Source organism: Staphylococcus caledonicus, assembly GCF_016238465.1.
In the GTDB taxonomy this organism is placed as follows: domain Bacteria; phylum Bacillota; class Bacilli; order Staphylococcales; family Staphylococcaceae; genus Staphylococcus; species Staphylococcus caledonicus.
This window is the reverse complement of sequence record NZ_JABTXV010000001.1, coordinates 1095032-1210374: the sequence shown is the minus strand read 5'-3', so window position 1 is coordinate 1210374 and position 115343 is coordinate 1095032. Positions and strand designations below refer to the sequence as shown.

Annotated in this window: 105 protein-coding genes, 1 pseudogene, 1 riboswitch and 4 other annotated features (1 of these 111 cut by a window edge); of the genes and pseudogenes, 87 read left to right on the top strand and 19 right to left on the bottom strand. The window is 32.7% G+C overall.

The window, feature by feature from the left end; translation table 11 throughout:
- Positions 1–25: 25 nt before the first annotated feature.
- The 5 genes from HS848_RS06020 (at position 26) to HS848_RS06000 (ending at position 6027) form a co-directional block, all read left to right on the top strand.
- Positions 26–745 carry an LPXTG cell wall anchor domain-containing protein gene (locus HS848_RS06020; protein WP_198611599.1) on the top strand — a complete coding sequence of 240 codons (720 nt, stop codon included), beginning with the start codon at positions 26–28 and terminating at the stop codon, positions 743–745.
- Between the two features lie 198 nt (positions 746–943).
- Entirely contained in the window at positions 944–1567 is a 624-nt protein-coding gene (locus tag HS848_RS06015) for an LPXTG cell wall anchor domain-containing protein (RefSeq protein ID WP_198611598.1), read from the top strand.
- Positions 1568–1745: 178 nt separating this feature from the next.
- On the top strand, positions 1746–2696 hold the full coding sequence (locus tag HS848_RS06010) for a hypothetical protein (RefSeq protein ID WP_198611597.1): 951 nt from the start codon (positions 1746–1748) through the stop codon (positions 2694–2696).
- Between the two features lie 19 nt (positions 2697–2715).
- A complete protein-coding gene (locus HS848_RS06005; RefSeq protein WP_198611596.1) occupies positions 2716–3363 on the top strand; it encodes a zinc ribbon domain-containing protein in 648 nt (215 codons plus the stop codon).
- Between the two features lie 12 nt (positions 3364–3375).
- Entirely contained in the window at positions 3376–6027 is a 2652-nt protein-coding gene (locus tag HS848_RS06000; RefSeq protein ID WP_198611595.1) for an AAA family ATPase, read from the top strand.
- Positions 6028–6145: 118 nt separating this feature from the next.
- Here HS848_RS06000 and HS848_RS05995 read toward each other — a convergent pair whose 3' ends face one another.
- Together HS848_RS05995 and cstR are read right to left on the bottom strand one after the other, a co-directional pair.
- Positions 6146–6901: a sulfite exporter TauE/SafE family protein gene (locus HS848_RS05995; protein WP_198611594.1), complete on the bottom strand. Its 756-nt coding sequence runs from the start codon at positions 6899–6901 to the stop codon at positions 6146–6148.
- Complete coding sequence (gene cstR, locus HS848_RS05990; RefSeq protein ID WP_198611593.1) at positions 6901–7161, bottom strand: persulfide-sensing transcriptional repressor CstR; 261 nt, start codon at positions 7159–7161, stop codon at positions 6901–6903. The genes HS848_RS05995 and cstR overlap by 1 nt, the downstream gene beginning before the upstream one ends.
- A gap of 138 nt (positions 7162–7299) precedes the next feature.
- Between cstR and HS848_RS05985 the strand changes: the two genes are divergently transcribed.
- Both HS848_RS05985 and cstB read left to right on the top strand, forming a co-directional pair.
- Positions 7300–8367 (top strand): DsrE/DsrF/DrsH-like family protein, encoded by a 1068-nt coding sequence (locus HS848_RS05985; protein ID WP_198611592.1) that lies wholly within the window; start codon positions 7300–7302, stop codon positions 8365–8367.
- Between the two features lie 26 nt (positions 8368–8393).
- Positions 8394–9728 (top strand): persulfide dioxygenase-sulfurtransferase CstB, encoded by a 1335-nt coding sequence (gene cstB, locus HS848_RS05980; protein WP_198611591.1) that lies wholly within the window; start codon positions 8394–8396, stop codon positions 9726–9728.
- Between the two features lie 194 nt (positions 9729–9922).
- Here the strand turns inward: cstB and HS848_RS05975 are convergent, their stop codons facing one another.
- From HS848_RS05975 to HS848_RS05965, 3 genes are all read right to left on the bottom strand, one after another.
- Positions 9923–10756, bottom strand: coding sequence for an alpha/beta hydrolase (locus HS848_RS05975; RefSeq protein ID WP_198611590.1), 834 nt, complete (start codon positions 10754–10756; stop codon positions 9923–9925).
- Positions 10757–10801: 45 nt separating this feature from the next.
- Complete coding sequence (locus tag HS848_RS05970; RefSeq protein ID WP_198611589.1) at positions 10802–11218, bottom strand: aromatic-ring hydroxylase C-terminal domain-containing protein; 417 nt, start codon at positions 11216–11218, stop codon at positions 10802–10804.
- A 92-nt stretch (positions 11219–11310) separates the two neighbouring features.
- A complete protein-coding gene (locus tag HS848_RS05965; protein ID WP_198611588.1) occupies positions 11311–12294 on the bottom strand; it encodes an FAD-dependent monooxygenase in 984 nt (327 codons plus the stop codon).
- A gap of 242 nt (positions 12295–12536) precedes the next feature.
- Here HS848_RS05965 and HS848_RS05960 point away from each other — a divergent pair, with 242 nt between their 5' ends.
- The 5 genes from HS848_RS05960 (at position 12537) to HS848_RS05940 (ending at position 16430) form a co-directional block, all read left to right on the top strand.
- Complete coding sequence (locus tag HS848_RS05960; RefSeq protein ID WP_198611587.1) at positions 12537–13115, top strand: LPXTG cell wall anchor domain-containing protein; 579 nt, start codon at positions 12537–12539, stop codon at positions 13113–13115.
- A gap of 75 nt (positions 13116–13190) precedes the next feature.
- The gene (locus HS848_RS05955) at positions 13191–13532 is read left to right on the top strand and encodes a hypothetical protein (RefSeq protein WP_198611586.1); all 342 of its coding nucleotides are present in this window, start codon (positions 13191–13193) and stop codon (positions 13530–13532) included.
- 274 nt (positions 13533–13806) lie between these two features.
- Positions 13807–14718, top strand: a complete 912-nt coding sequence (locus HS848_RS05950; RefSeq protein WP_198611585.1) for a phosphate/phosphite/phosphonate ABC transporter substrate-binding protein — start codon at positions 13807–13809, stop codon at positions 14716–14718.
- A gap of 81 nt (positions 14719–14799) precedes the next feature.
- Positions 14800–15378 (top strand): LPXTG cell wall anchor domain-containing protein, encoded by a 579-nt coding sequence (locus HS848_RS05945; RefSeq protein WP_198611584.1) that lies wholly within the window; start codon positions 14800–14802, stop codon positions 15376–15378.
- Positions 15379–15536: 158 nt separating this feature from the next.
- Positions 15537–16430 (top strand): helix-turn-helix transcriptional regulator, encoded by an 894-nt coding sequence (locus tag HS848_RS05940; RefSeq protein ID WP_198611583.1) that lies wholly within the window; start codon positions 15537–15539, stop codon positions 16428–16430.
- Between the two features lie 405 nt (positions 16431–16835).
- Here HS848_RS05940 and HS848_RS12700 read toward each other — a convergent pair whose 3' ends face one another.
- From HS848_RS12700 to HS848_RS05930, 3 genes are all read right to left on the bottom strand, one after another.
- The gene (locus HS848_RS12700) at positions 16836–17030 is read right to left on the bottom strand and encodes a hypothetical protein (protein ID WP_232806072.1); all 195 of its coding nucleotides are present in this window, start codon (positions 17028–17030) and stop codon (positions 16836–16838) included.
- 37 nt (positions 17031–17067) lie between these two features.
- The gene (locus tag HS848_RS12695) at positions 17068–17205 is read right to left on the bottom strand and encodes a hypothetical protein (RefSeq protein ID WP_232806071.1); all 138 of its coding nucleotides are present in this window, start codon (positions 17203–17205) and stop codon (positions 17068–17070) included.
- A gap of 221 nt (positions 17206–17426) precedes the next feature.
- Positions 17427–18077: a thiaminase II/PqqC family protein gene (locus tag HS848_RS05930; protein ID WP_198611582.1), complete on the bottom strand. Its 651-nt coding sequence runs from the start codon at positions 18075–18077 to the stop codon at positions 17427–17429.
- 498 nt (positions 18078–18575) lie between these two features.
- Here HS848_RS05930 and nagE point away from each other — a divergent pair, with 498 nt between their 5' ends.
- Positions 18576–20048 carry an N-acetylglucosamine-specific PTS transporter subunit IIBC gene (nagE, locus tag HS848_RS05925; protein ID WP_198611581.1) on the top strand — a complete coding sequence of 491 codons (1473 nt, stop codon included), beginning with the start codon at positions 18576–18578 and terminating at the stop codon, positions 20046–20048.
- A gap of 535 nt (positions 20049–20583) precedes the next feature.
- Entirely contained in the window at positions 20584–21708 is a 1125-nt protein-coding gene (locus HS848_RS05920; RefSeq protein ID WP_198611580.1) for an HAD family hydrolase, read from the top strand.
- Positions 21709–21767: 59 nt separating this feature from the next.
- Here HS848_RS05920 and serA read toward each other — a convergent pair whose 3' ends face one another.
- The 3 genes from serA to HS848_RS05905 all read right to left on the bottom strand — a co-directional run bounded on the left by serA (position 21768) and on the right by HS848_RS05905 (position 25175).
- The gene (gene serA, locus HS848_RS05915) at positions 21768–23372 is read right to left on the bottom strand and encodes a phosphoglycerate dehydrogenase (RefSeq protein ID WP_198611579.1); all 1605 of its coding nucleotides are present in this window, start codon (positions 23370–23372) and stop codon (positions 21768–21770) included.
- A complete protein-coding gene (locus HS848_RS05910) occupies positions 23347–24522 on the bottom strand; it encodes a pyridoxal-phosphate-dependent aminotransferase family protein (protein ID WP_198611578.1) in 1176 nt (391 codons plus the stop codon). Before HS848_RS05910 ends, serA begins: the two co-directional genes overlap by 26 nt.
- A 212-nt stretch (positions 24523–24734) precedes the next feature.
- Positions 24735–25175: an OsmC family protein gene (locus HS848_RS05905; protein WP_198611577.1), complete on the bottom strand. Its 441-nt coding sequence runs from the start codon at positions 25173–25175 to the stop codon at positions 24735–24737.
- Positions 25176–25253: 78 nt separating this feature from the next.
- Here HS848_RS05905 and HS848_RS05900 point away from each other — a divergent pair, with 78 nt between their 5' ends.
- Positions 25254–26000, top strand: a complete 747-nt coding sequence (locus tag HS848_RS05900; RefSeq protein WP_198611576.1) for a glycerophosphodiester phosphodiesterase — start codon at positions 25254–25256, stop codon at positions 25998–26000.
- A gap of 92 nt (positions 26001–26092) precedes the next feature.
- On the opposite strand, the gene rpsD is transcribed toward HS848_RS05900, so the two are convergent.
- Both rpsD and HS848_RS05890 read right to left on the bottom strand, forming a co-directional pair.
- Positions 26093–26695 (bottom strand): 30S ribosomal protein S4, encoded by a 603-nt coding sequence (gene rpsD / locus HS848_RS05895; RefSeq protein WP_107508350.1) that lies wholly within the window; start codon positions 26693–26695, stop codon positions 26093–26095.
- A 221-nt stretch (positions 26696–26916) separates the two neighbouring features.
- Positions 26917–27387, bottom strand: a complete 471-nt coding sequence (locus HS848_RS05890; protein WP_198611575.1) for a GAF domain-containing protein — start codon at positions 27385–27387, stop codon at positions 26917–26919.
- 130 nt (positions 27388–27517) lie between these two features.
- On the opposite strand from HS848_RS05890, the gene ezrA reads away from it, so the two are divergent.
- From ezrA to HS848_RS05855, 7 genes are all read left to right on the top strand, one after another.
- Positions 27518–29209, top strand: coding sequence for a septation ring formation regulator EzrA (gene ezrA, locus HS848_RS05885; RefSeq protein ID WP_198611574.1), 1692 nt, complete (start codon positions 27518–27520; stop codon positions 29207–29209).
- A 355-nt stretch (positions 29210–29564) separates the two neighbouring features.
- Entirely contained in the window at positions 29565–30701 is a 1137-nt protein-coding gene (locus HS848_RS05880) for a cysteine desulfurase family protein (protein WP_198611573.1), read from the top strand.
- On the top strand, positions 30702–31925 hold the full coding sequence (gene thiI / locus HS848_RS05875) for a tRNA uracil 4-sulfurtransferase ThiI (RefSeq protein ID WP_198611572.1): 1224 nt from the start codon (positions 30702–30704) through the stop codon (positions 31923–31925).
- Positions 31926–31965: 40 nt separating this feature from the next.
- Complete coding sequence (locus HS848_RS05870) at positions 31966–32742, top strand: sulfite exporter TauE/SafE family protein (RefSeq protein WP_198611571.1); 777 nt, start codon at positions 31966–31968, stop codon at positions 32740–32742.
- A gap of 100 nt (positions 32743–32842) precedes the next feature.
- The gene (gene tpx / locus HS848_RS05865) at positions 32843–33337 is read left to right on the top strand and encodes a thiol peroxidase (protein WP_198611570.1); all 495 of its coding nucleotides are present in this window, start codon (positions 32843–32845) and stop codon (positions 33335–33337) included.
- A gap of 130 nt (positions 33338–33467) precedes the next feature.
- Positions 33468–34415: a class I SAM-dependent methyltransferase gene (locus tag HS848_RS05860; RefSeq protein ID WP_198611569.1), complete on the top strand. Its 948-nt coding sequence runs from the start codon at positions 33468–33470 to the stop codon at positions 34413–34415.
- A gap of 81 nt (positions 34416–34496) precedes the next feature.
- On the top strand, positions 34497–35693 hold the full coding sequence (locus HS848_RS05855; protein ID WP_107508341.1) for an acetate kinase: 1197 nt from the start codon (positions 34497–34499) through the stop codon (positions 35691–35693).
- 161 nt (positions 35694–35854) lie between these two features.
- Here the strand turns inward: HS848_RS05855 and HS848_RS05850 are convergent, their stop codons facing one another.
- Entirely contained in the window at positions 35855–36352 is a 498-nt protein-coding gene (locus HS848_RS05850) for a universal stress protein (RefSeq protein ID WP_107508340.1), read from the bottom strand.
- A gap of 143 nt (positions 36353–36495) precedes the next feature.
- On the opposite strand from HS848_RS05850, the gene ald reads away from it, so the two are divergent.
- Positions 36496–37617 (top strand): alanine dehydrogenase, encoded by a 1122-nt coding sequence (gene ald, locus HS848_RS05845; protein WP_198611568.1) that lies wholly within the window; start codon positions 36496–36498, stop codon positions 37615–37617.
- A 125-nt stretch (positions 37618–37742) separates the two neighbouring features.
- Here the strand turns inward: ald and HS848_RS05840 are convergent, their stop codons facing one another.
- On the bottom strand, positions 37743–38798 hold the full coding sequence (locus tag HS848_RS05840; protein WP_107508338.1) for a M24 family metallopeptidase: 1056 nt from the start codon (positions 38796–38798) through the stop codon (positions 37743–37745).
- Positions 38799–38957: 159 nt separating this feature from the next.
- Between HS848_RS05840 and HS848_RS05835 the strand changes: the two genes are divergently transcribed.
- Positions 38958–39647 carry a metal-dependent hydrolase gene (locus tag HS848_RS05835; protein WP_198611567.1) on the top strand — a complete coding sequence of 230 codons (690 nt, stop codon included), beginning with the start codon at positions 38958–38960 and terminating at the stop codon, positions 39645–39647.
- 134 nt (positions 39648–39781) lie between these two features.
- On the opposite strand, the gene HS848_RS05830 is transcribed toward HS848_RS05835, so the two are convergent.
- The gene (locus HS848_RS05830) at positions 39782–40195 is read right to left on the bottom strand and encodes a universal stress protein (RefSeq protein ID WP_198611566.1); all 414 of its coding nucleotides are present in this window, start codon (positions 40193–40195) and stop codon (positions 39782–39784) included.
- 229 nt (positions 40196–40424) lie between these two features.
- Between HS848_RS05830 and HS848_RS05825 the strand changes: the two genes are divergently transcribed.
- The 8 genes from HS848_RS05825 (at position 40425) to pyk (ending at position 52321) form a co-directional block, all read left to right on the top strand.
- Positions 40425–41723: a DRTGG domain-containing protein gene (locus tag HS848_RS05825; protein ID WP_198611565.1), complete on the top strand. Its 1299-nt coding sequence runs from the start codon at positions 40425–40427 to the stop codon at positions 41721–41723.
- 59 nt (positions 41724–41782) lie between these two features.
- Positions 41783–42721 carry a DHH family phosphoesterase gene (locus tag HS848_RS05820; RefSeq protein ID WP_198611564.1) on the top strand — a complete coding sequence of 313 codons (939 nt, stop codon included), beginning with the start codon at positions 41783–41785 and terminating at the stop codon, positions 42719–42721.
- Positions 42722–42740: 19 nt separating this feature from the next.
- A complete protein-coding gene (locus tag HS848_RS05815) occupies positions 42741–45941 on the top strand; it encodes a DNA polymerase III subunit alpha (protein WP_198611563.1) in 3201 nt (1066 codons plus the stop codon).
- A 156-nt stretch (positions 45942–46097) separates the two neighbouring features.
- Positions 46098–47327, top strand: coding sequence for an NAD(P)-dependent malic enzyme (locus tag HS848_RS05810; RefSeq protein WP_198611562.1), 1230 nt, complete (start codon positions 46098–46100; stop codon positions 47325–47327).
- A 268-nt stretch (positions 47328–47595) separates the two neighbouring features.
- A complete protein-coding gene (accD, locus tag HS848_RS05805; protein ID WP_198611561.1) occupies positions 47596–48462 on the top strand; it encodes an acetyl-CoA carboxylase, carboxyltransferase subunit beta in 867 nt (288 codons plus the stop codon).
- The gene (locus HS848_RS05800; RefSeq protein WP_107508330.1) at positions 48455–49402 is read left to right on the top strand and encodes an acetyl-CoA carboxylase carboxyltransferase subunit alpha; all 948 of its coding nucleotides are present in this window, start codon (positions 48455–48457) and stop codon (positions 49400–49402) included. The genes accD and HS848_RS05800 overlap by 8 nt, the downstream gene beginning before the upstream one ends.
- 171 nt (positions 49403–49573) lie before the next feature.
- The gene (gene pfkA, locus HS848_RS05795; protein WP_107508329.1) at positions 49574–50542 is read left to right on the top strand and encodes a 6-phosphofructokinase; all 969 of its coding nucleotides are present in this window, start codon (positions 49574–49576) and stop codon (positions 50540–50542) included.
- Between the two features lie 18 nt (positions 50543–50560).
- Positions 50561–52321, top strand: a complete 1761-nt coding sequence (pyk, locus tag HS848_RS05790) for a pyruvate kinase (RefSeq protein WP_107508328.1) — start codon at positions 50561–50563, stop codon at positions 52319–52321.
- Between the two features lie 286 nt (positions 52322–52607).
- Here the strand turns inward: pyk and HS848_RS05785 are convergent, their stop codons facing one another.
- Positions 52608–53969 (bottom strand): amino acid permease, encoded by a 1362-nt coding sequence (locus HS848_RS05785; RefSeq protein WP_198611560.1) that lies wholly within the window; start codon positions 53967–53969, stop codon positions 52608–52610.
- A gap of 350 nt (positions 53970–54319) precedes the next feature.
- Between HS848_RS05785 and HS848_RS05780 the strand changes: the two genes are divergently transcribed.
- The 28 genes from HS848_RS05780 (at position 54320) to HS848_RS05645 (ending at position 87090) form a co-directional block, all read left to right on the top strand.
- Positions 54320–55438 (top strand): citrate synthase, encoded by a 1119-nt coding sequence (locus tag HS848_RS05780; protein WP_107508326.1) that lies wholly within the window; start codon positions 54320–54322, stop codon positions 55436–55438.
- 53 nt (positions 55439–55491) lie between these two features.
- Positions 55492–56760 (top strand): NADP-dependent isocitrate dehydrogenase, encoded by a 1269-nt coding sequence (gene icd, locus HS848_RS05775; protein WP_198611559.1) that lies wholly within the window; start codon positions 55492–55494, stop codon positions 56758–56760.
- 452 nt (positions 56761–57212) lie between these two features.
- Positions 57213–57923 (top strand): response regulator transcription factor, encoded by a 711-nt coding sequence (locus tag HS848_RS05770; RefSeq protein WP_198611558.1) that lies wholly within the window; start codon positions 57213–57215, stop codon positions 57921–57923.
- Positions 57923–59620 (top strand): two-component system histidine kinase PnpS, encoded by a 1698-nt coding sequence (gene pnpS / locus HS848_RS05765; RefSeq protein WP_198611557.1) that lies wholly within the window; start codon positions 57923–57925, stop codon positions 59618–59620. The genes HS848_RS05770 and pnpS overlap by 1 nt, the downstream gene beginning before the upstream one ends.
- A gap of 308 nt (positions 59621–59928) precedes the next feature.
- Positions 59929–62562 (top strand): DNA polymerase I, encoded by a 2634-nt coding sequence (polA, locus tag HS848_RS05760; RefSeq protein WP_198611556.1) that lies wholly within the window; start codon positions 59929–59931, stop codon positions 62560–62562.
- Positions 62563–62577: 15 nt separating this feature from the next.
- Positions 62578–63450, top strand: a complete 873-nt coding sequence (gene mutM / locus HS848_RS05755; protein ID WP_198611555.1) for a bifunctional DNA-formamidopyrimidine glycosylase/DNA-(apurinic or apyrimidinic site) lyase — start codon at positions 62578–62580, stop codon at positions 63448–63450.
- An 18-nt stretch (positions 63451–63468) separates the two neighbouring features.
- Positions 63469–64074, top strand: coding sequence for a dephospho-CoA kinase (gene coaE / locus HS848_RS05750; protein WP_107508089.1), 606 nt, complete (start codon positions 63469–63471; stop codon positions 64072–64074).
- Positions 64075–64294: 220 nt separating this feature from the next.
- Positions 64295–65320, top strand: coding sequence for a type I glyceraldehyde-3-phosphate dehydrogenase (gap, locus tag HS848_RS05745; protein ID WP_198611554.1), 1026 nt, complete (start codon positions 64295–64297; stop codon positions 65318–65320).
- Between the two features lie 311 nt (positions 65321–65631).
- Entirely contained in the window at positions 65632–66102 is a 471-nt protein-coding gene (gene nrdR, locus HS848_RS05740) for a transcriptional regulator NrdR (RefSeq protein WP_107508087.1), read from the top strand.
- Positions 66103–67491, top strand: a complete 1389-nt coding sequence (locus HS848_RS05735) for a replication initiation and membrane attachment family protein (protein WP_198611553.1) — start codon at positions 66103–66105, stop codon at positions 67489–67491.
- Positions 67492–68412, top strand: coding sequence for a primosomal protein DnaI (gene dnaI, locus HS848_RS05730; RefSeq protein WP_198611552.1), 921 nt, complete (start codon positions 67492–67494; stop codon positions 68410–68412).
- Positions 68413–68450: 38 nt separating this feature from the next.
- Positions 68451–68659: a binding site (T-box leader), on the top strand.
- Positions 68660–68717: 58 nt separating this feature from the next.
- Complete coding sequence (gene thrS / locus HS848_RS05725; protein WP_198611551.1) at positions 68718–70655, top strand: threonine--tRNA ligase; 1938 nt, start codon at positions 68718–68720, stop codon at positions 70653–70655.
- A 54-nt stretch (positions 70656–70709) separates the two neighbouring features.
- A riboswitch (Lysine riboswitch) is annotated at positions 70710–70884 on the top strand.
- 152 nt (positions 70885–71036) lie between these two features.
- Positions 71037–72530 carry an amino acid permease gene (locus HS848_RS05720; protein WP_198611550.1) on the top strand — a complete coding sequence of 498 codons (1494 nt, stop codon included), beginning with the start codon at positions 71037–71039 and terminating at the stop codon, positions 72528–72530.
- Positions 72531–72593: 63 nt separating this feature from the next.
- Positions 72594–72720 (top strand) — a sequence feature (ribosomal protein L20 leader region).
- Positions 72721–72743: 23 nt separating this feature from the next.
- Complete coding sequence (gene infC, locus HS848_RS05715) at positions 72744–73271, top strand: translation initiation factor IF-3 (protein WP_107508095.1); 528 nt, start codon at positions 72744–72746, stop codon at positions 73269–73271.
- Between the two features lie 27 nt (positions 73272–73298).
- Positions 73299–73499 carry a 50S ribosomal protein L35 gene (gene rpmI / locus HS848_RS05710; RefSeq protein ID WP_002448990.1) on the top strand — a complete coding sequence of 67 codons (201 nt, stop codon included), beginning with the start codon at positions 73299–73301 and terminating at the stop codon, positions 73497–73499.
- A 55-nt stretch (positions 73500–73554) separates the two neighbouring features.
- The gene (gene rplT, locus HS848_RS05705) at positions 73555–73911 is read left to right on the top strand and encodes a 50S ribosomal protein L20 (protein ID WP_103165997.1); all 357 of its coding nucleotides are present in this window, start codon (positions 73555–73557) and stop codon (positions 73909–73911) included.
- 156 nt (positions 73912–74067) lie between these two features.
- Positions 74068–74676, top strand: a complete 609-nt coding sequence (locus HS848_RS05700) for an NUDIX domain-containing protein (protein WP_107508081.1) — start codon at positions 74068–74070, stop codon at positions 74674–74676.
- A gap of 15 nt (positions 74677–74691) precedes the next feature.
- Positions 74692–75615 carry a hypothetical protein gene (locus HS848_RS05695; RefSeq protein ID WP_198611549.1) on the top strand — a complete coding sequence of 308 codons (924 nt, stop codon included), beginning with the start codon at positions 74692–74694 and terminating at the stop codon, positions 75613–75615.
- A 163-nt stretch (positions 75616–75778) separates the two neighbouring features.
- The gene (tig, locus tag HS848_RS05690) at positions 75779–77083 is read left to right on the top strand and encodes a trigger factor (protein WP_198611548.1); all 1305 of its coding nucleotides are present in this window, start codon (positions 75779–75781) and stop codon (positions 77081–77083) included.
- A 154-nt stretch (positions 77084–77237) separates the two neighbouring features.
- On the top strand, positions 77238–78500 hold the full coding sequence (gene clpX, locus HS848_RS05685) for an ATP-dependent Clp protease ATP-binding subunit ClpX (RefSeq protein WP_107508078.1): 1263 nt from the start codon (positions 77238–77240) through the stop codon (positions 78498–78500).
- Between the two features lie 166 nt (positions 78501–78666).
- The gene (gene yihA, locus HS848_RS05680; RefSeq protein WP_198611547.1) at positions 78667–79254 is read left to right on the top strand and encodes a ribosome biogenesis GTP-binding protein YihA/YsxC; all 588 of its coding nucleotides are present in this window, start codon (positions 78667–78669) and stop codon (positions 79252–79254) included.
- Between the two features lie 170 nt (positions 79255–79424).
- Entirely contained in the window at positions 79425–80771 is a 1347-nt protein-coding gene (gene hemA, locus HS848_RS05675; protein WP_198611546.1) for a glutamyl-tRNA reductase, read from the top strand.
- Between the two features lie 21 nt (positions 80772–80792).
- On the top strand, positions 80793–81605 hold the full coding sequence (locus tag HS848_RS05670; protein WP_198611545.1) for a cytochrome C assembly family protein: 813 nt from the start codon (positions 80793–80795) through the stop codon (positions 81603–81605).
- Between the two features lie 30 nt (positions 81606–81635).
- Entirely contained in the window at positions 81636–82568 is a 933-nt protein-coding gene (gene hemC / locus HS848_RS05665) for a hydroxymethylbilane synthase (RefSeq protein ID WP_198611544.1), read from the top strand.
- Positions 82569–82596: 28 nt separating this feature from the next.
- Positions 82597–83268 carry a uroporphyrinogen-III synthase gene (locus HS848_RS05660; protein ID WP_198611543.1) on the top strand — a complete coding sequence of 224 codons (672 nt, stop codon included), beginning with the start codon at positions 82597–82599 and terminating at the stop codon, positions 83266–83268.
- Positions 83268–84242 carry a porphobilinogen synthase gene (gene hemB / locus HS848_RS05655; protein WP_107508072.1) on the top strand — a complete coding sequence of 325 codons (975 nt, stop codon included), beginning with the start codon at positions 83268–83270 and terminating at the stop codon, positions 84240–84242. Before HS848_RS05660 ends, hemB begins: the two co-directional genes overlap by 1 nt.
- A 27-nt stretch (positions 84243–84269) precedes the next feature.
- Entirely contained in the window at positions 84270–85553 is a 1284-nt protein-coding gene (hemL, locus tag HS848_RS05650; protein WP_198611542.1) for a glutamate-1-semialdehyde 2,1-aminomutase, read from the top strand.
- A gap of 463 nt (positions 85554–86016) precedes the next feature.
- Entirely contained in the window at positions 86017–87090 is a 1074-nt protein-coding gene (locus HS848_RS05645) for an AbrB family transcriptional regulator (protein ID WP_198611541.1), read from the top strand.
- A gap of 12 nt (positions 87091–87102) precedes the next feature.
- Here HS848_RS05645 and HS848_RS05640 read toward each other — a convergent pair whose 3' ends face one another.
- Positions 87103–87660, bottom strand: coding sequence for a DNA-3-methyladenine glycosylase I (locus tag HS848_RS05640; protein WP_198611540.1), 558 nt, complete (start codon positions 87658–87660; stop codon positions 87103–87105).
- 56 nt (positions 87661–87716) lie between these two features.
- Positions 87717–88135 (top strand) — a binding site (T-box leader).
- A gap of 41 nt (positions 88136–88176) precedes the next feature.
- Between HS848_RS05640 and HS848_RS05635 the strand changes: the two genes are divergently transcribed.
- From HS848_RS05635 to HS848_RS05610, 6 genes and pseudogenes are all read left to right on the top strand, one after another.
- Positions 88177–90807: a valine--tRNA ligase gene (locus tag HS848_RS05635; protein WP_198611539.1), complete on the top strand. Its 2631-nt coding sequence runs from the start codon at positions 88177–88179 to the stop codon at positions 90805–90807.
- A gap of 11 nt (positions 90808–90818) precedes the next feature.
- Positions 90819–92081, top strand: a complete 1263-nt coding sequence (locus HS848_RS05630) for a bifunctional folylpolyglutamate synthase/dihydrofolate synthase (protein WP_107508067.1) — start codon at positions 90819–90821, stop codon at positions 92079–92081.
- A gap of 289 nt (positions 92082–92370) precedes the next feature.
- Positions 92371–92730: pseudogene (locus tag HS848_RS05625) on the top strand (transposase); the annotation flags it as partial.
- Positions 92731–92887: 157 nt separating this feature from the next.
- Positions 92888–93577, top strand: coding sequence for a prepilin peptidase (locus tag HS848_RS13025; protein WP_198611538.1), 690 nt, complete (start codon positions 92888–92890; stop codon positions 93575–93577).
- Between the two features lie 14 nt (positions 93578–93591).
- Positions 93592–94269, top strand: a complete 678-nt coding sequence (gene radC, locus HS848_RS05615) for a RadC family protein (RefSeq protein ID WP_198611537.1) — start codon at positions 93592–93594, stop codon at positions 94267–94269.
- 79 nt (positions 94270–94348) lie between these two features.
- Positions 94349–94630 (top strand): hypothetical protein, encoded by a 282-nt coding sequence (locus tag HS848_RS05610; RefSeq protein WP_107508064.1) that lies wholly within the window; start codon positions 94349–94351, stop codon positions 94628–94630.
- A gap of 61 nt (positions 94631–94691) precedes the next feature.
- On the opposite strand, the gene HS848_RS05605 is transcribed toward HS848_RS05610, so the two are convergent.
- Positions 94692–94871, bottom strand: a complete 180-nt coding sequence (locus HS848_RS05605; RefSeq protein ID WP_107508063.1) for a hypothetical protein — start codon at positions 94869–94871, stop codon at positions 94692–94694.
- A 168-nt stretch (positions 94872–95039) separates the two neighbouring features.
- On the opposite strand from HS848_RS05605, the gene HS848_RS05600 reads away from it, so the two are divergent.
- The 21 genes from HS848_RS05600 to hisS form a co-directional block, all read left to right on the top strand.
- Positions 95040–95513, top strand: coding sequence for a DUF4930 family protein (locus HS848_RS05600; RefSeq protein ID WP_198611536.1), 474 nt, complete (start codon positions 95040–95042; stop codon positions 95511–95513).
- Positions 95514–95604: 91 nt separating this feature from the next.
- Positions 95605–95748, top strand: a complete 144-nt coding sequence (locus HS848_RS05595; RefSeq protein WP_107508061.1) for a hypothetical protein — start codon at positions 95605–95607, stop codon at positions 95746–95748.
- A gap of 279 nt (positions 95749–96027) precedes the next feature.
- Positions 96028–96864, top strand: a complete 837-nt coding sequence (mreC, locus tag HS848_RS05590) for a rod shape-determining protein MreC (protein WP_198611535.1) — start codon at positions 96028–96030, stop codon at positions 96862–96864.
- The gene (gene mreD, locus HS848_RS05585) at positions 96864–97385 is read left to right on the top strand and encodes a rod shape-determining protein MreD (RefSeq protein WP_107508059.1); all 522 of its coding nucleotides are present in this window, start codon (positions 96864–96866) and stop codon (positions 97383–97385) included. The genes mreC and mreD overlap by 1 nt, the downstream gene beginning before the upstream one ends.
- Positions 97386–97418: 33 nt before the next feature.
- Positions 97419–97523: a sequence feature (ribosomal protein L21 leader region), on the top strand.
- A 13-nt stretch (positions 97524–97536) separates the two neighbouring features.
- The gene (gene rplU, locus HS848_RS05580) at positions 97537–97845 is read left to right on the top strand and encodes a 50S ribosomal protein L21 (protein ID WP_103166566.1); all 309 of its coding nucleotides are present in this window, start codon (positions 97537–97539) and stop codon (positions 97843–97845) included.
- 5 nt (positions 97846–97850) lie between these two features.
- The gene (locus HS848_RS05575) at positions 97851–98171 is read left to right on the top strand and encodes a ribosomal-processing cysteine protease Prp (protein ID WP_107508058.1); all 321 of its coding nucleotides are present in this window, start codon (positions 97851–97853) and stop codon (positions 98169–98171) included.
- 11 nt (positions 98172–98182) lie between these two features.
- The gene (gene rpmA / locus HS848_RS05570; RefSeq protein ID WP_103166568.1) at positions 98183–98467 is read left to right on the top strand and encodes a 50S ribosomal protein L27; all 285 of its coding nucleotides are present in this window, start codon (positions 98183–98185) and stop codon (positions 98465–98467) included.
- A 147-nt stretch (positions 98468–98614) separates the two neighbouring features.
- Entirely contained in the window at positions 98615–99907 is a 1293-nt protein-coding gene (obgE, locus tag HS848_RS05565) for a GTPase ObgE (protein ID WP_198611534.1), read from the top strand.
- A gap of 11 nt (positions 99908–99918) precedes the next feature.
- The gene (locus HS848_RS05560; protein WP_107508056.1) at positions 99919–100374 is read left to right on the top strand and encodes an ACT domain-containing protein; all 456 of its coding nucleotides are present in this window, start codon (positions 99919–99921) and stop codon (positions 100372–100374) included.
- 12 nt (positions 100375–100386) lie between these two features.
- Positions 100387–100992 (top strand): Holliday junction branch migration protein RuvA, encoded by a 606-nt coding sequence (gene ruvA, locus HS848_RS05555; RefSeq protein ID WP_198611533.1) that lies wholly within the window; start codon positions 100387–100389, stop codon positions 100990–100992.
- Positions 100993–101070: 78 nt separating this feature from the next.
- The gene (ruvB, locus tag HS848_RS05550) at positions 101071–102066 is read left to right on the top strand and encodes a Holliday junction branch migration DNA helicase RuvB (RefSeq protein WP_198611532.1); all 996 of its coding nucleotides are present in this window, start codon (positions 101071–101073) and stop codon (positions 102064–102066) included.
- A 10-nt stretch (positions 102067–102076) separates the two neighbouring features.
- Positions 102077–103102 (top strand): tRNA preQ1(34) S-adenosylmethionine ribosyltransferase-isomerase QueA, encoded by a 1026-nt coding sequence (queA, locus tag HS848_RS05545; RefSeq protein ID WP_198611531.1) that lies wholly within the window; start codon positions 102077–102079, stop codon positions 103100–103102.
- 19 nt (positions 103103–103121) lie between these two features.
- Complete coding sequence (gene tgt / locus HS848_RS05540; RefSeq protein WP_107508053.1) at positions 103122–104261, top strand: tRNA guanosine(34) transglycosylase Tgt; 1140 nt, start codon at positions 103122–103124, stop codon at positions 104259–104261.
- A 15-nt stretch (positions 104262–104276) separates the two neighbouring features.
- Complete coding sequence (gene yajC / locus HS848_RS05535; RefSeq protein ID WP_103166575.1) at positions 104277–104537, top strand: preprotein translocase subunit YajC; 261 nt, start codon at positions 104277–104279, stop codon at positions 104535–104537.
- Between the two features lie 373 nt (positions 104538–104910).
- On the top strand, positions 104911–107196 hold the full coding sequence (gene secDF / locus HS848_RS05530) for a protein translocase subunit SecDF (protein WP_198611530.1): 2286 nt from the start codon (positions 104911–104913) through the stop codon (positions 107194–107196).
- A 150-nt stretch (positions 107197–107346) separates the two neighbouring features.
- Positions 107347–109620, top strand: coding sequence for a single-stranded-DNA-specific exonuclease RecJ (recJ, locus tag HS848_RS05525; protein ID WP_198611529.1), 2274 nt, complete (start codon positions 107347–107349; stop codon positions 109618–109620).
- Positions 109621–109642: 22 nt separating this feature from the next.
- A complete protein-coding gene (locus tag HS848_RS05520; RefSeq protein WP_198611528.1) occupies positions 109643–110161 on the top strand; it encodes an adenine phosphoribosyltransferase in 519 nt (172 codons plus the stop codon).
- Between the two features lie 389 nt (positions 110162–110550).
- Positions 110551–112740, top strand: coding sequence for a RelA/SpoT family protein (locus HS848_RS05515; RefSeq protein ID WP_198611527.1), 2190 nt, complete (start codon positions 110551–110553; stop codon positions 112738–112740).
- A 16-nt stretch (positions 112741–112756) separates the two neighbouring features.
- Positions 112757–113209, top strand: a complete 453-nt coding sequence (dtd, locus tag HS848_RS05510) for a D-aminoacyl-tRNA deacylase (protein WP_198611526.1) — start codon at positions 112757–112759, stop codon at positions 113207–113209.
- Entirely contained in the window at positions 113206–114081 is an 876-nt protein-coding gene (locus HS848_RS05505; protein ID WP_107508292.1) for an N-acetylmuramoyl-L-alanine amidase, read from the top strand. The genes dtd and HS848_RS05505 overlap by 4 nt, the downstream gene beginning before the upstream one ends.
- Before the next feature lie 366 nt (positions 114082–114447).
- A protein-coding gene (gene hisS / locus HS848_RS05500; RefSeq protein ID WP_198611525.1) for a histidine--tRNA ligase crosses the window boundary here: on the top strand, positions 114448–115343 show its 5' portion. The gene runs 367 nt beyond the window's last position; the window shows 896 of its 1263 coding nt (coding positions 1–896); its start codon is at positions 114448–114450; its stop codon lies beyond the right edge, outside the window.

The following is a 115343-nucleotide window of genomic DNA, read 5'->3' as shown; positions in this document are numbered from 1 at the left end:
TACTAATTAAATTGGAGGCGTTTTTATGAAAACAACGAAAATCTTAGGAGCTACAACTTTAGCTAGCGCATTATTATTTACAGGCTTTGGTGCGACTCATTTTAATGAAGCACATGCAGATTCACAAGATAAAGAAACACTTACTTTAGCTACTCCTGAAAAATGGCAAAAGAAACATGATGAAATGCTAAAAGGTCGACTTGCAAATCCAAATCATGGAGGAGAAGGTGGCGGACCTACTTCAATCAATAGTTATGATAAGAGTTACGCAGAATATGTAAAACATAATTTAGATTATGCTAAAAATAGTAACTGGGTAGATATAAAAGTTCCTCAAGAAGGTAAAGATTATTTGAATGGTAATCAAACTCAAGCAAATAATAACGCTACTCAATCATCACAAGCTACAAACCAAACAGTAAACAATAATTCTAATAATCAAGGTATGGCTCAAAATAATGAACAACCTGCACAAGCTACAGATAATACAGTAAACAATAATGCTAGTAACCAAGCTATGACACAAGATAGCCAACAACAAACACAAGCTATGAATAATACTGCAGTAGCTAATCATAATGCTAATGAACAACAAACAAAGCAAATGACACAAGCAGATGCCAAAGTATTACCTGAAACTGGTGAAACAGCATCAAACGGCACTTTAGTAACACTAATTGCCTCAGTATTACTAGCAGTTGGATCTTTATTAACATTTAAACGCTTTTCAAAAAATAACCAATAATTAAAAATAATTAAGAAGGTTACGACGTATCGTCTACGTTGTAGTCTTCTTTTTCTTTCATTTACATTATTTATGCAAAATATTTATATAATTTACGTCTAAATAGACATGATGTGTCTTCGGCGTTTGATATTATTTTAGGTGTATTACATGTTTGATTTGAAGAGATATAAATATACTTTAAGTGGAGGCGTTATGATGAAAGCAACGAAAATTGTAGGAGCAACAACTTTAGCAGGTGCATTATTAATTACTGGGGTAAATGCACATGCGGCGGAAAGCGAAGTCAATGCAAATAATGCTATGAATATTGCATCTGATGTGATGAAGAAAGATGGTGACGCTCCAGAAAATATTGATTTTCATAGTGCGAAAGATAAAGGAAATTACTACTTCTTCGATTTTAATAATAAGTCTGGCGTTGGTGATGGAGGAGTAAGAGTGTATAAAGATGGTACTGTCGAAGTTCAATCAGGATATAAAGGTACTGTTGATGAAGGTGATTTCCATGTAAGCGGACAATATCAATTTGCTGAAAATCAAAATAATACTAACGAATCATCACAAGCTACAGATAACACAGTGAATAATAACCAAGCTATGACACAAGATAACCAACAACCTTCACAAACTTCAGATAACGCTACAATGACTAATAAATCTAGTGAAGAGAATATCAACCAAATGACACAATCAAATGCTAAAGAATTACCAGCAACAGGTGAAACTTCAAACAGTACTTTAATCACGCTAGTTGCTTCAGTATTATTAGCAGCCGGATCATTATTAACATTTAATCGTTTTTCAAAAAATAATAAATAATTATAAATAAGCTAATAATATATTAAAGAAGACGATTATAACGTGTTAGTAATACGTTATAGTCGTCTTCACTTTTTTACATATGATTAATTTTAAAATCATTCAAAATTTCACATATCGAAAATATTATTAAAGTCTCTACATAAATCATTCAAAATAAATATTTTAGGAGGAAAATATGAAAAAATTAGCTATAGGAATTCTAAGTTCTGCTCTAATTTTAAGTGCATGTTCTTCACATAAAGACGAAAATGAGAATAATAAAACCAATAACACGAATAAATCAGAAAGCACTAGCAAACAAGAAAATAATAAAAGTGTATCTCATAAACAAGAAATGAAAGAAACAACTTTTAGTGATGTATTTAATGATGGGAAAGAACATCTAGTTTATAAATTAAATTATAAAGGTATATACGCTGAAACAAATGATGAAAAACAATTCAAATATTTTCAAAACAACCCTGAAAAAATTCTAAATGATTTTGATATAGATGGAGTTTTTAATATAAAAGACAATAAAGGATTTAAGTATACATTTAGCCCGGATTCAGTAGATGATAAATTACCTGAAGGAACCACTTTTAGTAAATTGTCTGAAAATAGTATAAGTGAAAATCATAGAAAATTTGAAAAATTATTAAAAATAAATATTAAAGAGAAAAACGATAATTTAATTGAAAAAGAAGACTTAGGTATACCTCATAGTCCTAAGGGAATAAAGAAAGTTTATTACACTAAAAATGATAAATTAATTTCTGAAGATTATGAAATAGTTGGGTATTACCGTGCTCCAGAAGATGATTTGGATATTGATTCTAAAGATATTTGGAAACCACGTTATGACACTATGCTCGCTAGTACTGATTTTCCTAAGAAGAATATTGTAATTATAGAGCCGTTTAATTTTAAAGGTAAAACATATGCTGGAATCGCAAAAGGCGTATATGATTTCAATGGAAATAGAAGTTTAATCGGCTACTCAAACATGTTGATTACTGAGGTCCCTAAAAACACTAAAATCGTTCTTGATAAAGACACATCCGATGGCAAGATTAAGAAATACGAAGACACAGATGAGTATAAAACAAAGAAAGAAAAAGAAAAGAAAGAATTTGACAATCTTTAATTAAGGAATGGATGCTAAGATGGATACAAAAAAATTCGGAGCTTACACAAAAACAGATAATAATCAAAATAATCAATTCCATGATGATTCAAAAGAAACTAATGATAATTTAGAACAAAATCAGAGCTATGGTCATCATACTCAAAATAGTAATGAAGATTTAGCTAACAAGTTTGGAGCTAATTCTAATGCGTCCTATACTGACTATCAATCTAGTTCATCATTTGGTGCTCACACAAATGATAATAATACAGAGTTTGGTACGGAAAACTTTGGTGCCTCTTCAGAAAAGAGTTCAAATTCATTTGTGAAAAATTTTCTCAATATATTTAAACTTGATTCGACGGGCAAATGGATTCAAAGAGGCATAATTTCATTAATATTCTTTGCCTTTTTCTCTCTTATGGGTGGACTCAGTGCATATGGGGTCGTGGTTATACTAAATCTTATATTATTCCCATTTTTAATGTGTGTCGTGGATCATTTACTAAATAAACTTATTAGTAGTTCAAGCTTTGTAAAAGATTTAAGTGAAATGGGAATAAAATCTCTAGTTATTAAAGTAATAATTAAATATATGTTCTATTACTTTGTATGGGGATTCTCATGTTTTTTAGGTATTATAGCAATTATCTATTTATATTCACTGGCAAAAAAATTAGGTTAGGAGTCGTATAAGATGAAGAAACCAATCCTCGTGGGAAAAGGGTTTAGAAGAATTAGTTTTACTCATTTAATAGATGAAGCGAATGTTCCAAATGATAGTGTAGTAGTATTTGAAAACATGGGTAAAGAGCCTCATATTTATAAAAATATCGTGGATATTGATAATTTTGGAATCACATTTAGAGGAGAAAATAATCCGGAAGATGTAATTCTGAAAACTAGCATGGGAGGTAAAGATAGTAATATTATTATCGAAAATTTAACTATCGATGCTAGTGACAATTTAAAATATGCATTAGAATTTGAAAACTGCAATGTTACTTTAAGAAATATTATTATCAAAACCAATCCTCAAGCAAGTTCTATTATAGCTACTGAATTTAGTAATATAAAAATTGAAAATGTTACTATTATTAAAAACTATTTTTCTACAGAAACAAATTCAGATATATTTATAAACTCTAATTCAAAAGCTTTAATAATAAATTCTTTATTAGATACGATTATGGTATATCAAAATTCTTACATAGAAATGAAAGAGAATATGTTAAAAGGATTTTTATGTGTTCAAAAAAGTAGTAAGGCACAAATTGCAGGACTATATTTTGATAATCCTAGGAAAGAAAATGACATTAATATATTAAACGATAGCCAAGCGTTCATTAAAGGGTTAACTGTTATATCAGGTCATTCTAAAGCGTTAGTAAGGGAATCGTATTTATCTTTAAATGATATACACACTGATAATGTTAATGGCTACAGGGTTAATGTTGATGACTTTTCAGATGCAGTTGGAGAAGGCTTTAATGTGATAAATTTACCTTCAAAACAAATGAGCCATTCAACTACAGGAGAAACACTCGCGGATGAAGTCAACTATACTGAAACAACTGAATCTTATAATCATACTTCTGACCCTTATAATCAAACTTCCGAATCCTATATTGAAAATGATTACTCCACTGAGGACAACGAATATTATATAAATAATGAATCAATAACTAACTCAAATACTCAAACAGAAAATACTCAAAATTTCACAAGAGCAATTGATGAAATAAATGAACTCATTGGTCTAGATACGGTTAAAGATGGTATTAAGAAATTTATAAATATTGCTAAAATAAATAAAGTTAAAGAAGAAAAAGGGTTACAACGAAATTCTCCAGCGATGCACTCATTATTTGTCGGTAATCCAGGAACCGGAAAAACTACAGTAGCTCGTTTAGTTGCAAGAGCTTTATATGAAGAGGGAGTAACCCAAAGCGATTCTTTTATCGAGGTAAGTAGACAAGATTTAGTGTCTGAATTTATTGGTAAAACAGCTATTCAAACGGAAGAAATTTTAAAAGATGCGCTAGGTGGTGTCTTGTTCATTGATGAAGCATATACGTTAGTTGGCAACGAAGGTGATAGAGGTGTTGGCCAAGAAGCTATCAATGTAATCCTAAAATTTATGGAAGATCATAGAAATGAAATTATGATTATATTTGCAGGTTATACTAATGAAATGATTGAGTTTAAAAATTCAAATCCAGGATTAGCTTCTAGAATACCTCATACATTTGATTTCGAAGATTATAATTTACCACAATTACAAGAAATTGGAGTTAAATTTTTATATAAGAATGAATACAACTTCGATTTGAACGAGTACTATAGAGCGATGTCTAGCGAATATAATCGTAACTTTGATAATAGTAATGGCCGTTGGGTAAGGAATTTTAATGAAAAATTAACCTCTCAACAAATGCAAAGAATTGCCGAAAGTGGAGACTATGAAGATGAAAATGCATTAATGGAAATTACTCACGAAGATTTAGCAATATTCCTAAATCAAGATAACGACTCAAACCAATCCTTACAAAAACTAATAGATGAATTAAATAACTTAGTAGGTTTAAATTCCGTAAAAGAAACTGTAAGCGCAATAATTAATGAAGTTAAATTTAATAAAATGCTTGAAGATAAAGGGCAAATTGTTCCTAATAGTAATTACCATATGATTTTTACTGGATCACCTGGTACAGGTAAGACTACAGTCGCAAGGTTAGTATCTCAAATATTCGGTCAATTAGGCATTCTGTCTAAAGGACACTTAGTGGAAACGGATAGAAGCAGATTAATTGGTAAATATATCGGTCATACAGAGAAAAACACTAAAACAGCAGTGGATCATGCTATGGGAGGCGTGCTCTTTATAGATGAAGCTTATCAATTAGTTTCCTCGAATGAAAATGATTTTGGTGAGCAAGCGATTGAAACGCTTATAACCGAATTAGAAAATAATCGAGGTAAATTTATCGCAATTTTTGCTGGTTATGAAGATGATATGAAACGCTTTATTGAAGCGAATGAAGGTCTTCAATCCCGAGTTCCTTACGAAATACATTTTGAAGATTATACGCCACAACAAGTTGCAGATATTGTAATTTTAACCCTCGAAAAAGAAGAATGGACATTTAACGAACAATTATTAAGAGAAAAAGTTATTAGCATCTATTCTAATGTAGAAGATTCTAAAAAATCTAACGGGCGATGGGCTAGAAACTTTGTACAAGATCTTTTAATTAAACACAAAAATAAAATTATCAATACAGCAAACCCTAATAGCGACATAACTCATATAGATGATGAGACGATTCATGACTTGATTAGTAATTAAATATATTGGAAAAGACGACTATGACGCGATATTTTAACATCATAGTCGTCTTCTTTGTGTCTAACAAATAAATTAGCTTTTTAGCAATTTCATTATTCGTTGATATATCTCTTCATATTTATAAAGCAATTTGAATAATTGCAAAAATAATTAAAATACTAATAATCATTTTTTGAATAAAGTTAGAAACATTTTTACTTAGTTTTAAACCTAACGGAGCAAAGATAACACTTCCTATTATTAGAAATAAAGCGTCTTCAATAGGTATATAACCTTGTATAAGTTTAATGAGGAATGTGCCAATTGAGGATATGAAAGCAATCACTATACTATTAGCAACTACTGTATTCATTGGCAATTTAAATATAACTAATAATATCGGGACAATAATAAATGCTCCACCTGCTCCAACAATGCCTGAAACGATGCCTACAAAAAAACCTACAATTATCAATAAAGGTTTATTAAGCGAGGTTTGACCTGAACTAGGTTTAACATTAACAAACATTAATATCAATGCAAATAAAGCAATAATGATATATATTGTATTTACGAATTTAGCATCAAATAAATTTGCTAAAAGAGCACCTAACATACTCCCGATGATCATACCTCCGCCCATGCGAAATACTAATAGTGATGAGAACTCTTGTTTTTTACGAGCTTTTATTGAGCCACTTAAAGTACTGAAAAACACTTGACTGGAAGTAAGTCCTGAGGCAATGTATGCGCTATAAGAGGGGACCCCAAATAATGGTGGTAATAATAAAATAGCTGGATAAATAATGATAGCACCACCTACACCTACTAGACCGGATATAAAACCGCCGAATACTCCAATAAGTAACATGATAAGCATGGTAACAATATCCATTATTTACTTTTTACCAATAAGTTAACTGCTTCGTTAATTAATTCTTGAGAGTTTTCTCCGTTTTCTTCGGCTGCTTTTACACACTCTATTAAATTTTCACTAATAATTATGCCCATCAAACGTTGAATAGAACTCTTTGATGCACTGATTTGAGTAATTACATCTTTACAATCTTTTTCTTCTTCCATCATTTTAATAACTCCGTTTAGTTGCCCTTGTATTCGATTAATACGATTAATTAATTTTTTATCATAATTCATAGTTATATCCTCCATCTTTAATTGAATAATTTCATAATAATAGATAAAAACAACTATGTCAAATACCCAACGGGGTATTTGACATAGTTTGTATATCAGTTTATTATACCCCTGTAGGTATTTATTAGGAGGTTATTTATGAAACAATTTGATGAAAAATATATTAACAATTTAAGTCAACAAGAATTAGAGAACTTGGGCTCAACAGGCCAATTGATTGACGTAAGAACGCAAGAAGAATATGAATTAGGGCACATAAAAGGTTCAATATTACATCCTGTAGATGAAATTGAAACATTTAATAGAGATAAAAATAAAACCTATTATATTTACTGTAAAAGTGGTAATAGAAGTGCTAAAGCAAGTAATTATCTAGCTAAGCAGGATTATGATGTTATTAATTTAGATGGTGGTTATAAAAGCTATGAAGCAAGACATATCAGCGACGATACAGAAGATGAAAGTAAAAACGTAGAAATTAAAACAGAGCGTAAACAATTTAACTATTGTGATCTTCAATGTCCAGGACCAATTGTAAACATTAGTAAAGAAGTAAAAAATATTGAAATTGGCGATCAAATTGAGGTTACGGTTAGCGATCCTGGATTCGTTAATGACATTAAAAGTTGGGCAAAGCAAACTGGACATATATTAGTTAAACTTAATGAAAATAAGCATGAAATTAATGCAATTATCCAAAAAGGAACACCAAAAGATAATAAAGAGAACTATGCGCCTAAAAATACCACAATAGTACTATTTAGTGGAGAGTTAGATAAAGCAGTGGCTGCATTAATTATCGCGAATGGTGCTAAAGCTTCTGGGAGAAATGTAACCATCTTCTTTACTTTCTGGGGGCTTAACGCATTAAAAAAAGCTCAAACGCTTAATGTTAAAAAGAAAGGTTTCGCAAAAATGTTTGATTTTATGTTACCAAGAACACCTTTAAAAATGCCTCTTTCCAAAATGAATATGTTTGGTTTAGGAAATATAATGATGCGCTACGTTATGAAAAAGAAAAATGTTGATTCATTACCATCACTTATTGATCAAGCGATCGACCAAGATATCAAATTAATCGCATGTACGATGAGTATGGAGGTTATGGGCATTAAAAAACAAGAACTCAGAGACGAAATTGAATACGGTGGAGTAGGGACATATATAGGTGATACTGAAAACGCAAGTCATAATTTATTTATTTAAAACTATTAAAAATAAGGAGTTTTTTTATGTTTTTTAAACAATTTTACGATAATAATTTATCTCAAGCATCTTATTTAGTTGGTTGTCAACGCACAGGAGAGGCAATTATTATTGACCCTGTACGTGACTTATCAAAGTATATTGAAGTTGCAGATACTGAGAATTTAACAATTACACAAGCTACAGAAACGCATATTCATGCAGATTTTGCTTCTGGAATTCGAGACGCAGCTGAACAATTAAACGCAAATATATATGTATCTGGCGAAAGCGATGATCAACTAAGTTATAAAAATATGCCAAAACAAACACAATTTGTTAAACATCAAGATATTATTTATGTAGGTAATATTAAATTAGAAGTATTGCATACACCTGGTCATACCCCGGAAAGCATCAGTTTCTTACTTACTGATGAAGGGGGAGGATCGAATATTCCAATGGGCCTGTTTAGCGGTGATTTTATCTTCGTCGGGGATATAGGTAGACCTGATCTATTAGAAAAATCAGTTCAAATGGAAGGCTCAACAGAAATTAGTGCGAAGCAGATGTATCAATCTATTGAAAGTGTTAAACATTTATCAGATTATATACAAATTTGGCCAGGGCATGGGGCTGGAAGTCCTTGTGATAAAGCATTAGGCGCAGTACCAATGACTACGCTAGGCTATGAAAAAATAAATAATTGGGCTTTTAATGTAAATGATGAAACTAAGTTTGTTGAAACTTTAATATCAAATCAACCAGCACCTCCGCATCACTTTGCACAAATGAAAAAAATTAACCAATTTGGTATGAGTTTGTATCAGCCGTATAATATTTATCCTAGTCTAGAAAATAAGAGAATAGCATTTGATCTTCGTAGCAAAGAGGCTTTTCATGGTGGTCATATAAAAGGGACAATCAATATTCCTTACGATAAAAATTTTATTAATCAAATTGGTTGGTATTTGGATTTTGAAAAAAGTATAGATTTAATCGGCGATAAATTTACAGTTGAGCAAGCAGCATATACTTTGCAATTAATCGGTTTTAATAATGTAGCAGGTTATCGTTTACCTAAACCAGAAATTAAAACACAATCAATCCATAGTGCTGATATAACTGGAGAAGAAGTTCATGTTTTGGATGTACGGAATGAAGAAGAGTGGAATAATGGCCATTTAGAGCAAGCAGTGAATATTCCACACGGCAAACTATTAAATGAAAAGATTCCTTTTAATAAAGAAGATAAAATATACGTACATTGTCAGTCAGGCGTTAGAAGTTCGATCGCAGTGGGAATATTAGAAAGCAAGGGCTTTGAAAATGTTGTAAATATTAGTGAAGGATATCAAAGTTTTCCTGAGCTATTAAAATAAATGATGAGGACTTATTTTCAAATCTGTATTTATATAGATAAAGATAAATTTGATATAAATAGCCTTGATAAACAATTATAGGAATTGTAAAAATAGCTAAATATAGTTTAGTTACTGATATTCGTTAGTAAAAAAGCAACGTACAACCGAATAGTGTACGTTGCCTTTATTATTTAGTATGCAAATTCACTCATTTATTTAGTAAAAGAATATAAAGTCTCACTAAATTCTTTCGGAGAATGCATATAACCGAAGTGGCCACCAGGTGTACGCATCACGTTGATGTTAAGCTGTTCAGAGATATAATTGTTCACTTCATCTACAAACGTATCTTTAGATTCTGCTCCGCTTAATAAAGTAATAAGTGATTTGTTTTTAGCTAAATCTTCAAGCGTAATATCGGAATGGGTATATTGTCTAATCTCATATTTTGCCCAAAATAAAGTTTGTTCGTATTTTTGTTTTTGAGCTTCGCTATCTTTAACGTTAAATTGAGATGCAGTTTCCATATATTCCGAAGAAGCATTATTCTTTTTGGAAAAGGTCTTCATGCCTTCTTCAAGACCCTTATTAAAGATGTCATCTACAATATCTTCATTTTTCTCTTTCCAATACGTCGCCTCAGGTAAAAAGGTGTTAATCGGTGGTTCATGAAAGGCAATTTTATTAATTATTTCAGGATAGTCTTTGAGTAAGTGCATCGCTACGATAGCACCAGAACTAGTACCTAAAACATATATTGATTCATCAGCTAGATATTTAGATAATTCGACTATATCTTTTACGTCTCGTTTAATTCTATAGTCATCGTAAGCATTCTTCGTACGTTCTGGTAAAGGCTCTGTGAAATTACTTTTACCATAGCCACGACGATCATATGTTACTACGCTAAATTGATGCTTTAATTGCTCAACGAATGGTTCGAAGATATCTCCCGTACCATTTGCCCCTGGGATTAAGATTAGTAGGGGACCTTTGCCTTCAATATTATAATTAATATTCGCTCCATTTAATTCTAAGGTATTCAAAACATAATTCCTCCATTTTAATAGTCTTTTATAGCATCATTAATTTTAAAACCATTTAGTAAGCTCTTTTTGAAAATCTGAAGCGTTAAATTTTTCAGAACTAGCCCAAGCTACATGTCCATCAGGTCTGATGAAAAGTGTAGAGATGCCTTTTACATCTTCATGTTCTGTTATACTTCCAGAAATGCAGTGAATATAATTTGTCACGGATTCTGGAACTTCAGGAGTTTCAGTATTAGTTAAATCAATAAGTAAAAATTTCTGATCTCGTAATAATTCAAAGATTGTATATTTTTCTCCGTTGTTAGAGGTAATGTCTAAATTTCTCATCGGCTTGCCAACGAGTGTTTCCTCATTTTCCCCATAAGAAAAATTTAGACCAGCTAATTCACTAGAAAGTCGTTTATTAACTTCATCCATTGGAATAAAATAAGTTTCAAAATAGCGTTTAAATGAAATCATATCTTTTGAAAAGTTTAATTGAATGGCCGTCTGATGATTAACGCCATCTAAATGTGCAATAACGGCCGGTTTACGTTCAGCTTCGTAACTTTCTAATAAGCCGTTTGATTTACACGCTTAACGGTATAAGCTAATTTCCAACCTAAGTTAAAAGCGTCTTGTAAACAAAAATTCATTCCAACGCCTGCAGCAGGGTAGTGTATACGAACTGATTCTCCTACTAAAAAGACGCGTTCTGTTTGCATCTTTTCAGCCATATACATTGCATCATTAAATCTTAGTGAAGATTTAACATTATCTAAGTCGAAATCTCTATCCCAAATATTCTTAATACTTGTTTTAACTTTTTCAAGATCAACAGGTTGATTTTTATGAAGTTCAGTCGTATCTTCTGCATCGATAACAGTAAAACGTGTGAGATTTTTACCCATTGGAATGACTAAACACCAACCATGTTCATTGTCAGTTACTCTTGCCTGACGTTCTGACCACGGAAATGGTATTTCAACTTCTAAATTAACGATAGAATGCGTAGGTTCATAGCCATTCCATTGAATACCTAATGACTTTCTCACCGTACTATTACCACCATCAGCTCCGACTACATATTTACAAGTTAAAGTTTTGTTGTAATCATTTTCATCTAATATATCTACTTCAACAAAGTCGTCTTGTTCTCTAACATCTGTTACTTCTATATTACGTTTAAAGTTAGCTCCTAAATGTGTTGCTCGTTCTGCAAGTATTTTTTCAGTTTCAACTTGAGTTAACAGTAATTTATACTGAAATGAACTGTCTAATTTAGAATAATCTAGCCCAGATAAACCGGCCCAAATGCCACCACTTGATTTTGGATGTGGGTTGAATTCTTGTGCTCTATTGATAAACGTTTCCACAAATCCTCTAGAATCAAATATCTCTAGTACTCTCGGTTGTATGACCCCTGCTCTTGATAGATAAGGCTCTTTACGCTTTTCAAGAATTAACGTATCTACTCCAAATTGCGCTAATTCATTACCTACCATTAAACCCGATGGACCTCCACCGACAATAATAACTTCAGTATCTAGATTCATTTAAATTCCACCTTTTTTTCTTTATCTTATTAAAAACTAATACAAAACAGCCCCTCAAACAACAATCAATATAATCCATATTGTTTAGTACTAAACATATATATTTAAAACGTTCTTTATATGATGAATAAAAAAGTAATTTAACGGACATTTAATGTCTTATTTATTTGATAAAGTTCAATTGTACATCATACAAAGTATGAAATATAAAATAATTTAAATATGGATATGGAGGTATTTTTATGAAAATGAAAAAATTTATGGTGACAACAACATTAGCTAGCACATTATTATTTACAGGATTTAACATGAACCAAGCTAAAGCAATGGGTACAGAAACTAATGTAAATGAAAACAATGCGATTCAAGTAGCCAAAGACGTTTTTACAGATTATGGTAATGAACCTACGCTAGCAAACTATTATGGTACTTATGATAAAGGCGATTATTATTTTATTCAGACGACTAATAAATCTGGCATGGGAGTAGGCGGTGCACGTGTCTATAAAGACGGTACTGTACAATACAACAGTGGTATTTACGGAGAACAAGACCAAGGTGAATTCAATGAAGTAGGTAAGTATGAATTTGCTCAACAAAAGGAAAATAACAACACAGTAGATAATAATACTAATGACAAAAATGTAACTAGCACAAATGCTCAAGAAAATACAAATTCTCAACAACAATTAGAAGCTCAATCATTACCAGAGACTGGAAAGGAATCAACAAATACTGATATAGGAGTGATGGTTGCTTCAGTATTATTAGTAATGGGAAGCCTATTAATACTTAACCGTCGAATAAGTTATAAAAAATAAAGTTAATTAAGATTAATTACTTCTTTAAAGACTTTAATAAAATTTTATGAACGATAAAACAAAAGGAGTAAAATTATGAAAAAGATTTTTATATTATGTATTGGAGCGCTTTTAATTTTAGTAGCATGCGGCAGCAAGTTAGATGGTACATATAACAACAGTGAGATGAGTGTAACTGTTAGCGAAGATAGTAATGACGCTACAATGCACTTGGATTATTTAGAAAATGATGGAGGTATATTTGGTGTTGAAAAAAATGATGGTAATGTAAAAGGCCATGTTGATAAAAGTAAAAAAACAATGACTTTTAATATGGAAGAAGGAGATATAAAATTTGACTACAAAGTCAAAGGTGATAAATTAATTCTTCAAAATCCTGATAAAAGTGATGAAAAGTTTGAACTAAGTAAAGAGTAAGTAATTAAAATTACGAAAATAAGCGAAATGGTAATTTCTATTAAATAAGATAGAAGTTACCATTTTTCTTTGCCCGAAATAATAAGTGCATAATATTTCAAATGTATAAAAGCAACGACAATTTGAGAGATTTTTTATTTTAAAAACATTATGTAATATGAAAATACAAAGTGAAAATAATAAAAATACATTGCTATAAATATTTATGTTAAATTATAATATTTAATATAGAGTATGAGAAATTAAAATATATAGGGTGTGGAAATATTGGAATATGAAAAAGTTACTTAGTTTAATAGTAATATTAATATTAGGTTTAATCGTTTCAGGTTGCGATCAAACTTCAGAATCAAGTAATAAAGAAACATACCAACCTAAAACATTAAATGTAGAATTTGTACCTTCACAGAATAGTCAAACATTAGAAGCGAAAATTAAACCGCTACAAAAGTTACTATCAAAAGAACTTGGCATTCCAGTTAAAGTACACATCTCGACAAATTATAATACGATGGTTGAAGCATTGAAATCGAAAAAAATCGATGTGGCATTTATTTCACCTGTATCCTATGTCATTGCTCATGATCAAGGTGCAGCTGAAGTATTATTAAAATCAAAAGGTTATCTAGTGGATAATCAAGGAAATAAAACAAATCAACTTGTAGATTATTATCGTTCACAAATCGTTGTTAAAAAGAATAGTAAAATTAAAAATTTAAAAGATTTAAAAGGTAAAACGATAGGGCTTCAAGATGTTGAATCAACCTCAGGATATATTTATCCCTTAGCAAGTATGGAAAAGATAGGTATTACCAAAAATGATTTAAATATTCAACAATTGAAGGGGCATGACCAAGCTTTAATATCATTATTAAACAACGATATCGATGCAGCTGCTACTTATCAAGATGCTAGAACAGATTTAAAAGAAGATTACCCTAAAATTTATAAAGATACTAAAGTCATTTATCGTAGTGATAAAATTCCTAATGATACTATTTCTGTAAGAAGTGATATGAGTCAATCGTGGAAGACTAAGATTAGCGATGCTTTTCTAGATATAAGTAAAACTAAAAAAGGAAACAAAGTTATTAGCGATATATATGGACATGAAGGGTATGTAAAAGCAAAAGATGAAGAATTTGAAAAAGTTAGAAATTATATACGTAAAGTAAGAAATAATTAATATTTATTGTAAACCGACATTATATGTCCTCGTCACTTGATAAACTTCAACTGAAGTTATCAATCAATGGAGGTTAGTACAATGAAAAAAGGATTAATTGCAACTACACTAGCAGGGACAGTTTTAGCAACAGGTATTTTTACAGGACAAGCACATGCGGCAGAACAAAAAACGCCAGTATATGTATTTACAGAAAAAGAGTTTAACGAAAATAAAACTGGGGCCACTGAAGGTTTTGGCGGCGGGCCAGGTTCAGACGTTCGCATAGTAGTTGGTGATGAAACATATCAAGAGTATTTGAATAGAGTTAAAGCAGGGGAAGAACTTAGTGAAAGTGCAGCGCCGATAGAATATGTTTATCCAAACGAGGCGCAAGATACAAACCAAACTAAAGCTTCTAATAATGGTGAAGAAAAATCAAATATGCAAGGTAACTCTCAACAACCTGCTCAAGTAAATGAAAACCAAACAAATGCTAACTATCAATCATCAACTTCAAACATGCCTTCAAACACTAATCAGCAACAAATGCAATCAAATGAAGCATCAGTATTACCTGAAACAGGGGGACAACAAACAGGTATAATTACAATTATTGCTGCTATTTTAGGAGTTGCAGGAAGTATTTTACTATTTTCAAATCGTAAACATCAATCATAATTAATTAAATTGTTAAAGCGATATGTTTTAGGAATAGAACATAGTTCATTAAAATAGATGAATTATGAATCTATTCCTTATTTTTAAATTGATAAAGGTTGTAAAAAGACAATATGTGTCCGTTTAATCTTTTATAATTTTCTTAGGAGTTGATTTTCTTGGACAAAGCAACGCGAGTTTTGAACTTACTAACATGTTTAATAAATAAAAATGTGGTTTATCCATCAGATTTAATTTATATGAGTGATGTAAGCTCTAAATCAATACAAAGAGATATTAATACCATCAATTTATTTTTCTATGAAAGTGAATTTTGGTGTGATCAACAAACCAAGGTGATCTATAACAGACGACTAAATGGTTATCAATTAGTTAACACTGAACATAACCAAAAAAGCTTACGTCTATTAAGTTTATTAATTAAAATTAAAAGTTTAACTCCTACATTACATAAGGAAATTTATGATTTTTTTAAAAAAGAGATTAATGGACAAAATATTGAAAATCAAAAGGTTTTAATGTCAGTATTAAGTCACTTCAATCAGAGAGATGAGCGTTTACCAGGTTATAATTTAATGTCATTACAAAGCGCTATCATGAAGAAATTAAAAGTAAGATTAAATATTGAAGGACAAGTTGAGAAAATTATTGTTAAACCATTATCAATGATGTATATGCATTATGAATATTGGTTCACCTATGAATATAAAAAGAAAATTTTAACTATACCAGTACGTTCAATAATTTCTTTAACTATATTAGAAACACAGTTCGAACAAGTGAATACAGAAAATTCAATTGTTTTTGAAATAAGTAAAAAAATTTGGGATCAATTTAACCAACAATTTTCAGTACAAAATATATTAGAAGAAAATGAGACGACTCTTAAGGTTGAAGTAAATTGTACAGACTTAGAGGCATTTTACATATCTTATCAGTTAGCTCCACATGCCAAAATAATTGCGCCACAACATTTAATTGATCAATTTGTTGAGCGATTAGATGAAATAAAAAATCAGTATACAAATTTTGCTGGAACTAGTAAGGAATAAAATGTAGCTCGTTAACCCAACAATCGTACTAACATATGAAGCTTTTGATTATTAGATTAATAACCAACACACTAATGAAAGATTTTGTTATTTTTGATTTATCTGATCAAGCTCGGTTATGTAAGTATGTTTTATTAGATGAAATGTCTAATACTAAAAGTGATAGAAGTTCATTATGGCTTTTTTATGATGATTGGAAATTATTTTTTCATCAAGCAACTAAGACAAATTGAAATTAATACATGTAATTGTGCCCCAAAAATTTATTGATTTTAATAGAAAACCTTTAACTAAACTTGTAAATGATTATCCAATCAGTTTAGTTAAAGGTTTTTAGACTCAACATTAAAAAGCTATTGATTATTTTAACTTTCCCATTTTGAGCTTAAAATTCATGAGTAAAAATTATAATGATTTAATTTCATCGTGCTTAAAATTACTTCTTGGAAATTTAGTGGAAATTGCTTTTCGGATCTCATTAGAATATTGATTCCAATTATCAACCATAACGTCCATTCCTACACAATGATACAATAGCGCCACATTATCTTCTTTATGTTCAGCTACGCCTAGTGTTGTATGTAATGCAATAGCATCCAAGCAAGTTGTAAATCACAGTCGTTATCATTATAATTTCTTAAAATTGTTTAACAGCATTAGCACCGTCTACATCGAATCTTAAATCAACACTATTATAAGTTTGAGTTAAACATAAAACATAGAATAAAGAAGTTATATAAAGAAATTCTTTATCGTATTGCAAATTATCTTGCATACCTTTGACTTCTCCAAATAAAAAAACTCTATTTGAGTGATTATAAAATCTCTCTTTATTAAAATGTAATTTTTTATAAATTCCTCTTAGAAAAATAAATAAAACTTTATGATTTTTCAAAAAAATTGAAGTTAGTCTTGATGATTTAATTAAAATAAAGTTCCTAGTAGATTAAAAAAGGGAAATGTTAAAAAGCTATTTAAAATAGTTTCTGTATTCAGCTAGGATTTAGATAACATTTCCCAAAAGTTTAATTCTAATTCATTAGCTTTTTTAAATATTTGAGAAAGTTCTTTTTCTTCTTGTATTGTACTATTTGCACATTTACGTTCTGTGTATTCAATCCAATAATCACAACTTTCTTTATAACTTTGACTAGCATAGTTATGTATTAAATTAGCGTAAGGAGATGTTTTACTTAATGGATCTTCATTGAGTTTTTGGAAAATATAACTGTAACTTAATAAACATGGAAGTATAGCAACTAAAATTTTACGTATATCATCTTGATGTGCAATTTTCATAATAAAATCTATACTCTCTTGAGTTTCGGTTTTAGCTGGTGTCTCGGATATGTATTCATCAGTTAGATTATAGTGATTTATATAGTTCCATTGTATAGAGTCATCTGAATTATCGATAACACCTAATACACTATGAAAAACTCTATAATCTTCAAGTGTTTCAGATATAAAAAGAGCTTTTCCATAAACTTTTGCATGAGCTTTTAAATATAAAACATCTTGAATTAAAAAATTGATAAATTTAGATTCTTTTAAATCTCCAGTTTTGAGTTCTTGAATAAATGATTTATTTACACAGTCATCCCAAAGTGTTTTGGCATTGTTTATATTGTTTTTTAGAAAGGACATAAGTACCTCCAATCTTCTGACTTTAGAAACGAGTTGAAAATGAATATATCTTGTCTCATTTATAATAAAATAATAGTCTATCTTATATGTTATATAATTATGAATGAAATAAATTGAAAAAAATAAAAAACGTCAACAAAAGCTGACGATTTGATTAATGGTTGCGAGACTAATAATACAAATCATAGCACTTGTTAGAACGTTCTTCTAAAAAGGTTAGGACGAAAGCCTTTAACCATAATCTCATTATATAAGTTGGCGTTTAAAATGAAAAGAGTAGGTCTAATTTAATTTTGTGTGAGCTTTCGAATATATATGAATCTCAATCAAGTCTTTGACTTATTATTCCCCTTAACATCATTTTATTATCAAATGTTTGTAAAAATGACACATCAAAAGCGCTTTCATTTGTGGTAAATTAATAAAGGAATAAAAAATACATACTTTTTAAAAATTCTATTATTAATTGCAAATAAGTATGATTTTGGGAGGACACAAATGTTTAAATTTTTTCAAAATTTAGGGAGATCTCTCATGTTGCCTGTTGCAGTGCTACCTGCAGGGGCAATCATTGTAGGGATTGGTAACTTACTCAAAGCACTTCATGCGCTTCCTACAGTTGCGTTATTCTTTTCAACTGTAGGAACTGCAATCTTAGGTCAATTAGGTTTAATCTTTGCTATAGGTGTAGCAATCGGTATGGCTAAGAAAAATGATGGGGCTGTCGCATTAGCTGGTGCATTAGGTTATGCGATGGTAACTAAAGTATTAAATCCTGAAAACGTCGCATTAATGTTTAATATTAAAGAAAAAGCAGTCAACTTAGGATTCACTAAGATGGATAATTCTAACGTATTTCTAGGTATGATTATCGGTTTAATCGCTGCATATTCTTATAATAAGTTTAGCGAAGTCGAACTTCCTATGGCATTATCATTCTTTAGTGGTAAACGTTTAGTTCCAATTATGACAGTATTCTTCTGTACTGTATTAGCAGTTGTTCTATTATTCTTATGGCCACTAGTCTTTACAGGTATAGTAACTTTCGGTAAATGGCTTGTAGGATTCGGCTCATTTGGTGCATTTTTATATGGTTTCTTCAACCGTTTACTTATACCAACTGGATTACACCACGCATTGAATGCCGTATTCTGGTTTGATACAGCAGGAATTAATGATATTGGGAAATTCCAAACTGGTCAAGACGCAGTAAAAGGTCTTACAGGCCGTTATCAAGCTGGGTTCTTCCCAATCATGATGTTTGGTATCCCAGCTGCTGCATTAGCGATGTATCATAGTGCTGAAACTAAGCAACAGAAACAAGTGTGGGGCTGGTTTTTAGCTAGTGCTGTATCTGCATTTATAGTAGGGGTAACGGAACCGATCGAATTTGCTTTTATGTTCGTGGCACCGATTTTATTCCTTATTCATGCATTCCTTACTGGACTATCTTTATTTATAGCGTCTGTTTTTCACTGGACTGCAGGTTTCTCATTTAGCGCTGGATTAATTGACTATGTCTTATCATTAATCAATCCAGTCGCAAATCATCCGTTAATGTTGCTCGTACAAGGCGTAGTATTCTTTATTTTATATTACGTGATTTTCCGAGTAGTCATCAAAGTGTTTAACTTAAATACTATTGGCCGTGGAGATAATCTACTGGCTGATCCAACAGATATCTCTAGCGATGAAACTGACAATCAAGCCGTTGCTTCTGGAAAAGGGAAATACCATACAACTGCCAATCAAATTCTAGAAGGCTTAGGCGGTAGTGACAACATAGATACACTCACAAATTGCGCAACTAGATTACGAATGGAATTGAAAGACAATTCTATTATAGATGAACAAAAGATAAGAAACGCCGGCGCAATAGGTGTTACTAAAAATGGTAAACACTCTACACAAGTCATCATCGGCACACACGTCCAACAAGTTGCAGATGAAATTGAAAAACAATTAAAATAATTTTCAATTAAAAATTTTAATTATAAAAGGATAGTTTAGTAGCTATCCTTTTTTATATTGTTGTTTTTTCACTTGGGTAGTATATTTGAATTTAAATATCTAATTAGTTCTTAAAATATGACTAAAATTAAAATGTTAATTCAAAAGCTATAGCTAATTAGTATTGGGAAAGTCGAAATATAATAGATGCAAATATATAATAAGTTAATTTAATTAGTAATATAGAAGTTGCTTTTTGGAACATATGATATACTTAATAGTCTTGTTAGCTTAAGCCTTTCAGAATAAAATTATATGTTTTCAACGTAGTATTGTTGGCGAGATTCCTGAGGGAATAGGATGAGCGTCGAGACCGTGGCTCGGCCCATCCCCCTAGGAAACGCGAGCCAAACAATACGAAGTATTGGTATAAAGGGGAATGTAAAGTCCAATCTTACGTTCATTAGCTTTTTGATTTATGATAATATGGAAAGTAAGTAATTATACTTATAAATAAAAGAATCAGAATATTCTAAATTAATGGAGAGAAAAGGATATGAAATCAATATTATTCGATGTCGATGGTGTATTTTTAAGTGAAGAACGTTGTTTCGATGTTTCGGCACTTACTGTCGAAGAAATACTAAAAAACGAAGACTTCTTAGGCTTAGATACTTCTATACCATTTGCAAATATAAGCGATCAACTCATTCACGATATACGTAAACGAGTGTTTAAAGACGATCAAATTTTAACTCAATTAAAATCACTAGGATTAAATTCTAACTGGGATATGTTATTTGTCGTATTTAGCATTCACTTTATTAATATCTTAAAAATGCTTGATAAAGATGAAATTGAAAAAGTTTTAAACTACGACTCTATATCTAAATTTGAATTAACAAAACTACAAAATTTAATTAATCAAAATATCACAATTGATTATTATAGACCGTTAGAATTTATTAATCATAGTGAACAAGGTAAAGAAAATATTTATGCAGAATTGGAAGCGTATGCTAAGTTACAATTAAACGTTGACGATGCAAGTTTATTTAAACTTAAAGGGCCGTTGTGGCATTTTTCAAGAGAGGTTTATCAAGAATGGTATTTAGGTTCAAGCTTATTTAAAGAAGTTGAAGACAAGTTACCTATTTCAAACTTTAAAAATGGCTTTATCTATGATGAGATTATACTGAGACCTGTCGAAGAGATTCAAACATTATTAACAGATTTACAAGAAGCAGGATATCAGCTTGCAATTGCAACGGGTCGACCTCGAACAGAAACGATGGTGCCATTTAAATCTCTCGGTCTTAAAAAGTTCTTCCAAGATGACCATATTGTGACTGCGACAGATGTGTTGAATGCGGAGAAAGCTTTTCCTCAATATGTGCCATTAGGTAAACCTAATCCATTCTGTTATATTGCGACACTTAATGGAAATGACCAAAGTAAGTATAAAGATTATGTTTCAGCACAAACCAATATTGTGAATAAAGAAGAGGTATTTATCGTCGGAGATTCACTGGCAGATTTGCTTTGTGCTAAAAAGATAGGAGCTACATTTATTGGCACGCTAACTGGTCTTAAAGGGCAAGCAGCAAGAAAAGAGCTAGAGGATTACGAGGCGGATTACATTGTAGAGCATGTTAGTCATATTAGAGATATTCTTTTATAAAAGATTAAAACAGCGATGACAATCGAGTTATGATTGCCATCGCTGTTTAATTATATAATCTAATTTTTTGGAAGGGTTAATGATGTACCATACAGTTTATCAAATCCACCGAGTTGATATAATTCGTTAATCGTTTCATATGGAACGGGTTGATCGACAGATAATATCATCATGGCTTGGCCACCTTCAATATTACGTCCTAAAGACATTGAAGCGATATTTATGCCATGTTTACCTAATAATTGGCCAGTTAAACCAACCATACCAGGTTGGTCACCATGATAAGAAATTAATTGATAAGCATTCGGTTTAAAGTCGACTGAGTAGTCATTGATACGTACAATGCGTGCGCCAAATCCTGAAATTACCGTGCAACCAATTTTAACCTCTTCCGTATCATTTGTTAAATCGACTTGGATATAGTTACTGAATGCGCCTTGAGATGCTTGCTTCTCGATATTATGTGCTACACCTTGTTCATTAAGAAGAGCTAAAGCATTAATTAAATTAACACGCTCGCCTAAATCTTGTTGCAAGACACGTGTCACAATTGACCGTGTAATTAAGTCGGTTTCTTTATTCGCAACATCACCATTAAATGTGATTTTAATAGCTCTAGGTGCGCCATCTAATAATTGAATAGCTAATTCACTAGACAATTGTCCGATATTAATCCACCGTTGAGTATCTTCATCAATCTCATTGTAATTTAATTTCGGAGCATTAACGGCATGCGTAACGTTCCCATGTTCTAAAATGTCTACAATTTCTTCAGCTACTGAAATTGCTACTTTCTCTTGCGCTTCTACCGTTGATGCACCTAGATGAGGTGTTACAATAATCTTTTCATGATCTAGAAGAGGTGAGTCAGTTGGCGGTTCATGTTCGAAAACATCAAGCGCAGCGCGTGAAATTTGATTGTTATCCAAAGCATGTATTAAATCTTGTTCATTTATAATGCCACCTCTGGCTACATTAATAATTTGTAATGTTGGTTTTGCTTTTGAAAAGAACTCAGCGTTAATAATCCCTTTTGTCTTAGGCGTTAATGGCGTATGAACGGTAACGAAATCAGCTTGTTGGGCAATTTCATCAACTGTCACAAGTTTAATGCCTAATTGTTGTGCTTTTTCTTCAGTTAAATAAGGGTCAAAGGCTAAGACGTTCATGCCAAAACTTTGAAGTCGTTGTGCTACACCAATTCCTATACGTCCAGCACCAATGACACCTAATGTTTTTTGATATAGTTCAACACCTTTAAACTGCTTGCGATTCCATTCTTTATTTTTCAAAGAAGCATGAGCTTGAGGGATATTACGTGCCATCGCAAGAATCATAGCGACTGAATGTTCCGTCGCAGAAATTGTGTTACCATCAGGCGCGTTAATAACCAGCACTCCTTGTAAGGTAGCTGCTTCGATATCGATATTGTCAGTGCCTACACCAGCTCGAGCAATTACTTTTAAATTTTTTGCTTGTTTGATTATCGCTTTTGTGACTTGCGTTTGACTACGTACGATTAAACCTTCATAGTCTGGAATGATTTTTAATAACTCATCTTCACTTAATCCAGTGTTAATATCCACTTTAAAATTTGGATGAGATGTTAAACTTTGCAATCCTTCTTCAGAAATTGGATCAGATACTAATATTTGATGCGTCATGATAGATGACCTCCGTATATTTTGAAGTTGCTTTACCGATGTAATTGACTTTACGATAATCTGATAAGATGATTTCTAGGGCAGTTACTACCGCTAAAATATCAAATGGTGATACTTTTCCCATATGGCCGATACGTAAGATCGTACCTTTTAATTTGCCTTGGCCACCGGCAATCGTAATGTTGAACTGAGATTTTAATGTAGATTTAATATGGTTTAATTCTTCTTTATCCCTTGGAATAAAAGCAGTTACAGTAGGAGAGGCGTAAGCATCTTCAACTAATAACTCTAAATCTAATGCGCTTAATGCAACTCTTAACGCATCTCGAATTGTGCAATGTCTTGTGATTGTGTTGTCAAAGCCTTCATTTTTCACTAAATCTGCATAAGCATTCACTGCTCTGAACAGACCAACGTTCGGAGTAAATGGAGTTGTGTCTTTTTGAAGAGAATCATGATATTTATTCAAATTTAAATAGAATCGTGGTGTAGTTACTTCTTTGAATCGTTGTAATGCACGTTGATTGTAAGCTACAAATGCTAAACCTGGAGGTAACATAAGCGCTTTTTGACTACCAGAAACCAACACATCAATATTATCTCTTTCTAAATCGACATCGACAGCACCAATACAGCTCACGCCATCTACCACATAATAAATGGTCTCATCAATTTCTTTAATAGCTTTACCTAATTGTGCTACAGGATGAAGAACTGCCGTTGAAGTTTCACAAAATTGCGTAAAGACGGCCGTAATTTTATGCTCAAGTGAAGATAAATATGTCGTAAATTCTTCAACATTTACAGCTTTACCCCATTCGACATCATAGACATGAACATTTTGATAATAAGTTTCTGCAATTTGTTTAAAACGATTACCAAATGCACCTGATACAATAACGACAAAATGGTCATCAGGGTTAACGATATTTAACATACTAGCTTCTAAAACACTGGTACCACTTGAAGTTAAAATCATGACATCGTTTTTAGTACCAAAGATAGGTTTTAAATTTGCGAAAGCTTCCTTGGCAATAGCTTCGAAATCTGGAGAACGATGACCGACCATAGGCAATGCCATGGCATGATTAATTTCATTAGGTACGGGAGTAGGACCGGGTGTTAATAACAATGGTTCATAATAATTCATAGTAAACTTTCCTCTCGTAATTAGATTTACTTATTTTACCAAAAATTCTGACATTTTTAAAGGTTCATTATTAGCGTGGAACAAATATCAATTTGTTGAGAAAAGAATATTGTTCCACGCTAGGGTAGATGAACGGAGATTGAAAGTTTTATTGTTCCTAGATTATCAATTCACTTACAGAAACGCTTATTAAAAGAGTACTAAATAATTTGTTATAAAATAGTTGGTATAATCTCTATAGCTACGTTATTTCTTATAGAGTTAGAAATCATACAATTATTATCTGCAATCTCTAATAGTTTTGGTAAACGTTTTTCTAAATTCTCTTTTTCATTATCTGGAACAGAGATGGAAGGATAATGTGTAATCTTATCCATTCTGAATTTTCCATTTTCAAAAATAGCTGTACCCACTGAATCTACAGTTAAGGTGACATTACTAAACTTCGCTCTTTCTAGAGTAGCGGCTAGGGAAATGATGTAGCAAGAAGAGGCAGCTGATACTAACATTTCATCAGGGTTAGTGCCTGTACCATTGCCGCCCAGGGAAGATGGGATAGAAATTTGTTCAGAGAGAACATCTCCATTTACAGTGCCGACTTCATCGCGGCCTCCTTGCCAATTGGTTTGAACTTTAAAGTCATGTTTAATCATTCATGTTTAACCTCCATTTATAGTATGGTAACTTAAGTGTAGTTTAAAGTGTTACATAATTAAAGAAAGGTGTCTTCTATGAAAATTAATAAACCTAATAACGAATTTCAAATTGTTGCACATCGAGGATTATCTCATCAATATCCTGAAAATACTATTGAAGGATTCAAAGCTGCATTAATGCAACATATTGATATGTTAGAAATTGACGTTCATTTTACTAAAGACAATTATCTTGTTGTGGTTCATGATGACACAATTGATCGAACGTCTAACGGAAAAGGTAAAATAAAAGACTATACTCTTGAAGAAATTAGAAAATTTGATTTTGGTATTAAACATAGTGAAAAATTTGCGAATACTACTATCTCTACATTTGATGAAGTATTAGAATTATTTAATCATTATTCAAAAACGTTATTAATCGAGATTAAGGTGCCTAAGCAGTATCCAGGCATTGAACAAGCAGTGTTAGAAAAATTAGAAGCTTATCATGTACCTAGCCATAAAGCGATTATTCAGTCGTTTGATGCTAATAGTGTGAAACGTTTAGCGGAGCTTCGAAGTAAATATAAATTAGGCTTGTTAGTGAGTAAGAAGAAATATTGGTACAAGCAACCTAACTTTGAAGAAATTGCCACATATGCTAGTTACGTGAATCCTAATTATAAATTAGTTAATAAAAAATTTATTGCCCGAGCACATGATGCATCTTTAAAAGTGATGCCTTATACGGTTAATATGGCGAAAAATGTTAAAGATTTGATTAAAGTAGGGGTAGATGGGGTTATCTCTGATATTCCTGATGAACTGTTTAAGTTATAAGAATAGTTGAAAACATAAGAAATAGTTAAAAATTAGATGCAATAAAAAAACACCCAATCCAATAGGAAAGGGTGTTTTTATAACTAAGCAACTTATCTTGAGTAGTACTCAACGATTAATTGTTCGTTAATTTCAGCTGGTAATTCGCTACGTTCTGGGAAGCGTACGAAAGTACCTTTTAAGTTATCAGCATCAAAGTCTAAGTATTCTGGTACGAAATTACTAATTTCGATAGATTCTTTGATGATGTCTAAGTTTTGAGATTTTTCACGTACAGTGATAACTTGACCAGGTTTTACTGAATATGATGGGATGTCTACACGACGGCCATCAACTTCAACGTGACCATGTCCAACTAATTGACGTGCTTGACGACGAGTACGAGCTAAACCTAATGAATATACAACTGCGTCTAAACGACTAGCTAATAAGATCATGAAGTTTTCACCATGTACACCGTGTTGTTTAGCAGCGATGTCAAATGTATTACGGAATTGTCTTTCAGTAATTCCATATAAATAACGTAATTTTTGTTTTTCACGTAATTGTAAACCATATTCTGATAATTTTTTACGTTGGTTTGGACCATGTTGTCCTGGTGCGTAAGGACGTTTTTCTAATTCTTTACCAGTACCACTTAAAGAGATACCTAAACGACGAGATTTTTTCCAGTTTGAACCTCTGAATCGAGCCATAATAAGACTCCTCCTTTTTCTTTTTTGTTGTTATGAAGAAACAAAAAAGAGTGTTGCATGCTCAACAGGATATATTGTTTTATGTGTCTTCACCTTATAGCGACAGTTACGTGACACGTCCGCATTGGGAACAACATAGAGCCTATTGATATACAACTGCTATTTTCGTTAATTCACACAAATTTCATTGTACCAGTATTTTACAAAGTGTCAATACATTTTTATTGTTTAGCTAATTGATTTTCTAGAACTGAGACAATTGCTTGTAAACCTTGTGCATCTTTCTCATTGAAACGGCCTTTAATAGGGGCGTCAATATCTAAGACGCCGATGATTTCTCCATTCACGTGGATAGGCACTACGATTTCTGATTTACTATTAGCATCACAAGCAATGTGTCCAGGGAAGGCGTGAACGTCTTCAACGAGTTGCGTCTTGTCTTCAGATACAGCTGTGCCACACACTCCTTTACCAATAGCAATATGCACACAAGCGGGATGGCCTTGAAAAGGTCCGAGGATTAGTTCATTATTATCTATTAGATAAAAGCCGACCCAGTTAATTTGGGCTAAATTATCATTAAGTAGTGCAGAAGTGTTACTTAGAATAGCAATTAAGTTGGTTTCATCTTCAATTAAACTAGCAAGTTGCTTTTCTATTAATGTATAATTCGTTTCATTTATAGTTGACATACGATGACCTCATTTTGTTATTTTAAACTAAATTATAAATGGAAAAAATTATTCTATCAATTCATTCATTTAGTGTTTTATTGAATGTACAAATTACGTTATAATGATGATAACGTAGGAGGAGAATGAGATGGTTTTATATACTATATTAGCAATAATAGTAATTATACTAATTGTCATTGGTATTATGTTTTACTTGCGTTCTAATAAGCGCAAAATTGTTGAAGAAGCTGAAGAACGTAAATTAAAGGTACAAAGATTACCTTTTGAAAAGAATTTAGAGAAGCTTTCTAACTTAAATTTAAAAGGTGAAACAAGAACTAAATATGATGCTTTTAAGCAAGACACCTTAGATTACACAAATAATTATTTAGCACCTGTAGAAGAAAAGATTCATGATGCTGAAATTCAACTTGATAAATTCCAATTTTCAGGAGCGCAAAGTGATATTGATGATGCGCACGATTTAATGGATAGATATGAAGAAGGATATCGAGCACAAGTTGAAGAAGTGGACGAAATTGTAGCTTTACATAAGGAAAATGAAGAAGTTTTTGAGAAATGTAAAACTGATTATCGTGAAATGAAACGTGATGTTTTAGCAAATAGACATCAGTTTGGCGAAGCAGCAGCACCACTTGAAAAACGCATTGAATCATTCGAACCTGAACTTGAGCAATATACTACGCTTAAAGAAGAAGGTAACTATGTACAAGCGCATAATCATATTATGGGATTAAATCAGTCTATTAATGAGATTAAAGATTATATGGAGGAAATTCCTGAATTAATCCGTGAAGCTCAAAAAGAATTACCTGGACAGTTCCAAGATTTAAAATATGGATGTCGTGATTTAAAAGTAAATGGTTATGACCTTGATCACGTTAAAATTGATGGTACATTACAAAGCTTAAAAACAGAATTGAACTTTGTTGAGCCTATGATTAGTCGTTTAGAATTAGACAACGCAAATGATAAGTTAGAACAAATCAATAATAAGTTAGATGAAATGTACGATTTAATTGAACATGAAGTTAAGGCTAAAAATGAAGTAGAAGAAACGAAAGAACAAATTACGGATGAATTATTTAAAGCTAGAGAAATGAATTATACGTTAAGAACTGAAATTGACTATATCCGTGAGAATTACTTCATTAATGAAAGTGATGTTCATAGTATTAGACAACATGAAAATGAAATTCAAAATCTAGTAGCTGTTTATGATGAAATTCTTAAAGAAATGGCTAAATCAGCAGTAAGATATAGTGAAGTAAAAGATAATCTTGAATATCTTGATGACCACGTTAAAGTCATTAACGAAAAGCAAGAAACACTACAAAATCATCTTATTCAATTGAGAGAAGATGAAGCGGATGCTGAAGATAATCTATTAAGAGTGCAATCTAAGAAAGAAGAAGTGTATCGTCGACTTCTAGCTTCAAACTTACCAAGTGTTCCAGAACGATTTATTATTATGAAGAATGAAATTGATCACGAAGTAAGAGCGACGAATGAACAATTTAGTGAACGACCAATTCATGTTAAACAATTAAAAGATAAAGTTTCTAAAATAGTTATTCAAATGAACACATTTGAAGATGAAGCAAATGATGTATTAGTAAATGCAGTATACGCTGAACGTTTAATTCAATATGGTAATAGATACCGTAAAGATCATAACAACGTAGATAAAAGTTTAAATGAAGCAGAACGCTTATTTAAAAACAATCGTTATAAACGTTCAATAGAAATTTCAGAACAAGCACTTGAAAGTGTGGAACCTGGTATTACTAAATATATCGAAGATGAAATTACAAAATAATATCGTGTGAGAGGTTGGGGCATTTATATCATTAATGCCTCAACCTCTTTTTTAGTAATAGAGGACTAAACCAGTGATGAGTTGAAATCGTGGTATAACCAATTTTAAACATCATTGATGGAGTGGGCTATGGAAACTTAGAAATTAAATGAGATTTCTAGTTTCACTCCCTTTTATTTTTAATGAAAAATAGTATAATGCTCTAGTATCTATTTTTAAGTATGTAATAAGGTATGACAGTTATAATGTAGACTCTATAAAACTGCTGATAGCATAAAAAATTGAACGTTTCATTAGAGTTAGCTTAACCTTATTTAATATATAGTAAATTGAAATGTGAAAGTGAGTGTTGTAAGTGATTTATTTCGACAATGCAGCCACAACCCAACCTCATAAAGATGTATTGGATTCGTTTGTAAAAGTAAATGAATCAGTTTATTTTAATCCTAATAGTCCGCACAAAATGGGATTACAAGCCGAAAAAATATTATTACAAGCAAAAGAACGTATTAATAATATCTTATCTCCAACGCAACAATATGATGTGATATTTACCAGTGGTGCAACTGAATCAAATAATATTGCCTTAAAAGGTATTGCCTATCGTAAAAAACAATTTGCTAATGAAATTATTACCTCAGTACTAGAACATCCTTCAGTACTTGAAGTGATGCGTCATTTAGAAACAGAAGGATTTATTTTAAAATATGTTGATGTTACTGAAAATGGTCAAATTGATATGGACCATCTTGCTACGTTAATGACAGATAAAGTCGGTCTGGTTACATGTATGTATGTCAATAATATTATGGGACAGATTCAACCTATTGACCAAATCGTTGAACTCTTAAAAGAGTATCCCAAAGCACATTTACACGTAGATGCAGTGCAAGCTTTAGGTAAAATACCTATGAAATTTCAAGGTATTAATAGTCTTAGTTTTAGTGGGCATAAATTCAATGGTTTAAAAGGCCAAGGTTTATTATTAATAGATAATAAAGAAAAATTAGAACCAATTATGCATGGTGGCGGTCAAGAATATGGTTTACGTAGTGGTACAGTTAACTTAGCTATGGATGTGTCGCTAGTTAAGGCTATCGCTCTAGCTTTAGATAATTTGGAAGAACGCCACAAACGCTTAAGTTCTTTTAATAGAGAGTTGCGCACATTTTTTAAAAATTATAACAGCATATATATCAATTCACCTGAAAATGGAGCACCACAGATTTTAAATATTGCATTTCCAGGTGTTAAAGGCGAAGTATTAGTAAATGCTTTTTCAAAATTAGATATTATGGTTTCAACTACAAGTGCATGTTCTTCTAAAAGAGGGAAACTTAATGAAGTTTTATTAGCGATGGATATTAGAGAAGATAAAATTGAAGGAAGTATAAGACTCTCATTAGGAGAGACTACAACCGCGCAAGATATTGAATCTTTCAAAAAGAAATTTGAAATTATTTATTCTGAAGTTAAGGAGTTGCTTAAGTAAATGAAATTTGATCATTTATTAGTAAGATATGGGGAATTGACGTTAAAAGGAGCGAACCGCAAAAAGTTTGTGAATGCATTGAAAGATAATGTAATTAGATCTTTACAAACTTTAGAAGGCACACACGTTCAAGGTAAAAGAGACAGAATGTATGTATCACTTTCTGAAGAAGCGGATCCTCAAGCAGTAATTGATAGATTATCAAAAATTTTCGGTATAAAATCGATAAGCCCTGTCTATAAGACGACACAAGAGTTAGATGATATTAAAGAATTATGTGCTCGCTTGGCACAGGATTTTAAAAGTGGTGAAACATTTAAAATTGATGTAAAACGTGTTGATAAATCATTCCCACTAGATACTTATGCCTTACAAAGAGAATTAGGTGGCGCTGTTTTAAACGCGACTGAAGATGTGACAGTAGATGTAAAACAACCTGATTATAATGTAAGAGTAGAAGTTCGTTTAGATGGTGTATACATCTTTACTAAAGTCTACGAAGGTGCTGGAGGATTACCAGTAGGTACAGGAGGAAAGACGCTATTAATGCTCTCTGGTGGTATCGATTCGCCTGTAGCTGGTATGGAAATTATGAAACGTGGCGTGCGAATTGAAGCAATCCATTTCCATAGTCCACCATTTACAAGCGAAAAAGCAAAAGACAAAGTGATTGAATTAACACGTATTCTATCCGAACGTGTCGGTCCAATCAAATTACACATCGTTCATTTCACAGAATTACAAAAACAAATCAATAAAGTGGTACATCCACGTTATACTATGACATCTACTCGTCGTATGATGTTACGCGTAGCTGATATCGTTTTAGAACGTATCGGGGGTCATGCCATTGTAAATGGCGAAAATTTAGGCCAAGTCGCAAGTCAAACGCTAAAAAGTATGTATGCGATTAACGACGTGACTTCAACACCTATTTTACGCCCACTCGTTTCCTTAGATAAAGAAGATATTGTGAAAAAAGCGCGTGAAATTGGCACTTTTGATGTATCAATTGAACCTTACGAAGATTGTTGTACGATATTTACACCTAAAAACCCTGTAACTGAACCAGACTTTGACAAAGTAGTTAAATATGAAAGTGTATTTAACTTTGATGAGATGGTCCAAGCAGCTGCAGATAGTATAGAAACAATTACAATAAATAAAGACTATAAAAGTGATAAAGACAAAGACACTGATGCATTAATTGATGAATTGTTTTAAACTTAATTTATCTTAGTATGAAACAAAGGGGATATGCATCATGGATATAAGCTTAAACATTATTCTTATTATTGTAGGATTTGGATTTTTAGCAGCATTTATTGATGCAGTAGTAGGTGGGGGTGGCTTAATTTCAATCCCTGCATTGCTCGCTATAGGGATGCCACCGTCTTTGGCGTTAGGTACAAATAAATTGGCTAGCGCATTTGGATCGCTTACAAGTGCGTTTAGATTCTTGCGTTCAGGAAATGTAGATTTGAAAATAGTATTAAAACTATTTCCTTTCGTTTTCTTGTTCTCCGCTGGGGGTGCGAGTTTAGCCACATTTTTACCTGCACAAGTGCTCAAACCTTTAGTAATTATCATCTTAACATTAGTATTGATTTATACAGTTTTCAAGAAAGAATGGGGTAACGTTCGAACTTTTTCAACATTAACTTTAGGTAAATCAATCATATTTGTTGGGATGATGTTATTAATCGGCGCTTACGATGGATTTCTAGGCGGAGGTACAGGGTCATTTATGTTATTTGTACTTCTCATGTTTGGATTCGATTTCTTGAGTGCAGCAGGTAATGCCAAAGTACTTAACTTTGCATCTAATTTAGGGGCACTGATATTATTTATCATTTTAGGCCAAGTTGATTTTGTCTATGGTTTAATTATGGCAGTAAGCATGGTTATAGGTTCATATGTAGGCGCTCAATTCGCCATTAATAAAGGTGTGAGTTACGTTAAAGTACTGTTTATTATAGTAACGGCATTACTTATTTTGAAAAATACTTACGACTATATCATGCAAATATTAGGTAAATAACTCTAAATCAACATTTTTAATATCAAATAATTGATTTCAGATTTATTGCTATCGTATTATAAATGATATAATGCATAATTCATTTAGGAGGTCATACCATATGACACAAATTACTTTTAAAAATAGTCCTATTCATTTAGCAGGAACTGAAGTTTCAGAAGGACAACAAGCACCAGATTTCAAAGTATTAGATAATGATTTGAATGAAGTAAGCTTAGATAATTTCAAAGGACAAAAGAAACTTATCAGCGTTGTTCCTTCAATTGATACAGGTGTCTGTGATCAACAAACTCGTAAATTTAACGAAGAGGCTGCACAAGAAGATGGCGTCGTTCTAACAATTTCAGCAGATTTACCATTCGCTCAAAAAAGATGGTGTGCCTCTAATGGCTTAGACAATGTGATTACTTTAAGCGACCATAAAGATTTATCATTTGGTGAAAATTATGGCGTAGTTATGGAAGAGTTACGATTATTAGCTCGTTCAGTATTTGTATTAGATGAAAATAATAAAGTAGTTTATAAAGAATTAGTTAGCGAAGGTACAGACTTCCCTAACTTTGAAGATGCTTTAAAAGCTTACCGCAATATTTAAAAATTAGGCAATCACAAGACATAGATTGAAAGTGTCCATATTTATTTCGAAAATGCGAATTAGTATTAATCTTTATCCATTTTAAAGAAATAAAACGTATGGGCGCTTTTTTGTTGGAAAGGAATTTAATATGACTGAAGAACAAACTGTAATGGAAAAATTATTCCGTACATTAGATGAAAAATCTAAAGCATTAAATAAAGAAAATGGTCAAAGTTTTATCGAAAACTTGGGACTGGCTATGGAAGATGTATATCAGAATAAAAGAGAATTATTAGAGCAAGCGACATTGCAAGATCGTAGAAAAGCATTTCAATTTGCGTACTTAAGTTTATTGCAAGAGGAAAATATCCAAGCGAACCATCAAATTACACCGGATTCAATTGGATTAGTCTTAGGATTCTTAGTTCAGAAATTTACTGAAGACAAAGAAGAATTACATGTCGTTGATATCGCAAGTGGTGCTGGGCATTTAAGTGCATCAGTCAATGAAGTATTAAAAGACAAGACAGTGATGCATCATTTAATTGAGGTGGATCCAGTGCTTTCAAGAGTAAGTGTTCACTTAGCTAATTTCTTGGAAATTCCGTTTGATGTCTATCCACAAGATGCAATTATGCCCTTACCATTAGAAGAGGCAGATATTGTAGTAGGGGATTTCCCAATTGGATATTATCCATTAGATGAGCGTAGTAAAGAAATGAAACTTGGTTTCGAAGAAGGACATAGTTATTCGCATTATTTACTAATTGAACAAGCAATCACGGCATTGAAACAAACTGGATACGCCTTTTTAGTTGTGCCTAGTAATTTGTTCGAGGGTGAACATGTAAAACAGTTAGAAAATTTCATTGCTACAGAAACAGAAATGCAAGCATTCTTAAATTTACCTAAAACATTATTTAAAAATGAAAATGCTCGAAAGTCTATCTTAATTTTACAAAAGAAAAAGCCAAATGAAACTAAGCCAGTTGAAGTATTCTTAGCTAATATACCTGACTTTAAAAACCCTAATCAGTTCCAAGGTTTTATATCTGAATTAAATCAATGGATGCAAGATAATCACTTAAAAAAATAAACTGTGATATTCTTGAATTATAACTGTATTAATGGTTAAATAAATATGGATATTTAATTAATAAATTGGAGGACAATATATATGTCTAAATTAGTTTTAGCGATTAATGCTGGTAGTTCTTCTTTAAAATTTCAACTTATTAGAATGCCTGAAGAAACACTAGTAACTAAAGGATTAATCGAACGTATTGGTATTAAAGACTCAATCTTTACTGTAGAAGTAAATGGAGAAAAAGTAAAAGAAGTTAGAGATATCAAAGACCATGAAGAAGCAATTAACATCATGTTAGATAGCTTCAAAAAACACGGTATCATCGAAGATATTAACGATATCGCTGGTACAGGCCACCGTGTTGTGCATGGTGGGGAATTATTCCCAACTTCAGCTTTAGTAACTGATGAAGTAGAAGAAAAAATCGAATCATTATGTGAATTAGCACCATTACACAACCCAGCTAACTTAATGGGTATTCGTGCTTTCAGAAAATTATTACCAAACATTCCTCACGTAGTAGTGTTTGATACTTCATTCCACCAAACAATGCCTGAACAATCATATTTATACAGCTTACCTTATCAATACTATAAAGATTACGGTATTCGTAAATATGGTTTCCATGGTACAAGTCATAAATATGTATCACAACGTGCGGCAGAAATTTTAGATAAACCAATTGAAGAGTTACGTATTATCTCTTGTCACATTGGTAACGGTGCTTCAATTGCTGCAATTGATGGCGGTGAATCAATTGATACATCAATGGGCTTCACACCATTAGCAGGTGTAACAATGGGTACACGTTCAGGTAACATTGACCCAGCGTTAGTTCCATTTATTATGCAAAAAACAGGTAAAACTGCAGAAGAAGTACTTAATGTATTAAACAAAGAATCAGGTTTACTTGGTATCTCAGGTACATCAAGTGACTTACGTGACCTTGAAGGTGATGCAGAAGAAGGTAAAGAACGTGCGCAATTAGCTTTAGATGTCTTCGCTTCAAGAATTCACAAATATATTGGTTCTTATGCAACTAGAATGCACGGCGTAGATGTTATTGTCTTCACAGCTGGTGTAGGTGAAAACTCTTCAACTGTACGTGCTAAAGTCTTAGAAGGCTTAGAATTTATGGGTATCTATTGGGATCCTAAGAAAAACGAAGCTATTCATGGAGAAGAAGGATTCATTAACTATCCACATTCACCAGTAAAAGTTATCGTTATCCCAACAAACGAAGAAGTTATGATCGCTAGAGACACAGTTAAATTTGGCGAATTATAATATAGTATGATTTTACAGACCTAGAGCATACAATGTTCTAGGTCTTATTTTGTTGAAGAAATGGATAGAGTCATCGTCCTAAACTAATTTATATTTGAGTATTAAAAAAGGCTAGCGATGTTTCCATCGCTAGCCTTTTCCATATCATTTGATAGGAAATATTAAGAATATTGTTGTCTAAATTCTGGAGTAGCAACTTCTGGTTGGAAATCTTCTGGAATTTCTTCAGTACGTACTACTAAAACATCACAAGGTGCATGACGTACAATAGCTTCAGATACAGATCCTACGATAAATCTTTCTACCGCATTTAAACCTGAAGTACCACACATAATTAAGTCTACACCTAATTCACTTGCTAATTTTTTAGGGATGATAGCTTTCGGAGAACCAAATTCTAAACGTGTTTCTACATTAGTTACTCCTGCGCGTGTAGCAACTTCTTGATAACCTTTTAATAATTCTTCAGAGAAACTTCTAGATTTTTCAGTGAATTGTGCATCATAAACTTCATAAGAAGAATATGTTCTTGAATCGATAATGTTCACAATTGTCAATTTGGCGTCGTTACGTTTTGCTACGTCTACTGCTTTATTGAAAGCCCACTCTGCTTCGTGTGAACCATCAACTGCGATTAAAATGTTTTTATAAGTTAACATCTTAACAACCCCCTTAGCTTTTCTTAATTCTATTCTAACATGAATTAAATAAAAAGAATTATTTAAATTTTAACAATAATGTGTACTTTTTCTAATTGCGCTTTCATTGGTTTAGAGTTACGATAGTTATGGAGGTGGATGGAATGAAAATTGGTATTCCAAAAGAGATAAAAAATAACGAAAATAGAGTTAGTTTATCACCAAGTGGTGTACATGCATTAGTTGAACAAGGTCATACATTATTAGTTGAAAAAAATGCAGGTTTAGGTTCATACTTTGAAGATGAAGATTACAAACATGCAGGTGCTGAAATCGTATCTGACCAAGCTAAAGTTTGGGATGTAGACATGGTAATCAAAGTTAAAGAACCTTTAGAAGAAGAATATAAATATTTCAAAGAAGGTTTAATCTTATTCACATACTTACATCTTGCTAATGAAGAAAAATTAACTCAAGCGTTAGTTGACAATAAAGTAGTAGGTATTGCATACGAAACGGTTCAATTACCTGACCGTTCATTACCATTATTAACACCAATGAGTGAAGTAGCTGGACGTATGTCTGCTCAAGTAGGTTCAGAGTTCTTACAAAAATTTAACGGCGGCATGGGTATTTTACTTGGCGGCGTACCTGGAGTACCAAAAGGTAAAGTATCTATCATCGGTGGCGGTCAAGCTGGTACAAACGCAGCTAAGATTGCTTTAGGTTTAGGTGCTGACGTAACAATCTTAGACGTTAACCCTAAACGTTTAGCTGAATTAGAAGATTTATTTGATGGTCGCGTAAATACAATTATGTCAAACCCATTAAATATTGAAAATGCAGTTAAAGAAAGTGATTTAGTAATTGGTGCTGTACTTATTCCTGGTGCTAAAGCGCCAAGCTTAGTTACTGAAGATATGATTAAACAAATGAAAGATGGTTCTGTTGTAGTAGATATCGCAATCGACCAAGGTGGTATTTTCGAAACTACAGATAAGATTACAACTCATGATGATCCTACTTACGTTAAACACGGAGTTGTACATTACGCTGTAGCTAATATGCCTGGTGCGGTACCACGTACATCAACTATCGCATTAAATAATGCAACTTTACCTTATGCTCAATTATTAGCTAGCAAAGGCTATCGTGAAGCATTCAAAGCAAACCATGCATTATCATTAGGTTTAAATACTTTCAAAGGTCACGTTACACACAAAGGTGTAGCTGAGGCATTTGGTTTAGAATATACTTCTGTTGAAGATGCCTTAAAAGAAGGTTAATTTAATAAAGTAATTAAGAGCCAGAGATGTTTATATTAAACATCTCTGGCTCTTTTTGGTATATATTGTGGAGTGGAATTTAAAATTAAATAATTAAATTTAGATTTTAATTGCTAAGCTCTTATTTATTTTTCATAGTGCGTTAAAATTTCATAACCATCTTCAGTGACTAAAATATCATCTTCAATACGCACACCAGCTACGTTTGGAACGTAGATACCCGGTTCAATTGTGATGACCATACCCGCTTCAAGTTGATTTGAATTAGAGCTAGAAACATCTTGGTATTCGTGTTCTTCAAGACCTAGACCATGTCCAAGGCGGTGAGGGAAGTACTCTCCATAACCTGCGTTTGTTATAATATCTCTTGCTATTTTATCGATATCTTGTAGTGGCACACCGGCTTTAATTGCTGCGATAGCACTTGTTTCAGCTTCTAGCACAATATTGTAAATTTCTTGAGCTTTTTCTGAAGGATTGCCAAATTTAACTGTACGAGTCATATCGCTACAATAGTGATTATAAATGACACCTAAATCAAATAGGACATATTCATTATCTTCGAGTTGTCGATCGTTTGGTGTGCCATGAGGAGAAGCAGCATGGTCGCCAAATAATACCATAGTGTCAAAGCTCATTTCACTGACGCCATATTTTTTAATCTCGTTCTCAATATGATTGACAACTTCTCTTTCAGTAACTCCAACTTTTAGGAAATCCACGCCAATTTCAATACATTTATCAGCTAATTCAGCTGCTTTTCTAATATTAGCAATTTCCGATTCGCTTTTGATATTTCTTAAATTTTTAATAGTTTGATCAATATCGCCGTATTCTTGAACTTTAAAGTTTTGTGTTAATTCACGTTGACGTTTAACAGTTAAATGTTCGCTTTCAATTAATAATTTATTGAATGTATGTGGTGCGATATCAAATGGATTTTCAGTATCTAAATAGCCAACAATGTCACCTTCAAATGGTGATGCTTTAACTTCTTCCACTTCCATTTTCGGACAGAATAGCGTTTTATTACCCTCAGCTGTGATTAATAATGCGAATAATCTTTCATGAGGTTCACTTCTATAACCAGTAAAATAAAAAACATTTAGAGGGGTAGTAATCCACGCTGCATCCGCTTGTTCACTTTGTAAGGTTTTTATAATTTCTTCAGTCTTAGACATACAATAATCCTCCTAATATTGAGTTACCTTAAGTTTACGTCTAATGACCTATAAATTCAAAACTATTGAATGAAATAACTCAATTATATAATTGCTAGTGTTATAATTGCCCATCGCTAGGGTATATTAGAATTAACCAAGAATTTAGGAGGCTTTATTATGAAACTTTCTTTTCACGGACAATCAACAATTTATTTTGAAGGTAATGGTAAAAAGGTTATTGTAGATCCATTTATTTCAGGGAATGATAAATGTGATTTAGATGAACAAACACTTGATGTAGACTATATTATTTTAACTCATGGTCATGCCGATCATTTTGGCGATGTAGTTGAACTTGCTAATCGTAATCATGCTACAGTCATTGGTTCTGCTGAATTACAAGGCTATTTAACTACTTATCATGGTGTGGAAAACGTTCATGGTATGAATATTGGCGGTAAAGCTAAATTCGATTTTGGTACGGTTAAATATGTTCAAGCCTTTCATAGTTCAAGCTTTACTCATGAAGATGGTATCCCAGTATACTTAGGTATGCCAATGGGCTTAATTATTGAAGCAGAAGGTAAAACAATCTATCATGTTGGCGATTCAGGACTCTTTAGTGATATGAAACTAATAGCTGACCGTCATCCAGTTGATGTTTGTTTCGTACCAATTGGTGATAACTTTACTATGGGTATAGATGATGCAAGTTACGCAATTAATGAATTTATTAAACCAAAAATTTCTGTACCAATTCACTACAATACTTTCCCATTAATTGAACAAAACCCAGAAGAATTTAAAAATGCTGTAACAGAAGGGGAAGTTCAAATTCTAGAACCTGGCGACGAGGTTTCTTTCTAATATAATAAAGTTACACGACTTAAAATGTAATTTTTCATGCTACTTATAAATTAAAAAAGCTCCTATTAAGATGTATTAGATGTCAAGTAGTTAATACTTGATAATCTAAACCTTAATAGGAGTTATTGTTATGTTTATTTAACAATTAATACAGGGATGGTAGCACGTTTAGCTACTTTATGACTTACGCTTCCGAGAACGAATTTTTTCTGAGATTCTGCTTTACGGTTACTTAGTACTACGATGTCATATTTTCCACTGTTTGCGTGTTTTACTAATTCTTCTTTTGGATTACCACGTACAATGATTTGATCGTAATCTAGACCATAATCTTCTAACACGTTACGTGTCTTTTCAAGATCGTGGCTACGTTTCTCTGTTAATTTATCAATATGTGTACCGGCTTTAATTGATGCTTGAGCATCTTGTTCTCCAATAGCATTTATAATAGTAACCACAGTACCTTGTCCTGCTAATCTTGAAACTTCTTTTAAAGCTTTTTCATTTTTTAATTGCGTATCTACACCTAATAAAATATTTTTATACATAGGTCATCCCTCCTCACTTCAATTATATATAAGATATTTTAATTTTCCAACAAATGTATTTTTAATAATTAAATATTTTTCCAACTTATTTTGATTATTGATTAAATTACACTATAAAATGGTTCGAAGTTTGATACATTAATTATTTTTAACGCTTTTCAAAATCGATTTTTTAAGATGAAAAAGTTATAATATATAAAACACTGTCCATTATGAAGAGGTATGTCGAATGACAAAACATGAACAAATAATAGCATATATAGAATCGTTAACTGTTGGTCAGAAAATTTCAGTTAGAAAAGTAGCCAAGGTGATGAAAGTATCCGAAGGTACAGCATATAGAGCAATTAAAGATGCTGGACAACTAGGAATGGTAACAACTATAGATAGAGTAGGGACCGTGAGAATTGATAAGAAACGGCGCGAAGAAATTGAAAATCTAACGTTCAATGAAATATTAAAGATAATTGACGGAGAAGTTATTGGTGGTAAAAATGGCCTGTTCAAAAGTGTATCCAAATTTGCGATAGGCGCCATGGAACTTAAAGATGTGGTTAAATATTTAAGCCAACATACATTATTAATCGTTGGAAATAGACCTGATGTGCAATTAGAGGCATTAAGAAGAGGAAGTGGCGTTTTAATTACGGGTGGTTTTAAAACCTCTCAAAAGATTATTGATTACGCTGATCAGCATCATTTACCAATATTATCGTCTAACTATGATACATTTCTAGTAGCGAATATTATAAATCGGGCTATGTACAATCAAATGATTAGAAAAGAGATTCTAATAGTTGATGATATAGTTAAACCTATTAATGATATGACTGTCATCTTTGATGAAATGGGAATTGAAGATTATAAATCACGTGCTAAAGTAACTGGACATTCACGATTTCCGGTAGTAGATAAAGATTGGAAATTAGTCGGCATAGTCACAAGTAAAGAAATCATACAAATGCAAGCTAATGATTCTATAAATAAAGTGATGACTAAACGACCAATTAATGTAGAACTCACTACAACCGTTGCGAGTTGCGCACATATGATGATATGGGAAGGCATAGAAATACTGCCAGTAACTAATAAGAATAAAAAAGCAATCGGTGTCATTACAAGAGATGATGTTTTGAAAGCGATGCAACTCATTGGTAGACAACCTCAAATCGGTGAAACTATCAATGATCAAATCGGCAAGCATATTACGATTACACAAAATGATATTTCAGTAGAAGTGTCTCCGTTACTAACAAATCAATATGGCACATTGAGTAAAGCCGTGTTTGTGGCGATTATCGAAGAAACAATTAAGCATGAATTACGTAAATATAAAAAAGTAGACGTCATGATAGAAAGTTTAAATATCATTTATATTAAAACTGTATCGATTGAAAGCTCAATTCAAGTCCAATATGACATGTTTGATGTCGGTAGGAATTTTGCTAAATTAGAAGTGACGATGCTAAGTGGAAATGATAGAGTAGCAAATGCTATGATTATTTGCCAAATGTTTGAAGATATTTAAATACATGATTAAATGTAGGGGTCTGCATTTTAAAAAATTAAAAAATAGGAGCTTATAATATGAATGAAATCTTTAATAAAATAATGCGAGAAATAGAAGAAAAGGACACGATTGTAATACATAGACACCTTCGTCCGGATCCAGATGCTTATGGTTCACAATTAGGGCTTAAACTATATTTAGAGCGTAAGTTTCCTCATAAGACGATTTATGCGACTGGAGTGGCTGAAGAGTCATTAACATTTATTGGTGGCTTAGATGACGTTGAGGATAGTGTATACGAAGAAGCATTAGTAATAGTTTGTGACACTGCTAATGCGCCACGTATAGATGACGAACGTTTCGCGAATGGACAAAAATTAATAAAAATCGATCACCATCCAGCTGAAGATCAATATGGAGATATTAATTATGTAAATACAGAAGCCTCTTCTACGAGTGAAATCATCTTTGATTTTATCGCTTACTTTAATGATGTAAGTATTATTGATAAAGAAGTAGCGCGTGTACTTTATTTAGGAATTGTTGGTGATACTGGACGTTTCTTATTTAATAATACGACACCTCACACGATGAACGTCGCTAGCCAATTATTAGAGTTCCCATTTGACCATAATGTTGAGTTAAATAAAATGTCTGAGAAAGATCCAAAAGTGATGCCATTCCAAGGCTATATCTTGCAAAACTTCGAATTAAGTGAAAATCATGAATACTGCCAAGTTAGAATTACGAAAGAAATTTTAGAAGAGTATCAAATTTTACCAAACGAAGCCTCTCAATTCGTAAATACTGTGGCAGATATTAATGGATTGAAAATTTGGATGTTTGGTGTAGATGAGGGCGATCAAATTAGATGCCGAGTACGTTCAAAAGGTATTGTAATTAACGATATTGCAAGTCTATTTGGTGGCGGTGGCCATCCTAACGCATCAGGTGTTTCAGTATATAGTTGGGAAGAATTTGAAGACTTAGCTAAAGCTTTACGCCAAAAATTATAATCTAGAAAGGAAGTCATATATGGTTGCGCATTTAAATATTCATACAACTTATGATTTATTAAATTCAAGCTTAAAAATAAATGACGTCGTTAAAAAGGCACAGCACAATGGTTATGAATTTTTAGCTATTACTGATTCAAATGTTCTATATGGCTTCCCTAAGTTTTATGATGCATGTGTTGAGGCGAATATAAAACCAATATTTGGAATGACAATTCAATTATCTGATGGACTAAATACAATTGAAACTGTCCTTCTTGCTCGTGATAATGATGGATTAACTGCGCTTTATAAACTATCTTCTGCTATTAATATGAAAAATAAAGATATTGTTTCTATTGAGTGGTTACAACATTATTCTGCAAATTTAGCCATCATATTTAAAGAAGCACAACGTGAACATGAAGCTATCATTAATGAATTTACAAATTCAACATACGTGTATCTTAATCATACTAGCGATTATAATTATTTTGATTTAAAAGTAGTATGGTTACAAAATGCAAGATATCTTAATTCTGACGATGTAGATACTATCCCAGCATTAGAAGCAATTAAAAATAACACCAAGTTAGACTTAGTACATGATATTCAAGACCTTGGAGAACATTTTCCTTCAAAAGAAGATTATCAACAACTTGAATTATCAACAGAAATTTGGACGAATACTATAGAATTAGCAAAAAACTGTACTGCTCACATAGAATATCACCAAAATTTGTTGCCTAAATATGAATCTCCTTCAAATCAAAGTTCTAAAGATTATTTATGGACGTTATTGACTGGAAAGTTAAATAACTTACAACTTAATAATGATGAACGTTATGTTGAACGTTTAAATCATGAGTTTAATATTATTACAGAGATGGGCTTTGAAGATTACTTCCTGATTGTAAGTGATTTAATTCATTATGCTAAGACTCATGATGTAATGGTAGGTCCAGGGCGTGGTTCTTCAGCTGGTTCATTAGTAAGTTATTTGTTAGGAATCACAACCATCGATCCGCTAAAATTTAATTTACTATTCGAGCGTTTTTTAAATCCTGAACGTGTCACAATGCCAGATATCGATATTGACTTCGAAGATACTCGCAGAGAAAAAGTGATTCAATATGTTCAAGAAAAGTATGGAGAACATCACGTGGCAGGAATTGTTACATTTGGTCATTTATTAGCGAGAGCAGTTGCCAGAGACGTAGGGCGAATAATGGGCTTTGATGATATTACATTGAATGAAATTTCTAAATTAATTCCTCACCAATTAGGCATTACGTTAGATCAGGCGTATCAAGAGGAGAAATTTAAACAATTTGTTCATCGTAATCATCGCCATGAAAGATGGTTTAATATTAGTAAAAAGTTAGAAGGTCTACCAAGACATACCTCTACGCATGCTGCAGGTATTATTATTAATAATCAACCTATTCACAATTATGCTCCTTTAACAGTGGGAGATACAGGTCTTCTCACGCAATGGACGATGACAGAAGCTGAAAGACTAGGACTACTTAAAATTGACTTTTTAGGTTTAAGAAATTTATCTATTATTCATCAAATTATTACTCAAGTGAAGAAAGATTTAAATATAGATATCGATATAGAAGCTATTCCTTTTGATGATAGAAAAGTTTTTGAATTATTATCTAAAGGTGATACGACCGGCATTTTCCAATTGGAATCTGAAGGTGTACGTAAAGTACTAACACGTTTACAACCTGAACACTTTGAAGATATTGTAGCCGTGACTTCTTTATATAGACCGGGCCCAATGGAAGAAATACCGACATATATTACTCGTAGACATAAAGAAAGTGAGATACATTATTTACATCCTGATTTAGAGCCTATACTCAAAAATACGTATGGCGTTATCATCTATCAGGAACAAATTATGCAAATCGCTAGTAAATTTGCTAGCTTTAGTTATGGACAAGCAGATATCTTAAGACGTGCGATGAGTAAAAAGAATAGGGCAGTATTAGAAAATGAACGTCAGAACTTTATTGCTGGAGCTACTAAGAACGGCTACGATGAAACAATTAGTAAACAGATTTTTGATTTAATTTTAAAGTTTGCTGATTATGGTTTCCCAAGAGCACATGCAGTGAGTTATTCAAAAATAGCTTATATTATGGCTTATTTAAAAGTTCATTACCCCAATTACTTTTATGCCAATATACTAAGTAACGTTGTAGGTAATGAAACGAAGACAGCAACAATTATTGATGAAGCCAAACATCAACAGCTTAGTATTTTACCACCTAATATTAATGAGAGTCACTGGTTCTATAAAGCAACAGAATCCAATATCTATCTATCTCTCGGAGCCATTAAGGGCGTCGGTTACCAAAGTGTAAAATCAATTGTGGATGAACGTTATCAGAATGGAAAATATAAAGACTTTTTTGATTTTACGCGACGAATTCCAAAACGTATTAAAACACGTAAATTATTAGAAGCATTAATACTTGTTGGCGCATTTGATGCCTTCGGTAAAACGAGAGCTACATTGTTAACTGCAATTGACCAAGTGATAGATCAAGTCTCAAATGTTGAACAAGATGATTTACTTTTCAATCTTTTAACGCCTAAACAAACGTATGAAGATAAAGAAGAGTTAAGCGATCAGATGATTAGTAACTATGAGAAAGAATATTTAGGATTCTATATTTCTAGTCATCCTGTAGAAAAATTATTTATTAGTAAGCAATATCTAGGCATTTTCACATTAGCTAATGTTTCAAATTATAAGCCTATCCTTGTCCAATTTGATCAGTTAAAACAAATTAGAACTAAAAATGGTCAAAACATGGCTTTTGTTGTATTAAATGATGGAAGACGTACTATTGATGGCGTCTTATTTCCAGACAAATTCAAACGTTTTGAGACCTTTTTACAGGAAAATGAGATTTATATCGTTCAAGGGAAATTCGAGAAACGGAATCAACAACTTCAGCTCATTATTAATCAAGTTGAAACCATTGAAGATTTTGAAATAAGCAAGAGAAAACAAGCACGTCAAATTATCCTAAGAAATGTAGAGGATTTAGATAGTATTAAACAACATCTTGCATCTCAAAAATTTGAGAATAGTTTAGAAGTAAATATATATAATCAACAAACTAACACTACTTCTCATTTAGGATTTATTAAGCGTGATGAACAATCGCTTAATCGCTTTATTGACCTATTTAAACCAAGTGATATTAGACTTTTATAACTTTTATAAGTAAAAAAATTATGATATAGTTAACTGATGATTAATAAAATAAAGTCATCAGTTTATTTTATTAGAAAAATTTTAGTTTAAAATAGAAAATAACCATTATATTTTTATACTTATAAAACTAATAGTAAATGATCAGGGGTTGATTTGATGTCTTTAAGAGATGATGCGTTACAAATGCATAAAGAAAATCAAGGTAAATTAGAAGTAACACCAAATGTAAAAGTAACTAATAAAGAAGAATTAAGCTTAGCATATTCTCCAGGTGTAGCTGAACCGTGTAAAGAAATACATGAAGATCCTCGAAAAGTATATGATTATACTATTAAAAGAAATACAGTGGCAGTCGTTACAGATGGAACAGCAGTATTAGGCTTAGGTAATATTGGGGCAGCAGCAAGTATTCCAGTAATGGAAGGGAAAGCAGTTCTCTTCAAAAGTTTCGCTGGTATAAATGGTGTGCCGATAGCACTTGATACTAAAGATACTGAAGAAATTATTAACACTGTGAAATTAATCTCACCTAATTATGGCGGTATTAATTTAGAAGATATTTCAGCACCACGATGCTTTGAAATAGAAGATAGATTGAAAAAAGAAACGAATATTCCAGTATTCCATGATGATCAACATGGAACAGCTATCGTTACAACTGCAGGTTTAATTAACGCCTTAAGAATCGTTGGTAAAGATTTATCTGATATCAAAGTCGTACTTAACGGTGCCGGTGCTGCTGGAATTGCTATCGTTAAATTATTAGACGCATATGGCGTTAGAAATATGATTATGTGTGATTCAAAAGGAGCTATATTTGAAGGTCGTTCATATGGTATGAATGATACAAAAGAATATGTAGCTAAATTTACAAATAAAGATAAGATTGAAGGTTCTTTAAAAGATGTGATTAAAGACGCTGATGTATTTATCGGTGTTTCAGTTGCAGATTTATTATCTAAAGAGATGGTAAAATCAATGGCTGACGATGCAATTATCTTTGCTATGGCTAACCCTGATCCTGAAATTAAGCCTGATGATGCTAAAGAAGCGGGTGCTAAAGTCGTAGGAACTGGCCGCTCTGATTTCCCTAACCAAATTAATAATGTTCTTGCCTTCCCAGGTATCTTTAGAGGTGCATTAGATACTGAATCTACTCACATTAATGAAGAAATGAAGAAAGCAGCAGTGGAAGCTATTGCAGATTTAATTCAAGAAGATGAATTAAATCCAGACTATTGTATCCCTGGTCCTTTCGATAAAAGAGTGGCTCCTTCAGTTGCACGTGAAGTAGCAAGAGCAGCTATGGAATCTGGCGTAGCACGAATTGAAGTTGACCCTCAAGATGTATACGATCGCACAATGAAATTAACTGATTTGAAATAATCTATAACTCTTTTCAACGCTACCATTCTAAATATTAGAATAACTTTTGAGATATTTATAGAGAAATTATGAAGCGTTGGTTGATAAATGTGTAGCCATTTAGTTGTTAGAAACTGTTCATTGTTTTTAAAAGTAAAAACTGTGAATGTGCTAACTCAGATGTCAATTGACTTACATAATTTCTCTCTCATATTTTTAAAACACGATAGAAATGATTTTTTATTATAGAGAGCGTTAGAATGTTGAAAGGTTATGTGGAGGTTTACGAATGTTTAAAGACTTTTTTAATAGAAGTAGTAAGAAAAAGAAATATTTGACTGTACAAGATTCTAAGCAGAATGAAGTACCAGCAGGTATTATGACTAAATGTCCTAAATGTAAAAAAATTATGTACACCAAAGAGCTCTCTGAAAATTTAAATGTGTGCTTTAATTGCGATCATCACATTGCTTTACCAGCTTATAAAAGAATTGAAGCTATTTCAGACGAAAATACATTTAAAGAATTTGATAAAGGTATGACATCGGCTAATCCGTTAGATTTTCCTGGATATCAAGAAAAAATCGAAAAAGATCAAAAGAAAACAGATTTAAATGAAGCGGTTGTGACTGGTACAGCTGAATTAGACGGTTTGAAATATGGCGTTGCGGTCATGGACGCACGTTTCAGAATGGGTAGTATGGGATCAGTTGTTGGCGAAAAAATTTGTCGAATTATTGATTATTGTACTGAACATCGTCTGCCTTTCATCTTATTCTCTGCTAGTGGTGGCGCTAGAATGCAAGAAGGTATCATATCTTTAATGCAAATGGGAAAAACAAGTGTTTCATTAAAACGTCATTCTGATGCCGGGCTATTATATATTTCTTATTTAACTCATCCTACTACAGGAGGCGTATCAGCTAGTTTCGCTTCTGTTGGTGATATTAACCTAAGTGAACCTAAAGCATTAATAGGTTTTGCGGGAAGAAGAGTTATTGAACAAACAATTAATGAAAAATTACCAGATGATTTCCAAACGGCAGAATTTTTACTTGAGCATGGACAACTTGATAAAGTCATCCATCGTAAAGAAATGAAAACGACACTTGCTCAAATTCTAAAAATGCATCAAGAGGTGAAACCTAATGCTTGATTTTGAAAAACCACTTTTTGAAATAAAAAATAAAATTGAATCGCTAAAAGAATCACAAGAAAAAAATGATGTTGATTTGCAAGATGAGATTGATTTATTAGAAGCCTCTTTAGAAAGAGAAACTAAGAAGATTTATACTAACTTAAAGCCATGGGATAGAGTCCAGATTGCGCGTCTTCAAGAAAGACCAACCACTTTAGATTATATTCCTTTCATCTTTGACTCATTTATTGAATTGCATGGAGATCGTAACTTTAGAGATGATCCAGCAATGATTGGAGGTATCGCTTATTTAGACGGCACTCCTGTAACTGTAATAGGTCAACAACGCGGAAAAGATACTAAAGATAATATTTATCGTAACTTTGGTATGGCACATCCTGAAGGTTATCGTAAAGCGTTGAGATTGATGAAACAAGCTGAAAAATTTAATCGTCCTATTATTACTTTCATTGATACTAAAGGTGCGTATCCAGGTAAAGCTGCTGAAGAACGTGGCCAAAGTGAATCGATTGCTAAAAATTTAGTTGAGATGGCCTCACTAAAAGTACCTGTAATTACTATTGTCATCGGTGAAGGCGGTAGTGGTGGTGCACTAGGTATTGGTATTTCTAATAAAATAAATATGCTTGAAAATAGTACGTATTCAGTTATTTCACCTGAAGGTGCCGCTGCTTTATTATGGAAAGATAGTACGTTAGCTAAAATGGCTGCCGAAACGATGAAAATTACTGCCAAAGATTTATACCAACTAGAAGTGATTGATGAAGTTATTAATGAGCCATTAGGTGGAGCACATAATAACGTGGAACAACAAGCTAAAGACATTAAAGCTACATTCGTAAAACAATTAAATGAGTTACAACGTTTAAGTAGTGATGAACTTGTAGAAACTCGTTTTAATAAATTTAGAAATATAGGTTCTTTCAATGAATCTTAATTATGAGACTAGAAATCTACCCCTTGATTTCTAGTTTTTTTCTATTGAATAAGTTAAATTTAATATATAAAACGTTTACATAAATATATTCTATCTATATTAATGGAACACCTAATAAAATTGTGGTAATTTAATACTAAAGATAATTCTAGTTAGGAAGGGTATGTCGTCATGAAAAAAATTGCGGTATTAACAAGCGGTGGAGATTCACCAGGTATGAACGCTGCTGTAAGAGCAGTAGTACGTAAAGCGATTTATAACGATATTGAAGTTTATGGAATCTATCAAGGCTATCAAGGATTGTTAGATGACAATATTCATAAACTTGAGTTGGGATCAGTTGGAGACACGATTCAACGGGGAGGTACGTTCCTTTACTCAGCTAGATGTCCTCAATTCAAAGAGGCAGATGTTAGACAAAAAGGTATCGAGAATTTACAAAAACGCGGTATTGAAGGTCTAGTAGTTGTTGGAGGGGACGGAAGTTATCGTGGCGCTCAACGCATTAGTGAAGAAACAAAGAATATTCAAACTATTGGTATTCCAGGTACTATCGATAATGATATTAATGGTACTGATTTTACCATTGGATTCGATACAGCGTTAAATACTATTATTGAAAGTGTCGACAAGATTCGTGACACTGCTTCAAGTCACGCTAGAACATTTATTGTTGAAGTAATGGGAAGAGACTGTGGAGACCTAGCATTATGGGCAGGTTTATCAGTCGGCGCTGAAACGATTCTAGTTCCAGAAGCAAGTACGGATATTAAAGATATCGCTGAAAAGATTGAAAAAGGTATCAAACGTGGTAAGAAACATTCAATCGTTATGGTAGCTGAAGGCAGTATGAGTGGCCAAGAATGTGCAGATCAATTAATGAAATATATAAATGTAGATGCACGTGTATCAGTTTTAGGTCACATTCAACGTGGAGGAAGCCCTTCAGGAGCTGATAGAGTTTTAGCTTCACGTTTAGGAGGTTACGCTGTAGAATTATTAATGCAAGGCCATACTGGTAAAGGCGTTGGTATTGAAAATAACAAACTTACTGCTACTCCGTTTGACGAAATTTTTAATAGCGAAAAACATAAATTTAACACTGATATCTATGAATTAGCGAAAGAGTTATCTATTTAATTTAGGAGGCTTTTTAAAATGAGAAAGACTAAAATTGTATGTACAATAGGACCAGCATCAGAATCTGAAGAAATGTTAGAAAAATTAATGAAAGCTGGTATGAACGTAGCGCGTTTAAACTTTTCACATGGCAGCCATGAAGAACATAAAGCTCGTATTGATACAATTCGTAAAGTGGCTGACAGATTAGGTAAAACAATTGGTATTTTATTAGATACTAAAGGACCTGAAATTCGTACACATGATATGAAAGATGGCATTATCATGCTTGAAAAAGGTAATGAAGTTACAGTAAGTATGTCACAAGTTGAAGGTACACCTGAGAAATTCTCTGTTACTTATCAAGACTTAATTAATGATGTACAAGTTGGTTCTTACATCCTATTAGACGATGGTTTAGTTGAACTTCAAGTTAAAGAAATTGATAAAGCTAATGGCGAAGTTAAATGTGACATCTTAAATACTGGCGAATTGAAAAATAAAAAAGGTGTTAACTTACCAGGCGTAAAAGTTAATTTACCAGGTATAACTGATAAAGATGCTGACGATATCATGTTTGGTATTAAAGAAGATATCGATTATATCGCTGCTAGTTTCGTACGTCGTCCTAGTGACGTTTTAGATATTCGTGAAATTTTAGAAAGAGAAAATAATCGCAATATTACGATTTTCCCTAAAATTGAAAACCAAGAAGGTATCGATAACATCGAAGAGATTTTAGAAGTATCTGACGGTTTAATGGTAGCTCGTGGTGATATGGGTGTTGAAATTCCACCAGAATCAGTACCAATCGTTCAAAAAGACTTAATTAGAAAATGTAATAAACTTGGTAAACCAGTTATTACTGCTACTCAAATGTTAGACTCTATGCAACGTAACCCACGTGCTACTAGAGCAGAAGCAAGTGACGTAGCTAACGCAATTTATGATGGTACGGATGCAATTATGTTATCAGGTGAAACAGCTGCAGGTTTATATCCTGAAGAAGCGGTTAAAACAATGAGAAATATTGCTATTTCTGCTGAAGCGGCTCAAGATTATAAAAAATTATTATCTGACCGCACTAAACTTGTAGAAACTTCATTAGTTAACGCTATTGGTGTTTCTGTAGCTCACACAGCTTTAAATTTAAATGTAAAAGCAATCGTAGCAGCAACAGAAAGTGGTTCAACAGCAGTTACTATTTCTAAATACCGTCCACATTCAGACATTATTGCTGTAACTCCAAGTGAACATACTGCACGTCAATTAGCACTTGTATGGGGTGCTTACCCAGTAATTAAAAAAGGTCGCAAAACTACTGATGATCTTTTAAATAATGCAGTTGCAACAGCAGTGGAAACTGAAAGAGTTAGCAACGGTGATTTAATTATTATTACTGCTGGTGTGCCAACTGGTGAAAAAGGTACAACTAATATGATGAAATTACATTTAGTTGGTGATGAAATCGCTAAAGGCCAAGGTGTTGGACGTGGCTCAGTTGTTGGTAAAGTTGTAGTAGCAAAAAATGCTAGTGACTTAGAAGGTAAAGATTTAAGTGATGCTATTATCGTAACTAACTCTGTTGATGAAACATTAGTACCATATGTTGAAAAAGCAGTTGGTTTAATTACAGAAGAAAATGGTATTACTTCACCTAGCGCTATTATTGGTCTTGAAAAAGGTATACCAACAATTATTGGCGTTGAACATGCTACTAAAGAATTTAAAAATGATATCTTAGTAACAGTTGATGCAGCTCATGGAAAAGTCTTTGAAGGATATGCAAACGTACTATAATAATCCTTAAGGGTTTTATTAGAAAGAGAGATTTCGATAATTTAATATAATTTATCAAAGTAGAAGCTAGGGCGCTTATATCACAAGTGTCCTAGCTTTTTGTATGCCAAAAGCTAGCTAAAGTAATTACGTATGAATACACAACTTTAATTGGCTCTTATTAATCAACTTTGAAAGGTAGGGGTAAGAGAAATTTGGAATTTATATTGAATTTCTGACCGTATCTCATTTTTTCATAAAAAAAATACTTCCAACTCTTATTTAAGAGAAGGAAGTATAAAGACTTTTATTTTGCTTTCTTAGTAACTTGTTTGTATCTTAGATACATTAATCCTAGGAAGATAAACCACACTGGTGTAATAAAGATTGCATTTCTTGTAGTTTCGTTTACAAATAATAAACAAAATACGAAGATGAAGAATACTAAGATTGCATATCCCATGTATTTACCACCAGGTAGTTTGTAAGATACTGTTTTATGTAACTCTGGATTTCTTCTGTGATAGTTGATATAGGCTACAATAATTAAAGCCCAAACTATAATAAATAATACAGTTGAAATTGTTGTTACATATGTGAACACTAATGTCGCGTCTGGGAAGATGTAGTTAAGTAACGCTGTGACAAGTAATAGAGCTGATGAAACAATAATAGCTATATGAGGCACTCCACTTTTGTTAGTACTACTAAAAATTGGTGGAGCTTGTTTTTTGTCTGATAAACCGAATAACATACGACTATTAGAGAAAATACCACTATTACAAGATGAAGCAGCAGCAGTTAATACTACGAAGTTAATCAATCCAGCTGCGAAAGGAATACCGATTAATGAGAATAATCGTACGAATGGACTTTCAGTTGGATCAACTTTATCCCATGGAATGATTGACATGATAACTGCTAATGCACCTACATAGAATACTAATATTCTTAGTGGCACGGCGTTGATTGCTTTTGGAATCGTTTTTGTAGGATCTTTCGTTTCACCGGCTGTTACACCAATCATTTCGATACCTACGAATGAGAACAGTGCCATTTGGAATGACATAAAGAATCCTGAAGCGCCGTTAGCGAAAATGCCATGTTTATATAGGTTAGTAAAGCTTGCATGACCAAATTGTGTTTTGAAAGCGAATAGTACCATTACTACACCAACTACTATAAGAGCAATAATTGTAATGATTTTAATGATTGCAAACCAGAATTCTAATTCACCAAATAACTTAGCACTTAATAAGTTAAATAACATCAGAATTAAAACACAAAATAGTGCGCTAATCCAGTTTGGAATAGCAGGGAACCAGAAGCTTACATATTTAGCAACTGCTGTAACTTCTGCCATACCCGTGATAATCCAACATAACCAATAAGTCCAACCTGTCACAAACCCTGCAAATGGTCCTATGTATTCATTAGTCACGTCTGCGAAAGATTTAAAGCGAGTATTTTGAATGATAATCTCGCCGAGTCCTCTCATAAACATGAACAACATGAATCCTATAATAATATAAGTTAGGAGAATAGATGGACCAGTCATTGCTATTGTTTGCCCAGCTCCCAAGAATAACCCAGTACCAATAGCGCCGCCAATTGCAATTAATTGCACATGACGATTACTCAATCCTCTTTGTAATTTTTCTTCAGCCATAAGACAACTCCCTTACATTTAATTAATATTTATTATGCACTTATATATTCATTTCGACAATTATTTTTTAAAATTTTTCTAAAAATTCCCTTAATATTTGATTGAAAATTTGTAATCATGATTGATAAAAAATTTGAATTTCTGAATATATATGATAAAAATACGGTATTTATTTTATAATAAAATGCTTTAAGATAGCTACTTTGAAGACATTTTCAATTAAACTTAAAGATAAAATTACACCTTAGTTGTACTTGTATCAAAATATATATTCGTTCACAAAGCGAATTCAATTAGCTATAATGTTATTGAAAGCCATTACATTAAGTAAAAGAAAAGGGGAATTGCTTATGGCAGAATTACAAAAAGGTTTAGAAGGGGTAATTGCAGCAGAAACAAAAATCAGCTCAATCGTTGATAGTCAATTAACATATGCGGGCTATGATATTGATGACTTAGCTGAAAATGCATTATTTGAAGAAGTTATATTCTTATTATGGAATTATAGACTACCAAATCAAGAAGAATTAGATGCTTTAAAGGATAAATTAAATTATTATATGACTTTAAATCCTAGAGTTTATAACCACTTTGAAGAATATGCGACAGATAATGTACATCCTATGACGGCATTACGTACTTCAGTTTCTTATATTGCGCATTTCGATCCAGACGCTGAAAATGAAACTGAAGAAAATCGTATCGAGAGAGCAGTACGAATCCAAGCTAAAATTGCTTCACTTGTTACTGCATTTGCTCGTGTACGTGAAGGCAAAGAACCAATTAAACCTAATCCTGAATTAAGTTATGCGGCAAACTTCTTATACATGTTAAAAGGGGAATTACCAACAGATACGCAAGTAGAAGCGTTCAACAAAGCTTTAGTCTTACATGCTGATCATGAACTTAATGCTTCAGCTTTTACTGCTCGTTGTGCAGTATCTTCTTTATCTGATATGTATTCAGGTATTGTTGCAGCAGTTGGTTCTTTAAAAGGCCCATTACATGGTGGCGCAAATGAACAAGTAATGAACATGTTGGCTGAGGTGAAATCAGTTGATGAAGTTGATGCTTATCTTGATAAAAAAATTAAAAATAAAGAAAAAATCATGGGCTTCGGACATCGTGTATATAAAGATGGCGACCCACGTGCGAAATACTTACGTGAAATGAGCCGTAAAATTACTGAAGAAGCTGGTAGAAGTGAATTATATGATATCTCAATCGCTATTGAAAAACGTATGCATGAAGAAAAAGGGTTAATTCCAAACGTAGACTTCTTCAGTGCAACTGTTTACCATAGTATGGATATTCCACATGATTTATTTACACCAATTTTTGCGGTAAGCCGTACATCTGGTTGGACAGCGCATATTTTAGAACAATATCGTGATAACAGAATCATGCGTCCACGTGCAAAATATATCGGTGAAACTGAACGTAAATATCTTCCTATTGAAGAAAGATAATATATTAATTAATAGTTTAAATAAGAGTTTATAATTTATGGAGGTTTAATAATATGTCAGCAGAAAAAATTACTAGAGTAAATGATGGTTTAAATGTACCAAACGAACCTGTTATTCCGTTCATCATCGGCGATGGAATCGGACCTGACATTTGGAAAGCGACTAGTCGTGTTATCGATGCGGCAGTAGAAAAAGCTTATAATGGAAAGAAACGTATCGAATGGAAAGAAGTATTAGCAGGACAAAAAGCTTATGACGAAACAGGTGAATGGCTACCTAAAGAAACGTTAGAAACAATTAAAGAGTACTTAATAGCTATTAAAGGACCTTTAACTACTCCAATCGGTGGAGGAATTCGTTCTCTTAACGTTGCGTTACGTCAAGAATTAGATTTATTTACATGCTTACGTCCAGTACGTTGGTTTAAAGGTGTACCTTCACCAGTTAAACGTCCTCAAGACGTTGATATGGTTATCTTCCGTGAAAATACTGAAGATATCTATGCTGGTATTGAATTTAAAGAAGGAACAGATGAAGTTAAAAAAGTAATTGATTTCTTACAAAATGAAATGGGTGCTACAAATATTCGCTTCCCTGAAACTTCAGGAATTGGTATTAAACCAGTTTCTAAAGAAGGAACAGAGCGTTTAGTAAGAGCAGCTATTCAATACGCATTAGACAATAATCGTAAATCTGTCACTTTAGTGCATAAAGGTAATATCATGAAATTCACTGAAGGTTCATTTAAACAATGGGGTTACGATATTGCGCATAATGAATTTGCTGATCAAGTATTTACATGGCAACAATATGATGAAATTGTTGAACAAGATGGTAAAGATGCAGCTAATAAAGCTCAAGAAAAAGCTGAACAAGACGGCAAAATTATTATCAAAGATTCAATTGCAGATATCTTCTTACAACAAATCTTAACACGTCCTGATGAGCACGACGTCGTAGCTACTATGAACTTAAACGGTGACTACATCTCAGACGCTTTAGCAGCTCAAGTTGGTGGTATTGGTATTGCTCCAGGTGCAAACATTAACTATGAAACTGGACATGCTATTTTCGAAGCTACACATGGTACTGCTCCTAAATATACTGGATTAAATAAAGTAAATCCTTCATCTGAATTATTAAGCTCAGTATTAATGTTAGAACATTTAGGTTGGCAAGAAGCGGCTGATAAAATTACAGAATCTATAGAAGCAACAATTGCATCTAAAATTGTAACTTATGATTTTGCAAGATTAATGGAAGATGCGAAAGAAGTTTCAACTTCTGAATTTGCTGATGAATTAATTAAAAATTTAAAATAAGCATTTGTTAAATATTAATAGATGATAGAACAAGGCTGGGCCAAAGAATGGCTCAGCTTTTTATTTTGATAGTAGCTGTCTTTGAGGAGATTAATACATTCATAATATGTGTTTTGGGACACCGATAAGATGAATGCTTAGACCACTCCCTTATTGTATTTCTTTTGTTAAAAGGATAAATCATAACAATTAATTATCATTGAACTTTACGCTAATTTCTTTAAAGATATAATAGAAATTATCTTATTTTTAAAAAGCGCTTACAAAAAGTTATAAATAATATTAAAAATTTGTTAATATAACTTTAAGAAAGCAAAAATAATTTCTTTATAAATACTAAATATTATATTAATTGTTAAGTTTATGTAAATTTAATATGTGGTATGTTATTTTTCTTTTAACATCAGTTATAATGAATTTGAAAACGTTATTTCTAATCAGGGAGGCACATCATGTCACAAAAAGTATTAGTGGTTGATGACGAACAATCAATAGTAACTTTACTAAAATATAACCTAGAAACAGCTGGTTACATCGTAGAAGTTGCGTACGATGGGGAAGAAGCTTTAGAGAAAGTGAAAGAAGTACAGCCAGAACTTATTGTTCTAGATGTAATGTTACCGAAAAAAGACGGAATAGAAGTTTGTAAGACTATTCGCTCAGATAAAAATTTAGTACCAATTTTAATGTTAACGGCTAAAGATGATGAATTCGACCGTGTCTTAGGATTAGAGCTAGGTGCTGATGATTATATGACTAAGCCATTTTCACCTAGAGAAGTTGTCGCTAGAGTGAAAGCGATACTTAGAAGATCAAAATTTGTAAGCGAAATTGAAAAACAAGATGTAGATGAGGAAGATATCTTTATTGAAAACATTAGAATTCGACCTGAATTCTTTGAAGTCTATAAAAATGATGAATTGTTAGAGTTAACTCCAAAAGAATTTGAGTTATTACTCTATTTAATTGAAAGACAAGGACGTGTAATAACAAGAGAACATATGCTTAACTCTGTTTGGAATTATGAGTTTGCGGGAGATTCTCGAATAGTCGATGTACATATCAGTCATTTAAGAGATAAGTTAGAAGAGAATCCTAAACAACCTAAATTGATTAAAACTGTGCGTGGTCTAGGATATAAGCTAGAAAGATCTAAGGCTTAATGCTCAAATTTCACCATAGATTACTCTTATTATTAAGTACGATTACCATTATCAGTTTTATTGGTTTAGGCGCGATTATTCATCATACAATTTATCAAATTTTATCTACTACTCAAGTAGCGGAATTAAATCATATTTCGGAAAAGTTTTTATCGCTTCAAAAAGAGCGCGATTATGCTGAAATAAAAAATATTTCTACTAATCAAAATTTAATCGTTAAAATTACCAAAGATAAAAATACTATTTATAAAGTTGGAAACCAAGAAAAACTTAATAAAAATATTAGTAATGAAGCTAATCCGTCCAATATTATTTACAATAAAGAAAATGGACAAGTAAGATATACCTTCAAAACTACTATTAATAATAAAACTATATACATAAGTGGTATTAATACTGAAATTCTAGAATTGCAAAAAAGCATGTGGAAGTATTTATCATTAATAGGCATCATTGTACTATTAGCTATTTATTTAGCTGTAAGAAGTATTAACAGAACATATATACGACCTATTAATGAAGTGACATATGCGACATCTTTAATTGCAGATGGGTACTATCATGTACGCGTACCTGAAAGCAATGTTAAAGAAACGAAAGCGTTATTTGTTACTACAAATGATTTAGCTAGACGGTTACAAAAATTAAATAACAAACAAAAAATTCAATCTAATCGTTTAAGAACGACGTTGGAAAATATTCCAAGTTCGGTTTTGATGATTGATAAACATGGAGAGATAGTAGTAGCCAATCATGCATATTACGAAGTTTTCCAACCTGATCGCAAAATTGAAAATAAAGATTATACTTCATACTTAGATAACGAAATTCAAAAGTTGATTTTAGAAAGTTTTAGAACTGAAAGACCTTTGTATGATCAAGTTGAAACCTTTATTAATGATGTTCATCATAAGTACTTTGATGTTTCATGTGTTCCTATATTAAGTAAATCTAAAAAGCGTTTAGAAGGCATGGTTGTCGTGATGCATGATATTACAAATCTTAAGAAACTTGAAAACTTGAGACGAGAATTTGTAGCAAATGTGTCACATGAACTTAAAACACCTATAACTTCTATTAAAGGGTTTGCTGAAACATTGATTGAAGGAGCTAAGAATGATGAACAATCACTCGACATGTTCTTGAACATCATTTTAAAAGAATCAAATCGTATTGAATCATTAGTTATGGATTTATTGGATTTATCACATATTGAACAACAAACAGAACTAGAGACATCATATGTTAATCTTTCAGAATTGGCTTATACTACCATAGATAACCTTCAAAATCAGGCTCGATATAAAAATATTGTAATTGAATCAGATATCGAAAATGATGTGATTATTGAAGCGCATGAGAATAAAATGGCTCAAGTTATAACAAACTTGTTATCGAATGCCATCAACTATTCATTAGAAGATAATAAAGTAATTGTGAGGGTTTATCGTAAGGGGTTAAAAGTTAATTTAGAAATTGAAGATTTTGGCATAGGTATTGATAAAGAAAGCCAAAAACATATATTTGAACGATTTTATCGTGTGGACAAAGCACGAAGCCGTGACTCAGGTGGTACAGGTTTAGGTTTATCCATAACGAAACATATTGTGGAAGCTCATAACGGTACTATTAATGTTGAAAGTGTGCCGGGAGAAGGTTCGCTATTTAGAGTTTCTATTTTAGATGAGAAAAAATAAAAGGTATAGAAGAAACGGAAATTAGAAGTGATTTTAAAGAATACGTATTTTCTTAAATATATTTTTTAATCGAAATTTACATTTTCATACGCTAAGAAATTATTCATACACTATACAGCCATAGGAGTTGGACGTAATTAGTTTGTGCTTTTGGATGCCATTAATCGGTGACTTAAGTAAGAAACGATGAAAGTCCTAACTTACTAGGCTGTTTTTATTTTGCGCTGCTATAGAGTGAAAATCATTCATTCGTTCTGACGTCAGGAATATGCTAAAATATAGTTAAATTCAATCTGGAGGTTTGTGCTTTGAATAAATTAGTCCTAATAGATGGTAACAGTTTAAGCTTTAGAGCTTTTTACGCTTTGCCACTTCTATCTAATAAAGCTGGTATTCATACAAATGCAATTTATGGATTTGCTATGTTGCTTGAGAAAATAATTAGAGAAGAACAACCAACGCATTTTTTAGTAGCATTTGATGCTGGTAAAACGACTTTTAGACATTCTAAATATAGTCAATATAAAGGTGGCAGACAAAGTACACCCCCTGAATTAAGCGAACAATTTCCTTATATTCGCCAATTATTAGATGCGTATCAAATCAAACATTATGAATTAGAAAATTATGAAGCTGATGATATCATCGGCACATTAAGTAAGGAAGCTAGTAAACAAGACTTCGAAACAATTATTGTTACAGGGGATCGAGATTTAACTCAACTTGCTACCGATAATGTCACTATTTATTACACAAAGAAAGGTGTCACAGACGTCGATCATTATACTCCAGAGTTTATAGCGGAAAAATATGATGGCTTAAGCCCTCAACAAATCATCGATATGAAGGGGCTTATGGGCGATACTTCTGATAATATCCCCGGTGTAGCAGGCGTCGGAGAAAAGACTGCTATTAAATTGCTTAAACAATATATTACTGTCGAAGGCGTTTATGAAAATATAGATAATGTTTCAGGTAAAAAGTTAAAAGAAAAACTTGAAAACAGTCATGACGATGCCTTAATGAGTAAAGACTTAGCAACGATTAATGTTGAAAGCCCTATTGAAGTATCGTTAAAAGATACAATGTTAGAGGATTTACAAGACAATCAACAGAAGATAGAGCTATTTAAAAAGTTAGAATTTAAACAATTACTTGCTGATATTGATGGTGGAGAAGGCCAAACACAAGAAGATGTAAATAAGGAATTTGAGATCGAAACTGATTTTACACAAATAGATTTTGAAAATCTAAAAGAAGCAGTTATTCACTTTGAAGTGGATGGTTCAAATTACATTAAAGATCCAATTCTTAAATTTGGTTTCTTCAGTGGGGAGCATCATGTCGTTATCGATAGTGATGACATCAGCAATTATTCCGAATTAGTAAGTTGGTTAGAAGATGACACTACTCAAAAAAGTGTTTATGATGCTAAAAAGACATATGTCTGTGCACATAGATTAAATATTGATATTAAAAACATTACTTTTGATGCCATGTTAGCTAGCTATATTATCGACCCTTCAAGAACAATTGATGATGTACGCTCTGTAGTGACTAACTATCACCAACATTATGTTAAAGATGATATTTCTATCTATGGAAAAGGAAAAAAACGTCAAGTTCCACAAGATGACGTTTTAAATCAGCATATCGCCTCTATTACAGAATCAGTTCATGCAGTACAACCTTTAATGCATGAGGAATTAGAAGCGCATAATCAAGTTGACTTATTGCTAGAGTTAGAACTTCCACTTGCACGCATATTAGGCCAAATGGAAGAAATAGGTGTCTATACTGATGTTCGTGACTTGCAACAAATGCAACAAGAAATTCAAGAGAAATTAGATTTACTCATTAGTAATATACATGAAGCGGCAGGAGAAGAGTTTAATATTAATTCTCCAAAACAACTAGGCGTCGTATTATTTGAAACGTTAAAACTACCTGTTATTAAAAAAACGAAAACAGGCTATTCTACTGCTGTTGATGTTTTAGAACAATTACAAGGTGAACACCCTATTATTGATTATATTTTAGAATACCGACAACTATCTAAGTTACAATCTACTTATGTTGAAGGTCTTCAAAAAGTAATCAGTGATGACCAACGTATTCATACTCGTTTTAATCAAACATTAGCTCAAACTGGACGTTTATCATCAGTGGATCCTAACTTGCAAAATATACCGGTTCGTTTGGAAGAAGGGCGTAAAATACGCAGAGCATTTAAACCTACTTCAAATGACAGTGTGATTCTGTCAGCAGATTACTCACAAATTGAATTAAGAGTATTAGCTCATATTACGAAAGATGAAAGTATGACTGATGCATTCATTAATAACCATGATATTCATACTGCAACAGCAATGAAAGTATTTGGAGTAGAAGCGGATAAAGTTGATGATTTAATGCGTAGACAGGCAAAAGCAGTTAACTTTGGTATCGTTTATGGTATAAGTGATTATGGCTTAAGCCAAAGTTTAGGGATTACGCGTAAAAAAGCTAAAGTTTTTATAGATGATTACTTAGCTAGTTTCCCAGGTGTGAAACAATATATGTCAGATATTGTTGTCGACGCAAAAGCGAATGGCTATGTAGAAACGCTATTGCATCGTCGTCGTTACATTCCAGATATCACGAGCCGTAACTTTAACTTAAGAAGTTTTGCTGAAAGAACTGCAATGAATACACCTATTCAAGGTAGCGCAGCAGACATTATTAAATTAGCCATGGTTGAATTTGATAAACAAGTAAAGAATACAACTTATCATGCTAAATTATTATTACAAGTACATGATGAGTTAATCTTTGAAGTTCCTAAAAACGAAGTTGAAGAATTTAGTTCATTCGTAGAAGAAATAATGGAACATGCTTTAGAACTAACTGTACCACTAAAAGTAGACTCTAATTATGGTTCTACTTGGTATGATGCAAAATAGAAAGAGGAATAATCAATGCCAGAATTGCCAGAAGTTGAACATGTTAAAAGAGGTATAGAACCTTTTGTTAAAAATACTACTATCAAAAGTGTTACTTTTTCAAAAAAAGTAATTGAAGGAAAAAATAATGGAAAAGAAACCATTATAAAAGGAATCAATTTAGACGGTTTTCGTCTTAATAGTGAAGGCTATACAATTAATAATATAGAACGACGTAGTAAATATATCGTTTTTTATTTAAAGAAGAATAATGTAGAACGTATTTTATTAAGTCATTTAGGAATGGCGGGCGGTTTCTTTATTGTTAATCAACTTTCAGAGATTAGCACGCCAAATTATCGAAAGCATTGGCATGTTGTGTTTCATTTAGATAATGGAAAAATGCTTGTGTTCTCAGATATACGACGTTTCGGTGAAATTAGAAATCTAAGTACCTTTAATGATTATCCAGCATTTTTAGAAATAGCGCCTGAACCATTTGAAGAAGAGGCTATTGAACATTTCACTACTTATCTAGCACAGAAAAAAGTTCAAAATAAACCTATTAAGCAAATGTTATTGGATCACAAAATTATTGCCGGATGTGGAAATATTTATGCATGTGAAGCACTATTTAGAACAGGCATCGACCCTTCACGCAAAGTTAAAGATGTAACCGATCAAGAACGTCGTGTACTCTTCTACTACGTTCAAGAAGTACTAAAAGAGGGTATAAATAACGGCGGAACTAGTATTTCGGATTACCGTCATGCTGATGGTAAGACAGGTGAAATGCAATTACATTTGAATGTCTACAAACAAAAAGTATGCAAAGTTTGTGGGCACGACATAGAGCAAAAAGTTGTGGCATCTAGAAATAGTCATTTCTGTCCACACTGTCAGAATTAAAAGAGAGCGGTGATTAAAATGCCTAAGGTTATTGGATTAACAGGGGGTATTGCTACAGGAAAGTCAACTGTTTCAGAATTATTAACAGCTTTTGGCTTTAAAGTAGTAGATGCCGATATTGCTTCTAGAAAAGCAGTAGCTAAAGGATCAAAAGGTTTAGAACAAGTAAGAGAACAGTTCGGTGATGAGGCTATCACTGAAGAGGGTGAGATGGACCGTAAATATATGGGAGACTTAGTTTTTAATCAACCTGAAAAACGTCTTGAACTTAACGCTATTGTTCATCCGATTGTCCGAGAAATAATGGAAGAGGAAAAGCAGACATATCTGCAACAAGGATATAATGTCATTATGGATATTCCGCTTCTTTTTGAAAATGAATTACAAGATACAGTAGACGAAGTATGGTTAGTTTATACGTCTGAAAGCATTCAAATAGATCGATTAATGGAGCGCAATGATCTCTCATTAGAGGATGCTAAAGCACGTGTATATAGCCAAATTTCTATCGATAAGAAAAGTAGAATGGCTGACCATGTAATAGATAATCTCGGAGACAAACTTGAATTAAAACAAAATCTTGAACGTTTGTTGGTAGAACAAGGTTTTCTTGAAAAGGAATAAATAATACTTATAGATACGGTAAAAACTAGCGATAACGAGACTTAAAGCAGAAGTAATTCATGCTTAGTCTCCTTATTGCTAGTTTTTTATATGTAGAAAATTTAACCTAAATGCAAATTTATTATTAAAATTAATAGAAAACGCTTCCAAATATCTTTTATTATGTTACACTATTTTTATAAAGTATAACATATAAACAAAGAATCAAGGGGTGCTTTAAATGTCAACGAATATAGCAATTAATGGTATGGGTAGAATTGGAAGAATGGTGTTAAGAATTGCCTTACATAATGATAATTTGAATGTAGTAGCGATTAATGCAAGCTACCCACCAGAAACAATTGCACATCTAATTAATTATGATACAACTCACGGAAGATACGATAAAAAAGTTGAGCCGATTGAAAATGGCATTCGTGTAGATGGTCATGATATTAAACTTGTTTCAGATCGTAATCCAGAAAACTTACCTTGGAAAGAATTAGATATTGATATCGTAATTGAAGCTACAGGTAAGTTTAATCATGGTGACAAAGCAATTAGCCATATTAATGCTGGAGCGAAAAAAGTACTATTAACTGGACCATCTAAAGGTGGCAAAGTACAAATGGTTGTTAAAGGTGTAAATGATGATAAATTAGATGTTGAAAAATTCGACATTTTTAGTAATGCATCATGTACAACAAACTGTATCGGACCAGTAGCAAAAGTGTTAAATGATAAGTTTGGCATCGTAAATGGTTTAATGACAACAGTTCATGCTATAACAAATGACCAAAATAATATCGATAATCCTCATAAAGATTTACGTCGTGCACGTTCTTGCAATGAAAGCATTATTCCTACATCAACAGGTGCGGCTAAGGCCTTAAAAGAAGTGTTACCAGAATTAGAAGGTAAATTACATGGTCTTGCTTTACGTGTACCAACTAAAAATGTATCTTTAGTTGATTTAGTTGTTGACTTAGACAAAACGGTTACTGTTGAAGAAGTAAATGATGCATTTAGAAACGCTGGCTTAGATGGTGTTTTAGATGTTGAAGATGCGCCATTAGTTTCAGTAGACTTTAATACAAACCCTAACTCTGCTGTCATTGATGCTCAGAATACAATTGTTATGGGTGATAATAAAGTTAAAGTTATTGCTTGGTATGACAATGAGTGGGGTTATTCAAATAGAGTAGTTGAAGTTGCTGAACAAATAGGTGACTTAATCGCTTCAGAAAGCGCTGTAACTTCAAAATAATTTACAATTTAACATAGGTAAGATGGGTATATAGATTTAAATGGCAGACATGCAAAGAGTTCTTAATGAATTCTTTACATGTCTCTTTTTTATTTATGTTTAACTTTATCTTAAAATACTTTCTTTATTATTTTTCTAAAATTCAAAAGATATAGCTTATATTTGAAAAACACATTAGCTCAATGTGGCGAGATTCAAATAAATACAACAACATAATATAAAACAGACATTTTTAGGTAAGTTTAGTCTGCTTTTGTCTCATGCACTTTTATAGTATAATGAAGCATAATCTATTCAAGAGGGTGATAGATATGAAATGCCCAAAATGCAGTTCTACACATTCACGTGTAGTAGATTCAAGACATGCTGATGAAGCCAATGCAATTAGACGAAGACGAGAGTGCGAAAATTGCGGTACGCGATTTACAACATTTGAACATATTGAAGTAAGTCCTCTTATTGTTGTGAAAAAAGATGGGACACGTGAGCAATTTTTAAGAGAAAAAATATTAAATGGATTAGTCAGATCGTGCGAAAAAAGACCAGTGCGATATCAACAATTAGAAGATATTACTAATAAAGTAGAGTGGCAGTTGCGTGATAGTGGACAAACAGAAATTTCTTCTAGAGAAATAGGAGAACATGTGATGAATTTATTAATGCATGTTGATCAAGTGTCATATGTACGTTTCGCTTCTGTTTATAAAGAGTTTAAAGATGTTGATCAATTATTAGCTTCAATGCAAGGGATTTTGAATGATAATAAACGGAGTGATTCATAAATGACTTTGAAATCTTATGAATATGGTTTAAGTCCACATGACGGTTTTCAAGTGTACCGTTATTTTTATTTAAACCATAGTCATCTAGATATACTTAACAGATTATATGTACCTTTAATAGGTGCGCAGGCAATTGGTTTATACCATTTTATGAATCAATTTATACATGATAAAACTGATGAAGTATATACACATTATACGATAATGAATGAGCTAAAACTCAACCTTATTGAATTTAGAAAATATATGGATTTATTAGAAGGCATTGGATTGGTAAAGACATTTGTAAAACATGATGAACAGCAATCATTTTTTATTTATGAACTTGTCCAACCTCCAACTGCCTATCAATTTTTTAATGACCCAATGTTATCTGTTTATCTATATAGCGAAGTTGATAATAAACGCTATAAGAGTTTAAAGGCCTACTTCGAGAAAGATGAACCAGATTTAAATCAATTTCAACAAGTAACGCGTAAGTTTACAGATGTATTTAAAGTGCCTCATACAAATGTTGCGATTGATTCTTCAACGATTCGGAAAGAGGCTACGTATAATGGCTTTGATTTATCTAATGAAACTTTTGATTTCGATATGTTGAGAGAGATGTTACAACATCATTTTATAAGTAGCGAAATTATTACGAAGGAAGCGCGTCAACTTATTATTCAATTGGCAACTTTATATGGATTAACGGCAGATTCAATGAAACGAATCATTTTAAATTCTATCACTAGCGGGCAACAGTTGTCCTTTGAAGAAATGAGAAAGCATGCACGGTCGTTTTATCTGATTGAACACAACCAACAATTGCCAGAATTACAAACTAAATCAAATTATAATAATGGGCATGCGTCAACTGAAAAAGCGGAAACTACGACTAATACACCATCGTCAAATCAAGAGTGGTTTGAGTTGCTTGATAAAACAAGCCCGATTGATATGTTAGCGTCTTGGTCAGAATCAGAACCTACTTTTCAACAAAAAAGAATAATTGAAGAACTAATCGAACGTGAAAAATTATCATTTGGCGTAATAAATATACTATTACAATTTGTAATGTTGAAAAATGAAATGAAATTACCTAAAACGTATATATTTGAAATTGCTTCAAATTGGAAAAAATTAGGTATCAAAACTGCTGAGCAAGCATATCAACAAGCGAAGAAAACGACTGAAGATAAACCTGCTTACAATTCTTCTAATCAAACACAGCCTCGTAAACGATACTCAAAATCTCGAGAAATCGTTTCGAGAGAGAAGACACCGAAATGGCTTAAAGATAGAGGTCAACAAAAAGCGTCCACAAATAATGAAAATGATGAACAACTTGAAAAAGATAGAGAAGCGTTTCGTGCACAATTAGCCCAAGATTGGGAGGAGGATTAGATGAAACCAATCAATAGCATTCTCAAGACAAATAATGATTTAGAAAAAAGAATTGCTAAAATTAAACAACAAGTGATTAATGATCCAGATGTTAAAGCGTTCTTAATTGAACATAAATCCGAATTGACCAATGAAATCATTGATAATGATTTAAATGTATTGCAAGAATATAAAGATCAACAAAAGAACTATGATGGCCATGACTATGAAGACTGTCCCAACTTCGTAAAAGGACATGTACCTGAATTGTACATTGAGAATAATAGAATTAAAATTCGTTATAACTTATGTCCTTGTAAAATTAAATATGATGAAGAGCGATTCAATTCTCAACTTATTACGTCACATCATATGCAAAGAGACACTTTAGACGCTAAGGTGAAAGATATTCATACTAATGGACGTAATCGCTTAGAAATTGCAATGGCAGTTAATGATATTTGTAAAAAGTTGGTTAATAAAGAACAAGTTAAAGGGTTATACATTCATGGTCCTTTTGGTACGGGTAAGTCATTTATTCTAGGGGCAATTGCGAACCAATTAAAATCTAAGCGCGTCGCTTCAACTATTGTTTATTTACCAGAATATATTCGTACACTTAAAAGCGGATTTAGAGATGGAAGTTATGAAACGAAGTTACAACGTATTAGAGAAGCTAATATTTTAATGTTAGACGATATTGGTGCTGAAGAAGTTACGCCTTGGGTAAGGGATGAAGTTATTGGTCCGTTACTTCATTATAGAATGGTACATGAATTACCGACTTTCCTATCATCTAACTTAAATTTAGATGAGTTAGAACATCATTTAGCTATAACTCGAGAAGGAGCAGAAGAAACTAAAGCTGCTAGAATTATTGAAAGAATTAAAAGCTTAACGAATGCATATTATTTAGATGGGGAAAATTTACGAAACAATTGAATTTTAAAATAAGTGTTGTATAATGAAGTTAAATCTTAATCGTTGAAATAAACGAAGATACGATAGCTTAATCCATATTATACAGAGAGCCAATGTTTGATGAGATTTTGGTTAATATATTAAGTTATTACTCCTTCGTGTTTAGGTATTGGTAATCAGTACCCGGCTCAAGACCGTTATCTTAAGTAGAGATATTTAGCTATTCGCTAAATAACTAGGGTGGTACCACGACGAACTCGTCCCTGTTTAGGGGGCGGGTTTTTTTATTTTCAACGATAATAGAATTTAAATTGGAGGATTATATTATGAGTCAAATTAATGTTCAATTTCCAGATGGTAATTCGAAAGCGTTTGATAAAGGGACTACAACAGAAGATATTGCACAATCAATCAGTCCTGGTCTAAGAAAAAAAGCAGTAGCAGGTAAATTTAATGGGCAAATGGTCGATTTAACAAGACCTTTAGAGGAAGATGGCTCAATTGAAATCATTACACCTGGCAGTGATGAAGCGTTAGAAGTATTACGTCATTCAACTGCTCACTTAATGGCTCAAGCTTTAAAACGTTTATATGGCGATGTGAAGTTTGGTGTAGGTCCTGTCATTGAGGGCGGCTTCTATTATGACTTTGATATGGATGAAAAAGTTTCTTCTGATGATTTTGAAAAAATTGAAAAAACAATGAAACAAATTGTGGATGAAAATCACAAAATTGAACGTAAAGTTGTTGCAAGAGAAGAAGCTAAATTATTATTTAAAGATGACCCATATAAATTAGAATTAATTGAAGCAATTCCTGAAGAAGAAAGCGTGACATTGTATTCTCAAGGTGAGTTTACTGATTTATGTCGTGGTGTACACGTTCCTTCAACATCTAAAATTAAAGAATTTAAATTATTATCAACTGCTGGTGCATATTGGCGTGGCGATAGCAATAATAAAATGTTGCAACGTATTTATGGTACTGCATTCTTCGATAAAAAAGATTTAAAAGCACATTTACAAATGTTAGAAGAACGTCGTGAACGTGACCATCGTCGAATTGGTAAAGATTTAGAATTATTCACTAATAGTCAACTTGTGGGAGCTGGCTTACCATTATGGTTACCAAACGGTGCTACTATCCGTCGTGAAATTGAACGTTATATTGTCGATAAAGAAGTGAGTATGGGTTATGACCATGTTTATACTCCAGTATTAGCAAACGTTGATTTGTATAAAACTTCAGGTCACTGGGATCACTATAGAGACGATATGTTCCCAACAATGAAGTTAGACGAAACTGAAGAGATGGTATTGCGCCCTATGAACTGTCCACACCACATGATGGTTTATAATAATAAACCACATTCTTATCGTGAGTTACCAATTCGTATCGCAGAATTAGGTACAATGCATAGATATGAAGCAAGTGGTGCAGTATCAGGATTACAACGTGTAAGAGGTATGACTTTAAATGACTCTCATATCTTTGTAAGACCGGACCAAATTAAAGATGAATTCAAACGTGTTGTTCATATGATTCAAGAAGTTTATGAAGACTTTGGTTTTGAAGAGTATACTTTCAGATTAAGTTATAGAGACCCTGAAGATAAAGAAAAATATATGGATGATGACGAAATGTGGAACAAAGCTGAATCAATGCTTAAAGAAGCTGTCGACGAAATGGGCTTACCATACGTTGAAGCAATTGGTGAAGCGGCATTCTACGGCCCTAAATTAGACGTTCAAGTTAAAACTGCAATGGGTAAAGAAGAAACTCTATCTACTGCACAAATTGACTTCTTATTACCAGAACGTTTTGAATTAACTTATATCGGCAGTGATGGCGAAAACCATCGTCCAGTAGTTATTCACCGTGGTGTTGTTTCTACTATGGAACGTTTCGTAGCGTTCTTAACTGAAGAAACTAAAGGGGCATTCCCAACTTGGTTAGCACCTAAACAAGTTGAAATTATCCCTGTAAATGTTGATTTACATTATGATTATGCTAGAAATCTTCAAGACGAGCTTAAATCTCAAGGCGTACGTGTTGAAATCGATGATCGTAATGAGAAAATGGGTTACAAAATACGTGAAGCTCAAATGCAAAAAATTCCTTATCAACTCGTTGTAGGTGATAAAGAAGTTGAAAATAATGAAGTCAATGTACGTAAATATGGTTCACAAGACCAAGAAACTGTAGAAAAAGATGAATTTATTTGGAATTTAGTAGATGAAATTCGTTTAAAAAAACATAGATAGTCTTGCTAAAAACGATAGCTTAATGTATATTACAAAGTAGTAAAATAAAAATATAAATGAGTTAGAGGTTGCATCTTTAATGATTAACTCTTCGGAAGTTATTGTGGAACATATGTTGAAGAGTGAAAGGTAAAGTTGCCGAAATGAATGATAACCACATGTATCATTTGTTGGGACAGTTATCGAATAGAAACTGTACTGTCACAGTTTGTGATGTGCTACCGATATAGATTAAGCCATGGTTGCATATCTTTCAGGTATGCAGCCATTTTTTATGCTTTGATTTTAATTTTACAACTATGTAAAGTTTAAATATGATAATTCAATTATCATCACAAAACAAATAACCTTTAAGCCTCTACCGAAAGAAAGGGAGCTTCTATGAAACAAGACGGAACTCAAGAAGGCGAGATTAAACGTGGTCTGAAAGATCGCCACATATCTATGATTGCGATGGGAGGATGTATTGGTACCGGACTGTTTATGACATCTGGTGGCGCAATTCATGACGCTGGTGCATTAGGTGCATTATTAGCATATGCAATCATTGGTGCAATGGTCTTTTTCTTAATGACATCATTAGGGGAAATGGCAACGTACTTACCAGTTTCAGGTTCATTTAGTACGTATGCTACTCGATTTGTAGATCCTTCATTAGGATTTGCTTTAGGTTGGAACTACTGGTTTAACTGGGTAATCACAGTAGCTGCCGACGTAACAATAGCAGCACAAGTTATTCAATACTGGACGCCAATGGCTGGTATGCCAGCATGGGCATGGAGCTGTATCTTTTTAGTTATAATTTTCGCATTAAACTCTTTATCAGTTAGAGTATATGGTGAAAGTGAGTATTGGTTCGCCCTAATTAAAGTTGTCACAGTTATCATCTTCATTATTATTGGTTTATTAACTATTTTAGGAATTATGGGTGGCGAATTTGTAGGTTTTGATATCTTTACCCAAGGAGAAGGACCTATTTTAGGCGGTAACTTAGGTGGCAGTTTATTATCAATTTTAGGTGTATTCCTAGTTGCCGGATTCTCTTTCCAAGGTACTGAGCTTATCGGTATCACTGCAGGTGAATCAGAAAATCCTGAACGTGCAGTACCAAAAGCCATTAAACAAGTATTCTGGAGAATATTATTATTCTATATTTTAGCTATCTTTATTATCGGAATGCTTATTCCTTATAATAGTAGCGCCTTAATGGGTGGCGGTGATAGTATTGCAACATCACCATTTACACTCGTATTTAAAAATGCTGGATTAGCTTTTGCAGCTTCATTTATGAATGCGGTTATCTTAACTTCAGTATTATCTGCCGGAAACTCTGGTATGTATGCATCAACACGTATGTTATATTCAATGAGTAAAGATAAATTAGCTTTTCCTTCATTTGGTAAAACAAATAAATACGGTGTACCTTATCTATCACTTATAGCTACTGGCGTAATAGTAGTCATCATTTTCTTAGTACAAAAATTAAGTGGCGATGCCTATGAATATATTGTAGCAGCAAGTGGTATGACTGGATTTATTGCATGGGTTGGTATTGCGGTAAGTCATTTTAGATTTAGAAGAGCATTTGAAAGACAACATCATAATAAAAAAGAATTAAAATACAAAGCAAAATGGTTCCCATTCGGTCCTATCTTTGCAGGACTTCTTTGTGTAATAGTAATTCTTGGTCAAGACGTAGACTTCATTAAAACAGGGGACTTTGACTTAAATAGATTTATTATTACTTACATGGGTATTCCAGTATTTTTAGTGTTCTTTATCTATCATAAACTAAGATATAAAACTAAAATGATTCCACTTGACGAAGTAGATTTACGACAAGATATTTCAATGGATGAAGTTAAACATCACTAATTAAAAAATAATTGTTGACTTATATATTAATTGTTGATATGATTAATGACGTTGAATACGAAACGAACCAAGTAGAAACACCCGTTTCTCACCTGTAGCGACGCATTAAGCAGTTGGCAGGTTAATCATGTCACACATTATTGTGTATGAGAAGAGAGCGGGCATTCTATGCCCGCTCTTTTTGCTTGGGAAAATTTCGTAAAATTTTGGGAGGTGTCAACCATAGCAAAAGATCAAACGCAAGTTAACGAAAAGATTCGCGCTAAAGAATTACGTTTAATTGGCCAAAATGGTGACCAAATCGGTGTTAAATCAAAACGAGAAGCTTTAGAAATGGCTGAACGTGTAGAATTAGACTTAGTAGTAGTCGCACCAAACGCAAAACCACCTGTTGCAAGAATTATGGATTATGGTAAATACAAATTCGAACAACAGAAAAAAGAAAAAGAAATGAAGAAGAAACAAAAAGTTATCAATGTTAAAGAAATACGTCTAAGCCCAACTATCGAGGAACATGATTTCCAAACTAAGTTGAAAAATGGCCGTAAATTCTTAGATAAAGGCGATAAATGTAAAGTTTCAATTCGTTTCAGAGGTCGTGCGATTACACATAAAGAAATTGGTCAACGTGTCTTAGAAAAATTTGCTGAAGAATGTAAAGATATTGCCACTGTTGAACAGAAACCTAAAATGGAAGGGCGACAAATGTTTATCATGTTATCGCCTATAAACGAAAAATAACTCATAATTAGTAGGAGGAAATGAATCATGCCAAAAATGAAAACTCACCGTGGAGCAGCTAAACGTGTTAAAAGAACTGGTTCAGGTCAATTAAAACGTTCAAGAGCTTTCACATCTCACTTATTCGCAAACAAAAATACTAAACAAAAACGTAAATTACGTAAAGCTAAATTAGTATCTAAAAGCGATATGAAACGCGTAAAACAATTATTAGCTTACAAAAAATAATTGAACAATCTAAAATGGACAATCATTAACTGATATATCTAAGGAGGAATTTAATATGCCACGAGTTAAAGGTGGAACAGTAACAAGAGCACGTCGTAAAAAAACGATTAAATTAGCTAAAGGTTACTTCGGTGCTAAACACACATTATATAAAGTAGCAAAACAACAAGTAATGAAATCAGGTCAATACGCTTTCCGTGACCGTCGTCAACGTAAACGTGACTTCCGTAAATTATGGATTACACGTATCAATGCGGCTGCTCGTAAACACGACATCAGCTATTCAAGATTAATGAACGGCTTGAAAAAAGCTGACATTAACATTAACCGTAAAATGTTATCTGAAGTAGCTATTTCAGACGATAAAGCATTTGCTGAATTAGTTTCAAAAGCTAAAGACGCTTTAAAATAAGTTCAATATATTAAAGGCTAAGACATTGCTATAAACATTGTCTTAGCCTTTATTTTAGAATAAAGGGCTTATCAACGTACATTCGCTTTTAATTGTAGTTCAATACATTTGTCTGATAAAATACATAAGAAGAATATTTTCAATAAGGAGTTTAATATGTCCAAATATGATGAACAAATTATAGTAGTACCAAGAAACGTACTATTTGAAGATGAAGTAAATGCCTTCAATGGTTTCTTACCTAAAAATGACGCCCAAGGGGAAGCAGTTTTTAAAACATTTTCTGAATATGAAGTTAAGCGTCGTGGTGATATGGAGGAAGACGATTCATTTAAACAACTTATTTCATATTGCTTATTAGAGAATGAAAAAGGCGAACTCCTTGTCTACAAACGTTTAACAGGTGGTGGCGAGTCTCGCTTACATGGCCAATCTTCTATTGGTGTAGGTGGTCATATGAACGATGTAGTGGGCGCTAGCTCGATTAATGAAATATTACGTGTAAATGCTCAACGCGAACTTGAAGAAGAAGTAGGTTTATCAGAGGCTGATTCGCAAAATATGAATTATATCGGCTTTATCAATGATGATACAAACGAAGTGGGAAAAGTACACATCGGCGTTGTATTTAAAGTTAAAGTTAACTCTAACGATATCGAAGTCCGTGAAACAGATACGCTTAAAATTCAATGGCTTGAGCAAGAGCAAATTGATAACTATGATGATTTTGAAACATGGAGTGCGTTAATTTTAAAAGAGTTATAAAAAGGGGGTATAAAGATGTCAGATATCATCCCTTTTCCAAAACTTCAACAGAAATTATATAACGATATCATTGAAGTAGATCATAAACAAGATTACGACCAATTGTATCAATTATTCGAAGACTATGAATCACAATTTGAGCTTGATGATAAACTATCGTTGATTAAATGTGAAATGTTATATCATCAAGGTTATTACTTAGAATTAAGAGAAGAAACTATTATTCTTTTGAAAAAAGGTCTTCAATATTATGATGAATTGATGTTGTATTATGTTAAATCATTAAATGGTTTAGGACAATATTATGAAGCAGTTGAAGTTATTGACCAAATCATTGAAGAAGTTAAAAGTCATAAAACCCGCATGGAACTATTTCCGATTAAAGCTTATGCGCAATCACAATTAAATGAAGATAAACACATAACGAGTCAGCAATTAGCAAAGTTTGATACTTTAAACACGAATGAGCAAATTAGATTAATAATGAAACTAATTGATAATGGACATTATGAATTTAAAGAAACTGTGGCATTTTTATTAACTCGTGATGTGAAAGCTAACAATTTAAAAAGCCTTATGCTAGAATTCTTACGCTTTGCTGAGTATAGTGATTCAGTTACCATTGAGAAGTACGGATACACGATTACAGTCATTCCCAATCAACTGAAAGGTATTGAGCATACTGAGTTAAAGGTGGAAGTTATACCAAAAGTATTAGATAAGCTTAGTGATGGTGCACTTCATATTTCAGAAGAAGCTACACACGTAATGAATAATCATTCGATACTATTATATCCATTAAAGATATTTGAAATATATAACCCAAATGAGTGGATATCTACGTACGATGTTTATTTTAAATCAATGATTGGTATACAGACTAGTGAGGTCAATGAAGATATATTAAATCTTATTTATATGTTAGATGGTCAAATTTGAGCAAATCATTTTCCATTACACTTAAAATTCGTTAAAGTTAGAGTATTGATTTTCAAAAAATATGAGTATAAAAGCCCTGTTAAAGACTGTTTGTGTCCATATAGGACGTGTGCTATAATAGGGAAGTTGAAAAATTAAAAATGTAATCATGGAGGTATTATACATGACAGCAACTTGGGAAAAAAAGGAAGGTAACGAAGGATTATTAAAAGTTACAGTTCCAGCAGAAAAAGTAGATAAAGCATTAGATCAAGCATTTAAAAAAGTAGTTAAACAAATTAATGTGCCTGGTTTCCGTAAAGGTAAAGTGCCTCGCCCAATCTTTGAACAACGCTTTGGCGTTGAAGCTTTATATCAAGATGCAGTAGATATTCTTTTACCTGAAGCTTATGGTGAAGCAATTGAAGAAGCTGGTATTAACCCAGTGGCTCAACCAGAAATTAATGTTACACAAATTGAAAAAGGTAAAGACTTCGAATTTGAAGCTACTGTTACAGTTGAACCTGAAGTTCAATTAGGTGATTACAAAGGTTTAGAAATTGAAAAACAAAATTCTGAACTAACTGAAGAAGATTTACAAGAAGCAATTGACCATAGCCTAGGTCATTTAGCTGACATGGTAGTTAAAGAAGACGGTGCTGTTGAAGAAAACGACACAGTAAACATCGACTTTAACGGCTATGTAGATGGTGAACAATTTGAAGGTGGACAAGCTGAAGGTTACGACTTAGAAGTTGGCTCAGGTTCATTCATTCCAGGATTTGAAGATCAATTAGTAGGAATGAAAACTGGCGAAGAAAAAGACGTTGTCGTAACATTCCCAGAAGAATACCATGCTGAAGAATTAGCTGGTAAAGAAGCTACATTCAAAACTAAAGTAAATGAAATTAAATATAAAGAAGTTCCAGAATTAGATGATGAAATTGCTAATGAATTAGATTCAGACGCTAACTCAGTTGATGAATATAAAGAGAACTTACGTAAACGTTTATCTGAACAAAAAGCTGAAGAAGCTGAAAACGTTGAAAAAGAAGAAGCAATTAATAAAGCTACTGAAAACGTAACTATCGATATTCCTCAAGCAATGATTGATACTGAATTAGATCGTATGGTTCAAGAGTTTGGTCAAAGAATCCAACAACAAGGATTAGACTTACAAACTTATTTCCAAATTTCTGGTCAAGATGAATCTCAATTAAGAAAACAAATGAAAGATGATGCAGAACAACGCATCAAAACTAACTTAACTTTATCTGCAATTGCTGATAAAGAAAATATCGAAGCTACAGACGAAGATATCGATAAAGAGTTAGAAAAAATGAGTAAACAATTCAACATTTCAGTTGAAGATATCAAACAAACTTTAGGTAACACTGATATCATTAAAAATGATGTACGTATCCAAAAAGTTATTGACTTAATTAGAGATAATGCTAAATACGTTGAATCAACTAAAGAAGAAAAATAATTAATATTAAACTAATAAATTAAAATATGAAGTAGCAGGTGCATCACTATATGTATCCTGCTACTATATATTTTAAGCATTATAGTTGTTAACTATTAAGTTACGATGTAGAATGCTATCTAGTAGAGTCGTTTAAGAATAGAGGTGTAAATGAATGTTTAAATTCAATGAAGACGAAGAAAATTTAAAATGTTCTTTCTGCGGTAAGGATCAAGATCAAGTTAAAAAATTAGTCGCAGGAAGCGGCGTATATATTTGTAATGAGTGTATTGAATTATGTTCAGAAATCGTAGAAGAAGAGTTAGCTCAAACTACTTCTGAAGAATTCACTGAACTACCTACACCTAAAGAGATTATGGACCATTTAAATGAGTATGTAATTGGACAAGAAAAAGCTAAAAAATCTTTAGCAGTTGCAGTTTATAATCATTATAAACGTATTCAACAATTAGGACCTAATGAAGACGAAGTTGAACTTCAAAAAAGTAACATCGCGTTAATTGGACCTACAGGTAGTGGTAAAACATTGCTTGCTCAGACGCTAGCTAAAACACTTAACGTTCCATTTGCAATCGCGGATGCTACTAGCTTAACTGAAGCTGGTTACGTGGGTGACGACGTAGAAAATATCTTATTAAGATTGATTCAAGCAGCTGATTTCGATATTGATAAAGCTGAAAAAGGTATTATCTATGTAGACGAAATTGATAAAATTGCTAGAAAATCTGAAAATACTTCAATTACACGTGATGTGTCTGGTGAAGGTGTTCAACAAGCCTTGCTTAAAATTTTAGAAGGAACAACAGCAAGTGTTCCTCCACAAGGTGGACGTAAACATCCTAACCAAGAACTTATCCAAATCGATACAACAAATATCCTATTTATATTAGGTGGGGCATTTGATGGAATAGATGAAGTAATTAAACGTCGTTTAGGCGAAAAAGTGATTGGCTTTGCTAGTAATGAAGCTGATAAATACGATGAAGAAGCTCTACTTGAACAAATCCGTCCTGAAGATTTACAATCTTACGGATTAATTCCTGAGTTTATCGGTCGTGTGCCAATTGTAGCTAATTTAGAAACATTAGATGTTGATGCATTGAAAAATATCTTAACTCAACCTAAAAATGCGTTAGTTAAACAATATACTAAAATGCTTGAACTAGATAATGTAGAATTAGAATTCACTGAAGAAGCATTAGCATCTGTAAGTGAAAAAGCAATTGAACGTAAAACAGGTGCTCGTGGTTTAAGATCAATTATTGAAGAAGCATTAATTGATATCATGTATGATGTACCTTCATCTGACAATGTATCTAAAGTTGTAATTACTGCTAAAACAATTCAAGATGAAGTAGAACCAGAACTATATGATTCTGAAGGTAATCTATTAAATGATAGTAAAACTTCAGCTTAATAATGAAATTTTTTAGTAAAAACAATATTAAGTAAACAAAGGCAATCTCTATCGCATTTGGTAGAAATTGCCTTTTTTATATATGGAGTTAAGAATAGTTTTAGAAAAGAGAGAAAATATATTATAATTAAACAGTTAACATAAATTAAAAGAGAGAGGATAAATTATGAATATTAATCCTAATAATATTGATCTTATCATCAGCGCAGTACAAGAAGCTCAATATCCAGAAACAGGACTGTCTGAAGTAGCGTTAAGTGGACGTTCTAACGTTGGTAAATCATCATTTATCAATAGTATGATTGGTAGAAAAAATATGGCGCGTACATCTCAACAACCAGGTAAAACACAAACTTTAAACTTTTTTAATATTGATGAACAACTAGTGTTCGTCGATGTGCCTGGGTACGGTTATGCTAAAGTAAGTAAATCTCAACGTGAAAAATTCGGTAAAATGATAGAAGAATATTTAACGAAGAGAGAAAATTTAAAACTTGTGATTCAGTTAGTCGATTTACGTCATAATCCAACAGAAGACGATGTTTTAATGTATGACTATCTAAAACATTTTGACATACCAACACTAGTTATTTGTACCAAAGAAGATAAAATTGCTAAAGGTAAAGTACAAAAACATTTAAAAAATATTAAAGAAAAGTTAGATTTAGATCCAGACGATGAAATTGTAAGTTATTCATCGATTCAAAATACGAAACAACAACAGATTTGGGATTTAATTGCTTCTTATTTATAATCATTATAAATTTTGCAATTAAAATTATCTCTAAATATAAAAACTGATGCATAAATGTCAAAATTATGACTCTAAATTAGAATCCTTCTAATTTATTTGAGCAAGTGACTTAAATTCAGTATAGAATGTGTTATACTAATGTTATTGTTAGTATATGGAGGGCGTTATAAATGCATTTTATTGCTTTAAGTATAAATCATCGTACAGCCGATGTAGCACTTAGAGAGCAAGTTACTTTTAGAAATGATGCCTTACGATTAGCCCATGAAGATTTATTTGAAACTAAATCTATTCTAGAGAATGTTATATTATCTACATGTAATCGTACAGAAGTATATGCTGTTGTAGACCAAATTCATACAGGTCGCTATTATATTCAAAGATTTTTAGCGCGTTCATTTGGTTTTGAAGTAGATGATATTAAATCAATGTCAGAAGTTAAAGTGGGGGACGAAGCAGTAGAACACTTATTGCGCGTCACTTCTGGACTAGATTCAATTGTATTAGGCGAAACACAAATTCTTGGCCAAATGAGAGATGCCTTTTTCTTAGCTCAAGAAACTAATACAACGGGAACTATATTTAATCATCTATTTAAACAAGCTATTACTTTCGCTAAAAAAGCGCATAACGAAACAGATATAGCAGATAATGCGGTCAGTGTGTCTTATGCAGCAGTTGAATTAGCGAAAAAGGTATTCGGTAAACTAAAAAGTAAACATGCTGTTATTATTGGTGCAGGGGAAATGAGTGAGTTATCACTTTTAAATTTATTAGGTTCAGGCATAACACATATTACAGTGGTTAATAGAACTGAAATAAATGCAAAAGAATTAGCTACAAAACATAACGTAGAATATGGTACTCTAGAATCATTACCTAATCTATTAGCTGATGCTGATATTGTGATTAGTTCAACAAGTTCACCAGATTTTATTATTACTAAATCTATGATTGATAATGTTTTAAATTATAGAAAATCTAAATCTTTATTATTAATTGATATTGCGGTTCCACGTGATATAGAACCTGGTATTGATGTTAATGAAGACGTGTTTAGTTATGACGTAGACGACCTTAATGGTTTAGTTGATGCGAATTTACGTGAACGTCAAATGGCAGCTGATTTAATAGCACAACAAATCCCTGATGAAATTCAAAATCATAATGATTGGGTGAATATGTTAGGTGTTGTGCCTGTTATTAGAGCACTTCGTGAAAAAGCGATGACGATTCAATCTGAAACTATGGAAAGTATTGATAGAAAACTTCCTAATTTATCAGAAAGAGAACGTACGGTTATTTCGAAACACACTAAAAGTATTATCAATCAAATGTTGAAAGATCCAATTAAACAGGCTAAAGAATTGAGTAATGATAAACGTAGTAATGAAAAATTAGAGCTATTTCAAAACATATTTGATATCGAAGCTGAAGATCCTTATGAAGATGTTAAAGCACGTAAAGCACAAAAAGAAAAGGAGATTTCTGTTCGACATATCTTTAGTTTTGAATAAGCATATTAATATGGTGATAATATGCAAGAAACCCTGTTTATAAGATTTCATGAAATTGTATTAATTATATATTTAATCAGTATTCTCTGTTATTTTATTGATTTCGTTAAAAAAAGTCATAAAATTAGAGAATTAGGAATTTACACACTAGGGATTGTTTGGATATTACAAACAATCTCTTTGTCTATTTATATAACCTCTCACAATCAAATACCATTGAATTCATTATTTGATGTGTTTTTCTTTTTAGCATGGATTATTATATCAATATCCTTGATTTTGAATGTTATAAAAGTTTTAAGTTTCTCAGTCTTTTTTCTAAATGTAGTAGGATTTATTTTATTAATGATGAATACGTTTCAGCCTAATCATTATGCGACTAACATGCAGCAAGTAGCGATTATTAATGAATTACTACTCGTACATATTGGGTTGGCCGTGTTAAGTTATGCATTTTTTGCATTAGCATTTGTGAATTCTTTACTATATATCATTCAATATCGTAATTTGAGAGAAAAGAATTTTGATCAGAAATACTTTAGAATAGGAAGCGTTGCGACATTAGAAGCAATCATATTCTATTCTTCGTTAGCTGGTTTCATTATTCTTATGTTAAGTGTCATACTAGGAGCACAATGGGGCGTCTATACGATAGGTCATCGTATTTTTGCTGACTCAAAAGTTATTTTATCGACGATTATTACAATACTTTACGCAATATTCTTGCTATGTCGTGTGAATAAGTGGCTTAAATCAATTCATTTAATTTACTTTAACATTGTGTTATTTTGCTTATGTATGGTTAACTTATTTTTTACTACGCACTTTACTTAATTTTCAAAAGGGCAATAGGAGGCCACAAGTATGCGCAAATTAGTTGTAGGTTCGAGAAGAAGCAAGCTTGCTTTGACGCAAAGCCAACAATTTATAAATAAACTAAAAGAAGTAGACCCTACTTTAGAAATTGAAATAAAGGAAATTGTCACTAAAGGTGATCAAATTGTCGATAAACAATTATCTAAAGTTGGTGGGAAAGGGTTATTCGTTAAAGAAATTCAAAATGAGTTATTTAATAAAGACATCGATATGGCGATACACTCTCTAAAAGATGTGCCTAGTATTATCCCTAAAGGTTTAACATTAGGATGTATACCTGATAGAGAAATACCATTTGATGCATATATCTCAAAAAATCATACGCCATTGGAAGAATTGCCAGCTGGTAGTATTGTAGGCACGAGTTCATTAAGACGTGGCGCTCAAATATTAGCCAAATATCCTGAGCTTGAAATTAAATGGATTCGCGGCAATATAGATACACGATTAAAAAAACTAGAGACTGAAAACTACGATGCCATCATATTAGCTGCTGCAGGTCTAAAACGTATGGGTTGGTCAGATGATATAGTGACCACTTACCTTGATAAGGATGTTTTATTACCAGCTATTGGTCAAGGCGCACTTGGGATTGAGTGTCGAAGTGACGACACAGAACTTCTTGAATTATTAGCAAAAGTTCATAATAAAGAAGTAGCCGAATGTGTCACAGCTGAAAGAACATTCCTTGCAGCGATGGATGGAAGTTGCCAAGTACCTATCGGCGGTTATGCTACAAATCAACCGGGTGGAGAAATTGAATTCACCGGTTTAATTATGACGCCTGATGGTACTGAAAGATATGAACATACTGAAATTGGAAAAGACCCTGTAGAATTAGGGCGAAAAGTAAGTAATGTTTTGAAAGAACAAGGTGCATATGAAATAATAAGAAAGCTTAATGAAGAACAACCACATTAATATTTTAATTATAGAGGTGTAATGGTTAATGAAGCCAGTTGTAGTAATGACGCAAACGAGTAACATACAAAGTGATTTAGTTGAAATAGTGCATAAGCCATTTATTCAAATCCAGTCACTTGAATTTGATACTCAGCTTTTGCATTATAACTATGACTGGCTTATTTTTTCTTCTAAAAATGCAGTCCGGTTATTTTATCAATATTTAGATCATATAAATGTTAAATCTATTGCTGCAATAGGAAGTAAAACTGCTCGTTTATGTGAAGAGTTAGGAATCAACGTAGATTTTATACCTTCAGACTATTCTCAAGAAGGACTTTTAAAAGAATTAAAAGTGAATCAACAAACTATATTGATACCGAGTAGTGCAAAAGCTCGACCAAAACTGCAACAAGAGCTAGCCAAAAATAATGATGTTACCAAAATTGATTTATATCGGCCTATTGCACATCATGAGAATATACAAGATGTCATTCAATTGATTAAAACTAACCAGGTTGATGCACTTACATTTTCAAGTTCATCTGCTGTGCGTTATTATTTTAATGAGAATATTCCGCCCAATTTCAATGATTATTATGCAATTGGAGCCCAAACAGCTCATACAATAAAACAATATGGATATTCACCTAAGATAGCAAAACAACAAACATTAGAAGCACTTATAAACAAAATTGTAGAAAGTAGGAATTTATAATGAAATTTGATAGACATAGAAGATTACGTTCTTCAAAATCAATGCGTGACATGGTAAGAGAAAATCATGTAAGAAAAGAGGATTTAATCTATCCAATCTTCGTAGTTGAAAAAGATGATGTTAAAAGTGAAATTAAATCTTTACCAGGCGTATATCAAATTAGTTTAAACTTACTAGATGAAGAAATTAATGAAGCATACGAACTAGGTATTAGAGCAATCATGTTTTTCGGAGTACCAAATGAAAAAGATAGCGTAGGCTCTGGCGCATATGACCATAACGGCATTATTCAAGAAGCTACACGTAAGGCTAAAGCTTTACACGATGATTTATTAATTGTCGCAGATACTTGCTTATGTGAATACACAGACCATGGCCATTGTGGTGTGATTGATCACCGTACTAAAGACGTAGATAATGATAAATCCTTACCATTATTAGTTAAAACAGCGATTTCTCAAGTAGAAGCGGGTGCTGATATTATTGCACCAAGTAATATGATGGATGGCTTTGTTACTGAAATCCGTCAAGGTTTAGATGAAGCAGGTTATTATAATGTTCCTATCATGAGCTATGGTATTAAATATGCCTCAAGTTTCTTTGGACCATTTAGAGATGCAGCTGATTCAGCGCCATCATTTGGTGACAGAAAAACATATCAAATGGATCCAGCTAATCGCTTAGAAGCATTAAGAGAATTGGAAAGTGACTTAAACGAGGGTGCAGATATGATGATTGTAAAACCTGCATTGAGTTACTTAGATATTGTACGTGATGTTAAAAATAATACCAACATTCCAGTAATTGCTTACAATGTAAGTGGGGAATACGCAATGACTAAAGCTGCGTCACAAAATGGTTGGATAGATGAAGAACGTGTGGTAATGGAACAAATGGTTTCAATGAAACGTGCAGGTGCAGATATGATTATTACTTATTTTGCTAAAGATATTTGTCGTTATTTAGATAAATAAACATTCAATATATAGGAGGACGTTAACATGAGTTATAAGAAATCACAAGAAGCAATGGATATTGCCGAAAACCTTATGCCTGGCGGAGTGAATAGTCCAGTTAGAGCATTTAAATCGGTAGATACACCTGCGATTTTTATGGACCATGCAGAAGGTTCAAGAATTTATGATATCGATGGTAATGAATATATTGACTATGTATTAAGTTGGGGGCCTTTAATTTTAGGTCACAAAAATAAACAAGTAATAGACAAATTACATGAAGCGGTTGATAAAGGTACAAGTTTTGGTGCCTCAACACTAGAAGAAAATAAACTAGCTGAATTAGTTATTGAGCGTGTGCCTTCAATAGAGAAAGTACGTATGGTTTCTTCTGGTACTGAAGCTACACTTGCTGCACTTAGATTAGCACGTGGTTATACTGGACGAAATAAAATAGTTAAATTTGAAGGTTGTTATCATGGACACAGTGATTCCTTACTTATTAAAGCAGGATCTGGTGTAGCAACTTTAGGATTACCGGACTCACCTGGAGTGCCTGAAGGTACTGCTAAAAATACAATAACTGTACCATATAATGACTTGGATGCAATCAAACTTGCTTTTGAACATTATGGAGACGACATTGCAGCTATCATAGTTGAACCTGTAGCAGGTAATATGGGCGTTGTTCCGCCTAAAGACAGCTTCTTACAAGGATTACGTGACATTACTTCAGATTACGGTTCTTTACTTATCTTTGATGAGGTTATGACAGGTTTCCGTGTAGGATATAATTGTGCTCAAGGTTATTTTGGTGTAACACCTGATATTACTTGTTTAGGAAAAGTTATTGGTGGCGGTTTACCAGTAGGCGCTTTTGGTGGTAAAAAAGAAATCATGGATAAAATAGCACCAGTAGGAAATATTTATCAAGCTGGTACTTTATCAGGCAATCCATTGGCAATGACAAGTGGTTATGAAACATTAAGCCAATTGACACCTGAATCATATGATTACTTCCAAGAATTAGGAGACCTTCTAGAAAAAGGACTTAAAGAAGTGTTTAGTAAACATAATGTACCAATTACAGTAAATAGAGCTGGTTCAATGATTGGATATTTCTTAAATGAAGGTCCAGTAACTAATTTTGATGAAGCTAACAAAAGTGATTTAGAGCTCTTTAGTAATATGTATCGTGAAATGGCTAAAGAAGGCATTTTCTTACCACCATCTCAATTTGAAGGTACTTTCTTGTCTACTGCTCATACTAAAGAAGATATCGAAAAAACAATTCAAGCCTTTGATAATGCGTTAAGTCGCATAGTATAAAATAAGTTAAAAGAGAGTGACGACAGAAATCCAGGGTATAGCGCCAGAGATTTAATGTAATTTCAAAGATTACGTCGTCCCGCTCTGACAAAGTTGACTAGAGATGAAGAAAATGAGACTCGAACGCTTCTTCATCTCAGATTACGATTGCCAAAATTATGAGGTTAAGCTATTTCAATACTAATGGCTTAGCCTCTTTTTATTTATTTTATAGGCAAGGATGATTATAGGTAAATTTTACTATCTTTATTTTTAGCCAACCACGTCGAAAAGAAATGTCAAAGTTTTTAAAATCATAAAATAATGCTATCTTGTCTCTTAGTTTTTATTTTCCATTAATTTAGGTTGAGTAGTACAAAGCTACTAGGATGATAATACTAATAAAGTTTGCTACAGTAGAGTGAAGAAATGGTTTTAAAATAATTTTATAACGTAATTATATTATGGAAAGAAGTGGTCGTTAATGAATAAAATGCGACTCAATCAACTTATTTTGTTAGTAACTGCGATTATCGTGAGTATAGTCTTTTATTTTGCCCACATACTTTTACCATTTATGTTTGGGCCTATTATTGCTGCATTGTTAGTGGTGAAGGTTTTTAAATTAGAAGTAGTGTGGCCATTTTGGCTTAGTCAAATTGGACTTATTTTACTCGGGGTTCAAATAGGGACTACGTTTACTACAGAAGTAATGAATGATATTAAAGATGATTGGTTTATTATCATTCTTGTAACTGTTTTACTCATTATGCTATCACTTTTAATTGCTTACTTTTTCAAAAAAATTGCACGTGTAAATACTGAAACAGCGATATTAAGTGTTATTCCAGGGGCACTTAGCCAAATGTTAATCATGGCTGAAGAAAGCAAGAAAGCCAATATATTAGTAGTTAGTTTAACGCAAACTTCACGTGTTATTTTCGTTGTTATTTTAGTTCCATTTATTTCATTTTTATTTAGTAATAGCGCTAATAATACTGAAAGTGTTGCCAAAGTGACGCCTTTAACCAATGCGCTTAATCTTCCTCAAATTTTATTTCTCGGAATAATGATTGCGCTTGTTTATATGGTGATGAGTAAAATAAATTTTCCAACTAAACAATTGCTTGCACCTATTATCGTGTTGGTTATATGGAACTTAGTTACTCATATTAATTTTACGCTTGATAACTATGTATTAGCGTCCGCACAAGTCATCTACATGATCAGAATTGGATTACAAATTGCTAATTTATTGGGTGATTTAAAAGGAAGAATAGCCGTAGCGATTATTTATCAAAATGTATTTTTAATCATTGGTGCGTTTGTAATGGTGTATATAATCCATTTATTCACACATAGCTCTATCAATGAATTGTTCTTAGGAGGCGCACCAGGTGGAATGAGTCAAATCGTATTAGTTGCCATAGCCACAGGTGCCGATGTAGCTATGATTTCAAGTTTCCATATCTTTAGAATCTTCTTTATTTTATTCATTGTGGCACCAATTATTAGTTTTTTCTTGAAAATGGGTGTGGAAAAATACGGAAAAAAATAGAAATTTTATAAATTAGTGAGTCGGTTTAGAAGGGCAATCTTTTAAATGTGCATCATATAAACCAGCAGCTTCTAAAAATGAAAACGTGGTTACAGGCCCTAGAAATTTAAACCCGTACGACTTTAAATCCTTAGACAAACGTGTGGCACGTTCATCAACTGTGATTCTTTCTGATGCATGTTGGTATTGCATATCTATCGGTTTCCCATCAACATACGACCATAAAAAGTCACTAAAACTACCGTATTCTTGTTCAATTTTCAAGTAGCCTTGTGCCTGAGAAACGATAGCTTCTAATTTTTTACGATTATGAACAATATTAGGAAACTCCATTAATCGATCGATATCTGTTTCAGTCATTTGAGCTACTTTTTCAGGTTCAAATTCATGAAAAGCTTCTTCATAAGAGGCTTTCTTTTTAAGTATAGTGAGCCATGATAAACCAGCATGTTGAGACTCAAGTGCGATTAATTTAAATAAAGCTTTACTATCATATAAGGGTTGTCCCCACACGTGATCATGGTAATCCAAATAGATTGGATCTTTTGTGCCGAACGCACATTCATTCATAAATATACCTCCAAGAGATTGACTTATAGCGATTTCCATTATACTATAATTAGGTAATTAAATATATTAATGGGAAGAGTAAGTTTGAACGGTAGCACAGAGAGCATATGGTCGGTGAAAATATGTATAGTGTTCATACTGAAGGTAGCCCACTTGACTTTTATTGAAATAGTATGTAGGTAAAAGCGTGTTTGAGCGTTAATCATAATTAAGTGCAAGAGGTTAGGACGAAACCTTACTTTAAGAAGAGCCTGAGACAAAAGTGTTTAGGATTTAGAGAGAACCGAACGATGAGTAAAATTTTTTTAAATTTTATCGAATCGTGACAATATCTGCCGAGTATCCTGCTTTTGGGACACCGTATATCGGTTTTCCAGAGTATAAATCATTAATGTCTCAGGTTTATCTAAAGTATTAAACGTTAACGTCCTAGAATCTTGAATTTAGGTGGTACCACGGAACATCCGTCCTATATTTTTAGGATGGGTGTTTTTTAATTATTAGGAGGTTTTTTCTATGAACATGGAGCCTAAATACAATCCGCGCGAAGTAGAAGCGGGGCGTTATGAAGAATGGGTAAGAAATGAGTATTTCAAACCCTCAGAAGAGCAAGGTAAAGAAACATATACGATTGTAATTCCCCCTCCAAATGTCACTGGTAAATTACATTTAGGGCATGCTTGGGATACAACGTTGCAAGATATAATTACAAGAATGAAACGTATGCAAGGTTACGATACTTTATATCTACCAGGTATGGACCATGCAGGTATTGCTACTCAAGCCAAGGTTGAAGCTAAGTTAAAAGAACAAGGCATCTCTCGTCATGATATGGGACGTGAGAAGTTTTTAGAACATGCTTGGTCTTGGAAAGAAGAGTATGCTTCATTTATACGAAAACAATGGGCTAAACTAGGTCTTGGACTTGATTATAGTAGAGAACGTTTTACGCTAGATGATGGTTTAAGTCAAGCAGTCAAAAAAGTCTTCGTTGATTTATACAACAAAGGAATCATTTACCGTGGCGAACGTATCATTAACTGGGACCCTGAAGCGCGTACAGCACTTTCAGATATAGAAGTTATCCATGAAGATGTACAAGGACATTTTTATCATTTTAAATATCCTTACGCAGATGGTGACGGTTATATTGAGATTGCTACTACACGACCTGAAACAATGTTAGGCGATACAGCAATTGTAGTTAACCCTAACGATGATCGTTATAAAGACGTTATAGGTAAAAAAGTTATATTACCAATCGTTGGTCGTGAGTTACCAATTTTAGCTGATGAATATGTAGATATTGAATTTGGTAGTGGTGCTATGAAAGTAACACCAGCACATGACCCTAACGACTTTGAAATTGGTCAACGTCACGACTTAGAAAATATCATCGTGATGGATGAGAACGGTAAAATGAATGATAAAGCCGATAAATATGCCGGTTTAGACCGCTTCGAGTGCCGTAAACAACTAGTTGAAGATTTAAAAGAACAAGATATGGTCATCAAAATTGAAGAACATGTTCATTCAGTTGGTCATTCAGAACGTACAGGTGCAGTAGTTGAACCGTACTTATCTACACAATGGTTTGTGAAAATGAAACCTTTAGCACAACGTGCATTAGATAACCAAAATACGGATGATCGCATTGATTTTTATCCACCACGTTTTGAAAATACATTTAACCGTTGGATGGAAGAAATCAGAGACTGGACAATTTCACGTCAATTATGGTGGGGTCATCAAATTCCAGCTTGGTATCATAAAGAAACTGGTGAAATATACGTTGGTGAGGAAGTTCCTCAAGATATTGAAAATTGGGAACAAGATGAAGACGTTTTAGATACTTGGTTCTCAAGTGCTTTATGGCCGTTTTCAACTTTAGGTTGGCCTAATGAGGCAGCTGAAGATTTCAAACGTTATTATCCTACAAATGCCTTAGTGACTGGCTATGACATCATCTTCTTCTGGGTAGCGAGAATGATCTTCCAAGGATTAGAATTTACTGATCGTCGTCCATTCAATGATGTACTACTTCATGGTTTAGTACGTGCTGAAGATGGACGTAAAATGAGTAAATCATTAGGTAATGGTGTTGACCCAATGGATGTAATTGAACAGTACGGTGCAGACAGCTTAAGATATTTCTTAGCTACAGGTTCATCTCCAGGTCATGATTTACGTTATTCTACTGAAAAAGTAGAATCAGTATGGAACTTCATCAATAAAATCTGGAACGGTGCACGTTTTAGCTTAATGAACATTGGAGACGACTTTAAGTATGAAGATATTGATTTAACTGGTGATTTATCATTAGCAGATAAATGGATATTAACACGCTTAAATGAAACAATTGAAACCGTAACAAACTTAAGTGATAAATATGAGTTTGGTGAAGTTGGACGAGCACTATATAACTTCATTTGGGATGAATTCTGTGATTGGTATATTGAAATGAGTAAAATACCAATGAACGGTGAAGATGAAGCACAAAAACAAGTTACGCGTTCAGTATTAAGTTATACACTCGATCAAATCATGCGCATGTTACATCCATTTATGCCATTTGTCACAGAAAAAATTTGGCAGAGTCTTCCACATAAAGGCGAGACAATTGTTAAAGCGTCTTGGCCAACAGTGAAAGAGGAACTTGTATTTGAAGAAAGTAAACAAACAATGCAACAACTTGTGGAAATTATTAAATCAGTGCGACAATCACGTGTGGAAGTAAATACGCCACTTTCAAAAGAGATACCAATTTTCATTCAAGCTAAAGACGAAGATATTAAAGCAACTTTAAATGAAAATGCCGATTACATTCATAAATTCTGTAATCCAAGTGAATTAACGATTGATACCAATATTGATATTCCTGAAAAAGCTATGACAGCTGTAGTGGTAGCCGGCAAAGTGGTCCTACCATTAGAAGGATTAATTGATATGGACAAAGAGATTGCACGTTTAGAAAAAGAATTAGCTAAACTACAAAATGAACTAGACCGTGTAGATAAAAAACTATCTAATGAGAACTTTGTAAATAAAGCACCTAAAAAGGTCATTGATGAAGAAAAAGATAAGCAACAACGTTATCAAGAAAAATATGATGGTGTTAAAAACAGAATCGAACAATTAAAAGCATAGGAGAATCGCCGATGAATTACCTAGATAGCTTGTATTGGATACATGAACGAACTAAATTTGGTATCAAGCCTGGTGTAAAAAGAATGGAATGGATGCTAGATCGTTTGAATAACCCTCAATTAAATATTAGAGGTATTCATGTTGGTGGTACAAATGGTAAAGGCTCTACGGTAGCCTATTTAAGAGCCGCTTTAGTTGACAATGGATATGAAGTAGGTACTTTTACTTCACCGTTTATCGAAACTTTTAATGAAAGAATTAGTTTAAATGGTTATCCTATTACAAATGATGAAATAGTAGAATTAGTAGAGAGAGTTAAGCCGGTTAGTGAAGCACTAGAACAAGAAACTGAATTAGGCATTGCCACTGAGTTTGAAATTATAACAACAATGATGTTTTTATACTTCGGAGAAATCCATCCAGTTGATTTCGTTATAGTTGAAGCGGGACTAGGCATTAAAAACGACTCTACAAACGTCTTTAAGCCAATTATCTCTATCTTGACGAGTATTGGTTTAGATCACACTGACATTTTAGGAAATACGTATTTAGACATTGCTAAAGATAAAGGCGCAATTATTAAGCCAAACACACCAGTTATTTATGCAGTGAAAAATGAAGAAGCATTAAAATATATTCGTGATTTAGCAGAAAGCAATGACGCTAAGCCAATCGAGCTTGATCGTGAAATTGTAGTGGTGTCTCAAGATGATGAGTTTACGTATCGTTACAAAGATTATGAATTAGAAACAATCATTTTAAACATGCTAGGTGAGCATCAAAAAGAGAATGCTTCATTAGCAATTACAGCGCTTATTGAACTAAATGAAGAAGATGTAATCGATTTAGATTTCAATAAAATGATTGATGCAATCGAAAGCGTTACCTGGACAGGGAGAATCGAACAAGTTAAAGAGAACCCTTTGATGATTATCGATGGGGCTCATAATAATGAGAGTGTAGAAGCTTTGACTGATACTATTAAAAATTATTATGACAATAGTAAAATGGATATCTTATTTTCTGCCATTAAAGGTAAACCAATTTCTGGTATGTTGAATAGACTATCTGAAATCGCAAATAAAATTTATTTCACTGAATTTGATTTCCCTAAAGCCTTAACTAAAGAAGAATTAGCTGAGGACGTAAACGTGGAAAACATTGAATTTATAGATGACTATCTTGATTTTATAAACCGTTATGAAGGTGACGGATTATTAATCACTGGAAGTTTATATTTCATTAGTGAAGTAAAAGCCAAAACACAATTTTAATTTAAAATATTGAGAGAGCCTGGGACATAAATCCCAAAATAATAGCTTAGAGATGATTCATGATTGAATCATCTCTAAGCTTTTCTTTTATCAATACTTCGTATTGTTTGGCGGGCTTTCCTAGGGGGACGGGTCGAGCCACGGTCTCGACACTCATCCTATTCCCTCAGGAGTCTCGCCAACAATACTACGTTACATATATGTAATTTTACATTAAAATACTTTAAAAAAATAAGACACTTCCGTATAATTTAATAAACATCACTAAACTAAATTAACGAGGTGTCTTATGTACAAAAATTATAACATGACTCAACTTACACTACCAATAGAAACTTCTATTTTAATTCCTACTACTGATATATCACATCACGTCAATGAAATTGTAGAAACAATACCTGATAATGAATTCGATGAATTCAAACATCATCGTGGAGCTACATCTTATCATCCTAAAATGATGTTGAAAATTATATTATACGCTTATACACAGTCTGTATTTTCTGGGCGTAAAATCGAAAAATTACTCAATGATAGTATTCGAATGATGTGGTTAGCTCAAAATCAAACGCCTTCTTATAAAACAATTAATCGCTTTAGAGTTAATCCTAAAACCGATGCCTTATTAGAATCATTATTCATCCAGTTTCTCTTTATTTTTAAATATACATAAAACAAGCAAAACTTTAAAATCTAAATTGAGATACTAAGATAATTTTGAAAATAGATAACTAAATTATATAACGCATCAAAATATAATTTACTTTTAAATTGAATTAGGTATAATAACTCTAAGGAGTTGTTATATGTTTTTATTAGCTTATGCATGTAGTGTAATCTTTAGTTACTTATATCATTTAACTACGGTTGATCAATTGAATCTTAAGTACTTCATAATGCATTCTAAATGTGATTATTGTAGTCGACGATTGAGCTGGTTAGAGCTCTTCCCAATCATAAACTTTATCTATTTGAAAGGGCGAACCTTATGTTGTCATAAGAAGTTAAACCTCAATTATATTCTCGGAGAAATTCTTGCTTTTGTAATCATTCCACTCATCTCATTTAATCACTTCGATGTGTACGCACCATTATTTTTAACTACTTTTTTATTTTTACTCACAATGGCTTTATATGATATACAAACTTTGACACTTAATTTAAATTTAGTCATTATACTTTTAATAATATGTATTTTTATAGCACCGCTTCATTTTCAAACATTTTTATTATTCGCCCCTTTAATCCACCTATGCTTTTTATTTAAACCCCATCAAATTGGCTACGGAGATATTCTTCTTCTAACTGTTTTATCGCTCTTTTATCCATATAACTTTTTTACAATCTTTTTAACTATTACATTTACAATTGCATTAATCTTTTCAAGCATAATGTTATTAATTAAACATCAACATTATATTCCACTTATTCCATTTATATTAGTAAGCTACGTTATTACCAGCTATTTTTACCACGATATTATCATTTATTTATAGGAAGGAAGATTTCTTTGAACATTAAAGACATGGCTACAAGTGAGTTACCAAGAGAGCGTTTGATACAACAAGGGGAAAAGAGTTTATCTAATAGTGAATTATTAGCTATCTTAATAAATACAGGAAGACAAGGATATTCTAGTATCGATATAGCTAACGATATTATGAATCAATATGGTAGTTTAAAAGAATTAAAACATTTATCAATAGATGATTTAATTAAGATTAAGGGTATTGGCGTATATAAAGCTGTAACATTGAAAGCAGCATTCGAATTAGGTGAAAGAATGAATGCTAGATGTACTTTAGAAAAAGTTAAGATTAAATCGCCACAAGATGTTGCAGATATGATGATGTCAAAAATGAAAGATTTAACGCAAGAACACTTTGTAGCATTATTTTTAAATTCTAAAAATATAGTGATTAAAGAAGAAACTATATATAAAGGGACGTTGAATTCATCTGTAATTCATCCTCGTGAAGTGTTTAATGCAGCCATTAGGGCTTCTAGCAATTCTATTATCGTCGTTCATAATCATCCTTCAGGGGACGTCACCCCATCGAATGAGGATATCGCTACGACAATTAGGCTTAAAGAATGTGGGCATATTTTAGGGATTGATTTGTTAGATCACATTATTATTGGGGATCAAAAATTTACAAGTTTAGTCGAAGAAGGGTATTTTGAATAAGCATGTCTATAAAATTTACCATAGTTTATAAAGTTAACTTCTTGTATAATAAAACTTAAATTAATGTTCGAGGTGCTTTATGACAATCTTTTTAATTGTGGGTATTTTGATACCTATTATCTATGTGTTGAGATTAAATATAAAACAACACACTATTAGAATTAAAGAAACGCTCATTACTATAGGTCTATCGGTAGTAGGAATCACGATATTTTCATTATTAGGTGTATTAGTAAGTCATCAACAAGTCAATATACTATCGTTAATTGTTGCGTCTATAGTAGTTGGAATAATTTGGGGATTATTATTAGCAGGAGTTTACAAACTTTATAACTATTTATCTCATACATTTAGAAAATAAAAATTGCTAGTTAGGCTATTACATATTAATTCGTAAAATAGCCTAACTAGCATTTTAAATTTTATGGTAAATAAGCGGTAATTACTTGATAATTTTCAAAAATCCATAGTATACCTTGATAAGCTAAATATAATCCTAACAACACTATAGCTGCTGAAATTATAAATCTTAAAATAGCAAGGCCCACTCTGAATAGTAAAATCACAAGTAATGCTATTAAAATGATACTTAATATACTCATTTTATACACTCCTCGTGAACTCTAATAAATATAGTATAGTAATATTGTAAATCATTTTTTCAAAATTGGGTATCATACTTTAGTTATCTAGTTACATCGTACTTAGGACTGATGAAAAATAATAACATTTACTTTATAATAGCCAAGATTGAAATAGGAGGAGAGCTAATGCGATTTATTCTAAGTATCTTTAAAAATATCATTGCAGTAATGGCTATTATATGTGTTGTATATTTTGCATTAAAATATGCTCCCTTTTTGAGAGAACAAGAATGGAACCCAGTGAATCATACGTCTAATAGTACGCAAGTAGGTGCACCTCAGAATATGATGAATAATGAACAAGTTCCAACGAATGGTAAACATTATGTGTTAGAGGAAAATGATATTATCCAAAATATTCCTCATAGTCAGGTGAAAAATGTATTTAAGCTCCTTGATAAAAATGAATTTATGGCAGTTTCTGGATTAGGTAGAATGGGCTACAATGAAAACTACATAGCCGGTCAGCGGGATGACGAATTTATCATCTATAAATTTGGAAGTGATTCCATGAGAGTATATAGTACCGAAATTGAAATGGAACAAGATTTAAATGGGCTAGGCCAAAGTATTGAACTTAAACCGCAAGGCTCATATTAGAATACTATTATTTAAATTGTAGTATTTGAAAAGAACTAGTTTTTACGTTAGAGTTTTAGATATGATAATAATTCAAAGGTTGGTGTGAATAATGTCTGAACAATCTAAAGAAAAACAAGCCAATGAGCAAGCTAAAGCTACAAACTTATTTGCTAAATGGCGTAAAAAAGAAACGTTATATAGCGAAGATGAAAAAAAGAACAAACAAGATAATAACGATAAAAATGAAGAATAGAATTGTTAAAGAGATTAGGTAATAAAGTTTATTTACACTTGTAATTTAAAGTGATAGTGAACTTAGAACCTAATCTCTTTTTTGTGATAGAGACCAAAATATTAATAATAGGTATGTTATGCCAAAGCGAACGATTGACTTTATTCGTATACCGCTTCGTTTATGTAACTAGTACTTAAAGCTTTTGTCCATGCTTCAAACTTAGTGCTTTATTTAACCGGAAGAGTAATATAAAATAGAAAAGGACAATTTAAATAACTATTGGTAGAGGTGTTCTGAGTGCAAAAGTTTTTTAAAAATAACAAGTTGATTGTTGTTTTGTGTGCGATAATTGTCTTCATTGCACTGATTGGTTTGTCTTTACGTTCACAAACTCAATCACCTCCTGAACAATATGTGGGGGATTCTGTTTCTTTCGGTCAAAGAGTGGTCAGTTATCCCGTTAATTTTGTGACTGGAGCAATAAATAATCTTTTTAGTTCAAACAAAGCCACTGATAATAAAAAGATTAAACAACTTGAGGCTAAAAATGAGAAATTAGAAGCCGAAAATAAAAGTTTGAAAAAAGAATTAGATATGACAGATGCATCGAAATATGATGCAATTTCTGGTGCAGTCATTGCACGAAATCCAGATCAATGGATGAATACAGTTATAATCGACAAAGGTAAGAAAAATGGTATTCGTGATAATATGGCAGTTATGACTGCTGACGGTTTAATTGGACGAGTCACTAAAGTAAACCAATTTTCTTCGCAAGTGGATTTACTTTCAACCAATACTCGGACAGGTAAATTATCAGTTAATATTGAACACGACTCTAATAATGTTTTTGGACTTATCGATCGTTATGATAATAAAAATCAAGAACTTATTATTAGTAATATCAACAATAAAGATAAACTTTCTAAAGGCGATAAAGTCGTGACAAGTGGTTTAGCTGATCAGTTACCAAGTGACTTATACATAGGTGAAGTTACAAAAGTTGAAAATGATGAATATGGATTAGCTAAGGAAGTAAGAGTGAAAACAGGTGCTAACTTATCTGATATTAACCATGTTTATGTAGCTAAAAGTGATGCGAACAGTTCTGCTGATGGAAGTAGGGACAACTAATGAGAGCATTATCATACTTAGTTATAGGTATAATCCTATTCTATATCGATACAATTATTGGATTAGTTATCCCAATGCATATAGGTAAGTTTGAGATTATCTTTGTACCACATTTAACACTTTTATTTATATTATTATTAACCGTATACCGTGGCTTTGGTGTTGGTTTAATATTAGGAGGAGTACTAGGAATTGTAACTGATTTATATTTGGGCAGCGTATATGGTTTATACATGTTCGGTTACATTCTATTAGTTCTTCTCTTTGATAACTTCCTTAAAGTATTTTATCGAGATTACACAATGATGTTTATGTTGAACTTATGTAGTGTAGTTGTTTTCGAGATTTATATAGCATGTATTTATGCGATTATTGGATTTATTAACTTTAATATAATCAACTTCTTATTATTACGATTATTGCCAACATTAATATTAAACTTTATTTTGTTAATTATTATATTTCCAATTTTCCTTAAATATATTAAAAAAATGCAAAACAAGATTGACACTAAAGTGTAGTAATGGTACTATGCAATAGTTGAGTAGTTTTATAGCTACATACAACCGCTCAAATACAGGTTTAAGTACGCGAATAACTAAATTGGAAATAATCTAAATTTAGAATGTCACCTGTATATGGCGTGACTTATAAATATAGGAGGTGCAAAGTATGTTTGCTATTATTGAAACAGGCGGTAAACAAATCAAAGTAGAAGAAGGTCAAGATATCTTCGTTGAAAAATTAGATGTTAATGAAGGTGATTCATTTACATTTGATAAAGTTATCTTTGTAGGTGGCGATTCAGTTAAAGTTGGTGCTCCAACTGTTGAAGGTGCTACTGTTACTGCTACAGTTAAAAAACAAGGACGCGGTAAAAAAATTACTGTATTCACTTACAAACGTCGTAAAGACTCTAAACGTAAAAAAGGTCATCGTCAACCATACACTAAATTAACTATTGATAAAATCAACGCTTAATCTCTATGATTACTGTTGATATTACAATAAATGATAGTGGCAAAGTAACAGATGTTATTATGGATGGCCATGCAGACCATGGTGAATATGGTCATGATATTGTTTGTGCTGGCGCTTCAGCAGTTCTATTTGGCAGTGTAAATGCTATATTAGGTTTAACTTCTGAAAAACCAGACATTGACTATGATGATGACGGCGGTCATTTTCATATAAGAAGTGTAGATACAAATAATGAACAAGCACAATTAATTCTTCAAGCAATGCTTGTTTCTTTACAAACCATTGAAGAAGAATATAATGAAAATATCAGATTAAATTACAAGTGAGGTGTATCCCGATGTTGAAATTAAACTTACAATTCTTTGCATCTAAAAAAGGGGTAAGTTCTACTAAAAACGGTCGTGACTCAGAATCTAAACGTTTAGGCGCTAAACGTGCAGACGGTCAATACGTTACTGGCGGTTCTATCTTATACCGTCAACGCGGAACTAAAATCTATCCTGGTGAAAATGTAGGTCGTGGTGGCGATGATACATTATTCGCTAAAATCGATGGCGTTGTTCGTTTCGAACGTAAAGGACGCGACAAAAAACAAGTTTCTGTATATGCAGCAGCTGAATAATTTTGTCTAGTTAACACCAGAAGTGAATGCTTCTGGTGTTTTCTTTTGTTTATAAGTGAATTATCTAAAATGATAAATTTTAAACTGGTAAATATTTAATGATATAATATTGTCATTAATGAATCGAAAGTAAAAGAGGTGAGATATATGTTTGTCGATCAAGTTAAAATATCTCTAAAAGCTGGTGATGGAGGTAATGGTATCACTGCTTATCGTAGAGAAAAATATGTACCATTTGGAGGCCCAGCTGGTGGCGACGGTGGTAAAGGCGCATCAGTTGTTTTTGAAGTGGATGAAGGTTTAAGAACGTTGCTTGATTTTAGATATCAAAGACATTTTAAAGCCAAAAAAGGTGAAAATGGCCAAAGCAGTAATATGCATGGTAAAAATGCAGAAGATTTAGTGTTAAAAGTACCACCTGGCACGATTATTAAAAGCGTAGATACTGAAGAAGTATTAGCTGACTTAGTAGAAGACGGTCAACGTGCTATCGTTGCTCAAGGCGGTCGTGGCGGAAGAGGTAACTCTCGTTTTGCTACACCACGAAATCCAGCGCCAGATTTCAGTGAGAATGGAGAACCTGGTGAAGAATTGGATGTAACGCTAGAGCTTAAGTTATTAGCAGATGTCGGCTTAGTAGGTTTCCCAAGTGTAGGTAAATCAACACTATTGTCCATCGTTTCTAAAGCTAAGCCGAAAATTGGAGCTTATCACTTCACTACTATAAAACCTAATTTAGGTGTAGTATCTACACCTGATAATAGAAGTTTTGTTATGGCCGATTTACCTGGTTTAATAGAAGGCGCTTCTGATGGTGTTGGTTTAGGTCATCAATTCTTAAGACACGTGGAACGAACAAAAGTTATCGTGCATATGATTGATATGAGTGGTTCTGAAGGTAGAGACCCTATTGATGATTATCAAGTCATTAATAAAGAACTTTTAAATTATAAACAAAGATTAGAGGAAAGACCTCAAATTATTGTCGCAAACAAAATGGATATTCCTGAAGCACAAGAAAATTTAGAACGCTTTAAGAAAGAATTAGCGTCAGACGCAATCATTGTGCCTGTTTCTACAATTACCCGTGATAACATCGATCAATTGTTATATACTATTATGGATAAATTAGACGAAGTTAAAGATATCGACTTTAGTGTAGAAAAAGATGAAGAAGTTGGAGTTAACCGTGTACTTTATAAACATACACCTTCTCAAGATAAATTCACAATTACCCGTGATGATGATGGTGCTTATGTAGTAAGCGGTAATGCGATTGAACGAATGTTCAAAATGACTGACTTCAATAGTGATCCAGCCGTTAGACGATTTGCACGTCAAATGCGTTCTATGGGTATCGATGATGCTTTAAGAGCGCGAGGATGTAGTAATGGCGATATCGTAAGAATATTAGGTGGAGAATTTGAATTTATAGAATAGGAGTGCTTTAAGTGGACAACAAAGAATATAAAAAGTTCTATTTAATAAGAGAAGATGTTTTACCTGAATCAGTTGTAAAGACTTTAAAAATTAAAGATGCTTTAAAGAATGATTCTGAGCTGTCCATTTATGAAGCCGTGAAAAGATTTAATTTATCTAGAAGCGCATTCTATAAATATCGCGAGACTATCTTTCCTGTTGATGAAAAGATATTTGAACATCGTGAATTTACACTTATTTTATATGTCAACGATATTGTTGGTATGCTGGCGCAAGTATTAAATACCATTTCTCAATTAGAATTATCTGTATTAACAATTCACCAAAGTGTTCCAATGGAAGATAAAGCGACGATAACCTTGTCATTAAGTGCTAAAAACACAGCACTATCAATTGACGAAATTATTATAGCTTTAAGAAATATTGAACATGTATCAAAGGTTGAATTAATAAGTATGAGTATGTAAGGAAGGTAAATCATGTACGCTTATATAAAAGGGCAATTGACCCAATTGTTTCCAACGCACGTTACGCTTGAAACGTCTAGTGGAGTTGGTTATGAAATACAAACACCTAACTCTTATCGTTTTCAAAAATATTTAGATCGAGAAATTACTATTTATACTTCATTAATAGTTAGAGAAGATGCACAATTGCTTTATGGTTTTATTAATGAAGAAGAAAAAGAAATGTTTTTAAGTTTAATCAAAGTGACAGGAATAGGGCCTAAATCTGCGTTAGCGATTTTAGCTACAAGTACGCCTAATGAAGTTAAACGTGCAATTGAAAATGAAAATGATGCATATTTAACGAAGTTCCCAGGTATTGGAAAGAAAACGGCACGCCAAATCGTGCTTGATTTAAAAGGTAAAGTCCAAATTACTGAGGAAACTAGCGAAACTTTGTTTGCTGTTGATGACCAACCTTCAAATAATGAGCGTTTAATTAAAGAAGCATTATTAGCGTTAGCTGCTCTAGGATATTCTAAAAGAGAATTGGCTAAAGTTGAAAAAGTACTTAACAAAGAAGCCTTTGAATCTGTTGACGAAGCGGTTAAACTAGGTTTAAAAACATTAGTTTCATAAAAAGGTTAAGGGGATTAGGACATTTTGTCCGCTTCTCCTTAACCCTTAATTATAGATTAATTTACTGGGGGGATAATAATGGATGATAGAATGGTCGATCAATCATTACATAATGAAGAATCATCTTTCGAGTTCTCGCTCAGACCTACGAAATTAAAACAATATATTGGACAAACTTCTATTAAAAATAATTTAGAAGTGTTTATAAAAGCGGCTAAATTACGTGAAGAGCCACTTGATCATGTGCTTCTCTTTGGCCCTCCAGGGTTAGGTAAAACAACATTATCTAATATTATTGCTAATGAGATGGATGTAAATCTTAGAACTGTATCTGGTCCATCACTAGATAGACCTGGGGATTTAGCTGCAATCTTATCTGGTCTACAGCCTGGTGATGTTCTCTTTATTGATGAAATTCATCGTTTGAGTAGTACGGTTGAAGAAGTTTTATATTCAGCTATGGAGGACTTCTTCATAGATATTATCATTGGTAAAGGTGATGAGGCTCGTAGTATTCGAATTGATTTACCACCATTCACACTTGTTGGCGCCACTACACGTGCAGGTAGCTTAACTGGCCCATTAAGAGATCGCTTTGGAGTACATTTAAGATTAGAATATTATAATGAATCTGATTTAAAAGAAATTATTATAAGAACTGCAGAAGTTTTAGGTACTCAAATTGATGATGAAAGTGCTTCTGAATTAGCTAAACGTTCACGTGGAACACCGAGGGTAGCTAATCGATTATTAAAACGTGTGCGTGATTTTCAACAAGTCAATGAAGATGAACAAATTTATATCGAGACTACTAAGCAAGCCTTAAAACTACTACATGTTGACGATGAAGGTTTAGATTATATTGACCATAAAATGATGAATTGTATTATAAATCAATATAACGGAGGACCAGTTGGCCTTGATACGATTGCAGTATCTATTGGCGAAGAACGTATAACTATTGAAGATGTATACGAGCCTTTTTTAATTCAAAAAGGGTTTATCGAACGCACACCTAGAGGAAGAAAAGCAACTGCGTATGCATATGAACATTTTAAAAAAACAAAAGAATGAGGGAATAGAAATGAACGTTGAGGAATTTGATTATGATCTTCCTGAATCATTAATTGCTCAGACTCCTTTGAAAGATAGAGATCATAGCCGTTTATTAGTGTTAGGACGTCAATCAGGTGAAATTGATCATAAACACTTTACTGACATCATTGATTATTTTAACCCTGGTGACACGCTTGTACTGAACGATACACGTGTAATGCCAGCGCGTTTGTTTGGTCTAAAAGAGGAAACTGGAGCAAAGGTTGAAATGTTAATGCTTACCCGTATTGAGGGTAATGACTGGGAAGTATTACTAAAACCAGCAAAACGCATTAAAATTGGTAATAAATTATCATTTGGTGAAGGTAAAATTATCGCTGAATGTATTGATGAATTAGAACAGGGTGGACGCATTATGCGTTTACATTATGAAGGTATTCTTGAAGAGCGTTTAGATGAACTTGGAGAAATGCCGTTACCTCCTTACATCAAAGAGCGTTTAGACGATCCAGATCGTTATCAAACAGTTTATGCTAAGGAGAATGGCTCCGCAGCAGCACCTACAGCGGGGTTACACTTTACAGATGATTTATTAGAAAAAATTAAAGCTAAAGGTGTAAACATTGCGTTTATTACTTTGCATGTAGGATTAGGTACATTCAGACCGGTAAGTGTTGATAATATTGATGATCATCAGATGCATAGTGAATACTATCAAATGACACAGCAAACTGCTAATTTATTAAACCAAACTAAAGAGCAAGGTCATAGAATTATTTCAGTAGGTACCACTTCTACTAGAACTCTAGAAACCATTCGTCGTGATTATGATAAATTTGTAGCAGTAAGTGGTTGGACAGATATATTTATTTATCCTGGGTTTAAGTATAAGGCTATCGATGGTTTGATAACTAATTTCCACTTACCTAAATCTACACTAGTTATGTTAGTATCAGCGTTTAGTAGTAGAGAAAATATTTTAAATGCTTATAATAAAGCAGTAGAACTTAAATATAGATTCTTTAGTTTTGGAGATGCAATGTTAATTATTTAATGAATGAGAGGTTTATAGTATGCCAGCAGTTACTTATGAACATATAAAAACTTGTAAGCAATCAGGCGCGCGTTTAGGGATTGTTCATACACCACATGGTTCTTTTGAAACACCAATGTTTATGCCGGTTGGAACAAAAGCTACAGTTAAAACAATGAGCCCAGAAGAGTTACGTCAAATGGAAGCACAAATCATATTAGGAAACACGTATCATTTGTGGTTACAACCTGGAAATGATATCATCAAACAAGCTGGGGGTCTGCATAAGTTTATGAATTGGAATGGCCCTATTCTTACTGACTCAGGTGGTTTCCAAGTATTTAGTTTAAGTAATCTTAGAAAAATTTCTGAAGAGGGTGTAGAGTTTAGACATCATACCAATGGTTCTAAACTATTTTTAAGCCCTGAAAAATCAATGGAAATACAAAATGATTTAGGTTCAGATATTATGATGGCATTTGATGAATGTCCTCCGATGCCTTCAGAATATAAATATGTTAAAGATTCAATTGAACGTACTACAAGATGGGCTGCACGTTGTCTTAAAGCTCACAAACGTCCTGAAGACCAAGCATTATTTGGTATTATCCAGGGTGGAGAGTATAAAGATTTAAGAGAACAAAGTGCTAAAGAATTGGTTGATCTTGATTTTCCTGGATATGCAATAGGTGGTTTATCAGTAGGTGAACCGAAACCTGTTATGTATGATATGGTTGAACATACTGTTCAATATATGCCAGAAGATAAACCACGCTATCTAATGGGCGTAGGTTCTCCTGATGCACTAATTGAATGTAGTATTCGAGGAATGGACATGTTTGATTGCGTCTTACCAACTCGTATTGCTCGAAATGGTACATGCATGACTTCTAGCGGAAGATTAGTTATTAAAAACGCTAAATTTGCTAATGATTTTGGCCCACTTGATGAAAATTGTGATTGTTACACATGTAAGAATTATTCACGTGCTTATATTAGACATTTAATTAAAGCCGAGGAAACATTTGGTATCCGTCTTACTACTATTCATAATTTACATTTTCTGCTAAAATTAATGGAAAATATTAGACAAGCCATTCGCGAAGATCGTCTATTGGATTTTAAAGAAGAATTCTTTGAGCAATACGGTCTTAATGTGGATAACCCTAAAAACTTTTAATAAGGAGATAACAGAATGAACGTTTCAGCACTTATTTTACCTATTATTTTAATTATAGTGTTTTACTTCTTCTTAATTCGACCACAACAAAAACGTGCTAAAGAGCATCGTGAAATGATTAGTCGAATTGAAGCGGGACAAAGAATTACAACAATTGGTGGTTTAAAAGGAACAGTTAAAGCTGTAGATGAAACTACAGTAGTGATTACTGTTAACGGTCATGGTACAGAAATGACATTTGAGAAACCAGCAATTAAACAAGTTGATCCTTCTTAATTAAGGATGCAATATTAATTAAATAGTTATTTGAAAAGCTGGGGCATTTGTATAAAGTGTCTCAGCTTTTATATTGTAGGTAAGAATGAACTGAGATGAAGATGTGGTCAAATTGAAATTTCTTCATTTCTAGTGTCAATCTTTGTCATGGTAAGACAAGGGAAGAAGAGTTAAAATCTTTGAACTTATATAAGACTTTTCTCTCAATTCTCATCTCTCAATCATTTACTAAAGACTAAAGTCCTAATTTCACTAAAAGGCATGGTATGTTAATATAGATAAGTCATGTTATATCTATGTAATCTTTTATTAACTTGCGTGTGGTTTATTAAAGGATTATTCTTAGTACATAAGTAAACAATGAGGTGTTCATGTGAAAAAATTTAGTAGGATAATTGCATTCATACTAATTGTCGCCGTACTCTTTGTTGGTATGGGACTTACATATAAGAATGTAGTTAAAAACGTAAATCTTGGACTTGATTTACAAGGTGGTTTCGAAGTGCTTTACCAAGTTAAGCCACTCGAGGGCGGTAAGAAGATAGATGATAGTGCTTTACAATCGACTGCTCAAACCTTGGAAAATCGTGTTAACGTATTAGGTGTATCTGAACCTCACATTCAGGTAGAAGACCCTAATCGTATCAGAGTCCAATTAGCTGGAGTTAAAGACCCTGATGAGGCACGAAATATATTATCCTCTCAAGCGAATTTAACTATCCGTGATGCGGATGATAAAGTTAAATTAACTGGTAAGGATATTGAACAAGGTTCGGCTAAGCAAGAATTTAAGCAAGGCACGAACGAACCAGCAGTTACTTTTAAATTGAAAGATCGTGATAAATTTAAAAAAGTAACTGAAGAAATATCTAAAAAGCAAGAAAATATGATGGTAGTATGGTTAGACTTTAAAAAAGGTGACAGCTACCATAAAGAATTAGAAAAGCCTGAAGATAAACGTAAATATGTTTCGGCGGCAACTGTTGATCAACCAATTAATTCAGATAGTGTTGAAATTTCAGGTGGTTTCCATGGCCAAGAAGGTGTAGAACGAGCTAAACAGATTGCTGAATTATTAAACGCTGGTTCATTACCAGTCGATTTAAAAGAAGTTTACTCTAATTCAGTTGGGGCTCAGTTTGGTCAAGATGCACTTGATAAAACAATCTTTGCTTCTGCCATAGGTATTGCTATCATTTATCTATTTATGGTTGGATTCTATAGATTACCTGGTTTAGTCGCAATTATTGCGTTAATAGTTTATATCTACTTAACACTTGTAGCATTTAACTTTATTTCAGGTGTGCTTACATTACCTGGTTTAGCTGCTCTGGTATTAGGTGTAGGTATGGCAGTAGATGCCAATATCATTATGTACGAGCGGATAAAAGACGAATTGAGGATAGGCCGAACGCTTAAACAAGCTTACTCTAAAGCAAATAAGAGTTCTTTCCTTACAATCTTCGACTCTAACTTGACAACTGTAATTGCAGCAGGCGTACTGTTCTTCTTCGGTGAAAGTTCAGTTAAAGGTTTTGCTACAATGTTGCTATTAGGTATTTTAATGATATTTGTAACTGCAGTCTTCTTATCTAGAGGATTACTATCATTACTTGTATCATCTAATTACTTTAAAAAGAAATACTGGTTATTTGGAGTTAACAAAAAAGACCGTCATGACATTAATGAAGGCGTAGATGTACATGACTTAAAAACATCATTTGAAAAATGGAACTTTGTTAAACTAGCCAAACCGTTAATTGGAGCCAGTGTACTTATATTAGTTGTCGGTATTATTATCTTAAGTATTTTCAAATTAAACTTAGGTATCGATTTCTCTTCTGGTACACGTGTGGATATTAATTCAGACTCGAAATTAACACAAACTAAAGTAGAACGTACTGTTAAGGACTTAGGACTTAACCCAGACCAAGTTCAAATAAATGGTAATGGTAATAAACAAGCTACTGTTCAATTCAAAAAAGACTTATCTAAAAATGAAGTTGTAAAACTTAACAAAAAGGTTAATGATGAATTTGGACATAAACCAACTGTAAATACAGTATCTCCAATGATAGGTCAAGAATTAGCTAAGAATGCTATGAAAGCACTTCTTTATGCAGCCATTGGTATTATCATCTATGTATCACTACGATTTGAATGGAGAATGGGACTATCTTCTGTCCTAGCATTATTACATGACGTCTTTATGATTGTTGCGATATTCAGTCTATTCCGTTTAGAAGTAGATATCACGTTTATAGCAGCAGTACTTACAATTGTAGGTTATTCAATCAACGATACCATCGTTACATTTGACCGTGTAAGGGAAAACTTGCATAAGATTAAAGTGATTACTAAACCGGAACAAATTGATGATATAGTTAATAGATCAATTCGCCAAACGATGACGCGTTCAATCAATACTGTATTAACAGTAATAGTCGTTGTTATAGCGATTCTCATCTTTGGTGCATCAAGTCTATTTAACTTCTCACTAGCGTTATTAATTGGACTAGTTTCAGGTGTGTTCTCTTCAATCTTTATCGCGGTTCCACTATGGGGCATTATGAAGAAACGACAACTGAAAAAATCAGACGATGGCAAATTAGTTGTTCATAAAGAGAAAAAATCAAACGATGAAAAAATATTAGTTTAATCATCTAAAGTAAATAAGTCAGCCTAGAACATTTATTAAAATGTTCCGGGCTGATTTTTTATGTCAAAATTCACTCTATTAAATTGGATTTGCTTTTTATTTACTATATTTTTAGGTATAATGGCTTTTGAAAAAAGGAAGGATAATTGTATGATTAAATCTAAATATAACTGGCTTTATGAACCACCAACAGAATATATCAGTGAAGACTTAGTTAAACGTTATAAATTAACGCCAATTATTAAAAAAGTACTTGAGAATAAATCTATTGTCCAAGAAGAAAATATTAAAGAAGTATTTTCAGATACATTAATTAATCACGATCCTTGGCGCTTAAGTGATATGGATAAAGCAGTCGAGCGTATTAATGAAGCTATAGATAAAAAGGAAAGAATATTAGTTTATGGAGATTATGATGCGGACGGCGTGACGTCTACTACTATTTTAGTGAGCACGCTTAAAACTTTGGGCGCTGAAGTAGGTTGGTACATTCCTAACCGCTTCACAGAAGGTTATGGCCCTAATAAGCTAGCTTTTCAAAATGCCTATGATGAAGGTATTTCACTCATTATTACGGTAGATAATGGTATTCAAGGACATGAAGAAATTAAAATGGTACAAGAATTAGGCGTAGATGTAATAGTGACAGACCACCATGAAATCGGACGTACATTACCTGAAGCGTATGCGATAGTTCATCCAATGCATCCAGAATTCGACTATCCTTTTCATTATTTATGTGGTGCTGGAGTAGCATATAAACTATCTCAAGTATTACTAGATAATCCACCTAACTATTTCGTTAGTCTAGCTGCTATTGGAACGATTGCAGATTTAGTCTCATTAACAGATGAAAATCGTACAATTGTAAAACAAGGTTTAACCAATTTAAACGACTACTGTCCACCTCAAATTAAAGCCATGCTTAATCAGGCCGGTTTTAATGACACTATTAATGAGGAGACGGTAGGTTTTATTATTGGACCACGACTTAATGCGGTAGGACGATTAGAAGATGCCTCATTAGCTGCAGAGTTATTGATGTCTGAGGAAGAAGAGGAAGCGGAATTCTTAGCTGAACAAGTCGAACATTTTAATGCCGAGCGAAAAGAAATTGTAGCTCAGTTAACAGAAGAAGCATTAGCTATGGCTGAAGAAAAAGTTAAAGATGGGCGACGATTTTTACTTCTAGCTAAAGAAGACTGGCACGAAGGCGTATTAGGAATCGTAGCTTCTAAAGTTGTCGAAACCTATGCGTTGCCAACATTAATTTTAAATATTGATCTAGAACAAAATCATGCGAAAGGTTCCGCTCGTAGTATTGAACAAGTGTCAATGTTTGAAATATTAAGTGCTCATCAAGACTTAATATCTAAATTCGGCGGCCATCACATGGCTGCTGGCATGACGATGGATATTGAAAACATAGAAGAATTAGAACAAGGCCTTAATGATTGGATGGCACAGTTAGCAGAACATACATCACTAGCACCTACTAAGCGTGTAGCAGTAAAACTTGATGAAGCGGATATAACGGTTAAGAACATAAGAGATATTCAAAAATTGAGTCCATATGGAACAGACTTTGAGAAACCGTTATTTGAATTAGACAATAGTGATGTGATTGATGCAAAAGCAATAGGTAAAGATAATAAACACCTTAAAATAACGACAGGTCAACTTCGCTTACAACATCTTTACTGGAATAATGGTCATCTTGCTTCACAAATTGAATTAGGGCAACCGATTAGTTTGTTAGGACATTTACAAATAAATGAATGGAATGGTAATCAATCGCCACAATTTATTATTCAAGACCTTGCCACGAATGATGAACAGATTTTAGATTATCGCAGTAAACGTAAGCAGCTTAATTTAGACTCAAATGATCATCAAACTGCATTTATCATTCATCCTAAAAAGGAAAAATTAAATGACAATTACTTTTATTATGGTGAAACTATAGGTGAGGGATACGAAATTGTTGTACTTAGAGATTTGCCTCAAGATTTAGAAAGTATCATTCATAGCTTGAATGGAATCAATTACTCACAAATGTATGTAGTGCTACAACATCAAGCATCTATTTACTTTGAAGGTATACCGAGTCAAGAAATATTTAAAAAATGTTATAAAGCACTTATTAATAAACAAGAAATGAATTTAGAAAAAGAGGGTATGTTATTATGCCAATTTCTAAACATTAAACCCAATATTTTAAAATTTATATTAAAAGTGTTTATTGAATTAGGCTTTATTATTGATGATAATGGTATAATTAAAATAAACAATAATCCTAATAAGCAAAATATTGAAACGAGCCAAACTTATCAAGCACGATTATCACGAATAGAAGTTGAAAAACGTTTGTTGTATGATGATTTTTCACAGCTTAAACAATGGATAGAAGCTCAAAAGGGTTAATTTATAGGGAGGACACATTTAAATGGATTTAAAGCAGTATGTTTCAGAGGTACAAGATTGGCCTAAACCGGGAGTAAGTTTTAAAGATATAACAACAATTATGGACAATGGGGAAGCTTATGGCTATGCTACTGATCAAATTGTAAAATATGCTAAAGAACGTAATGTAGACATCGTCGTAGGACCAGAGGCTAGAGGCTTTATTATTGGATGTCCAGTTGCCTATTCAATGGGCATTGGTTTTGCTCCTGTGAGAAAAGAAGGTAAGCTACCTCGTGAAGTGATTCGCTACGAATACGACTTAGAATACGGTACCAATGTTTTAACAATGCATAATGATGCTATTAAACCTGGACAACGCGTATTAATCACAGATGATTTATTAGCGACAGGTGGTACTATTGAAGCAGCTATTAAGCTTGTTGAAAAGTTAGGCGGCATCGTTGTAGGTATCGCATTCATTATTGAATTAAAATATCTAAATGGTATTGAAAAAATTAAAGATTATGACGTAATGAGTTTAATCTCTTACGACGAATAAATCATTAAATAAGATAGACAAAGAGGTTGAGACATTGATGAAGGTGTCTCGACCTCTTTATTATTTATGTTTATGTCTATATCATTGTTACCTTTTAATATTGGATATAATAGGTGAATGTAAATTAAATCCTACACCATTTATTTATTTAAAAACTTGTAGTATCATAGAACTATTATTTAGAAAAAATCAAACCTTTTATAGTTTGCTTGATATTTGATAAAATTAAAGTAATACTCGCATTCAGAATGGGACATCAATCATAAATATTTTGTCCCAACCTCTGTTATACTCGGATTAATGAAGCGGCAAGGTATGTTTTCTTAATTTTCAAAAATTCGAATATCGAGTGGAGTATTTGGAATATTAAAGAGTTGGGGTGTCATATATTGAATAACGAGTATCCATATAGCGCTGACGAGGTGCTACATAAAGCAAAATCTTACTTATCAACTGATGAATACCAATATGTTTTGAAAAGTTACCACATTGCTTATGAGGCACATCAAGGTCAATTCCGTAAAAATGGATTGCCATATATTATGCATCCAATTCAAGTAGCCGGTATACTAACTGAAATGCGGTTAGACGGGCCAACTATTGTGGCTGGCTTCCTACATGATGTCATTGAAGATACTGCCTATACGTTTGACGATGTTAAAGGTATGTTCAATGAGGAAATTGCGCGAATTGTAGATGGCGTAACGAAATTGAAAAAAGTTAAATATCGCTCTAAAGAAGAACAACAAGCTGAAAATCACAGAAAGCTATTTATCGCCATTGCTAAAGATGTTCGAGTTATATTAGTTAAGTTAGCAGATAGACTTCATAATATGAGAACGCTAAAAGCTATGGCCCGTGAAAAACAAGTGCGTATATCTAAAGAAACGTTAGAAATCTATGCACCATTGGCTCATAGATTAGGTATTAATACTATTAAATGGGAATTAGAAGATACTGCTTTGAGATATATTGACAGTGTTCAATACTTCCGTATTGTTAATTTAATGAAAAAGAAACGTAGTGAGCGAGAAGCTTATATCGCTAATGCTATTGATAAAATACAAGCAGAAATGATTAATATGAATATTACGGGCGAGATTAATGGCCGCCCTAAACATATTTATAGTATTTATCGAAAAATGATGAAACAGAAAAAGCAATTTGATCAAATATTCGATTTATTAGCGATTCGGGTTATAGTCAATTCAATTAATGACTGCTATGCAATATTAGGATTAGTCCATACATTATGGAAACCTATGCCAGGACGTTTTAAAGATTATATTGCAATGCCGAAACAAAATATGTACCAATCACTACATACTACAGTTGTAGGACCTAATGGTGATCCTTTAGAGATTCAAATTAGAACCTATGAAATGCACGAAATCGCTGAACATGGTGTAGCTGCACATTGGGCATATAAGGAAGGCAAAACAGTTAACGAGAAGACGCAAGATTTCCAAAATAAACTGAATTGGCTCAAAGAATTAGCAGAAACTGATCATACTTCTTCAGATGCACAAGAGTTTATGGAATCATTAAAATATGATTTACAAAGTGATAAGGTTTATGCATTTACTCCTGCTAGTGATGTTATTGAATTACCGTATGGTGCTGTACCTATTGATTTCGCTTATGCGATTCATAGTGAAGTAGGTAATAAGATGATTGGTGCAAAGGTTAATGGTAAAATCGTGCCAATTGATTATGTACTTCAAACAGGAGATATTATCGAGATACGTACGAGTAAGCATTCTTATGGTCCAAGTAGAGATTGGTTAAAAATTGTTAAATCATCGAGCGCGAAAAGTAAGGTGAAAAGCTTCTTCAAGAAACAAGACCGTTCTTCAAATATTGAAAAAGGTAAGTTTATGGTTGAGGCTGAAATTAAAGACCAAGGCTTTAGAGTTGATGATATTTTAACTGAGAAGAATATTGAAGTTGTCAATGAAAAGTACAATTTTGCTAATGAAGATGATTTGTATGCTGCTGTAGGATTTGGTGGGGTAACAGCCCTACAAGTTGTTAACAAATTAACTGAACGACAACGTATACAAGATAAGCAAAAAGCATTAAATGCAGCTCAAGAAATTACGAAGTCACTTCCAATTAAAGAGGATATCATTACAGATAGTGGTGTCTATGTGGAAGGAATTGAGAATGTTTTAATTAAACTATCTAAATGTTGTAATCCTATCCCTGGAGATGATATTGTAGGTTATATTACTAAGGGACATGGTATTAAAGTACATCGCACTGATTGTCCTAATATCATCAATGAAACTGAACGCTTGATTGATGTCGAATGGGTAAAATCTAAAGATTCTACTCAACGTTATCAAGTCGATTTAGAAGTTAGTGCATATGATAGAAATGGCTTGCTTAACGAAGTCATTCAAGCTATCAATTCCACAGTTGGAAGTATTATTAAAATTAACGGACGTTCAGATACAGATAAGCATGCGATTATTACAATTAGCGTGATGGTTAAAAATGTAAATGATGTCTTCAGAGTTGTAGAAAAGCTTAAACAATTAAGTGATGTATATACAGTATCCAGAGTATGGAATTAATAGAGGTGCTATAGAGATGAAGATAGTGGTACAGAGAGTTAAAAGAGCTTCAGTAACGAATGCGCATATTCAAAATAAAATTAACAAAGGTTATTGTTTATTAGTGGGAGTAGGTAAAGATTCTACTGAAGCGGATGTAGATGCATTAGCAAAAAAAATAGTCAACGCACGTTTGTTTGAAGATGAAAATGGTAAATTAAATCTCAACGTTCAACAAGTTGAGGGTAAAATCCTATCAATTTCACAATTTACGCTTTATGCTGATGTTAAAAAAGGTAATAGACCTGGTTTTTCTAATTCAATGAGTCCTGATGAGGCAAATGAGTTATATGAGAAGTTTAATACTGCATTAAGAGCTTATGGTGTTGAAGTAGAAACAGGTGAGTTTGGTACGGATATGGAAGTAGAAATTATAAATGATGGTCCTGTTACGATTATTTATGAAAGTCAGGATGGAAAGATTGTATGAGTAAACTAGATGCATGGTTATCAAAACATGGTCTAAAGAATGGACTTACACTTTCTGTGGTGATTGCTTTTATATTATTTTTAATTATACTGTTTATGCTTATGAATCATAGTGATCAAGGTAGTAATCGGATTACGGTTTCGGAAAATGCAGAATTACGTACAGGTCCTAATGCTGCTTATCCAGTACTCTACCAAGTTGATAAAGGCGAAACATTTACTAGACTAGGAAAGTCTGGTAAGTGGATTGAAGTAGAAAGTAGAGATGGCACCGAAAAAGGATGGATAGCAGGATGGCATACAAGCTTGGATATTGAAGCGGATGCAAGTAAGGAAGAAAATCCTTTGAAGAATAAGGTCATTGTCTTAGATCCAGGGCACGGGGGCAATGACCAAGGTGCTTCAAGCAATACATCCAAAAAAAGTCTTGAAAAAAATTATACGCTAAAGACTGCGAAAGAATTAAAAAAAGCGTTAGAAAAAGCGGGAGCTAAGGTAAAACTAACACGTTCCGATGATAGCTATGTCAGTTTAGAAGATAGAAAACAGGATGGCGACGCTTTTATAAGTATACATAATGATTCTCTTGATAGTCCGAATGCGAACGGAGCTACTGTATATTGGTTTAAAGATAATCAAGAAACCTTAGCTGAAACATTATCGGCTAGTATTGAGAAAAAGTCTTTATTGTCTAACAAAGGTACTAGACAGGAAAACTTTCAAGTCCTAAGACAAACTAATAAACCAGCAGTATTATTAGAACTAGGATATATTAGTAATCCAACAGATGAAGTAATGATAACAGATCAACTTCATAGACAAGTAGTTGAAGAAGCAGTAGTTGATGGGTTAAAACAATATTTTGCATCTTAAGTCTTGCAAACTTAATCTAAACTAGTTATCATTATTAATGAACTTTATAAATCATACCGTTAATATTCTTGGAAGTTTAAATGAAATAGGTAGAGGCTAACAATTCGTTAACCACGTAGAGATATAATCCAAGGCTGAAAGATTATACTGAGTAGTTTAAAACTTTTAACACAAGAAGAGGTGCTTTAATAAATAAGCCGGTTTACGCACGTTAAGCGTTTGAGTGGGGATTAAGGTATAATCTTAATCTCAATTAGGGTGGCAACACGGCATTTCGTCCCTTATATAGTTATTGGCTATATAAGGGACTTTTTTTATTAAAGAAGATTTAATATAGATGAGTAAAATTATTAAAGGAGTGATTGCGTGATTAGAATACCTAGAGGTACGCAAGATATCTTACCTGAAGATTCAAGCAAATGGCGCTATATTGAAAATAAATTAGACGAATTAATGAAGCTTTACAATTATAAAGAAATACGTACACCTATTTTTGAAAGTACAGATTTATTTGCACGTGGTGTGGGAGACTCAACTGATGTTGTGCAAAAAGAAATGTATACGTTTAAAGATAAAGGTGACAGAAGCTTAACGTTAAGACCAGAAGGTACCGCTGCGGTTGTTCGCTCTTACATTGAAAATAAAATGCAAGGTTATCCAAATCAACCGATTAAGCTTTACTATAATGGACCAATGTTTAGATATGAACGTAAACAAAAAGGACGTTTCCGTCAATTTAATCAGTTTGGTATAGAAGCTATAGGTGCAGAAAATCCAAGTATCGATGCTGAAGTGCTAGCAATGGTTATGCACATTTATGAATCATTTGGTTTAAAACATTTAAAATTAGTAATTAATAGTATTGGTGATGCAAATTCACGTAAAGAATATAACGAGGCATTAGTAAAACATTTTGAGCCTGTAATAGATACTTTCTGTGAAGATTGTCAATCACGATTGCATACAAATCCAATGCGTATACTTGATTGTAAGATTGATCGTGATAAAGAAGCTGTAAAAAATGCTCCGCGTATTACTGATTATTTAAATGAAGCATCTAAAGCATATTATGAAGAAGTTAAATCATATTTGACTGATTTAGGCGTTGACTATGTCGAAGATCCTAATTTAGTACGTGGGCTAGATTATTACACTCATACTGCTTTTGAAGTAATGATGGATAATCCTAATTATGATGGCGCAATTACAACACTATGCGGTGGCGGCCGTTATAATGGATTATTAGAACTTCTAGATGGTCC

Excerpts from the sequence above, each read along its gene's own strand:
- HS848_RS06020 (WP_198611599.1), top strand. The coding sequence starts at position 26 with ATGAAAACAACGAAAATCTTAGGAGCTACAACTTTAGCTAGCGCATTA.
- HS848_RS06015 (WP_198611598.1), top strand. The coding sequence starts at position 944 with ATGAAAGCAACGAAAATTGTAGGAGCAACAACTTTAGCAGGTGCATTA.
- HS848_RS06010 (WP_198611597.1), top strand. The coding sequence starts at position 1,746 with ATGAAAAAATTAGCTATAGGAATTCTAAGTTCTGCTCTAATTTTAAGT.
- HS848_RS06005 (WP_198611596.1), top strand. The coding sequence starts at position 2,716 with ATGGATACAAAAAAATTCGGAGCTTACACAAAAACAGATAATAATCAA.
- HS848_RS06000 (WP_198611595.1), top strand. The coding sequence starts at position 3,376 with ATGAAGAAACCAATCCTCGTGGGAAAAGGGTTTAGAAGAATTAGTTTT.
- HS848_RS05995 (WP_198611594.1), bottom strand. The coding sequence starts at position 6,901 with ATGGATATTGTTACCATGCTTATCATGTTACTTATTGGAGTATTCGGC.
- cstR (WP_198611593.1), bottom strand. The coding sequence starts at position 7,161 with ATGAATTATGATAAAAAATTAATTAATCGTATTAATCGAATACAAGGG.
- HS848_RS05985 (WP_198611592.1), top strand. The coding sequence starts at position 7,300 with ATGAAACAATTTGATGAAAAATATATTAACAATTTAAGTCAACAAGAA.
- cstB (WP_198611591.1), top strand. The coding sequence starts at position 8,394 with ATGTTTTTTAAACAATTTTACGATAATAATTTATCTCAAGCATCTTAT.
- HS848_RS05970 (WP_198611589.1), bottom strand. The coding sequence starts at position 11,218 with ATGATTTCATTTAAACGCTATTTTGAAACTTATTTTATTCCAATGGAT.
- HS848_RS05965 (WP_198611588.1), bottom strand. The coding sequence starts at position 12,294 with ATGAATCTAGATACTGAAGTTATTATTGTCGGTGGAGGTCCATCGGGT.
- HS848_RS05960 (WP_198611587.1), top strand. The coding sequence starts at position 12,537 with ATGAAAATGAAAAAATTTATGGTGACAACAACATTAGCTAGCACATTA.
- HS848_RS05955 (WP_198611586.1), top strand. The coding sequence starts at position 13,191 with ATGAAAAAGATTTTTATATTATGTATTGGAGCGCTTTTAATTTTAGTA.
- HS848_RS05950 (WP_198611585.1), top strand. The coding sequence starts at position 13,807 with ATGAAAAAGTTACTTAGTTTAATAGTAATATTAATATTAGGTTTAATC.
- HS848_RS05945 (WP_198611584.1), top strand. The coding sequence starts at position 14,800 with ATGAAAAAAGGATTAATTGCAACTACACTAGCAGGGACAGTTTTAGCA.
- HS848_RS12695 (WP_232806071.1), bottom strand. The coding sequence starts at position 17,205 with ATGCAAGATAATTTGCAATACGATAAAGAATTTCTTTATATAACTTCT.
- HS848_RS05930 (WP_198611582.1), bottom strand. The coding sequence starts at position 18,077 with ATGTCCTTTCTAAAAAACAATATAAACAATGCCAAAACACTTTGGGAT.
- nagE (WP_198611581.1), top strand. The coding sequence starts at position 18,576 with ATGTTTAAATTTTTTCAAAATTTAGGGAGATCTCTCATGTTGCCTGTT.
- HS848_RS05920 (WP_198611580.1), top strand. The coding sequence starts at position 20,584 with ATGAAATCAATATTATTCGATGTCGATGGTGTATTTTTAAGTGAAGAA.
- serA (WP_198611579.1), bottom strand. The coding sequence starts at position 23,372 with ATGACGCATCAAATATTAGTATCTGATCCAATTTCTGAAGAAGGATTG.
- HS848_RS05910 (WP_198611578.1), bottom strand. The coding sequence starts at position 24,522 with ATGAATTATTATGAACCATTGTTATTAACACCCGGTCCTACTCCCGTA.
- HS848_RS05905 (WP_198611577.1), bottom strand. The coding sequence starts at position 25,175 with ATGATTAAACATGACTTTAAAGTTCAAACCAATTGGCAAGGAGGCCGC.
- HS848_RS05900 (WP_198611576.1), top strand. The coding sequence starts at position 25,254 with ATGAAAATTAATAAACCTAATAACGAATTTCAAATTGTTGCACATCGA.
- rpsD (WP_107508350.1), bottom strand. The coding sequence starts at position 26,695 with ATGGCTCGATTCAGAGGTTCAAACTGGAAAAAATCTCGTCGTTTAGGT.
- HS848_RS05890 (WP_198611575.1), bottom strand. The coding sequence starts at position 27,387 with ATGTCAACTATAAATGAAACGAATTATACATTAATAGAAAAGCAACTT.
- ezrA (WP_198611574.1), top strand. The coding sequence starts at position 27,518 with ATGGTTTTATATACTATATTAGCAATAATAGTAATTATACTAATTGTC.
- thiI (WP_198611572.1), top strand. The coding sequence starts at position 30,702 with ATGAAATTTGATCATTTATTAGTAAGATATGGGGAATTGACGTTAAAA.
- HS848_RS05870 (WP_198611571.1), top strand. The coding sequence starts at position 31,966 with ATGGATATAAGCTTAAACATTATTCTTATTATTGTAGGATTTGGATTT.
- tpx (WP_198611570.1), top strand. The coding sequence starts at position 32,843 with ATGACACAAATTACTTTTAAAAATAGTCCTATTCATTTAGCAGGAACT.
- HS848_RS05860 (WP_198611569.1), top strand. The coding sequence starts at position 33,468 with ATGACTGAAGAACAAACTGTAATGGAAAAATTATTCCGTACATTAGAT.
- HS848_RS05855 (WP_107508341.1), top strand. The coding sequence starts at position 34,497 with ATGTCTAAATTAGTTTTAGCGATTAATGCTGGTAGTTCTTCTTTAAAA.
- HS848_RS05850 (WP_107508340.1), bottom strand. The coding sequence starts at position 36,352 with ATGTTAACTTATAAAAACATTTTAATCGCAGTTGATGGTTCACACGAA.
- ald (WP_198611568.1), top strand. The coding sequence starts at position 36,496 with ATGAAAATTGGTATTCCAAAAGAGATAAAAAATAACGAAAATAGAGTT.
- HS848_RS05840 (WP_107508338.1), bottom strand. The coding sequence starts at position 38,798 with ATGTCTAAGACTGAAGAAATTATAAAAACCTTACAAAGTGAACAAGCG.
- HS848_RS05835 (WP_198611567.1), top strand. The coding sequence starts at position 38,958 with ATGAAACTTTCTTTTCACGGACAATCAACAATTTATTTTGAAGGTAAT.
- HS848_RS05830 (WP_198611566.1), bottom strand. The coding sequence starts at position 40,195 with ATGTATAAAAATATTTTATTAGGTGTAGATACGCAATTAAAAAATGAA.
- HS848_RS05825 (WP_198611565.1), top strand. The coding sequence starts at position 40,425 with ATGACAAAACATGAACAAATAATAGCATATATAGAATCGTTAACTGTT.
- HS848_RS05820 (WP_198611564.1), top strand. The coding sequence starts at position 41,783 with ATGAATGAAATCTTTAATAAAATAATGCGAGAAATAGAAGAAAAGGAC.
- HS848_RS05815 (WP_198611563.1), top strand. The coding sequence starts at position 42,741 with ATGGTTGCGCATTTAAATATTCATACAACTTATGATTTATTAAATTCA.
- HS848_RS05810 (WP_198611562.1), top strand. The coding sequence starts at position 46,098 with ATGTCTTTAAGAGATGATGCGTTACAAATGCATAAAGAAAATCAAGGT.
- accD (WP_198611561.1), top strand. The coding sequence starts at position 47,596 with ATGTTTAAAGACTTTTTTAATAGAAGTAGTAAGAAAAAGAAATATTTG.
- HS848_RS05800 (WP_107508330.1), top strand. The coding sequence starts at position 48,455 with ATGCTTGATTTTGAAAAACCACTTTTTGAAATAAAAAATAAAATTGAA.
- pfkA (WP_107508329.1), top strand. The coding sequence starts at position 49,574 with ATGAAAAAAATTGCGGTATTAACAAGCGGTGGAGATTCACCAGGTATG.
- pyk (WP_107508328.1), top strand. The coding sequence starts at position 50,561 with ATGAGAAAGACTAAAATTGTATGTACAATAGGACCAGCATCAGAATCT.
- HS848_RS05785 (WP_198611560.1), bottom strand. The coding sequence starts at position 53,969 with ATGGCTGAAGAAAAATTACAAAGAGGATTGAGTAATCGTCATGTGCAA.
- HS848_RS05780 (WP_107508326.1), top strand. The coding sequence starts at position 54,320 with ATGGCAGAATTACAAAAAGGTTTAGAAGGGGTAATTGCAGCAGAAACA.
- icd (WP_198611559.1), top strand. The coding sequence starts at position 55,492 with ATGTCAGCAGAAAAAATTACTAGAGTAAATGATGGTTTAAATGTACCA.
- HS848_RS05770 (WP_198611558.1), top strand. The coding sequence starts at position 57,213 with ATGTCACAAAAAGTATTAGTGGTTGATGACGAACAATCAATAGTAACT.
- pnpS (WP_198611557.1), top strand. The coding sequence starts at position 57,923 with ATGCTCAAATTTCACCATAGATTACTCTTATTATTAAGTACGATTACC.
- mutM (WP_198611555.1), top strand. The coding sequence starts at position 62,578 with ATGCCAGAATTGCCAGAAGTTGAACATGTTAAAAGAGGTATAGAACCT.
- coaE (WP_107508089.1), top strand. The coding sequence starts at position 63,469 with ATGCCTAAGGTTATTGGATTAACAGGGGGTATTGCTACAGGAAAGTCA.
- gap (WP_198611554.1), top strand. The coding sequence starts at position 64,295 with ATGTCAACGAATATAGCAATTAATGGTATGGGTAGAATTGGAAGAATG.
- nrdR (WP_107508087.1), top strand. The coding sequence starts at position 65,632 with ATGAAATGCCCAAAATGCAGTTCTACACATTCACGTGTAGTAGATTCA.
- HS848_RS05735 (WP_198611553.1), top strand. The coding sequence starts at position 66,103 with ATGACTTTGAAATCTTATGAATATGGTTTAAGTCCACATGACGGTTTT.
- dnaI (WP_198611552.1), top strand. The coding sequence starts at position 67,492 with ATGAAACCAATCAATAGCATTCTCAAGACAAATAATGATTTAGAAAAA.
- thrS (WP_198611551.1), top strand. The coding sequence starts at position 68,718 with ATGAGTCAAATTAATGTTCAATTTCCAGATGGTAATTCGAAAGCGTTT.
- HS848_RS05720 (WP_198611550.1), top strand. The coding sequence starts at position 71,037 with ATGAAACAAGACGGAACTCAAGAAGGCGAGATTAAACGTGGTCTGAAA.
- rpmI (WP_002448990.1), top strand. The coding sequence starts at position 73,299 with ATGCCAAAAATGAAAACTCACCGTGGAGCAGCTAAACGTGTTAAAAGA.
- rplT (WP_103165997.1), top strand. The coding sequence starts at position 73,555 with ATGCCACGAGTTAAAGGTGGAACAGTAACAAGAGCACGTCGTAAAAAA.
- HS848_RS05700 (WP_107508081.1), top strand. The coding sequence starts at position 74,068 with ATGTCCAAATATGATGAACAAATTATAGTAGTACCAAGAAACGTACTA.
- HS848_RS05695 (WP_198611549.1), top strand. The coding sequence starts at position 74,692 with ATGTCAGATATCATCCCTTTTCCAAAACTTCAACAGAAATTATATAAC.
- tig (WP_198611548.1), top strand. The coding sequence starts at position 75,779 with ATGACAGCAACTTGGGAAAAAAAGGAAGGTAACGAAGGATTATTAAAA.
- clpX (WP_107508078.1), top strand. The coding sequence starts at position 77,238 with ATGTTTAAATTCAATGAAGACGAAGAAAATTTAAAATGTTCTTTCTGC.
- yihA (WP_198611547.1), top strand. The coding sequence starts at position 78,667 with ATGAATATTAATCCTAATAATATTGATCTTATCATCAGCGCAGTACAA.
- hemA (WP_198611546.1), top strand. The coding sequence starts at position 79,425 with ATGCATTTTATTGCTTTAAGTATAAATCATCGTACAGCCGATGTAGCA.
- HS848_RS05670 (WP_198611545.1), top strand. The coding sequence starts at position 80,793 with ATGCAAGAAACCCTGTTTATAAGATTTCATGAAATTGTATTAATTATA.
- hemC (WP_198611544.1), top strand. The coding sequence starts at position 81,636 with ATGCGCAAATTAGTTGTAGGTTCGAGAAGAAGCAAGCTTGCTTTGACG.
- HS848_RS05660 (WP_198611543.1), top strand. The coding sequence starts at position 82,597 with ATGAAGCCAGTTGTAGTAATGACGCAAACGAGTAACATACAAAGTGAT.
- hemB (WP_107508072.1), top strand. The coding sequence starts at position 83,268 with ATGAAATTTGATAGACATAGAAGATTACGTTCTTCAAAATCAATGCGT.
- hemL (WP_198611542.1), top strand. The coding sequence starts at position 84,270 with ATGAGTTATAAGAAATCACAAGAAGCAATGGATATTGCCGAAAACCTT.
- HS848_RS05645 (WP_198611541.1), top strand. The coding sequence starts at position 86,017 with ATGAATAAAATGCGACTCAATCAACTTATTTTGTTAGTAACTGCGATT.
- HS848_RS05640 (WP_198611540.1), bottom strand. The coding sequence starts at position 87,660 with ATGAATGAATGTGCGTTCGGCACAAAAGATCCAATCTATTTGGATTAC.
- HS848_RS05635 (WP_198611539.1), top strand. The coding sequence starts at position 88,177 with ATGAACATGGAGCCTAAATACAATCCGCGCGAAGTAGAAGCGGGGCGT.
- HS848_RS05630 (WP_107508067.1), top strand. The coding sequence starts at position 90,819 with ATGAATTACCTAGATAGCTTGTATTGGATACATGAACGAACTAAATTT.
- HS848_RS13025 (WP_198611538.1), top strand. The coding sequence starts at position 92,888 with ATGTTTTTATTAGCTTATGCATGTAGTGTAATCTTTAGTTACTTATAT.
- HS848_RS05610 (WP_107508064.1), top strand. The coding sequence starts at position 94,349 with ATGACAATCTTTTTAATTGTGGGTATTTTGATACCTATTATCTATGTG.
- HS848_RS05605 (WP_107508063.1), bottom strand. The coding sequence starts at position 94,871 with ATGAGTATATTAAGTATCATTTTAATAGCATTACTTGTGATTTTACTA.
- HS848_RS05600 (WP_198611536.1), top strand. The coding sequence starts at position 95,040 with ATGCGATTTATTCTAAGTATCTTTAAAAATATCATTGCAGTAATGGCT.
- HS848_RS05595 (WP_107508061.1), top strand. The coding sequence starts at position 95,605 with ATGTCTGAACAATCTAAAGAAAAACAAGCCAATGAGCAAGCTAAAGCT.
- mreD (WP_107508059.1), top strand. The coding sequence starts at position 96,864 with ATGAGAGCATTATCATACTTAGTTATAGGTATAATCCTATTCTATATC.
- rplU (WP_103166566.1), top strand. The coding sequence starts at position 97,537 with ATGTTTGCTATTATTGAAACAGGCGGTAAACAAATCAAAGTAGAAGAA.
- HS848_RS05575 (WP_107508058.1), top strand. The coding sequence starts at position 97,851 with ATGATTACTGTTGATATTACAATAAATGATAGTGGCAAAGTAACAGAT.
- rpmA (WP_103166568.1), top strand. The coding sequence starts at position 98,183 with ATGTTGAAATTAAACTTACAATTCTTTGCATCTAAAAAAGGGGTAAGT.
- obgE (WP_198611534.1), top strand. The coding sequence starts at position 98,615 with ATGTTTGTCGATCAAGTTAAAATATCTCTAAAAGCTGGTGATGGAGGT.
- ruvA (WP_198611533.1), top strand. The coding sequence starts at position 100,387 with ATGTACGCTTATATAAAAGGGCAATTGACCCAATTGTTTCCAACGCAC.
- ruvB (WP_198611532.1), top strand. The coding sequence starts at position 101,071 with ATGGATGATAGAATGGTCGATCAATCATTACATAATGAAGAATCATCT.
- queA (WP_198611531.1), top strand. The coding sequence starts at position 102,077 with ATGAACGTTGAGGAATTTGATTATGATCTTCCTGAATCATTAATTGCT.
- tgt (WP_107508053.1), top strand. The coding sequence starts at position 103,122 with ATGCCAGCAGTTACTTATGAACATATAAAAACTTGTAAGCAATCAGGC.
- yajC (WP_103166575.1), top strand. The coding sequence starts at position 104,277 with ATGAACGTTTCAGCACTTATTTTACCTATTATTTTAATTATAGTGTTT.
- recJ (WP_198611529.1), top strand. The coding sequence starts at position 107,347 with ATGATTAAATCTAAATATAACTGGCTTTATGAACCACCAACAGAATAT.
- HS848_RS05520 (WP_198611528.1), top strand. The coding sequence starts at position 109,643 with ATGGATTTAAAGCAGTATGTTTCAGAGGTACAAGATTGGCCTAAACCG.
- dtd (WP_198611526.1), top strand. The coding sequence starts at position 112,757 with ATGAAGATAGTGGTACAGAGAGTTAAAAGAGCTTCAGTAACGAATGCG.
- HS848_RS05505 (WP_107508292.1), top strand. The coding sequence starts at position 113,206 with ATGAGTAAACTAGATGCATGGTTATCAAAACATGGTCTAAAGAATGGA.